This is a genomic window from Streptomyces sp. NPDC003635, from assembly GCF_053587635.1.
The window spans coordinates 1-114,168 of record NZ_JBSFOK010000026.1; the positions used below are offsets into that span (position 1 = coordinate 1).

The 114,168-nt window shown below is 71.1% G+C and carries 103 protein-coding genes, 3 pseudogenes and 1 riboswitch (1 of these 107 only partly in view); of the genes and pseudogenes, 83 read left to right on the forward strand and 23 right to left on the reverse strand.

Annotation, left to right across the window (positions count from 1 at the left end; genetic code table 11):
- Positions 1-150 precede the first annotated feature (150 nt).
- Positions 151-2,349 carry an elongation factor G-like protein EF-G2 gene (locus ACWDRW_RS23500; RefSeq protein WP_451725978.1) on the reverse strand — a complete coding sequence of 733 codons (2,199 nt, stop codon included), beginning with the start codon at positions 2,347-2,349 and terminating at the stop codon, positions 151-153.
- A 135-nt stretch (positions 2,350-2,484) separates the two neighbouring features.
- The gene (locus ACWDRW_RS23505; RefSeq protein WP_451726082.1) at positions 2,485-2,670 is read right to left on the reverse strand and encodes a hypothetical protein; all 186 of its coding nucleotides are present in this window, start codon (positions 2,668-2,670) and stop codon (positions 2,485-2,487) included.
- Here ACWDRW_RS23505 and pgsA point away from each other — a divergent pair.
- The 16 genes and pseudogenes from pgsA to ACWDRW_RS23585 all read left to right on the forward strand — a co-directional run bounded on the left by pgsA (position 2,582) and on the right by ACWDRW_RS23585 (position 18,324).
- A complete protein-coding gene (pgsA, locus tag ACWDRW_RS23510; protein ID WP_451725979.1) occupies positions 2,582-3,328 on the forward strand; it encodes a phosphatidylinositol phosphate synthase in 747 nt (248 codons plus the stop codon). The two genes, ACWDRW_RS23505 and pgsA, sit on opposite strands and share 89 nt — an antisense overlap.
- Positions 3,325-4,257: a phosphatidylinositol mannoside acyltransferase gene (locus ACWDRW_RS23515; protein ID WP_451725981.1), complete on the forward strand. Its 933-nt coding sequence runs from the start codon at positions 3,325-3,327 to the stop codon at positions 4,255-4,257. The genes pgsA and ACWDRW_RS23515 overlap by 4 nt, the downstream gene beginning before the upstream one ends.
- Positions 4,254-5,420, forward strand: coding sequence for a glycosyltransferase family 4 protein (locus tag ACWDRW_RS23520; RefSeq protein ID WP_451725983.1), 1,167 nt, complete (start codon positions 4,254-4,256; stop codon positions 5,418-5,420). Before ACWDRW_RS23515 ends, ACWDRW_RS23520 begins: the two co-directional genes overlap by 4 nt.
- Positions 5,421-5,517: 97 nt before the next feature.
- Positions 5,518-5,769, forward strand: a pseudogene (locus tag ACWDRW_RS23525) (P-type ATPase); the annotation flags it as partial.
- Between the two features lie 145 nt (positions 5,770-5,914).
- Positions 5,915-6,457, forward strand: coding sequence for a hypothetical protein (locus tag ACWDRW_RS23530; protein ID WP_451725985.1), 543 nt, complete (start codon positions 5,915-5,917; stop codon positions 6,455-6,457).
- 129 nt (positions 6,458-6,586) lie between these two features.
- Entirely contained in the window at positions 6,587-7,492 is a 906-nt protein-coding gene (gene pdxS, locus ACWDRW_RS23535) for a pyridoxal 5'-phosphate synthase lyase subunit PdxS (RefSeq protein WP_015661776.1), read from the forward strand.
- Positions 7,492-8,097: a pyridoxal 5'-phosphate synthase glutaminase subunit PdxT gene (gene pdxT, locus ACWDRW_RS23540; protein ID WP_451725987.1), complete on the forward strand. Its 606-nt coding sequence runs from the start codon at positions 7,492-7,494 to the stop codon at positions 8,095-8,097. Before pdxS ends, pdxT begins: the two co-directional genes overlap by 1 nt.
- Positions 8,098-8,144: 47 nt before the next feature.
- On the forward strand, positions 8,145-8,897 hold the full coding sequence (locus tag ACWDRW_RS23545; protein ID WP_451725989.1) for a YebC/PmpR family DNA-binding transcriptional regulator: 753 nt from the start codon (positions 8,145-8,147) through the stop codon (positions 8,895-8,897).
- 123 nt (positions 8,898-9,020) lie between these two features.
- Positions 9,021-9,551 (forward strand): crossover junction endodeoxyribonuclease RuvC, encoded by a 531-nt coding sequence (ruvC, locus tag ACWDRW_RS23550; protein WP_451725991.1) that lies wholly within the window; start codon positions 9,021-9,023, stop codon positions 9,549-9,551.
- Complete coding sequence (gene ruvA, locus ACWDRW_RS23555; RefSeq protein ID WP_451725993.1) at positions 9,548-10,153, forward strand: Holliday junction branch migration protein RuvA; 606 nt, start codon at positions 9,548-9,550, stop codon at positions 10,151-10,153. The genes ruvC and ruvA overlap by 4 nt, the downstream gene beginning before the upstream one ends.
- Positions 10,154-10,174: 21 nt before the next feature.
- Positions 10,175-11,245 (forward strand): Holliday junction branch migration DNA helicase RuvB, encoded by a 1,071-nt coding sequence (gene ruvB, locus ACWDRW_RS23560; RefSeq protein WP_451725995.1) that lies wholly within the window; start codon positions 10,175-10,177, stop codon positions 11,243-11,245.
- Between the two features lie 185 nt (positions 11,246-11,430).
- On the forward strand, positions 11,431-11,913 hold the full coding sequence (yajC, locus tag ACWDRW_RS23565) for a preprotein translocase subunit YajC (RefSeq protein WP_451725996.1): 483 nt from the start codon (positions 11,431-11,433) through the stop codon (positions 11,911-11,913).
- A 134-nt stretch (positions 11,914-12,047) separates the two neighbouring features.
- Complete coding sequence (gene secD / locus ACWDRW_RS23570) at positions 12,048-13,811, forward strand: protein translocase subunit SecD (protein ID WP_451725997.1); 1,764 nt, start codon at positions 12,048-12,050, stop codon at positions 13,809-13,811.
- A gap of 1 nt (position 13,812) precedes the next feature.
- Complete coding sequence (gene secF, locus ACWDRW_RS23575; RefSeq protein WP_451725998.1) at positions 13,813-14,934, forward strand: protein translocase subunit SecF; 1,122 nt, start codon at positions 13,813-13,815, stop codon at positions 14,932-14,934.
- On the forward strand, positions 14,931-15,470 hold the full coding sequence (locus ACWDRW_RS23580) for an adenine phosphoribosyltransferase (protein ID WP_451725999.1): 540 nt from the start codon (positions 14,931-14,933) through the stop codon (positions 15,468-15,470). The genes secF and ACWDRW_RS23580 overlap by 4 nt, the downstream gene beginning before the upstream one ends.
- Positions 15,471-15,789: 319 nt before the next feature.
- Complete coding sequence (locus tag ACWDRW_RS23585; protein WP_451726000.1) at positions 15,790-18,324, forward strand: RelA/SpoT family protein; 2,535 nt, start codon at positions 15,790-15,792, stop codon at positions 18,322-18,324.
- 63 nt (positions 18,325-18,387) lie between these two features.
- Here the strand turns inward: ACWDRW_RS23585 and ACWDRW_RS23590 are convergent, their stop codons facing one another.
- A complete protein-coding gene (locus ACWDRW_RS23590) occupies positions 18,388-19,617 on the reverse strand; it encodes a DUF349 domain-containing protein (protein WP_451726001.1) in 1,230 nt (409 codons plus the stop codon).
- Between the two features lie 136 nt (positions 19,618-19,753).
- Entirely contained in the window at positions 19,754-20,602 is an 849-nt protein-coding gene (locus tag ACWDRW_RS23595; protein ID WP_451726002.1) for a peptidylprolyl isomerase, read from the reverse strand.
- Between the two features lie 179 nt (positions 20,603-20,781).
- Here ACWDRW_RS23595 and ACWDRW_RS23600 point away from each other — a divergent pair, with 179 nt between their 5' ends.
- The 5 genes from ACWDRW_RS23600 to rpsD all read left to right on the forward strand — a co-directional run bounded on the left by ACWDRW_RS23600 (position 20,782) and on the right by rpsD (position 25,938).
- The gene (locus tag ACWDRW_RS23600) at positions 20,782-21,489 is read left to right on the forward strand and encodes an MBL fold metallo-hydrolase (protein WP_451726003.1); all 708 of its coding nucleotides are present in this window, start codon (positions 20,782-20,784) and stop codon (positions 21,487-21,489) included.
- A gap of 12 nt (positions 21,490-21,501) precedes the next feature.
- Positions 21,502-22,764: a histidine--tRNA ligase gene (gene hisS, locus ACWDRW_RS23605; protein ID WP_451726004.1), complete on the forward strand. Its 1,263-nt coding sequence runs from the start codon at positions 21,502-21,504 to the stop codon at positions 22,762-22,764.
- A 209-nt stretch (positions 22,765-22,973) separates the two neighbouring features.
- The gene (locus tag ACWDRW_RS23610) at positions 22,974-23,630 is read left to right on the forward strand and encodes a vitamin K epoxide reductase family protein (protein WP_451726005.1); all 657 of its coding nucleotides are present in this window, start codon (positions 22,974-22,976) and stop codon (positions 23,628-23,630) included.
- Between the two features lie 43 nt (positions 23,631-23,673).
- Complete coding sequence (locus tag ACWDRW_RS23615) at positions 23,674-25,029, forward strand: replication-associated recombination protein A (protein ID WP_451726006.1); 1,356 nt, start codon at positions 23,674-23,676, stop codon at positions 25,027-25,029.
- Positions 25,030-25,323: 294 nt separating this feature from the next.
- Complete coding sequence (gene rpsD / locus ACWDRW_RS23620) at positions 25,324-25,938, forward strand: 30S ribosomal protein S4 (protein ID WP_015661793.1); 615 nt, start codon at positions 25,324-25,326, stop codon at positions 25,936-25,938.
- A gap of 29 nt (positions 25,939-25,967) precedes the next feature.
- On the opposite strand, the gene ACWDRW_RS23625 is transcribed toward rpsD, so the two are convergent.
- Positions 25,968-28,139: an ATP-binding protein gene (locus tag ACWDRW_RS23625; protein WP_451726007.1), complete on the reverse strand. Its 2,172-nt coding sequence runs from the start codon at positions 28,137-28,139 to the stop codon at positions 25,968-25,970.
- A gap of 152 nt (positions 28,140-28,291) precedes the next feature.
- On the opposite strand from ACWDRW_RS23625, the gene ACWDRW_RS23630 reads away from it, so the two are divergent.
- The 14 genes from ACWDRW_RS23630 to nusB all read left to right on the forward strand — a co-directional run bounded on the left by ACWDRW_RS23630 (position 28,292) and on the right by nusB (position 41,566).
- Positions 28,292-28,735 (forward strand): DUF948 domain-containing protein, encoded by a 444-nt coding sequence (locus tag ACWDRW_RS23630; protein ID WP_451726008.1) that lies wholly within the window; start codon positions 28,292-28,294, stop codon positions 28,733-28,735.
- A gap of 7 nt (positions 28,736-28,742) precedes the next feature.
- A complete protein-coding gene (locus ACWDRW_RS23635; RefSeq protein WP_451726009.1) occupies positions 28,743-29,093 on the forward strand; it encodes a hypothetical protein in 351 nt (116 codons plus the stop codon).
- Entirely contained in the window at positions 29,093-31,765 is a 2,673-nt protein-coding gene (gene alaS, locus ACWDRW_RS23640) for an alanine--tRNA ligase (protein WP_451726010.1), read from the forward strand. Before ACWDRW_RS23635 ends, alaS begins: the two co-directional genes overlap by 1 nt.
- Positions 31,765-32,229 carry a Holliday junction resolvase RuvX gene (gene ruvX / locus ACWDRW_RS23645; protein WP_451726011.1) on the forward strand — a complete coding sequence of 155 codons (465 nt, stop codon included), beginning with the start codon at positions 31,765-31,767 and terminating at the stop codon, positions 32,227-32,229. Before alaS ends, ruvX begins: the two co-directional genes overlap by 1 nt.
- A 121-nt stretch (positions 32,230-32,350) precedes the next feature.
- Positions 32,351-34,054, forward strand: coding sequence for an endolytic transglycosylase MltG (gene mltG / locus ACWDRW_RS23650; RefSeq protein WP_451726012.1), 1,704 nt, complete (start codon positions 32,351-32,353; stop codon positions 34,052-34,054).
- Between the two features lie 11 nt (positions 34,055-34,065).
- Positions 34,066-34,908: a shikimate dehydrogenase gene (locus ACWDRW_RS23655; protein WP_451726013.1), complete on the forward strand. Its 843-nt coding sequence runs from the start codon at positions 34,066-34,068 to the stop codon at positions 34,906-34,908.
- 50 nt (positions 34,909-34,958) lie between these two features.
- On the forward strand, positions 34,959-35,237 hold the full coding sequence (locus ACWDRW_RS23660; RefSeq protein ID WP_451726014.1) for a hypothetical protein: 279 nt from the start codon (positions 34,959-34,961) through the stop codon (positions 35,235-35,237).
- Between the two features lie 185 nt (positions 35,238-35,422).
- Complete coding sequence (aroC, locus tag ACWDRW_RS23665) at positions 35,423-36,607, forward strand: chorismate synthase (protein ID WP_451726015.1); 1,185 nt, start codon at positions 35,423-35,425, stop codon at positions 36,605-36,607.
- Complete coding sequence (locus tag ACWDRW_RS23670; RefSeq protein ID WP_451726016.1) at positions 36,604-37,116, forward strand: shikimate kinase; 513 nt, start codon at positions 36,604-36,606, stop codon at positions 37,114-37,116. The genes aroC and ACWDRW_RS23670 overlap by 4 nt, the downstream gene beginning before the upstream one ends.
- Positions 37,113-38,204, forward strand: coding sequence for a 3-dehydroquinate synthase (gene aroB, locus ACWDRW_RS23675; protein WP_451726017.1), 1,092 nt, complete (start codon positions 37,113-37,115; stop codon positions 38,202-38,204). Before ACWDRW_RS23670 ends, aroB begins: the two co-directional genes overlap by 4 nt.
- Positions 38,205-38,369: 165 nt before the next feature.
- A complete protein-coding gene (locus tag ACWDRW_RS23680; protein WP_451726018.1) occupies positions 38,370-39,242 on the forward strand; it encodes a Pro-rich N-terminal domain-containing protein in 873 nt (290 codons plus the stop codon).
- Between the two features lie 164 nt (positions 39,243-39,406).
- Positions 39,407-40,513 carry an aminopeptidase P family protein gene (locus ACWDRW_RS23685; RefSeq protein WP_451726019.1) on the forward strand — a complete coding sequence of 369 codons (1,107 nt, stop codon included), beginning with the start codon at positions 39,407-39,409 and terminating at the stop codon, positions 40,511-40,513.
- Positions 40,514-40,565: 52 nt separating this feature from the next.
- Positions 40,566-41,132: an elongation factor P gene (gene efp, locus ACWDRW_RS23690; protein WP_451726020.1), complete on the forward strand. Its 567-nt coding sequence runs from the start codon at positions 40,566-40,568 to the stop codon at positions 41,130-41,132.
- A gap of 2 nt (positions 41,133-41,134) precedes the next feature.
- On the forward strand, positions 41,135-41,566 hold the full coding sequence (gene nusB, locus ACWDRW_RS23695) for a transcription antitermination factor NusB (RefSeq protein WP_451726021.1): 432 nt from the start codon (positions 41,135-41,137) through the stop codon (positions 41,564-41,566).
- Between the two features lie 268 nt (positions 41,567-41,834).
- Here the strand turns inward: nusB and bldD are convergent, their stop codons facing one another.
- Positions 41,835-42,335: a transcriptional regulator BldD gene (gene bldD / locus ACWDRW_RS23700; RefSeq protein WP_003956405.1), complete on the reverse strand. Its 501-nt coding sequence runs from the start codon at positions 42,333-42,335 to the stop codon at positions 41,835-41,837.
- A gap of 252 nt (positions 42,336-42,587) precedes the next feature.
- On the opposite strand from bldD, the gene pyrR reads away from it, so the two are divergent.
- The 14 genes from pyrR to ACWDRW_RS23770 all read left to right on the forward strand — a co-directional run bounded on the left by pyrR (position 42,588) and on the right by ACWDRW_RS23770 (position 59,173).
- Positions 42,588-43,145: a bifunctional pyr operon transcriptional regulator/uracil phosphoribosyltransferase PyrR gene (gene pyrR, locus ACWDRW_RS23705; RefSeq protein WP_451726022.1), complete on the forward strand. Its 558-nt coding sequence runs from the start codon at positions 42,588-42,590 to the stop codon at positions 43,143-43,145.
- Between the two features lie 86 nt (positions 43,146-43,231).
- On the forward strand, positions 43,232-44,209 hold the full coding sequence (locus ACWDRW_RS23710; RefSeq protein ID WP_451726023.1) for an aspartate carbamoyltransferase catalytic subunit: 978 nt from the start codon (positions 43,232-43,234) through the stop codon (positions 44,207-44,209).
- 5 nt (positions 44,210-44,214) lie between these two features.
- The gene (locus tag ACWDRW_RS23715) at positions 44,215-45,501 is read left to right on the forward strand and encodes a dihydroorotase (RefSeq protein ID WP_451726024.1); all 1,287 of its coding nucleotides are present in this window, start codon (positions 44,215-44,217) and stop codon (positions 45,499-45,501) included.
- Positions 45,498-46,058, forward strand: a complete 561-nt coding sequence (locus tag ACWDRW_RS23720) for a PH-like domain-containing protein (protein ID WP_451726025.1) — start codon at positions 45,498-45,500, stop codon at positions 46,056-46,058. Before ACWDRW_RS23715 ends, ACWDRW_RS23720 begins: the two co-directional genes overlap by 4 nt.
- Positions 46,055-47,197 (forward strand): glutamine-hydrolyzing carbamoyl-phosphate synthase small subunit, encoded by a 1,143-nt coding sequence (carA, locus tag ACWDRW_RS23725; protein ID WP_451726026.1) that lies wholly within the window; start codon positions 46,055-46,057, stop codon positions 47,195-47,197. The genes ACWDRW_RS23720 and carA overlap by 4 nt, the downstream gene beginning before the upstream one ends.
- Positions 47,190-50,498, forward strand: a complete 3,309-nt coding sequence (carB, locus tag ACWDRW_RS23730; protein ID WP_451726027.1) for a carbamoyl-phosphate synthase large subunit — start codon at positions 47,190-47,192, stop codon at positions 50,496-50,498. Before carA ends, carB begins: the two co-directional genes overlap by 8 nt.
- Positions 50,499-50,552: 54 nt before the next feature.
- Positions 50,553-51,659, forward strand: coding sequence for a quinone-dependent dihydroorotate dehydrogenase (locus tag ACWDRW_RS23735; RefSeq protein WP_451726028.1), 1,107 nt, complete (start codon positions 50,553-50,555; stop codon positions 51,657-51,659).
- Positions 51,656-52,498, forward strand: a complete 843-nt coding sequence (pyrF, locus tag ACWDRW_RS23740; protein WP_451726029.1) for an orotidine-5'-phosphate decarboxylase — start codon at positions 51,656-51,658, stop codon at positions 52,496-52,498. Before ACWDRW_RS23735 ends, pyrF begins: the two co-directional genes overlap by 4 nt.
- A 321-nt stretch (positions 52,499-52,819) precedes the next feature.
- Entirely contained in the window at positions 52,820-53,143 is a 324-nt protein-coding gene (locus ACWDRW_RS23745; RefSeq protein WP_003977346.1) for an integration host factor, read from the forward strand.
- Between the two features lie 60 nt (positions 53,144-53,203).
- Positions 53,204-53,761: a guanylate kinase gene (gmk, locus tag ACWDRW_RS23750; RefSeq protein WP_451726030.1), complete on the forward strand. Its 558-nt coding sequence runs from the start codon at positions 53,204-53,206 to the stop codon at positions 53,759-53,761.
- Between the two features lie 66 nt (positions 53,762-53,827).
- Entirely contained in the window at positions 53,828-54,100 is a 273-nt protein-coding gene (rpoZ, locus tag ACWDRW_RS23755) for a DNA-directed RNA polymerase subunit omega (protein WP_003988945.1), read from the forward strand.
- Between the two features lie 122 nt (positions 54,101-54,222).
- Entirely contained in the window at positions 54,223-55,425 is a 1,203-nt protein-coding gene (coaBC, locus tag ACWDRW_RS23760; RefSeq protein WP_451726031.1) for a bifunctional phosphopantothenoylcysteine decarboxylase/phosphopantothenate--cysteine ligase CoaBC, read from the forward strand.
- A 239-nt stretch (positions 55,426-55,664) separates the two neighbouring features.
- Positions 55,665-56,873 carry a methionine adenosyltransferase gene (metK, locus tag ACWDRW_RS23765; protein WP_451726032.1) on the forward strand — a complete coding sequence of 403 codons (1,209 nt, stop codon included), beginning with the start codon at positions 55,665-55,667 and terminating at the stop codon, positions 56,871-56,873.
- 128 nt (positions 56,874-57,001) lie between these two features.
- Positions 57,002-59,173 (forward strand): primosomal protein N', encoded by a 2,172-nt coding sequence (locus ACWDRW_RS23770; RefSeq protein WP_451726033.1) that lies wholly within the window; start codon positions 57,002-57,004, stop codon positions 59,171-59,173.
- A 640-nt stretch (positions 59,174-59,813) separates the two neighbouring features.
- Here ACWDRW_RS23770 and ACWDRW_RS23775 read toward each other — a convergent pair.
- Positions 59,814-60,356: a hypothetical protein gene (locus ACWDRW_RS23775; protein WP_451726034.1), complete on the reverse strand. Its 543-nt coding sequence runs from the start codon at positions 60,354-60,356 to the stop codon at positions 59,814-59,816.
- 228 nt (positions 60,357-60,584) lie between these two features.
- Between ACWDRW_RS23775 and fmt the strand changes: the two genes are divergently transcribed.
- Together fmt and ACWDRW_RS23785 are read left to right on the forward strand one after the other, a co-directional pair.
- Entirely contained in the window at positions 60,585-61,517 is a 933-nt protein-coding gene (gene fmt / locus ACWDRW_RS23780; protein WP_451726035.1) for a methionyl-tRNA formyltransferase, read from the forward strand.
- Between the two features lie 76 nt (positions 61,518-61,593).
- Positions 61,594-63,015, forward strand: a complete 1,422-nt coding sequence (locus ACWDRW_RS23785) for an RsmB/NOP family class I SAM-dependent RNA methyltransferase (protein WP_451726036.1) — start codon at positions 61,594-61,596, stop codon at positions 63,013-63,015.
- Here ACWDRW_RS23785 and ACWDRW_RS23790 read toward each other — a convergent pair.
- A complete protein-coding gene (locus ACWDRW_RS23790; RefSeq protein WP_451726037.1) occupies positions 62,993-65,152 on the reverse strand; it encodes an MMPL family transporter in 2,160 nt (719 codons plus the stop codon). The two genes, ACWDRW_RS23785 and ACWDRW_RS23790, sit on opposite strands and share 23 nt — an antisense overlap.
- A gap of 92 nt (positions 65,153-65,244) precedes the next feature.
- Between ACWDRW_RS23790 and rpe the strand changes: the two genes are divergently transcribed.
- The 6 genes from rpe (at position 65,245) to ACWDRW_RS23820 (ending at position 71,605) form a co-directional block, all read left to right on the forward strand.
- Positions 65,245-65,931, forward strand: coding sequence for a ribulose-phosphate 3-epimerase (gene rpe, locus ACWDRW_RS23795; protein ID WP_451726038.1), 687 nt, complete (start codon positions 65,245-65,247; stop codon positions 65,929-65,931).
- Between the two features lie 78 nt (positions 65,932-66,009).
- Positions 66,010-67,053: a sugar-binding transcriptional regulator gene (locus ACWDRW_RS23800; protein WP_451726039.1), complete on the forward strand. Its 1,044-nt coding sequence runs from the start codon at positions 66,010-66,012 to the stop codon at positions 67,051-67,053.
- Between the two features lie 345 nt (positions 67,054-67,398).
- A complete protein-coding gene (locus ACWDRW_RS23805; RefSeq protein ID WP_451726078.1) occupies positions 67,399-68,841 on the forward strand; it encodes a GuaB1 family IMP dehydrogenase-related protein in 1,443 nt (480 codons plus the stop codon).
- A gap of 86 nt (positions 68,842-68,927) precedes the next feature.
- Complete coding sequence (locus tag ACWDRW_RS23810) at positions 68,928-69,422, forward strand: GNAT family N-acetyltransferase (protein ID WP_451726040.1); 495 nt, start codon at positions 68,928-68,930, stop codon at positions 69,420-69,422.
- Between the two features lie 232 nt (positions 69,423-69,654).
- The gene (locus ACWDRW_RS23815; protein ID WP_451726041.1) at positions 69,655-71,142 is read left to right on the forward strand and encodes an amino acid permease; all 1,488 of its coding nucleotides are present in this window, start codon (positions 69,655-69,657) and stop codon (positions 71,140-71,142) included.
- Positions 71,143-71,152: 10 nt separating this feature from the next.
- Complete coding sequence (locus ACWDRW_RS23820) at positions 71,153-71,605, forward strand: Lrp/AsnC family transcriptional regulator (RefSeq protein ID WP_062713983.1); 453 nt, start codon at positions 71,153-71,155, stop codon at positions 71,603-71,605.
- On the opposite strand, the gene ACWDRW_RS23825 is transcribed toward ACWDRW_RS23820, so the two are convergent.
- Together ACWDRW_RS23825 and ACWDRW_RS23830 are read right to left on the reverse strand one after the other, a co-directional pair.
- The gene (locus ACWDRW_RS23825; protein WP_451726042.1) at positions 71,602-72,060 is read right to left on the reverse strand and encodes a hypothetical protein; all 459 of its coding nucleotides are present in this window, start codon (positions 72,058-72,060) and stop codon (positions 71,602-71,604) included. The genes ACWDRW_RS23820 and ACWDRW_RS23825 overlap by 4 nt on opposite strands.
- Positions 72,057-72,803, reverse strand: coding sequence for a GntR family transcriptional regulator (locus tag ACWDRW_RS23830; protein ID WP_451726043.1), 747 nt, complete (start codon positions 72,801-72,803; stop codon positions 72,057-72,059). The genes ACWDRW_RS23825 and ACWDRW_RS23830 overlap by 4 nt, the downstream gene beginning before the upstream one ends.
- Positions 72,804-73,014: 211 nt before the next feature.
- Between ACWDRW_RS23830 and ACWDRW_RS23835 the strand changes: the two are divergent.
- From ACWDRW_RS23835 to ACWDRW_RS23845, 3 genes and pseudogenes are all read left to right on the forward strand, one after another.
- Positions 73,015-73,832 (forward strand): annotated as a pseudogene (locus ACWDRW_RS23835) (ABC transporter substrate-binding protein); the annotation flags it as partial.
- 5 nt (positions 73,833-73,837) lie between these two features.
- Positions 73,838-75,250 (forward strand): annotated as a pseudogene (locus tag ACWDRW_RS23840) (HAD-IA family hydrolase).
- A gap of 109 nt (positions 75,251-75,359) precedes the next feature.
- Positions 75,360-76,550, forward strand: a complete 1,191-nt coding sequence (locus tag ACWDRW_RS23845) for an MFS transporter (RefSeq protein ID WP_451726044.1) — start codon at positions 75,360-75,362, stop codon at positions 76,548-76,550.
- On the opposite strand, the gene ACWDRW_RS23850 is transcribed toward ACWDRW_RS23845, so the two are convergent.
- Positions 76,519-77,058, reverse strand: coding sequence for a Repetin (locus tag ACWDRW_RS23850; protein WP_451726045.1), 540 nt, complete (start codon positions 77,056-77,058; stop codon positions 76,519-76,521). The two genes, ACWDRW_RS23845 and ACWDRW_RS23850, sit on opposite strands and share 32 nt — an antisense overlap.
- A 217-nt stretch (positions 77,059-77,275) precedes the next feature.
- On the opposite strand from ACWDRW_RS23850, the gene ACWDRW_RS23855 reads away from it, so the two are divergent.
- Together ACWDRW_RS23855 and ACWDRW_RS23860 are read left to right on the forward strand one after the other, a co-directional pair.
- The gene (locus ACWDRW_RS23855) at positions 77,276-78,064 is read left to right on the forward strand and encodes a carbon-nitrogen hydrolase family protein (RefSeq protein WP_451726046.1); all 789 of its coding nucleotides are present in this window, start codon (positions 77,276-77,278) and stop codon (positions 78,062-78,064) included.
- 41 nt (positions 78,065-78,105) lie between these two features.
- A complete protein-coding gene (locus ACWDRW_RS23860; protein WP_451726047.1) occupies positions 78,106-79,803 on the forward strand; it encodes a flavin monoamine oxidase family protein in 1,698 nt (565 codons plus the stop codon).
- 10 nt (positions 79,804-79,813) lie between these two features.
- On the opposite strand, the gene ACWDRW_RS23865 is transcribed toward ACWDRW_RS23860, so the two are convergent.
- On the reverse strand, positions 79,814-80,500 hold the full coding sequence (locus ACWDRW_RS23865) for a DUF5995 family protein (RefSeq protein ID WP_451726048.1): 687 nt from the start codon (positions 80,498-80,500) through the stop codon (positions 79,814-79,816).
- 161 nt (positions 80,501-80,661) lie between these two features.
- Here ACWDRW_RS23865 and ACWDRW_RS23870 point away from each other — a divergent pair, with 161 nt between their 5' ends.
- Positions 80,662-81,789 carry a glycoside hydrolase family 6 protein gene (locus ACWDRW_RS23870; protein WP_451726079.1) on the forward strand — a complete coding sequence of 376 codons (1,128 nt, stop codon included), beginning with the start codon at positions 80,662-80,664 and terminating at the stop codon, positions 81,787-81,789.
- Here ACWDRW_RS23870 and ACWDRW_RS23875 read toward each other — a convergent pair.
- Both ACWDRW_RS23875 and ACWDRW_RS23880 read right to left on the reverse strand, forming a co-directional pair.
- Positions 81,768-83,147, reverse strand: a complete 1,380-nt coding sequence (locus ACWDRW_RS23875; RefSeq protein WP_451726049.1) for a uracil-xanthine permease family protein — start codon at positions 83,145-83,147, stop codon at positions 81,768-81,770. The two genes, ACWDRW_RS23870 and ACWDRW_RS23875, sit on opposite strands and share 22 nt — an antisense overlap.
- Positions 83,148-83,276: 129 nt before the next feature.
- A complete protein-coding gene (locus ACWDRW_RS23880) occupies positions 83,277-84,488 on the reverse strand; it encodes an MFS transporter (RefSeq protein WP_451726080.1) in 1,212 nt (403 codons plus the stop codon).
- Positions 84,489-84,642: 154 nt separating this feature from the next.
- On the opposite strand from ACWDRW_RS23880, the gene ACWDRW_RS23885 reads away from it, so the two are divergent.
- Complete coding sequence (locus ACWDRW_RS23885; protein WP_451726050.1) at positions 84,643-85,815, forward strand: ROK family transcriptional regulator; 1,173 nt, start codon at positions 84,643-84,645, stop codon at positions 85,813-85,815.
- Positions 85,816-85,924: 109 nt separating this feature from the next.
- On the opposite strand, the gene ACWDRW_RS23890 is transcribed toward ACWDRW_RS23885, so the two are convergent.
- The gene (locus ACWDRW_RS23890) at positions 85,925-88,261 is read right to left on the reverse strand and encodes a chitinase C-terminal domain-containing protein (protein WP_451726051.1); all 2,337 of its coding nucleotides are present in this window, start codon (positions 88,259-88,261) and stop codon (positions 85,925-85,927) included.
- Between the two features lie 189 nt (positions 88,262-88,450).
- Positions 88,451-88,581: riboswitch (FMN riboswitch) on the forward strand.
- A 151-nt stretch (positions 88,582-88,732) separates the two neighbouring features.
- On the opposite strand from ACWDRW_RS23890, the gene ACWDRW_RS23895 reads away from it, so the two are divergent.
- The 9 genes from ACWDRW_RS23895 to ACWDRW_RS23935 all read left to right on the forward strand — a co-directional run bounded on the left by ACWDRW_RS23895 (position 88,733) and on the right by ACWDRW_RS23935 (position 96,013).
- Positions 88,733-89,326: a riboflavin synthase gene (locus ACWDRW_RS23895; protein WP_451726052.1), complete on the forward strand. Its 594-nt coding sequence runs from the start codon at positions 88,733-88,735 to the stop codon at positions 89,324-89,326.
- Positions 89,323-89,964: a nicotinamide mononucleotide transporter family protein gene (locus ACWDRW_RS23900; RefSeq protein ID WP_451726053.1), complete on the forward strand. Its 642-nt coding sequence runs from the start codon at positions 89,323-89,325 to the stop codon at positions 89,962-89,964. Before ACWDRW_RS23895 ends, ACWDRW_RS23900 begins: the two co-directional genes overlap by 4 nt.
- Positions 89,961-91,250, forward strand: a complete 1,290-nt coding sequence (locus tag ACWDRW_RS23905; protein ID WP_451726054.1) for a bifunctional 3,4-dihydroxy-2-butanone-4-phosphate synthase/GTP cyclohydrolase II — start codon at positions 89,961-89,963, stop codon at positions 91,248-91,250. Before ACWDRW_RS23900 ends, ACWDRW_RS23905 begins: the two co-directional genes overlap by 4 nt.
- A 22-nt stretch (positions 91,251-91,272) precedes the next feature.
- A complete protein-coding gene (gene ribH / locus ACWDRW_RS23910; RefSeq protein WP_451726055.1) occupies positions 91,273-91,758 on the forward strand; it encodes a 6,7-dimethyl-8-ribityllumazine synthase in 486 nt (161 codons plus the stop codon).
- A 34-nt stretch (positions 91,759-91,792) separates the two neighbouring features.
- Complete coding sequence (locus ACWDRW_RS23915) at positions 91,793-92,065, forward strand: phosphoribosyl-ATP diphosphatase (protein WP_250076780.1); 273 nt, start codon at positions 91,793-91,795, stop codon at positions 92,063-92,065.
- 49 nt (positions 92,066-92,114) lie between these two features.
- Positions 92,115-92,963, forward strand: a complete 849-nt coding sequence (gene hisG / locus ACWDRW_RS23920) for an ATP phosphoribosyltransferase (protein ID WP_451726056.1) — start codon at positions 92,115-92,117, stop codon at positions 92,961-92,963.
- A 12-nt stretch (positions 92,964-92,975) separates the two neighbouring features.
- Positions 92,976-93,431 carry a PH domain-containing protein gene (locus ACWDRW_RS23925; RefSeq protein WP_451726057.1) on the forward strand — a complete coding sequence of 152 codons (456 nt, stop codon included), beginning with the start codon at positions 92,976-92,978 and terminating at the stop codon, positions 93,429-93,431.
- Positions 93,432-93,629: 198 nt separating this feature from the next.
- Entirely contained in the window at positions 93,630-94,955 is a 1,326-nt protein-coding gene (locus ACWDRW_RS23930) for a hemolysin family protein (protein ID WP_451726058.1), read from the forward strand.
- Positions 94,952-96,013 carry a hemolysin family protein gene (locus tag ACWDRW_RS23935; protein ID WP_451726059.1) on the forward strand — a complete coding sequence of 354 codons (1,062 nt, stop codon included), beginning with the start codon at positions 94,952-94,954 and terminating at the stop codon, positions 96,011-96,013. Before ACWDRW_RS23930 ends, ACWDRW_RS23935 begins: the two co-directional genes overlap by 4 nt.
- A gap of 21 nt (positions 96,014-96,034) precedes the next feature.
- Here ACWDRW_RS23935 and ACWDRW_RS23940 read toward each other — a convergent pair whose 3' ends face one another.
- Both ACWDRW_RS23940 and ACWDRW_RS23945 read right to left on the reverse strand, forming a co-directional pair.
- A complete protein-coding gene (locus ACWDRW_RS23940; RefSeq protein ID WP_451726060.1) occupies positions 96,035-97,897 on the reverse strand; it encodes an AAA family ATPase in 1,863 nt (620 codons plus the stop codon).
- Positions 97,898-98,329: 432 nt separating this feature from the next.
- Complete coding sequence (locus ACWDRW_RS23945; protein ID WP_451726061.1) at positions 98,330-98,980, reverse strand: uridine kinase family protein; 651 nt, start codon at positions 98,978-98,980, stop codon at positions 98,330-98,332.
- Positions 98,981-99,146: 166 nt separating this feature from the next.
- Between ACWDRW_RS23945 and ACWDRW_RS23950 the strand changes: the two genes are divergently transcribed.
- The 3 genes from ACWDRW_RS23950 (at position 99,147) to ACWDRW_RS23960 (ending at position 101,489) form a co-directional block, all read left to right on the forward strand.
- Complete coding sequence (locus tag ACWDRW_RS23950) at positions 99,147-100,514, forward strand: peptidase C39 family protein (RefSeq protein WP_451726062.1); 1,368 nt, start codon at positions 99,147-99,149, stop codon at positions 100,512-100,514.
- 97 nt (positions 100,515-100,611) lie between these two features.
- Entirely contained in the window at positions 100,612-100,752 is a 141-nt protein-coding gene (locus ACWDRW_RS23955) for an SCO1431 family membrane protein (RefSeq protein WP_451726063.1), read from the forward strand.
- Positions 100,753-100,829: 77 nt separating this feature from the next.
- A complete protein-coding gene (locus tag ACWDRW_RS23960) occupies positions 100,830-101,489 on the forward strand; it encodes a TetR/AcrR family transcriptional regulator (protein WP_451726064.1) in 660 nt (219 codons plus the stop codon).
- Between the two features lie 52 nt (positions 101,490-101,541).
- On the opposite strand, the gene ACWDRW_RS23965 is transcribed toward ACWDRW_RS23960, so the two are convergent.
- The gene (locus tag ACWDRW_RS23965) at positions 101,542-102,777 is read right to left on the reverse strand and encodes a glycoside hydrolase family 18 protein (protein ID WP_451726065.1); all 1,236 of its coding nucleotides are present in this window, start codon (positions 102,775-102,777) and stop codon (positions 101,542-101,544) included.
- 325 nt (positions 102,778-103,102) lie between these two features.
- Here ACWDRW_RS23965 and ACWDRW_RS23970 point away from each other — a divergent pair, with 325 nt between their 5' ends.
- Positions 103,103-104,275 carry an acyl-CoA dehydrogenase gene (locus ACWDRW_RS23970; RefSeq protein ID WP_451726066.1) on the forward strand — a complete coding sequence of 391 codons (1,173 nt, stop codon included), beginning with the start codon at positions 103,103-103,105 and terminating at the stop codon, positions 104,273-104,275.
- On the opposite strand, the gene ACWDRW_RS23975 is transcribed toward ACWDRW_RS23970, so the two are convergent.
- Positions 104,238-104,489: a hypothetical protein gene (locus ACWDRW_RS23975; protein ID WP_451726067.1), complete on the reverse strand. Its 252-nt coding sequence runs from the start codon at positions 104,487-104,489 to the stop codon at positions 104,238-104,240. The two genes, ACWDRW_RS23970 and ACWDRW_RS23975, sit on opposite strands and share 38 nt — an antisense overlap.
- 202 nt (positions 104,490-104,691) lie before the next feature.
- Between ACWDRW_RS23975 and ACWDRW_RS23980 the strand changes: the two genes are divergently transcribed.
- Both ACWDRW_RS23980 and ACWDRW_RS23985 read left to right on the forward strand, forming a co-directional pair.
- Complete coding sequence (locus ACWDRW_RS23980; RefSeq protein WP_451726081.1) at positions 104,692-105,732, forward strand: hypothetical protein; 1,041 nt, start codon at positions 104,692-104,694, stop codon at positions 105,730-105,732.
- A 12-nt stretch (positions 105,733-105,744) separates the two neighbouring features.
- The gene (locus tag ACWDRW_RS23985; protein ID WP_451726068.1) at positions 105,745-106,842 is read left to right on the forward strand and encodes a phosphotransferase family protein; all 1,098 of its coding nucleotides are present in this window, start codon (positions 105,745-105,747) and stop codon (positions 106,840-106,842) included.
- A gap of 10 nt (positions 106,843-106,852) precedes the next feature.
- Here ACWDRW_RS23985 and ACWDRW_RS23990 read toward each other — a convergent pair whose 3' ends face one another.
- Positions 106,853-107,296, reverse strand: coding sequence for a hypothetical protein (locus tag ACWDRW_RS23990; RefSeq protein ID WP_451726069.1), 444 nt, complete (start codon positions 107,294-107,296; stop codon positions 106,853-106,855).
- A 258-nt stretch (positions 107,297-107,554) separates the two neighbouring features.
- Here ACWDRW_RS23990 and ACWDRW_RS23995 point away from each other — a divergent pair, with 258 nt between their 5' ends.
- The 4 genes from ACWDRW_RS23995 to fxsA all read left to right on the forward strand — a co-directional run bounded on the left by ACWDRW_RS23995 (position 107,555) and on the right by fxsA (position 111,628).
- Positions 107,555-107,995: an Lrp/AsnC family transcriptional regulator gene (locus ACWDRW_RS23995; RefSeq protein WP_362256286.1), complete on the forward strand. Its 441-nt coding sequence runs from the start codon at positions 107,555-107,557 to the stop codon at positions 107,993-107,995.
- Positions 107,996-108,042: 47 nt separating this feature from the next.
- Entirely contained in the window at positions 108,043-109,641 is a 1,599-nt protein-coding gene (locus tag ACWDRW_RS24000) for an amidohydrolase (protein WP_451726070.1), read from the forward strand.
- Positions 109,642-110,188: 547 nt separating this feature from the next.
- Positions 110,189-110,998 (forward strand): polyprenol monophosphomannose synthase, encoded by an 810-nt coding sequence (locus tag ACWDRW_RS24005; RefSeq protein WP_451726071.1) that lies wholly within the window; start codon positions 110,189-110,191, stop codon positions 110,996-110,998.
- A 72-nt stretch (positions 110,999-111,070) separates the two neighbouring features.
- A complete protein-coding gene (fxsA, locus tag ACWDRW_RS24010; protein WP_451726072.1) occupies positions 111,071-111,628 on the forward strand; it encodes an FxsA family membrane protein in 558 nt (185 codons plus the stop codon).
- Positions 111,629-111,747: 119 nt separating this feature from the next.
- Here the strand turns inward: fxsA and ACWDRW_RS24015 are convergent, their stop codons facing one another.
- The 3 genes from ACWDRW_RS24015 to ACWDRW_RS24025 form a co-directional block, all read right to left on the reverse strand.
- Positions 111,748-112,122: an RNA polymerase-binding protein RbpA gene (locus ACWDRW_RS24015; protein ID WP_003977404.1), complete on the reverse strand. Its 375-nt coding sequence runs from the start codon at positions 112,120-112,122 to the stop codon at positions 111,748-111,750.
- A gap of 255 nt (positions 112,123-112,377) precedes the next feature.
- On the reverse strand, positions 112,378-113,715 hold the full coding sequence (locus ACWDRW_RS24020; RefSeq protein ID WP_451726073.1) for an MFS transporter: 1,338 nt from the start codon (positions 113,713-113,715) through the stop codon (positions 112,378-112,380).
- A gap of 55 nt (positions 113,716-113,770) precedes the next feature.
- On the reverse strand, positions 113,771-114,168 hold the 3' portion of the coding sequence (locus tag ACWDRW_RS24025) for a glycerophosphodiester phosphodiesterase (RefSeq protein WP_451726074.1). Its footprint extends 370 nt past the window's final position; the window shows 398 of its 768 coding nt (coding positions 371-768); its start codon lies off the right edge, out of view; its stop codon occupies positions 113,771-113,773.

Consider the following 114,168-nt stretch of genomic DNA (forward strand, 5'->3'; position numbering starts at 1 on the left):
TATAAAATTAATTACCTTCCCCCCACACCAGTGGGGGGGGCCCCCCCCCCCCCCCCCCCCCGACTCGGAGGGGAGCGTTCCACAAAAGCCTGTCGGGTGGGGCCCGTTGGCCCTCGGTCCGGGCCCCACCTGGGTTGTGCCCGGCGCCAACTACGCGGAATCCCGGGTCTCTTCACGAATCCTTTCGGCGATCTGCGGCGGCATCGGCTCGTGCCGCGCGTAGGAGCGGTTGAAGCGGGCGGTGCCGTGCGAGAGGGAGCGCAGATCGACGGAGTACCGGCCGATCTCGATCTCCGGCACCTCGGCGCGGACCAGGGTGCGCCCGCCGGCGGTCTGCTCGGTGCCGAGCACCCGGCCGCGCCGCCCGGACAGGTCGCTCATCACGGCGCCCACGTACTCGTCGCCGACCAGCACGCTCACCTCGGCGACCGGCTCCAGCAAGTGGATCTTCGCGTCGGCCGCGGCCTCCCGCAGCGCCAGCGCGCCCGCCGTCTGGAAGGCGGCGTCGGAGGAGTCCACCGAGTGCGCCTTGCCGTCGAGGAGCGTGATCCGGACGTCGATCAGCGGATGGCCGGCGGCGACGCCCTTGGCGGCCTGGGCCCGTACGCCCTTCTCGACGGACGGGATGAACTGCCGCGGCACCGCTCCGCCGACCACCTTGTCCACGAACTCGATGCCGGAGCCGCCGGGCAGCGGTTCGACCTCGATCTCGCAGATGGCGTACTGCCCGTGCCCGCCGGACTGCTTCACGTGCCGGCCCCGCCCGGCCGACTTGCCGGCGAACGTCTCCCGGAGGGAGACCCGGTGCGGTACGACGTCGACCTGGACGCCGTAGCGGCTGCGCAGCCGTTCCAGGGCGACGTCCGCGTGAGCCTCGCCGAGGCACCACAGGACCACCTGGTGGGTGTCCTGGTTCTGCTCCAGGCGCATGGTCGGGTCCTCGGCGACCAGCCGGGACAGGCCCTGGGAGAGCTTGTCCTCGTCCGCCTTGCTGTGCGCCTGGATGGCGAGCGGCAGCAGCGGGTCGGGCATCTGCCAGGGCTCCATCAGCAGCGGGTCGTCCTTCGCGGAGAGCGTGTCGCCGGTCTCCGCGCGGTTCAGCTTCGCCACGCACGCCAGGTCGCCCGCGATGCAGTGGGTGAGGGCGCGCTGCTGCTTGCCGAACGGCCGGGACAGCGCCCCGATCCGCTCGTCGACGTCGTGGTCCTCGTGCCCGCGGTCGGCGAGCCCGTGGCCGGAGACGTGCACGGTCTCGTCGGGTCGCAGGGTGCCGGAGAAGACGCGCACGAGCGAGACGCGGCCCACGTACGGGTCCGACGCCGTCTTCACCACCTCCGCGACCAGCGGCCCGTCCGGATCGCACAGCTTCAGCTCCCGGGGCTTGCCGTCGATCGTCGTGACGCGGGGTGCCTCGCGCTCCAGCGGGGTCGGGAAGCCGCCGGTGACCAGCTCCAGCAGCTCGACCGTGCCGAGCCCCTGCTGGGCGCCCTCGGCCGCGGGGGCGGCGGCCAGGACGGGGAAGAAGACCCCGCGCGCCACGGCCCGCTCCAGATCCTCGATCAGGGTCTTGACGTCGATCCGCTCACCGCCGAGGTAGCGGTCCATGAGGGTCTCGTCCTCGCTCTCGGCGATGATCCCCTCGATGAGCCGGTTGCGGGCCTCCTCGATCAGCGGCAGCTGGTCCTCGCCGGGCTCGGACTCCTTGCGCTCACCGGACGCGTAGTCGAACAGCTTCTGCGACAGCAGCCCGATCAGACCGGTCACGGGCGCGTGTCCGTCCGGGGCCTGCGGGCCGTGCAGCGGCAGGTAGAGCGGGAGTACCGCGTCGGGGTCGTCGGCGCCGAAGGCCTCGGCGCAGATCCGCGTCATCTCCTCGTAGTCCGCCCGCGCGGCCTCCAGGTGCGTGATCACGATGGCGCGCGGCATGCCGACGGCCGCGCACTCCTCCCAGACCATGCGGGTCGAGCCGTCCACCCCGTCGGAGGCCGAGACGACGAAAAGGGCCGCGTCCGCCGCTCGCAGACCGGCCCTGAGTTCCCCGACGAAGTCGGCGTATCCGGGGGTGTCCAGAAGATTGACCTTGATGCCGTCCCATTCGACGGGCACCAGGGAGAGCTGTACCGACCGTTGCTGCCGGCGCTCGATGTCGTCGTAGTCCGAGACGGTCCCGCCGTCCTCCACGCGGCCCGCCCGGTTCACCGCCCCCGCGGTGAGCGCGAGGGCTTCCACCAAGGTGGTCTTGCCCGATCCGGAGTGGCCGACCAGCACCACATTCCGTACGGACGCGGGGTGGTCGGCCGCTGTTGCCCTGCCGGCGGCTCCGGGGTGTGCGTTCGCCTTGTCGCCCATGGCCTTGCCTCCCGTGCACGGTGAGGTCTTCAGTGGGCGCGGGCATACGGATCCTCCCCCAGGCTCCGCCTGGGAGGTGCCCCCAGCGGTGGCGGCTCCGGTGACGCCCGCGGTCCTTCGAGCTTTCCACTCCCGTCACGGTGCGTCCATACGGCGGACGTGATCGCGAGCGCCGTCGCGCGCGGAGCGGTAGTGGGCGCCCGGCCGCCGCCCGCGCGCGGGCGTGGCTACGATGGGCCAGCCGGTGGCCAGCAGGGGCCGCGCGGCCACACCGAACCTCGGGAAGGCCATGCTGAACAAGTACGCGCGTGCATTCTTCACGCGTGTCCTCACACCGTTCGCCGCGTTTCTGATCCGGCGGGGCGTGAGCCCCGACGCGGTCACGCTGATCGGCACCGCCGGCGTCATGGCGGGCGCGCTGGTGTTCTACCCGCAGGGCGAGTTCTTCTGGGGCACGGTCGTGATCACGCTCTTCGTGTTCTCCGACCTCGTCGACGGCAACATGGCCCGGCAGCTGGGCCGCTCCAGCCGCTGGGGCGCCTTCCTGGACTCCACGCTCGACCGCGTCGCGGACGGCGCGATCTTCGGCGGTTTCGCCCTCTGGTACGCCGGTGGCGGCGACGACCTCGTCCTGTGCGCCGTCTCGATCTTCTGTCTGGCGAGCGGCCAGGTGGTGTCGTACACCAAGGCGCGGGGCGAGTCGATCGGGCTGCCGGTCGCGGTCAACGGCCTGGTCGAGCGGGCCGAGCGGCTGGTGATCTCCCTGGTCGCGGCCGGGCTCGCGGGCCTGCACGACTTCGGGGTACCCGGCATTCAGTACCTGCTGCCGGTCGCGCTGTGGATCGTGGCCGTGGGCAGCCTGGTCACGCTGATCCAGCGCGTCGTCACCGTCCGCCGGGAGTCCGCGGAGGCGGACGCCGAGGCTGACGGGCCGGCCGCGCGAGAGGACGCGCCCCAGGGGAGCGAGGCGGCGAAATGAGCGCCCAGGAGCGTCTGACGGACGCGCTGTACGGCCTGGGCTGGGGGACCGTCAAGAAGCTCCCCGAACCGGTCGCGGCGCGGCTCGGCCGTACGATCGCCGACGCCGCCTGGAAGCGGCGCGGCAAGGGAGTGCTGCGGCTGGAGAGCAACTACGCGCGCGTGGTGCCCGACGCGAGTCCCGAGCGCCTCGCGGAGCTCTCCCGCGCGGGCATGCGGTCGTACCTGCGCTACTGGATGGAGTCCTTCCGGCTCCCCGCGTGGAGCGCGGAGCGCGTCAGGAACGGCTTCGATCCCAAGGACCTGCACCACCTGACCGAGGGCATGGCCGCCGGCAAGGGCGTCGTCCTGGCGCTCCCGCACCTGGGCAACTGGGACCTCGCGGGCGCGTGGGTCACCACCGCGCTGCAGACGCCGTTCACGACGGTCGCCGAACGCCTTAAGCCGGAGACCCTCTACGACCGGTTCGTCGCCTACCGGGAGGGCCTCGGGATGGAGGTCCTGCCGCACAGCGGCGGCTCGGCCTTCGGCACGCTGGCCCGCAGGCTGCGCGACGGCGGCCTGGTCTGCCTGGTCGCCGACCGTGATCTGTCCGCCTCCGGTGTCGAGGTCAAGTTCTTCGGCGAGACGGCCCGGATGCCGGCCGGACCCGCCCTGCTCGCCCAGCAGACCGGCGCGCTGCTGCTGCCCGTGACGCTCTGGTACGACGACTCGCCCGTGATGCGGGGTCGGGTCCATCCCCCGGTCGAGGTGCCCGAGACAGGTACCCGGGCCGAGAAGACGTCTGTCATGACACAGGCGCTGGCCGACGCCTTCGCCACGGGGATCGCCGAGCATCCGGAGGACTGGCACATGCTGCAGCGCTTGTGGGTGGCCGATCTGGATCCCGGGAAGGGCTCGTCCGCGGACGCCGGGAAGGGCTCGTCGTGAGAATCGGCATCGTCTGCCCGTACTCCTGGGACGTGCCGGGTGGCGTCCAGTTCCACATCCGCGACCTCGCCGAGTACTTCATCCGCCTCGGCCACGAGGTGTCCGTGCTGGCCCCGGCCGACGACGACACCCCGCTGCCGCCGTACGTCGTCTCGGCGGGCCGCGCGGTCCCGGTGCCGTACAACGGCTCGGTGGCGCGGCTGAACTTCGGGATCCTCTCGGCCGCTCGCGTCCGGCGCTGGCTGCACGACGGCGCGTTCGACGTGGTGCACATCCACGAGCCGTCCTCGCCGTCGCTCGGGCTGCTGACCTGCTGGGCGGCGCAGGGCCCGCTCGTCGCCACCTTCCACACCTCCAACCCGCGCTCCAAGGCGATGATCGCCGCGTACTCGATCCTCCAGGCCGCCCTGGAGAAGATCAGCGCGCGGATCGCGGTGAGCGAGTACGCGCGGCGCACGCTGGTGGAGCACCTCGGCGGCGACGCGGTGGTCATCCCCAACGGCGTCGACGTGGACTTCTTCGCCAAGGCCGAACCGAAGGCGGAGTGGCAGGGCGACACGATCGGCTTCATCGGCCGGATCGACGAGCCCCGCAAGGGACTGCCGGTCCTGATGAAGGCGCTGCCGAAGATCCTCGCCGCCCGGCCGCAGACCCGGCTGCTGGTCGCCGGGCGCGGTGACGCCGAGGAGGCGGTGGCGGACCTGCCCGCGGAGCTGCGCTCGCGGGTGGAGTTCCTCGGCATGGTCAGCGACGAGGACAAGGCCCGCTTCCTGCGCAGCGTCGACCTGTACGTCGCGCCCAACACCGGGGGCGAGAGCTTCGGGATCATCCTGGTCGAGGCGATGTCCGCCGGAGCGCCGGTGCTCGCCTCCGACCTGGACGCCTTCGCCCAGGTGCTCGACCAGGGCGCGGCCGGTGAGCTCTTCGCCAACGAGGACGCCGACGCGCTCGCCGAGGCGGCCCTGCGGCTGCTGGAGGACCCGGCGCGGCGCGCGGAGCTGCGGGAGCGCGGGAGCAACCACGTCCGCCGGTTCGACTGGTCGACGGTCGGCGCGGACATCCTGTCGGTGTACGAGACGGTGACCGACGGGACGACGGCGGTGGCGGCCGCGGACGACGAGCGCCCGGGCCTGCGGGCACGACTGGGGCTCGCGCGGGACTGAGGGGCCGCGGGCGCGGGTGTGGCGGGCTTGAGCGAGCGCCTGTGGAGAGCGTGAGCGAGCGCGTGCGGAGGGCCTGAGCGGGGCGCGCGGGGCGCGCGCCCCGCTGATCGTCATCTTCGCCACGTCCGGCGCCCTGGAGGCCCTGGCCACCGCCCGCACCGCCGACTCCGTGCGGGGCCTGCTCGACCTCGCCGCGTACACCGCCACCCGTCACGCGGACTTAGGCGAGGAGAGCGTCCCGACCGCCGAACTCGCCGTAGGAGACGTGCTGTTGATCCGCCCCGGCGAGCGGATCGGCGCCGACGGCCGGGTCCTGGACGGCATCAGTGAGGCCGACGAGGCCACCATCGCCGACCCAGCCCGTGCGGGTCACTTCGTCGGCCGCGCGCGTGGGGCTCGCACAAGCCCGCTCGCACGGCCCCGCACGGGGCGCTGACGCCCGCGCGTGCGGGGGCTTATAGGGCCGGGGCGGTACGTCGGTAACCTTGCCGCCCGTGACCGCAACCCTCATCTGGATCCTCGTCGCCCTCGTCGCGATCGGCCTGTACCTGAGCTGGACCGCGGGCCGGCTGGACCGGCTGCACGCCCGCATCGACGCCACCCGTGCCGCCCTGGACGCCCAGCTGCTGCGGCGGGCCTCGGTGACCCAGGAACTCGCGACCTCCGGAGTGCTCGACCCGGCCGCCTCGATCGTCCTCTACGAGGCGGCCCACGCCGCCCGGCAGGCCGAGGAGGACCAGCGGGAGGTCGCCGAGAGCGAACTGAGCCAGGCGCTGCGGGCCGTGTTCGCCGAGGCACAGCAGGTGGAGGAGGTCCGCCAGGCGCCCGGCGGAGAGGCGGCCGCCCGCGAACTGACCGAGGCGGTGCGCAGGGTGCCGATGGCCCGCCGCTTCCACAACGACGCGGTCCGCGCCGCCCGCGCCCTGCGCCGCCACCGCAAGGTCCGCTGGTTCCGGCTGGCCGGCCACGCCCCCTTCCCCATGGCCTTCGAGATGGACGACGAGCCCCCGGCGGCCCTGGTCGACCGGGCCGGCTGACACGGTCCGCCGGAGCGGCCGGACCGCAAAAGGATCCACCGGCTTGCCATTGGCCCTTGCTGTGGCCTGGTCCAATCCCGTTTCCTCGGTGCTGCAGAAACCCTCTTTTCACGTATGTGAGGTCAATCCGTGTCCATCACCGAGAACCAGGCTCCCGCAACCGGCACCGCCCGAGTGAAGCGCGGCATGGCCGAGCAGCTCAAGGGCGGCGTGATCATGGACGTCGTCACGCCGGAGCAGGCGAAGATCGCCGAGGACGCGGGCGCCGTCGCCGTCATGGCCCTGGAGCGGGTCCCGGCCGACATCCGCAAGGACGGCGGCGTGGCCCGTATGTCCGACCCGGACATGATCGAGGGCATCATCGACGCGGTCTCCATCCCGGTGATGGCCAAGTCCCGCATCGGCCACTTCGTCGAGGCCCAGGTCCTGCAGTCGCTCGGCGTGGACTACATCGACGAGTCCGAGGTCCTCACCCCGGCCGACGAGGTCAACCACTCCGACAAGTGGGCCTTCACGACCCCCTTCGTCTGCGGTGCCACCAACCTGGGCGAGGCCCTGCGCCGGATCGCCGAGGGCGCCGCGATGATCCGCTCCAAGGGCGAGGCCGGCACCGGCAACGTCGTCGAGGCCGTCCGCCACCTGCGCCAGATCAAGAACGAGATCGCCAAGCTGCGCGGCTTCGACAACAACGAGCTGTACGCCGCCGCCAAGGAGCTGCGCGCCCCGTACGAGCTGGTCAAGGAAGTCTCCGAGCTGGGCAAGCTCCCGGTCGTGCTGTTCTCCGCCGGTGGTGTCGCCACCCCCGCCGACGCCGCGCTGATGCGCCAGCTCGGCGCCGAGGGCGTCTTCGTCGGCTCCGGCATCTTCAAGTCCGGCGACCCGGCCAAGCGCGCCGCCGCCATCGTGAAGGCCACCACCTTCTACGACGACCCGAAGATCATCGCCGACGCCTCCCGCAACCTGGGCGAGGCCATGGTCGGGATCAACTGCGACACGCTTCCCGAGGCCGAGCGTTACGCGAACCGGGGCTGGTGATGACCACTCCCGTAGTCGGAGTGCTCGCACTCCAGGGCGACGTACGGGAGCACCTGATCGCCCTGGCCGCGGCCGACGCCGTGGCCAGGGCGGTGCGGCGCCCCGAGGAACTCGCCGAGGTGGACGGCCTGGTCATCCCGGGCGGCGAGTCCACCACCATCTCCAAGCTGGCCGTCCTCTTCGGCGTGATGGAGCCCCTGCGCGCACGCGTGCGTGACGGCATGCCCGTCTACGGCACCTGCGCCGGCATGATCATGCTCGCGGACAAGATCCTCGACCCGCGCTCGGGTCAGGAGACCGTCGGCGGCATCGACATGATCGTGCGCCGCAACGCCTTCGGCCGTCAGAACGAGTCCTTCGAGGCCGCACTCGACGTGAAGGGCATCGCGGGCGATCCTGTGGAGGGCGTCTTCATCCGCGCCCCCTGGGTGGAGTCCGTCGGCGCCGAGACCGAAGTGCTCGCCGAGCACGACGGGCACATCGTCGCGGTCCGCCAGGGCAACGCGCTCGCCACGTCGTTCCACCCGGAACTGACCGGCGACCACAGGGTGCACGCGCTGTTCGTCGACATGGTGCGAGCCAACGGGACAGCGGAGTCCTTGTAGGATCTCTGCGTTCGTTCATAGATGGGTTACGCGAAGGAGACAGGCAGATGTCCGGCCACTCTAAATGGGCCACGACGAAGCACAAGAAGGCCGTGATCGACGCCAAGCGCGGCAAGCTCTTCGCGAAGCTGATCAAGAACATCGAGGTCGCTGCGCGGATGGGCGGCGTCGACCTCGAAGGAAACCCGACGCTCTACGACGCCGTGCAGAAGGCGAAGAAGCAGTCGGTTCCGAACAAGAACATCGACTCCGCGATCAAGCGCGGTGGCGGTCTCGAGGCCGGTGGCGCCGACTACGAGACGATCATGTACGAGGGCTACGGCCCGAACGGCGTCGCGGTGCTCATCGAGTGCCTCACCGACAACCGCAACCGTGCCGCCTCCGACGTCCGCGTCGCCATGACCCGCAACGGCGGCAACATGGCCGACCCGGGCTCGGTGTCGTACATGTTCAGCCGCAAGGGCGTGATCATCGTCCCCAAGGGCGAGCTGACCGAGGACGACGTCCTCACCGCCGTCCTGGACGCGGGCGCCGAGGAGGTCAACGACCTCGGTGAGACCTTCGAGGTCATCAGCGAGGCCACCGACCTGGTCGCGGTCCGCACCGCCCTCCAGGAGGCCGGCATCGACTACGACTCCGCCGACTCCAGCTTCGTGCCGTCCGTCCAGGTCGAGCTGGACGAGGAGGGCGCCAAGAAGATCTTCAAGCTGATCGACGCGCTCGAGGACAGCGACGACGTGCAGAACGTCTTCGCCAACTTCGACGTCAGCGACGAGATCATGGAGAAGGTCGACGCGTAGCGCTTCCGTTGCGCTGAGCGGGTTTCAGGCGGGCCGGTGGGACACACCCACCGGCCCGCCTGCGTTGTCGGTGGCACCGGATAGCCTGCACAAACAGGCGATTCGAGAGGGAGGGGGCGCGGCGTGCGCGTACTGGGGGTGGACCCGGGGCTGACGCGATGCGGTGTCGGCGTCGTCGAAGGGGTCGCCGGGCGTCCGCTCACCATGCTCGGCGTCGGCGTCGTACGGACCCCCGCGGACGCCGAGTTGGGGCAGCGCCTGGTCGCCGTCGAGCAGGGCATCGAACAGTGGCTGGACGAGTACCGGCCCGAATTCGTCGCCGTGGAGCGGGTGTTCAGCCAGCACAACGTCCGTACGGTCATGGGCACCGCCCAGGCCAGCGCCGTCGCCATGCTCTGCGCCGCCCGGCGCGGCATCCCCGTCGCCCTGCACACCCCCAGCGAGGTCAAGGCGGCCGTAACCGGCAGCGGCCGGGCGGACAAGGCCCAGGTCGGCGCCATGGTCACCCGCCTGCTCCGGCTCGCCGCGCCGCCCAAGCCCGCGGACGCCGCCGACGCCCTCGCGCTCGCCATCTGCCACATCTGGCGCGCCCCCGCGCAGAACCGACTCCAGCAGGCCGTGGCCCTGCACGCATCGAAAGGCCGTACGACATGATCGCCTTCGTCAGTGGCACAGTGGCCGCACTCGCCCCGGACACCGCGGTCGTCGAGGTAGGCGGGGTCGGCATGGCCGTACAGTGCACGCCGAACACGCTGTCCACGCTGCGGATGGGCCAGCCCGCCAAGCTGCACACCTCGCTCGTGGTCCGCGAGGACTCCCTCACGCTGTACGGATTCGCCGACGACGACGAACGGCAGACGTTCGAGCTGCTCCAGACCGCCAGCGGAGTCGGACCCCGCCTGGCCCAGGCGATGCTCGCGGTGCACTCGCCCGACGCCCTGCGCAGAGCCGTCGCGACGGCCGACGAGAAGGCGCTCACCGCCGTCCCCGGCATCGGCAAGAAGGGCGCCCAGAAGCTGCTGCTGGAGCTCAAGGACCGGCTCGGCGAGCCGATCGGCGCTCCCGCGATCGGCGCCCCGGTCACCCAGGGCTGGCGCGACCAGCTGCACGCGGCCCTGATCGGCCTCGGGTACGCGACCCGGGAGGCCGACGAGGCCGTGTCCGCCGTGGCACCCCAGGCAGAGGCCGCCGGGGGCACGCCGCAGGTCGGGCAACTCCTGAAGGCGGCCCTTCAGACGCTGAACCGCGCCCGCTAGTCCGTACCGAGGAGAACTTCCGTGAACTGGGACGACACGACCGACCCCGCCGCCGAAGAGCGGCTCGTCGGTGCGTCCGCCGACCGTGACGACCAGGCCGTGGAGGCGGCGCTGCGCCCCAAGGACCTGGGCGAGTTCATCGGTCAGGAGAAGGTCCGCGAACAGCTCGACCTGGTCCTGCGCGCCGCCCGCGCGCGAGGTGCCACCGCCGACCACGTGCTGCTCTCCGGCGCCCCCGGCCTCGGCAAGACCACCCTCTCGATGATCATCGCGGCCGAGATGGGCGCCCCCATCCGCATCACCAGCGGCCCCGCCATCCAGCACGCCGGCGACCTCGCCGCGATCCTCTCCTCCCTCCAGGAGGGCGAGGTCCTCTTCCTCGACGAGATCCACCGCATGTCCCGGCCCGCCGAGGAGATGCTCTACATGGCGATGGAGGACTTCCGCGTCGACGTCATCGTCGGCAAGGGCCCCGGTGCCACCGCCATCCCGCTGGAGCTGCCCCCGTTCACGCTGGTCGGCGCCACCACCCGCGCGGGACTGCTGCCGCCCCCGCTGCGCGACCGCTTCGGCTTCACCGCGCACATGGAGTTCTACGAGCCCGCCGAGCTGGAGCGCGTCGTCCACCGCTCGGCGAGCCTTTTGGACGTCGAGATCGACCCGGCCGGCGCCGCCGAGATCGCCGGCCGCTCCCGCGGCACGCCCCGCATCGCCAACCGCCTGCTGCGCCGCGTCCGCGACTACGCCCAGGTCAAGGCCGACGGCCTGATCACCCAGGACATCGCCGCGGCGGCCCTCGCGGTCTACGAGGTCGACGCCCGCGGCCTCGACCGCCTGGACCGGGCGGTCCTTCAGGCCCTGCTCAAGCTGTTCGGCGGCGGGCCGGTCGGTCTGTCGACCCTCGCCGTGGCGGTGGGGGAGGAGCGGGAGACCGTCGAGGAGGTAGCCGAACCCTTCCTCGTACGGGAGGGGCTGCTGGCCCGTACCCCCCGTGGCCGCGTGGCCACGCCGGCCGCATGGGCGCATCTCGGCCTCACCCCGCCCCGGGCGCAGACCGCGGGAAACGGACAAGGAGACCTGTTCGGGACGTGAGGACGCCGCCGCGGCGCCCGCCCGGCGCGGTATTGGCCGGGTCAGGAACCTGGGTGCCATGCTGAGCGTTGTTCCTTGCGCGCGGACTCGCTTAGACTCCGCCGATGCCGCCGTTGTCGGCGGCACACATACCCCCAACCATCAGGCCGCTCACCATCGCGGTCGTGTGAAGGAAGTTCCGACCCGTGAGTCTCGTGACCCTCCTCCCGTTCATCGTGCTCATCGGGGCCATGTTCCTGATGACCCGGTCGGCCAAGAAGAAGCAGCAGCAGGCGGCCGACATGCGGAACCAGATGCAGCCCGGTTCCGGCGTCCGCACCATCGGGGGCATGTATGCCACGGTCAAGGAGGTCAACGAGGACACCGTCCTCCTCGACGCCGGCCCGGGCGTGGAACTGCTCTTCGCGAAGAACGCCATCGGCGCCGTCCTCTCCGACGACGAGTACAACCGCATCGTCCACGGTGTCGAGCACGACCTGAAGGCCGACGTCGTCCCGGACGACGCCTCCTCCCTCACCGAGTCCGACGACGCTGCCGCCGCTGACGAGAAGTCCGTCGACCTCGGTAAGAAGGACGCCGTCGAGGAGCCCGCCGAGGACGTCGCGGCCGCCGAGGCGAAGGCCGACAGCGAGCCGAAGAAGACCGACGGCGACTCCGACGCGAAGTAGCCCCCGCCTCCCGGAGCGCGCGGGGTTGACCCGCGCGCCCCGGGCACGCGTGGCTCTCGGACGGGATCCCGACTACATGTCATGGCCGCCGGCGCCGACCCGGCGAGAGGCGGCCCGAGAGGGAGTACGAGAAGGTGGCAGCACCTAAGAAGGGCCGGAGCGCGAGCGCCCAGAGCAAGCCGGGACGCTCGCTGGCCCTCATCCTGATCGCCATGGTGGCGCTCACCGGGGGAATGTTCCTCTCCGGGCACACCACCCCGCGCCTCGGTATCGACCTGGCCGGCGGTACGAGCATCACGCTCCGCGCGGAGGCCGAGCCGGGCCAGGAATCCGCGATCAACAAGACCAACATGAACACCGCCGTCGACATCATGGAGCGGCGCGTCAACGGTCTTGGTGTCTCGGAGGCCGAGGTCCAGACCCAGGGCGACAAGAACATCATCGTCAACATCCCCAAGGGCACGAACTCCAAGGAAGCCCGGGACCAGGTCGGCACCACCGCCAAGCTGTACTTCCGCCCGGTCATCGCCACCGAGGTCTCCGGCGCCGCCGCGCAGAAGAGCCCGTCCGCGAGCCCCTCCGGCAGCGCGACGGACAAGGCCACGGACAAGGCGACCGACAAGGCGACCTCCTCCTCGTCCCCCTCGGCGACCGGTACGCCGTCGGCGACCGCCACCACCCAGGGCCGCGCCGCGAGCGACGCCCTGAAGGCCGACCCCACGCCCTCGACGAGCGCGAGCTCCAGCGCCTCCCCGTCGGCCAGCGCCAGCCCTTCGGGCTCCACCGACACCAGCAAGGTCGAGGCGCAGTACGCCGCGCTCGACTGCACCGACGAGACGGCACGCGCCAAGGCCGGCGACGGCGCCAAGCCCGAGGACACCACCGTCGCCTGCGGCCAGAACGCCGGCGGCCAGTGGCAGAAGTACATCCTGGGCCCGGCCGAGGTCGACGGTACGGACGTCGACGAGGCCGAGGCGGTCTTCAACACGCAGACCGCCGCTGGCTGGACCGTCACCATGAAGTTCACCGGGGAGGGCCGCAAGAAGTTCGGTGACATCACCGGCAAGCTCGCCCAGAACCAGCAGCCGCAGAACCAGTTCGCCATCGTCCTGGACAACGAGGTCGTCTCCGACCCCTCCGTGAGCCAGGCGCTGACCGGCGGCAACGCCGAGATCTCCGGCAACTTCGACCAGGCGTCGGCCCAGTCCCTCGCCAACATGCTGTCGTACGGCGCCCTGCCGCTGACCTTCAGTGAGGACAGCGTCACCACGGTGACCGCCGCGCTCGGCGGCGAGCAGCTGAAGGCCGGTCTGATCGCCGGTGCCATCGGCCTCGCGCTGGTCGTGATCTACCTGCTGGTCTACTACCGGGGTCTGTCGCTCATCGCGGTCGCCTCGCTCCTCGTCTCCGCCGCGCTCACCTACGTGATCATGGCCCTGCTCGGCCCGGCCATCGGCTTCGCGCTGAACCTGCCGGCCGTCTGCGGAGCCATCGTCGCCATCGGCATCACAGCGGACTCGTTCATCGTGTACTTCGAACGCGTCCGGGACGAGATCCGCGAGGGCCGCTCGCTGCGCCCCGCCGTCGAGCGGGCCTGGCCGCGCGCCCGGCGCACCATCCTGGTCTCCGACTTCGTGTCGTTCCTGGCCGCGGCGGTGCTCTTCGTGGTCACCGTCGGCAAGGTCCAGGGCTTCGCGTTCACGCTCGGCCTGACCACCGTGCTCGACGTGGTCGTGGTGTTCCTGTTCACCAAGCCGCTGCTGACGCTCCTGGCCCGCCGGAAGTTCTTCGCCAGCGGCCACCCCTGGTCCGGTCTCGACCCCAAGCGCCTCGGGGCGCAGCCGCCGCTGCGCCGTACCCGCCGTCCCTCCGCCCCCGTCGAGACGAAGGAGGCGTGAGATGTCGAAGCTCGGCAACCTCGGCGCCCGACTGCACCGTGGCGAAATCGGCTACGACTTCATCGGCAACCGCAAGATCTGGTACGGCCTGTCCATCCTGATCACCATCACGGCGATCGTGGGTCTCGCGGTGCGCGGCCTGAACATGGGCATCGAGTTCCAGGGCGGCGCGGTCTTCACCACTCCGAAGACCTCCGTCTCGGTCGCCCAGGCGCAGGAGTACGCGGAAGAGGCCTCCGGCCACGACGCCATCGTCCAGAAGCTCGGCGACGGCAAGCTGCGCATCCAGGTCGCGGGCATCGAGACCAAGGAGGCCGACCGGGTCTCCACGGAGCTCGCCAAGGACCTGAAGGTCGACGAGAACGACGTCACCGGTGAGCTGGTCGGCCCCAGCTGGGGTGAGCAGATCGCCAACAAGGCCTGGCAGGGCCTCGGGATCTTCCTGGTCCTGGTGGTGATCTATCTGGCGATCGCCTTCGAGTGGCGCATGGCCGTCGCCGCCTTCGTCGCCCTGATCCACGACATCACCATCACGGTCGGCATCTACGCCCTCGTGGGCTTCGAGGTCACCCCGGGTACGGTGATCGGTCTGCTGACGATCCTCGGTTATTCGCTGTACGACACGGTCGTCGTCTTCGACAGCCTCAAGGAGCAGACGAAGGACATCACCAAGCAGACCCGCTGGACCTACAGCGATGTCGCCAACCGGTCGATCAACAGCACGCTGGTCCGTTCCATCAACACCACGGTGGTCGCGCTGCTGCCGGTGGCGGGCCTGCTGTTCATCGGTGGCGGCTTCCTCGGCGCGGGCATGCTGAACGACATCTCGTTGTCGCTGTTCGTCGGCCTCGCGGCCGGTGCGTACTCCTCGATCTTCATCGCCACGCCGCTCGTCGCCGACCTCAAGGAGCGCGAGCCGCAGATGAAGGCGCTGCGCAAGCGCGTCCTGGCCAAGCGGGCCCAGGCCGCGGCCAAGGGCGAGCCGCTGACCGCCGAGGGTCCGCTGGACGACTCCGGCGCCGAGGACGAGCAGGACGATGCCGCTCCGGCGGTCGTCGGCCCGCGCAACCAGCCCGCGTCCCGCACCCGGGGCCGTGGCCGTCCCTCGGGGAAGCGCCGATGACCGACATCCAGGAGCTGCTGCTCAGCCGTATCCGGGATGTGGCCGACTACCCGGAGCCGGGCGTGATGTTCAAGGACATCACCCCGCTGCTGGCGGACCCGGCGGCGTTCACCGCGCTCACCGACGCCCTCGCGGGGATCGCCGAGCGCACCGGCGCCACCAAGGTCGTCGGCCTGGAGGCCCGGGGCTTCATCCTCGGCGCCCCCGTGGCCGTCCGTGCCGGACTGGGCTTCATCCCGGTGCGCAAGGCGGGCAAGCTCCCCGGAGCGACGCTCAGCCAGGCCTACGACCTGGAGTACGGCTCGGCGGAGATCGAGGTGCACGCCGAGGACCTGAGCGTCGAGGACCGCGTCCTGGTCGTCGACGACGTCCTCGCCACCGGCGGCACCGCCGAGGCCTCGATCCAGCTGATCCGCAGGGCGGGTGCCGAGGTCTCGGGCCTCGCCGTCCTGATGGAGCTCGGCTTCCTGGGCGGCCGGACCCGGCTGGCACCGGCGCTCGACGGGGCACCGCTGGAGGCCCTGCTCACGATCTGAGCCAGTGGGGCGACCCGACGTACGCGGGGCGCACGCTTCCCGGAAGGGGAGGGTGCGCCCCGCGCGCATGTCCGCCCACGCGCGGCCGGGACAGCCGTCGGGACAGCCGTGGCGACAGCCGCCGGAACACTCGTACGCGAGACTCCGGAAAGCCCTCGGCCACCCGGTGGACACCGCCCAGGAATCCCTGGCCCGCCCCTTGTGTTTCTTCCGTACAAGGGCCTCACATCGGCCTGAAGGCGATCCTGCGGCCCAGGATCGCTACCATGGGGTCTCCGGAGCCTGACCGGGGGACCCGGATCGCGCACGAGGAGCCCTCTTGCCAGACGAGGCCCAGCACCTGACCGCCGCCAAGCCCGACTCCGCCTCGGGCCCCGCGGCCAAGCCCGCGCCGAACACGTCGAACGCCAAGAACGACGCCCGCGGGCCGGTCGAGCACGCCCAGTCCGCGCCCGTCGGCAAGTCGGCCGAGCAGTCCCGCCCCAAGCCGGCCCCGCCGGAGCAGAGCGGCACGCCCGCGGTCCGTCCCAACACCGGCCAGCCGCCGCGATCCGGCTCCTCCAACCGCGTCCGCGCCCGTCTCGCCCGCCTCGGCGTGCAGCGCTCCAACCCGTACAACCCGGTGCTGGAGCCGCTGCTGCGGATAGTGCGCAGCAACGACCCGAAGATCGAGACCGCCACTCTCCGCCAGATCGAGAAGGCCTACCAGGTCGCCGAGCGCTGGCACCGCGGCCAGAAGCGCAAGAGCGGCGACCCCTACATCACGCACCCCCTCGCCGTCACCACCATCCTCGCCGAGCTGGGCATGGATCCGGCCACGCTCATGGCGGGACTGCTGCACGACACCGTCGAGGACACCGAGTACGGCCTGGACCAGCTGCGCCGCGACTTCGGCGACCAGGTCGCCCTGCTCGTCGACGGCGTCACCAAGCTCGACAAGGTCAAGTTCGGCGAGGCCGCGCAGGCCGAGACCGTGCGCAAGATGGTCGTGGCGATGGCCAAGGACCCGCGCGTCCTGGTCATCAAGCTCGCCGACCGCCTGCACAACATGCGCACCATGCGCTACCTCAAGCGCGAGAAGCAGGAGAAGAAGGCGCGCGAGACCCTGGAGATCTACGCGCCCCTCGCCCATCGCCTGGGCATGAACACCATCAAGTGGGAGCTGGAGGACCTCGCCTTCGCGATCCTCTACCCCAAGATGTACGACGAGATCGTCCGGCTGGTGGCCGAGCGGGCGCCGAAGCGTGACGAGTATCTGGCCATAGTGACCGACGAGGTCCAACAGGACCTGCGCGCCGCCCGGATCAAGGCCACCGTCACCGGCCGCCCGAAGCACTACTACAGCGTCTACCAGAAGATGATCGTCCGCGGCCGTGACTTCGCGGAGATCTACGACCTGGTCGGCATCCGTGTCCTGGTGGACACCGTCCGCGACTGCTACGCGGCCCTGGGCACCGTCCACGCCCGCTGGAACCCGGTTCCGGGGCGGTTCAAGGACTACATCGCGATGCCCAAGTTCAACATGTACCAGTCGCTGCACACGACGGTCATCGGGCCCAACGGCAAGCCGGTCGAACTCCAGATCCGCACCTTCGACATGCACCGCCGCGCCGAGTACGGCATCGCCGCGCACTGGAAGTACAAGCAGGAGGCCGTCGCCGGCGCCTCCAAGGTGCGTACCGACGTGCCCAAGGCGGGCAAGGGCAAGGACGACCACCTCAACGACATGGCGTGGCTGCGCCAGCTGCTGGACTGGCAGAAGGAGACCGAGGACCCGGGCGAGTTCCTGGAGTCCCTGCGCTTCGACCTGTCCCGCAACGAGGTCTTCGTGTTCACCCCCAAGGGTGACGTCATAGCGCTTCCCGCGGGTGCCACCCCGGTGGACTTCGCCTACGCGGTGCACACCGAGGTCGGCCACCGCACGATAGGGGCACGGGTCAACGGCCGTCTCGTGCCGCTCGAATCCACCCTGGACAACGGCGACCTGGTGGAGGTCTTCACCTCCAAGGCGGCCGGCGCCGGCCCCTCCCGGGACTGGCTCGGCTTCGTGAAGTCGCCGCGCGCCCGCAACAAGATCCGGGCCTGGTTCTCCAAGGAGCGCCGGGACGAGGCGATCGAGCAGGGCAAGGACGCCATCGCCCGTGCGATGCGCAAGCAGAACCTGCCGATCCAGCGCATCCTCACCGGCGACTCCCTCGTCACGCTCGCACACGAGATGCGCTACCCCGACATCTCCTCGCTGTACGCGGCGATCGGCGAGGGCCACGTGGCCGCGCAGAACGTCGTACAGAAGCTGGTGCAGGCCCTCGGCGGCGAGGAGGCGGCCACCGAGGAGATCGACGAGGCGGTCCCGCCGGCCCGCGGCCGCAGCCGCAAGCGGCGCAGCAGCCAGGACCCCGGCGTCGTGGTCAAGGGTGTCGACGACGTCTGGGTCAAACTCGCCCGCTGCTGTACGCCCGTTCCGGGTGACCCGATCATCGGCTTCGTCACCCGCGGTAGTGGCGTATCGGTTCACCGCAGCGACTGTGTGAACGTGGAGTCACTGTCCCGGGAGCCCGAGCGGATCCTCGACGTCGAATGGGCGCCCACGCAGTCCTCGGTCTTCCTGGTCGCCATCCAGGTCGAGGCCCTGGACCGGTCCCGGCTGCTGTCGGACGTCACCCGCGTCCTGTCCGACCAGCACGTCAACATCCTCTCCGCGGCTGTGCAGACCTCCCGCGACCGCGTCGCCACCTCCCGCTTCACCTTCGAGATGGGCGACCCCAAGCACCTCGGGCACGTCCTGAAGGCCGTCCGGGGCGTCGAGGGCGTGTACGACGTGTACCGCGTGACGTCGGCGCGCAGCCGGGCGTAGCCACCGTAGGACCACGAAAAGGGGCTCCCCTCGGGGAGCCCCTTCCCATGTCGGCCTCGGCGCTCAGCCGCCGAACTCCTCCAGGCCCTTCAGAGCCTGGTCCAGCAGGGCCTGGCGGCCCTCCAGCTCACGCTCCAGCTTGTCGGCCTTGGCGTTGTTGCCCTGGGCGCGCGCCTGGTCGATCTGGCCCCTGAGCTTGTCCACCGCGGCCTGGAGCTGACCGGTCAGACCCGCGGCACGGGCGCGTGCCTCCGGGTTGGTCCGGCGCCACTCGGCCTCCTCGGCCTCCTGGATCGCCCGCTCCACGGCGTGCATCCGGCCCTCGACCTTCGGCCGGGCGTCCCGCGGCACATGGCCGATGGCCTCCCAGCGCTCGTTGATCTGGCGGAACGCGGACCGCGCGGCCTTGAGATCCGTCACCGGGAGGATCTTCTCGGCCTCGTGGGCCAGCTCCTCCTTCAGCTTGAGGTTCTCGGCCTGCTCGGCGTCGCGCTCGGCGAAGACCGAGCTGCGCGCGGCGAAGAAGACGTCCTGGGCGCCGCGGAAGCGGTTCCACAGGTCGTCCTCGTGCTCGCGCTGGGCGCGGCCCGCGGCCTTCCACTCCGCCATCAGCTCGCGGTAGCGCGCCGCCGTCGGACCCCAGTCCGTCGACCCGGACAGCGACTCGGCCTCGGCGACCAGCCGCTCCTTGGTCTTGCGGGCCTCCTCGCGCTGCGCGTCCAGCGCCGCGAAGTGCGCCTTGCGCCGCTTGGAGAAAGCCGAGCGCGCGTGCGAGAAGCGGTGCCACAGCTCGTCGTCCGACTTGCGGTCCAGACGCGGCAGGCCCTTCCAGGTGTCCACCAGCGCCCGCAGCCGCTCACCGGCCGCCCGCCACTGGTCGGACTGGGCCAGCTCCTCCGCCTCGACGACCAGCGCCTCCTTGGCGTGCCGGGCCTCGTCGGACTGCTTCGCGCGCTGCTGCTTGCGCTCCTCGCGACGCTTGTCGACGGTCTCCACGAGCTTGTCCAGACGCTGCCGCAGGGCGTCCAGGTCACCGACCGCGTGGTGCGCGTCGACCTGCTCGCGGATGTGGTCGATCGCGGTCTGCGCGTCCTTCGCCGACAGGTCGGTGGTCTTCACTCGCTTCTCGAGGAGGCCGATCTCGACAACCAGGCCCTCGTACTTGCGCTCGAAGTAGGCCAACGCCTCCTCAGGGGAGCCGGCCTGCCAGGAACCGACCACCTGCTCGCCGTCGGCCGTACGCACGTACACGGTCCCCGTCTCGTCGACGCGGCCCCACGGGTCGCTGCTCACAGCGCCTCCTCCACATGATGCCTGCGTGGGGCTTCAGCGCCCCCGGGCATCGTCCACAGTTTCGTCACGGCCAACATAGGCGACCGGCGGGTTGCCTGTCCGCATCCCGCGCGACCGAAATTTCGCAGTTGGGGGGTCAGGATTTGCTGACAGTTGCCTTGTTGATCACCACGGTCGCGTTGGGCGCCGTGTTGCCCGTCGTGGGGTCCGCGGCCTGCGCTCCCGCGGCGGCGAGCTTCTTGAGAACCTTCATCCCCGACTCGGAGACGGTGCCGAACGGCGTGTAGTCGGCCGGCAGCGGACTGTCCTGGTAGACGAGGAAGAACTGGCTGCCGCCGGTGTCACGGCCCTCCCCGGTCTGGGCGTTGTACTGGTTGGCCATCGCGACCGTGCCCGCCGGGTAGACGTCGTCCTTGACGGCCTTGTCCTTGAGGTTCTCGTCCGGGATCGTGTACCCGGGCCCGCCGCTGCCGGTGGCCGTCGGGTCGCCGCACTGCAGGACGTAGATGTTGCTGTCGACCAGACGGTGGCACTTGGTGTGGTCGAAGTAGCCCTTGCCGGCGAGGAAGTTGAACGAGTTCACCGTGTGCGGGGCGGCCGAGGCCTTGAGCGCTATGTCGATGTCACCGCAGGTCGTCTCCAGCTTCATCGTGTAGTCCGCCGACTTGTCGATGGTCATGGCCGGCTCCTTCTTCCAGCTCATGGTCTCGACCTTGCCCGCGGCCGCCTTCTCGCACGGGTCCGGGACCTTGCTGGTCGGCGTCGCGCTCGGGGTGACCTCCGCGCCCGCGTTGGCCTTGCCGTCGTCCCCGTCGAAGGCGCCCGCCGTGTAGAGCCCCAGGCTGCCGATGAGGACGACGCCGACCGCGGACGCGATCACGGCGTTGCGCGTGCGGGATTTGCGCCGCGCGTCCGTGCGCCGCTGCTGCTGCCGCAAGAACTTCTCCCGGGCGAGCTGACGCCGCCGCTGTTCCTGGCTGACCACGGGGTTGTCTCCTCAAGCGTCTTGTACGTCGACCGGTTCGGATGCGTGCCTCGGGCCGACCGTCTGCGTGTGCCCCGTACCGTATATGGGTTCGCTGAGGAATCGGCAGCGCCGGTAGGCTCTGACCTCAGGCGCAGCCCACCGACTTGTCACCCGAACCGACACAACGAAGGACGATCGTGCTCATTGCCGGGTTCCCCGCCGGGGCCTGGGGGACGAATTGCTACCTCGTCGCCCCCGCCGCCGGTGAGGAGTGCGTGATCATCGACCCGGGCCACGAGGCGGCCCCCGGAGTCGAGGAAGCACTCAAGAAGCATCGGCTCAAGCCCGTCGCCGTCGTCCTGACCCACGGTCATCTCGACCACGTGGCCTCGGTCGTCCCGGTGTGCGGAGCGCACGACGTACCGGCCTGGATCCACCCCGAGGACCGGTTCATGATGAGCGACCCCGAGAGGGCGCTCGGCCGCTCCATCGGCATGCAGCTGATGGGGGAGCTGACCATCGGGGAGCCGGACGACGTCAAGGAGCTCACCGACGGCGCGAAGCTGGAGCTGGCGGGTCTGGAGCTGTCCGTCGCCCATGCGCCGGGCCATACCAAGGGGTCGGTGACCTTCGGCCTGCCCGAGGCGGCGGACATCCCGCCGATCCTGTTCTCGGGCGACCTGCTGTTCGCCGGCTCCATCGGCCGCACCGACCTGCCCGGCGGCGACCCGGCCGAGATCCTCGACTCGCTGGCCCGCGTGTGCCTGCCGCTCGAGGACTCGACCGTGGTGCTGTCCGGCCACGGCCCCCAGACGACCATCGGCCACGAGCGCGCCACCAACCCGTATCTGCGGCAGGTGGCGGCCGGCCAGGGAGCCCAGCCCGCTCCCCGACGAGGAATGTGACGAGAGACTTCCGTGAGCACCTTCAAGGCCCCCAAGGGCACGTACGACCTGCTGCCGCCGGAGAGCGCCAAGTTCCTCGCCGTGCGCGAGGCGATCGCCGCACCGCTGCGCGGCTCCGGCTACGGCTACATCGAGACGCCCGGCTTCGAGAACGTGGAGCTGTTCGCGCGCGGTGTCGGTGAGTCCACCGACATCGTGACGAAGGAGATGTACGTCTTCGAGACGAAGGGCGGCGACAAGCTGGCCCTGCGCCCCGAGACGACGGCTCCCGTGCTGCGCGCGGTCCTGGAGGCCAACCTGCACAAGGCGGGCAACCTGCCGGTGAAGGTCTGGTACTCGGGCTCGCAGTACCGCTACGAGCGCCCCCAGAAGGGCCGCTACCGCCACTTCTCCCAGGTCGGCGCCGAGGCGATCGGTGCCGAGGACCCGGCGCTGGACGCCGAGCTGATCATCCTGGCGGACCAGGCGTACCGCTCGCTGGGCCTGAGCAACTTCCGCATCCTGCTCAACAGCCTCGGCGACAAGGAGTGCCGTCCGGTCTACCGCGCCGCCCTCCAGGACTTCCTGAACGGCCTGGACATCGACGAGGACACGCGCCGCCGCGCGGAGATCAACCCGCTCCGCGTGCTCGACGACAAGCGCGAGTCGGTCCAGAAGCAGCTCGGGGACGCCCCGCTGCTGCGCGACTACCTGTGCGACGCCTGCAAGGCGTACCACGAGGAGGTCCGCGAGCTGATCACGGCCGCCGGTGTCTCCTTCGAGGACGACCCGAAGCTGGTGCGCGGCCTGGACTACTACACGCGTACGACCTTCGAGTTCGTCCACGACGGTCTGGGCTCCCAGTCCGCGGTGGGCGGCGGCGGTCGCTACGACGGTCTGTCCGAGATGATCGGCGGCCCCGCGCTGCCGTCCGTCGGCTGGGCCCTGGGCGTCGACCGCACCGTCCTCGCCCTGGAGGCGGAGGGCGTGGAGCTCGAACTCCCCTCCACCACCAGCGTGTTCGCGGTCCCGCTCGGCGAGGAGGCCCGCCGGGTCCTGTTCGCCAAGGTCACCGAGCTGCGCAAGGTCGGCATCGCGGCGGACTTCTCCTACGGCGCCAAGGGCCTGAAGGGCGCCATGAAGAACGCCAACCGCAGCGGCGCCCGCTACACGGTGGTCGCCGGTGAACGCGACCTCGCCGAGGGCGTCGTACAGCTCAAGGACATGGAGTCCGGCGAGCAGAGCGCGATCGGTGTGAACGAGATCGTGGCGGAGCTGGAGTCCCGGCTCGGCTGAGAGGCCACGGAGCGCGGGTACGGCGGGGGTCGCGGCCCCCGCCGTTCGCATGTCCGCGCCCCCCGCCGCACGTATGTCCAAAACCGCACGCCTCCCGTCCCTCGCGTGGGTTTCCTTATCTCCAGCGAACGGTGGGAACGCACCCGTGTGCGGCACAATGGCCCCTGCCCGAAGGATGTCCAACCTCTTCAGCAGACGGAATCGGCGTGATGAGCAAGACCACTGTCAAAGACGTCTCCACCGAGCCCGAGCACGAGCGACCCGTCCAGGCGCCGCGCACCGAAAGCGGCGGGCTCGCCTTCGCGCTGATGCTGCTGGTCACCGGCGCGGCCGGACTGCTCGCCTCGTGGGTCATCACGATCGACAAGTTCAAGCTGCTGGAGGCCAAGGTCGAGGGGAAGACCTTCGTCCCCGGGTGCAGCCTGAACCCGGTCGTCTCCTGCGGCAGTGTCATGGAGAGCGACCAGGCCTCGGCCTTCGGCTTCCCCAACCCGATGCTCGGCCTCGTCGCCTACGGCATCGTCGTCTGCGTCGCCATGAGCCTGCTCGCCCGGGCCCGCTTCCCGCGCTGGTACTGGCTCACCTTCAACGCCGGGACCCTCTTCGGCGTCGGCTTCTGCACCTGGCTGCAGTTCCAGTCGCTCTACCGCATCGGCGCCCTGTGCCTGTGGTGCTCGCTGGCCTGGGTCGCGACGATCATCATGTTCTGGTACGTGACCTCGTTCAACGTGCGCAAGGGCTTCCTGCCCGCGCCGAACTGGCTCAAGGGCTTCTTCGGCGAGTTCACCTGGGTGCTCCCGGTGCTGCACATCGGTGTCATCGGCATCCTGATCATGACCCGCTGGTGGGACTTCTGGACCAGCTGACAGCGCCGCGGGCATTGTCAGTGCCGTGATTTAGGGTTTCAGGGTGGAGCCCGACCTGTTCACCGCCGCGGCAGAAGAACGCCAGGAGAAAGACCCGACCGCCAGTCCCCTGGCCGTTCGGATGCGCCCGCGCACCCTCGACGAGGTGGTGGGCCAGCAGCACCTGCTGAAGCCCGGTTCGCCGCTGCGCAGACTGGTCGGCGAGTCCGGAGGCGGCCCGGCCGGACCCTCCTCGGTGATCCTGTGGGGCCCGCCCGGCACCGGCAAGACGACCTTGGCGTACGTCGTCTCCAAGGCCACCAACAAGCGCTTCGTGGAGCTGTCCGCGATCACCGCCGGCGTCAAGGAGGTCCGCGCGGTCATCGAGGGCGCGCGCCGGGCCACCGGAGGGTTCGGCAAGGAGACCGTCCTCTTCCTCGACGAGATCCACCGCTTCAGCAAGGCCCAGCAGGACTCCCTGCTCCCGGCGGTGGAGAACCGCTGGGTGACACTGATCGCGGCGACCACGGAGAACCCCTACTTCTCGGTCATCTCGCCCCTGCTCTCCCGCTCCCTCCTGCTCACCCTCGAACCCCTCACGGACGACGACGTCAGGGGCCTGCTGCGGCGGGCGCTGGGCGACGAGCGCGGTCTGAAGGACGCCGTCGGTCTCCCCGAGGACGCCGAGGACCACCTGCTGCGCATCGCGGGCGGCGACGCCCGGCGTGCCCTCACCGCGCTGGAGGCCGCCGCCGGGGCCGCCCTGGACAAGGGCGAGACGGAGATCGGGCTCCAGACCCTGGAGGAGACCGTCGACCGCGCGGCCGTGAAGTACGACCGCGACGGCGATCAGCACTACGACGTGGCGAGCGCCCTGATCAAGTCGATCCGCGGCTCCGACGTCGACGCCGCCCTGCACTACCTGGCCCGGATGATCGAGGCCGGTGAGGACCCCCGCTTCATCGCCCGCCGCCTGATGATCTCGGCCAGCGAGGACATCGGCCTCGCCGATCCGAACGCCCTGCCCATCGCGGTCGCCGCCGCCCAGGCCGTCGCCATGATCGGCTTCCCGGAGGCCGCCCTCACCCTCAGCCACGCCACCATCGCCCTCGCCCTGGCCCCCAAGTCGAACTCCGCGACGACCGCGATCGGCGCCGCCATGGAGGACGTGCGCAAGGGACACGCGGGACCCGTTCCGCCGCATCTGCGGGACGGGCACTACAAGGGCGCCGCCAAGCTGGGGCACGCGCAGGGGTACGTCTATCCGCACGATCTGTCCGAGGGCATCGCCGAGCAGCAGTACGCCCCGGACGCCCTCAAGGACCGCGAGTACTACACCCCGACCCGGCACGGCGCCGAGGCGCGGTACGCGGACGCCGTGGAGTGGACCAGGAAGCACCTCGGTCGCAGGCGGTCCTAGACACCGGGTAGAATGCTCCGAAGTGCTGAGTCCCGCGCAGTCAGAGCGGGACAGCCAGCCGGAGCCCCTCGTGGGTTCCAGGAGCGTCGCGCACCGTCGATCGGTGTCGCGGGCAGCCCACCACCATCCGTCGCAGGACGAAACCGGTCGGTGGGCCACTCGCGTGCTGCACGTATGTGCCCAGACCAGGGGAGCGGCTGCCCATCACGCCCAGCAGGGCGCGAGGGGATTCCCCGGCTGCGGATGCGACCTCCCGCCAACACTGACGAGCCGAACACCAAGAAATGAGAGATCGTGGCGAACCAGTCCCGCCCCAAGGTCAAGAAGTCGCGTGCCCTCGGCATCGCGCTGACCCCGAAGGCCGTCAAGTACTTCGAGGCCCGTCCCTACCCGCCGGGTGAGCACGGCCGTGGCCGCAAGCAGAACTCGGACTACAAGGTCCGTCTGCTCGAGAAGCAGCGTCTGCGTGCGCAGTACGACGTGTCCGAGCGTCAGCTCGTCCGCGCCTACGAGCGTGCCTCCAAGGTTCAGGGCAAGACCGGTGAGGCCCTGATCATCGAGCTCGAGCGTCGTCTCGACGCCCTGGTCCTGCGTTCGGGCATCGCCCGCACCATCTACCAGGCCCGTCAGATGGTCGTGCACGGCCACATCGAGGTCAACGGCCAGAAGGTCGACAAGCCGTCGTTCCGCGTCCGTCCCGACGACGTCGTGATGGTCCGCGAGCGCAGCCGTGAGAAGACCCTCTTCTCCATCGCCCGTGAGGGCGGCTTCGCCCCCGAGGGCGAGACCCCGCGCTACCTCCAGGTGAACCTCAAGGCCCTGGCGTTCCGCCTGGACCGTGAGCCGAACCGCAAGGAGATCCCGGTGATCTGCGACGAGCAGCTCGTCGTCGAGTACTACGCCCGTTGATCCTTCAGCGGTCGTAGGACACCTGCGCCTCAGCCCGCCGTCTCCCCGCCCCTCCGGGTGGGCGAGGCGGCGGGTTCGTGCGTGTCGAGGGTGACCCGGGTGTGCCGCGCCGGTCCGCGCGGTCCCGGCAGCGCCTCCAGCGCGAGGGCCGCCGGACGCCCCAGACCCAGCGCCCGGGACACCGCGGCCTCCCGGTCCAGCAGCGCCCCCGCCCGTACGCACTGCTCGTACCGCTCGTCGCCGAGCCGCTCCCGGGCCATCGCCTCGCACAGTTCGTGCGGGGCGTTGTAGTACGCCGAGCCGAACAGCGGCAGCCCCACCGACGGCCACATCCGCCCGGCCGCCCCTTGCAGCACCGCGGCCTCCGCCGCGTCGCCGTCGGTCGCGGTGACCAGGGCCAGCAGCTCCACCGTGAGCACCGATCCGAGCAGGTCGTGGAAGGAGTGGGCATCGCCCAGGCAGTCCGTCAGCAGCTCCCGAGCCCGCGGCTGATCACCCTCGCGCCACGCCGCGTACGCCAGCACGTACAGCGCGTACGACCGGGCCCAGCGCTCGCCGTGGTCCTCGCAGACCAGGCGGACGTCCTCGCTCAGCCGCACCGCCTCGTCCAGGTCGCCCTGGAAGGCCCGGGTCATCGCGAGCTCGACCTGGCCCATCAGGACGTTGCTGTTGAGCTCGCCGATCTCCTGGTAGCCGTCCAGCGCCGAGCGCAGCAGCGTTTCAGCGCCTTCCATGTCGTCGCTGACCAGGGCCAGACAGCCGGTGCGATGCTCGGCATAGGCCGCCGCGGTGGGGTTCGCGGACAGTTCCGCCTCCTCCCGGCACTCGTGCAGCGCCGCCAGCGCGGCCACCGTGTCGCCCTGGAGGACCGCCACATAGCCGAGCACCCACAGGGCCTTCAGCCGGGACTGCTCGTGCCCCGAGTCCAGCCGGACCGCCTGGTCCAGCCAGTGCCGCCCCTCCGAGAGACGGCCGCAGCCCACCCAGCAGAACCACAGGGAGCCCGCCAGCAGCTGGCCCAGATGCGCCTCGTCGGGCTCGGACAGACAGTGCTCCAGGGCGCTGCGCAGGTTCGGCAGCTCCGCCTCCACGCGCGCGGCGACCTCGGCCTGGCGCGGTGAGAACCACTCCAGCTCGCACCAGGTCGCCAGCCCCAGGTACCAGTCGCGGTGCCGACGCCGCAGCCGGTCCGCGTCCCCGGTGGCCTCCAGCCAGTCGGCGCCGTAGGCCCGGACGGTGTCCAGCATGCGGTAGCGCACGCCGGTGGCGGTCTCCTCGCGCGAGACGACCGACTGCGCGAGGAGTTCGGAGAGCACGTCGAGGACCTCGTCGGCGTGCAGCCCGTGCCCGCTGCACACGTACTCCACGGCCTCCAGGTCGAATCGGCCGGCGAACACCGACAGCCGCGCCCACAGCAACCGCTCCCGCGGCGTGCACAGTTCATGACTCCAGCCGATCGCCGTGCGCAGTGTCCGATGCCGCCAGGGCGTGTCCCCGCCGGCCCGGGTCAGCAGCCGGAACCGGTCGTCGAGCCGGCTCAGCAACTGCCCCGGCGACAACGCGCGCAGTCGTCCGGCCGCCAGCTCCACGGCCAGCGGGATGCCGTCGAGGCGCCGGCACAGCTCCCGCACGTCGGCATCGCCCGCGACCCGGACCCCGTGCAGCCGGGCCCGGTCCGTGCACAGCTCGACCGCGTCGTCCTCGTCCAGCGGAGCCAGCGGCACCAGGTGCTCGCCCGGCACCGCGAGCGGTCTGCGGCCCGCCGCGAGCACCGAAAGTCCCGGGGCCCGGCCCAGTAACTCGGTGACCAACTCGGCGCAGGCCTCCACCAGATGCTCGAACCCGTCGAGGAGCAGCAGGAGTTCCCGCCCGGCGAGATGGGCGAGGAGGGTCTCGCGCGGTGGGCGCGTGGTGTGGTCGGTGAGGCCCAGCGCCGCCACCACCGCGTGGTCGACGAACGCCGGATCACGCAGCGGCGCCAGCTCCACCCGCCAGACCCCGTCCGCGGGCGCGCACCTCGGGGCGACGCGAGCGGCGAGCCGCGACTTGCCGACTCCGCCCACCCCGGTCACGGTCACCAGTCGCGCTTCCCCCAGCGCCTCGGCCAGGCCCGCGAGTTCGGCCGTACGCCCGACGAAAGCGTCGAGCTCCAGGGGCAGGTTGCCCGCCACCGGGGTGTCCTCAGGCTGTCGATCCCGCATGGGATACGGAGCGTACTCAACCGTAATCACTCCGTACAATCGCTTCGCGCAACTCGGCCGCGCGCGGGCGGTAATCCGGTACGGAGCCCCGCGCCCGGCGCGATAGGCTCGACCCAGGACTTTTCGATGTTGAGGCACGTATCAGGGAGCGGGTGCACACAGTGTCCGGTGGAGAGGTGGCCGGGATCCTGGTGGCCGTGTTCTGGGCGATCCTGGTCTCCTTCCTCGCCGTGGCACTGGTGAGGCTGGCCCAGACGCTCCGGGCCACCACCAAGCTGGTCGCGGAAGTGACCGATCAGGCCGTCCCGCTCCTGGCGGACGCGTCGTCGGCGGTGCGTTCGGCGCAGACCCAGATCGACCGGGTCGACGCCATCGCCTCCGACGTCCAGGAGGTCACCTCCAACGCCTCCGCGCTGTCCACCACCGTGGCCTCCACCTTCGGCGGCCCCCTGGTCAAGGTGGCGGCCTTCGGCTACGGCGTGCGCCGGGCCATCGCGGGCCGCAAGGACGACGTGCCCGTCAAGGAACCCCGGCGTACCGTGATCGTGGGCCGCACGGTTCCGGCCGCACGGCGGGACAAGCGGAAGAAGGGCTGACCGAGCGATGTTCCGCCGTACGTTCTGGTTCACCACGGGTGTCGCGGCCGGTGTCTGGGCCACCACCAAGGTCAACCGCAAGATCAAGCAGCTGACTCCCGAGCACCTGGCCACGCAGGCCGCCAACAAGGCGCTCGAGGCGGGGAACCGTCTCAAGGACCGCGCCGTGGGCTTCGCGCTCGACGTCCGCGACAACATGGCCCAGCGGGAGGCCGAGCTGGAGGACGCGCTGGGCATTCACGCGGACCCCGAACTCCCCGCGCCGCGGCGCCACGCCGCGATCGAGAACCGCAACAAGCCGAAGACGTACGTCATCGACGACACGACGTACTCGTACAACCGGAATGAGGACCACTGATGGAGTCGGCTGAGATCCGCCGCCGCTGGCTGAGCTTCTTCGAGGAGCGCGGGCACACCGTCGTCCCTTCGGCGTCGCTCATCGCGGACGACCCGACTCTGCTCCTCGTCCCGGCCGGCATGGTGCCCTTCAAGCCCTACTTCCTGGGTGAGGTCAAGGCGCCCTACGCCCGCGCCACGAGCGTCCAGAAGTGCGTGCGCACCCCGGACATCGAAGAGGTCGGCAAGACCACCCGGCACGGCACCTTCTTCCAGATGTGCGGCAACTTCTCCTTCGGCGACTACTTCAAGGAAGGCGCCATCAAGTACGCCTGGGAGCTGCTCACCACGCCCCAGGACAAGGGTGGTTACGGCCTGGAGCCGGAGAAGCTCTGGATCACCGTCTACAAGGACGACGACGAGGCCGAGCGCATCTGGCACGAGGTCGTCGGCGTGCCGAAGGAGCGCATCCAGCGCCTCGGCATGAAGGACAACTACTGGTCCATGGGCGTCCCCGGACCCTGTGGCCCGTGCTCCGAGATCAACTACGACCGCGGCCCCGAGTTCGGCGTCGAGGGCGGCCCCGCCGTCAACGACGAGCGGTACGTGGAGATCTGGAACCTCGTCTTCATGCAGTACGAGCGGGGCGAGGGCATCGGCAAGGACAACTTCGAGATCCTCGGAGAGCTGCCGAGCAAGAACATCGACACGGGCCTCGGCCTGGAGCGGCTCGCCATGATTCTGCAGGGCGTGCGGAACATGTACGAGATCGACACCTCCATGGCCGTCATCAAGAAGGCCACCGAGCTGACCGGAGTGGCCTACGGCGACGCCCACGACTCGGACGTCTCCCTGCGCGTGGTCACCGACCACATGCGTACGTCCGTGATGCTCATCGGCGACGGTGTGACGCCGGGCAACGAGGGCCGCGGCTACGTCCTGCGCCGCATCATGCGCCGCGCCATCCGCAACATGCGCCTGCTGGGCGCCACCGGCCCGGTCGTCAAGGACCTGATCGACGTCGTGATCGGCATGATGGGCCGGCAGTACCCCGAGCTGGTCACCGACCGCGAGCGCATCGAGAAGGTCGCCCTGGCCGAGGAGAACGCCTTCCTCAAGACGCTCAAGGCCGGCACCAACATCCTCGACACCGCCGTCACCGAGACCAAGTCCGCCGGCGGCACCGTCCTCTCCGGCGACAAGGCGTTCCTGCTCCACGACACCTGGGGCTTCCCGATCGACCTCACCCTGGAGATGGCCGCCGAGCAGGGCCTGTCCGTGGACGAGGACGGCTTCCGGCGCCTGATGAAGGAGCAGCGCGAGCGCGCCAAGGCCGACGCCCAGGCCAAGAAGACCGGCCACGCCGACATGGGCGCCTACCGCGAGATCGCGGACAGCGCCGGTGAGACCGAGTTCATCGGCTACAGCGACACCGAGGGCGAGTCGACCATCGTCGGCATCCTGGTCGACGGCGCCTCCTCCCCGGCCGCCACCGAGGGCGACGAGGTCGAGATCGTCCTCGACCGCACCCCCTTCTACGCCGAGGGCGGTGGCCAGATCGGCGACACCGGCCGCATCAAGGTCGACTCGGGTGCCGTCATCGAGATCCGTGACTGCCAGAAGCCGGTCCCGGGTGTCTACGTCCACAAGGGCGTCGTGCAGTTCGGCGAGGTCACCGTCGGTGCCAAGGCGCACGCCTCGATCGACGGCCGCCGCCGTACCGCCATCGCCCGCGCTCACTCGGCCACGCACCTCACCCACCAGGCCCTGCGCGACGCCCTCGGCCCGACGGCCGCCCAGGCCGGTTCCGAGAACCAGCCCGGCCGCTTCCGCTTCGACTTCGGTTCGCCGTCCGCCGTTCCGACGGCCGTGATGACCGACGTCGAGCAGAAGATCAACGAGGTGCTCGCCCGCGACCTCGACGTGCACGCCGAGGTCATGGGCATCGACGAGGCCAAGAAGCAGGGCGCCATCGCCGAGTTCGGCGAGAAGTACGGCGAGCGGGTCCGCGTGGTGACCATCGGCGACTTCTCCAAGGAGCTGTGCGGCGGCACCCACGTGCACAACACCGCCCAGCTCGGCCTGGTCAAGCTGCTCGGCGAGTCCTCCATCGGCTCCGGTGTGCGCCGTATCGAGGCCCTCGTCGGCGTCGACGCCTACAACTTCCTCGCCCGCGAGCACACGGTCGTCGCCCAGCTCCAGGAGCTGATCAAGGGGCGCCCCGAGGAGCTCCCGGAGAAGGTCTCCGCCATGCTCGGCAAGCTGAAGGACGCCGAGAAGGAGATCGAGAAGTTCCGCGCCGAGAAGGTGCTCCAGGCCGCGGCCGGGCTCGTCGAGTCCGCCAAGGACATCCGCGGCATCGCGGTGGTCACCGGCCAGGTCCCGGACGGCACGACCCCCGACGACCTGCGCAAGCTGGTTCTCGACGTGCGCGGTCGCATCCAGGGCGGCCGGGCCGCCGTGGTCGCTCTGTTCACCGTCAACAACGGCAAGCCGCTCACGGTCATCGCCACCAACGAGCCCGCCCGCGAGCGCGGCCTCAAGGCCGGTGACCTGGTGCGTACGGCCGCCAAGACCCTCGGCGGCGGCGGTGGCGGCAAGCCCGACGTCGCCCAGGGCGGCGGCCAGAACCCGGCCGCGATCGGCGAGGCCGTGGACGCCGTGGAGCGCCTGGTCGGGGAGACGGCCAAGTAATGCGCAGAGGACGTCGGCTCGCCATCGACGTCGGGGACGCCCGCATCGGGGTCGCCTCGTGCGACCCCGACGGGATCCTCGCCACTCCGGTGGAGACGGTTCCCGGCCGGGACATCCCCGCGGCCCAGCGCCGGTTGAAGCAGCTGGTCGAGGAGTACGAGCCGATCGAGGTCGTCGTCGGGCTCCCGCGCTCCCTCAAGGGGGGCGAGGGCCCGGCCGCGGTCAAGGTCCGCGGCTTCGCCCAGGAGCTCGCCCAGGGCATCGCGCCCGTTCCGGTGCGGCTCGTGGACGAGAGAATGACCACGGTGACGGCCAGTCAGGGACTGCGCGCCTCCGGCGTGAAGTCGAAAAAGGGCAGATCGGTCATCGACCAGGCAGCCGCTGTGATCATCCTCCAGCAGGCGCTCGAATCCGAACGGGTGTCAGGTAAAGCACCGGGCGAGGGCGTCGAAGTGGTCATCTGATCGCGATACGGTAACGTTCCGCGCGATGCGGCGGTGTTCGAACAGCCGCCGCACAACGAGAGGCGGAACGGTAGCCGGGCCGGAAGCCGCGCGACCGCCGCCTCGCGGCTCTAGGGGATCGATGACTGAGTATGGCCGGGGCCAAGGCTCCGAACCGTGGCATCCCGAGGACCCGTACTACGGGGACGACGGATGGGGAGGACAGCAGGCCCAGCAGGGTCAGCAGTCCCCCTACGGCGGCCAGCCGCAGCACTATCCAGAGCAGCCGCAGCAGCCGCAGTACGGCGACTGGGGCACCGGTCAGCAGGGCGGATACGGCCAGGAGCAGTATCCGCACCAGTACGACCAGCAGCAGTACCAGGGCCAGCAGCAGTACCAGCAGGGACACGGTCAGCAGCAGTACCAGGGGCAGGGCCAGCAGGGGTACGGGGACGGCGGCTGGGGCACCGGCACGCATCCGCATGTCCAGTACACCGACCCGTCGGACCCGTACGGCCAGCAGGCCGGAACCTACGGCGGACAGCAGGCGGACTACTACGGCACGCCCGAGGCGTACCCGCCGCCGGAGCCGCCGAGCCGCCGGCAGGCCGAGCCGGAACCGCAGACCGACTGGGACCCGGGCCCCGACCAGGGCGAGCACGCCTTCTTCGCGGGCGGTGGCGGCGACGATGACGACGACCTCGACGACGAGCCGGGCGACCGGCGCGGGCGGGGCGAACGGCGGGGCCGGGGCGGCAAGGAGAAGAAGCGCCGCAGCGGATGCGCCTGCCTGGTGGTCCTGGCGGTGTTCGGCGGCGGTATCGCCGGAGTCGGGTATTTCGGGTACCAGTTCTACCAAAATCGTTTCGCCTCGGCCCCGGACTACGCGGGCGACGGCACCGACGAGACGGTCTCCGTCACCGTCCCCAAGGGCGCCGGCGGCGCCGCGATCGGGCGGATGCTCAAGGACGCGGGCGTGGTCAAGAGCGTCGACGCGTTCGTCTCCGCGTTCACCCAGAACGACCGGGCGGGCACCATCCAGGCCGGCTCCTACCTGCTGAACAAGCAGATGTCCGCCGAGAGCGCCGTCGAGATGATGCTCGACCCGAAGAGCCAGAACAACCTGGTCGTCCCCGAGGGCACGCGCAATGTCGCGGTCTACAAAGAGATCGACACCCGCCTCGGACTGGACAAGGGCACCACGGCGAAGGTCGCCAAGGAGAAGTACAAGGGCCTTGGGCTGCCCGACTGGGCGCAGGGTCACGAGAACGTGAAGGACCCGCTCGAAGGCTTCCTGTACCCCTCCAGCTACGCGGCCGGAAAGGGCGACAAGCCGGAGGACGTCCTGAAGGAGATGGTCGCCCGGGCCAAGGAGAAGTACGAGGACCTGGGCCTGGAGAAGAAGGCCGAGAGCCTGGGCCTCGACGGGCCTTGGGAGCTGCTCACCGTGGCGAGCCTGGCGCAGGCCGAGGGCACCAGCCACGACGACTTCCGGAAGATGGCCGAGGTCGTCTACAACCGCCTGGAGCCGGGCAACCCGCAGACGTACGGCGCTCTGGAGTTCGACTCCACGTACAACTACATCAAGAACCAGAGCAAGATCGACCTGACGATCGCCGAGCTGAAGCAGTACAACAACCCGTACAACACGTACTACGTCAAGGGGCTGCCGCCCGGTCCCATCGACAACCCTGGTGAAGAGGCGCTGAAGGGCGCGCTGAACCCGACCAGTGACGGCTGGTACTACTTCATCTCGCTGGACGGCAAGACCAGCAAGTTCACCAAGACGCTCGCCGAGCACGAGAAGCTGGTGGAGAAGTTCAACGCCTCGCGGAACGACGACTGAGGACAGGTTCCATGACAGCTCGGGCCGCAGACGCCCGCCGCCGGGCCGCCGTGCTCGGCTCGCCCATCGCCCACTCCCTCTCGCCGGTGCTGCACCGCGCCGCCTACGAGGAGTTGGCGCTCACCGGTTGGACGTACGACCGGTTCGAGGTGGACGAGGCCGCGCTGCCCGGGTTCTTCGCGGAACTCGGTCCCGAGTGGGCCGGGCTGTCGCTGACCATGCCGCTGAAGCGGGCGGTCATTCCGCTGCTCGACGAGATCAGTGAGACGGCCCGCTCGGTGGAGGCGGTCAACACCGTCGTGTTCACCGAGGACGGCCGCCGGGTCGGTGACAACACCGACATCCCCGGCATGGTCGCCGCGCTGCGCGAGCGCGGCATCGAACAGGTCGACTCCGCGGCGATCCTGGGCGCCGGCGCCACCGCGTCCTCCGCGCTGGCCGCCCTCGCGCGCGTCTGCACCGGCGAGGTCGTGGCCTACGTCCGCAGCGCGGCCCGCGCCGCGGAGATGCGGCAGTGGGGCGAGCGGCTGGACATCGAGGTGCGTACGGCGGAGTGGGCCGACGCCGCCGAGGCGCTCCGCGCGCCCCTGGTCATCGCCACCACTCCGGCCGGTACGACCGACGAGCTCGCCTCCGCCGTACCGGAGCGGCCGGCCACCCTGTTCGACGTGCTCTACGAGCCGTGGCCCACCGAACTGGCGGCCCGCTGGTCCATGTTCGGCGGGGCCGTCGTCAGCGGACTCGACCTCCTGGTGCACCAGGCCGTCCTCCAGGTCGAGCAGATGACGGGCCTCGCCCCGGCCCCGCTGGACGCCATGCGGAAAGCGGGCGAACACGCGCTCGAAGCCCGCTAAGATCCACTCCGGTTCCGCAGGGGGCGGGGCCGGGAGGGGGGACTCGCTCGATGTCCACCGGCGTGTCGCTGGCGTCCGCCAAGAGCCAGATCTTCGAGAGCCTGCTGTGGTTCCTGCCCGACTGGGTGCAGAACACCGTGCTCGTCCTGATCGTCGTGGCCGTCCTGGCGGCCTGGGGGCTGAAGCTCCGCAACAAGATCGCCTACCGCCGTGCCCTGCGCCAGGCTCAGGCACAGCCGGTCCCGGCCGCCTCGTACGACCAGGGCAGCGGCGCCGACCACCTGGGCGCGTACGCCCCGCAGCGGCGGGCGGAGGACGGCTCCGTCTGATGGCGTGGCCGCGCCGCGGGCTGACACATTCGCGTCCGACTGATGGACCGGCGGCCGGGGACCGGCCCGGGACGTGGGAGGATCGGAAGTGGCGGGCCGGGGCCGCGCACCTGGTTCAGCCGTCGCCGTACGCGAGGACACGCGTACGAAGGGCAGTACCAGGGCGCGAGCACTGAGGAGCATCGTTGAGCAGGTTGCGCTGGCTGACCGCGGGGGAGTCCCACGGCCCCGCACTCGTGGCGACGCTGGAGGGCCTTCCGGCCGGCGTGCCGATCACGACGGAGATGGTGGCGGACCACCTGGCCCGGCGCCGGCTCGGCTATGGCCGCGGTGCGCGGATGAAGTTCGAGCGCGACGAGGTCACCTTCCTCGGCGGCGTCCGGCACGGCCGCACCCTCGGCTCCCCGGTGGCCATCATGGTCGGCAACACCGAGTGGCCCAAGTGGGAGCAGGTCATGGCGGCCGACCCGGTCGACGAGGAGATCCTCGCCGGACTCGCCCGCAACGCCCCGCTGACCCGGCCCCGTCCCGGTCACGCGGACCTCGCCGGCATGCAGAAGTACGGCTTCGACGAGGCCCGGCCGATCCTGGAGCGCGCCTCGGCGCGTGAGACCGCGGCCCGGGTGGCGCTCGGCGCGGTGGCGCGGTCGTACCTGAAGGAGACCGCCGACATCGAGATCGTCAGCCATGTCGTCGAGCTGTGCTCCGTGAAGGCTCCGCACGGCGTGTACCCGACCCCGGCCGACGTGGAGAAGCTGGACGCCGACCCGCTGCGCTGCCTGGACGCGGACGCGTCGAAGGCGATGGTCGCGGAGGTCGACCAGGCGCACAAGGACGGCGACACCCTCGGCGGCGTGGTCGAGATCCTGGCCTACGGCGTACCGGTGGGCCTCGGCTCGCACGTGCACTGGGACCGCAAGCTGGACGCGCGGCTCGCCGGTGCCCTCATGGGCATCCAGGCGATCAAGGGCGTCGAGGTCGGCGACGGCTTCGAGCTGGCGCGGGTGCCGGGCTCGAAGGCGCACGACGAGATCGTCAACACGCCCGAGGGCATCAAGCGGGTCTCCGGCCGCTCCGGTGGCACCGAGGGCGGTCTGACCACCGGTGAGCTGCTGCGGGTCCGCGCCGCGATGAAGCCCATCGCGACCGTGCCGCGCGCCCTGCAGACCGTGGACGTCACCACCGGCGAGGCCGCCCAGGCCCACCACCAGCGCTCCGACGTCTCCGCGGTCCCGGCCGCGGGCATCGTCGCCGAGGCCATGGTGGCCCTCGTCCTCGCGGACGCGGTCGCGGAGAAGTTCGGCGGCGACAACGTGGCGGAGACCCGTCGCAACGTCCAGTCGTACCTCGACAACCTGGCGATCCGATGAACCCAGTGGTGGTGCTCGTCGGCCCGATGGGCGTGGGCAAGTCCACCGTCGGGCGGCTGCTGGCCGAGCGGCTCGGCGTCGGGTACCGGGACACGGACGACGACATCGTCGCCGAGCAGGGCCGGACCATCGCCGAGATCTTCGTCGACGAGGGCGAGTCCGCCTTCCGCGCGATCGAGAAGCAGGCGGTGCTGCGGGCGCTGGGCGAGCACGAGGGCGTCCTCGCGCTGGGCGGCGGCGCGATCCTGGACGAGGGCACGCGCGCCGCGCTCGCCGGCCTTCGGGTCGTCTACCTCTCGATGGACGTCGAGGAGGCGGTCCAGCGCACCGGCCTCAACGCCGCCCGCCCGCTGCTCGCCGTCAACCCGCGCAAGCAGTGGCGCGAACTGATGGAGGCGCGACGGCACCTGTACGAGGGGATCGCCACGGCGGTCGTCGCCACTGACGGCCGTACGCCCGAGGAAGTCACCGAAGTCGCCCTGGACGCACTGGAGTTGAAAGAAGCATGAGCGAGGCAGTGACGCGGATCCAGGTCGGCGGCACGGCGGGCAGTGAGCCGTACGAGGTCCTGGTGGGCCGTCAGCTCCTGGGCGAGCTCGGCGGGTTGATCGGCGACCGGGTCAAGCGGGTCGCGGTGATCCACCCCGAGGCGCTCGCGGAGACCGGCGACGCGCTGCGTGCCGACCTCGTCGAGCAGGGCTACGAGGCCGTCGCCATCCAGGTGCCGAACGCGGAGGAGGCCAAGACCGCCGAGGTCGCCGCCTACTGCTGGAAGGCGCTCGGTCAGTCCGGCTTCACCCGCACCGACGTCGTCGTGGGCGTCGGCGGCGGTGCCACCACCGACCTCGCCGGGTTCGTCGCGGCGACCTGGCTGCGCGGGGTGCGCTGGATCGCGGTGCCCACCACCGTTCTGGCGATGGTGGACGCGGCCGTCGGCGGCAAGACCGGTATCAACACCGCCGAGGGCAAGAACCTCGTCGGCGCCTTCCACCCGCCCGCCGGTGTCCTGTGCGACCTGGCCGCGCTGGACTCCCTCCCGGTCAACGACTACGTCTCCGGACTCGCCGAGATCATCAAGGCCGGCTTCATCGCCGACCCGGCGATCCTCGACCTCATCGAGTCCGACCCCCAGGCCGCCCGCACCCCGGAGGGTCCGCACACCGCCGAGCTGATCGAGCGGTCGATCCGGGTGAAGGCCGAAGTGGTCTCCTCCGACCTCAAGGAGTCGGGCCTGCGCGAGATCCTCAACTACGGGCACACCCTCGGCCACGCCATCGAGAAGAACGAGCGCTACAAGTGGCGCCACGGCGCCGCGGTGGCCGTCGGCATGCACTTCGCGGCGGAGCTGGGGCGTCTCGCGGGCCGTCTGGACGACGCGACCGCCGACCGGCACCGTTCGATCCTGGAGGCGGTCGGCCTTCCGCTGCACTACCGCTACGACCAGTGGCCCAAGCTGCTGGAGACCATGAAGGTCGACAAGAAGTCCCGCGGCGACCTGCTCCGTTTCATCGTCCTGGACGGCCTCGCCAAGCCGACCGTTCTGGAGGGTCCGGATCCCGCGGTGCTGCTGGCCGCGTACGGAGAAGTGGGTCAGTAAGTCCCCGGGCATGGCGTAACGCCCGATTTTCCTGTGGGGATGGGCACTTCGGACCGCCCTCGGCCGTTCACCAATCGGCGGCCGGGGGCGGTACCGTTCGGTAGGGAGCGGGGCCAGGGCCTCGCTGTCAGCGCCCATGGCCCGTACGAGATGGAGTGGCACCGGATGCAGCACGCAGTGGGTTCTCCGCTGCCGCCGCCCCACCAGCCGGGGCACGGACCGGCCGTCGGCTGGTCACCGGCCGCACAGCACGCAGGCCCTCCGCACCAGGGGGCGGCACCGGTACCCCCGGGTTTCGCGGCTCCGCCCCCGGGCCCGGTTCCGCCGGCCCCGCATCACTCGGCGCCCCCGCACGTGCCGCAGCCCCAGGCGCCGCAGCACGCCCCGCAGCCGCCGCGCCCCGACACCACCGGCCATGTGCCGCTGCCGCCCGGCGGCCCGGTCGCCGTGCCGAGCGCCCCGGCGGCGCCCGATCCGGCCGCCACGACCCTCGCGGTCCTGCTGATCGGTCCGGCGGGCGCGGGGAAGACGAGCGTCGCCAAGTACTGGGCCGACCATCGCCGGGTCCCCACGGCCCACATCAGCCTCGACGACGTCCGCGAGTGGGTCCGCTCCGGCTTCGCCGATCCGCAGACCGGCTGGAACGACAACTCCGAGGCCCAGTACCGCCTGGCCCGCCGCACCTGCGGCTTCGCCGCCCGGAACTTCCTGGCCAACGGCATCTCCTGCATCCTCGACGACGCGGTCTTCCCCGACCGCCCGGTCGTCGGCCTCGGTGGCTGGAAGCGGCACGTGGGTCCGGGACTGCTGCCGGTGGTCCTGCTGCCGGGCCTGGAGATCGTCCTGGAGCGCAACGCGGAACGCTCGGGCAACCGCCGCCTCACCGACGAGGAGGTCGCCCGCATCCACGGCCGCATGGCCGGCTGGTACGGCTCGGGGCTGCCGATCATCGACAACTCCCAGCTCGACGTCCCCCAGACGGCACAGGTCCTGGACGACGTACTGGCACGGTCCATAGCGAGCCCGCCGAGCTGGTAGGGAACTGCAGGGCGCCGGGGACCTGTACGTACCTGAAGGGGCGCGGGGAACTGCGTGAGCAACCCCCACCAGGCACGCACGCGGCACGCAACCGCTCCTGGCACGCCGTCCCCCGAACGCCCTCCCAACCAGCACAAACCCGACAAGACTCCTAGGCTCGAGTCATGTCAGAGGTGTACGCCACCCGCAGAGCAACACTCAGGGACCGCTGCCAAGCCGGCGGCAGCCAAGCCGCACTGGTCACCCGCCCCGCCAACGTGCGGTACCTCGCGGGCGCCGCCCCCAAGCGAGCCGTTCTGCTCATCGGCCGCACCGAGGACGTCCTGGTGTGCACCGACCCGCCCGACGACCGCCCCGCGGAAGCCCGCCTGGACGAGTCGCTCCGGGTGCACAAACTCCCCGGCGCCGGCGGCGATCCTGCGGTGGCCGCTGCGGATCTCGCCGAGGCGCAGCGCGCGGACTGCCTCGCCGTCGAGGAACACCACCTCACCGTCGCCCGCCACCGCGCGATCCGCTCCGTGGCCCCCCGGCTCCGCCTGGCCGATCTCGGGGGAGCGGTGGAACAGCTCAGGGTGGTCAAGGACGAGGAGGAGATCTCCTGCCTCCGCATCGGCGCCGAGATCGCCGACCAGGCCCTCGGCGAGCTGCTGGAGTCCATCCTCGTCGGCCGGACCGAGCGGCATCTCGCGCTGGAACTGGAGCGCCGGCTCGTCGACCACGGCGCCGACGGCCCGGCCTTCCCCACCTCCGTCGCGACCGGCCCCAACTCCGGCCGCCGCGCCCACCGGCCCACCGATCGGCGCGTCGAGGAGGGCGATTTCCTCTCCGTCTGCCTGGGGGCCACCTACCGCGGCTATCGTTGCGAGATCGGCCGTACCTTCGTCATCGGCACGTCTCCCGCGGACTGGCAGATCGAGTTGTACGACCTCGTCTTCGCCGCTCAGCGCGCCGGGCGGGAGTCTCTGGCGCCCGGCACCGCCTACCGGGACGTGGACCGTGCGGCGCGTCAGGTGCTGGACTCCGCGGGACATGCGCAGGGGCTGCCACCGCTCACCGGGCATGGCGTCGGACTCGAAATCGACGAGGACCCGCAGTTGGCCCCCGCGGCCATGGGTAAACTGGACGCTTGCGTGCCGGTCACCGTCGAACCGGGGGTCCACCTCCCGGGCCGGGGCGGCGTCCGGATCGATGACACGCTCGTCGTCCGCCCCGAGGCGGACGGCGGACCCGAGCTACTCACCATCACGACCAAGGAGCTGCTCGCACTATAGGCAGGTGCGTGCCCCCGGGGTCGTCCACGTCAGTCCAGGAGATTCCGCAACCGTGGCTTCCACGAACGACCTCAAGAACGGCATGGTGCTCAAGCTCGAAGGCGGCCAGCTCTGGTCCGTCGTCGAGTTCCAGCACGTCAAGCCCGGCAAGGGCCCGGCCTTCGTGCGCACCAAGCTCAAGAACGTGCTGTCCGGGAAGGTCGTCGACAAGACCTTCAACGCCGGCGTGAAGGTCGAGACGGCCACCGTCGACAAGCGGGACATGCAGTTCTCCTACATGGACGGCGAGTACTTCGTCTTCATGGACATGGAGACCTACGACCAGCTCATGGTCGACCGCAAGGCCGTCGGCGACGCCGCCAACTTCCTGATCGAGGGCTTCACCGCAACCGTCGCGCAGCACGAGGGCGAGGTGCTCTTCGTCGAGCTGCCGGCCGCCGTCGAACTCGTCATCCAGGAGACCGAGCCGGGTGTCCAGGGCGACCGCTCCACCGGTGGCACCAAGCCCGCCATCCTGGAGACCGGCCACCAGATCCAGGTCCCGCTCTTCATCACCACCGGTGAGAAGATCAAGGTGGACACGCGTACCAGCGACTACCTCGGCCGGGTGAACAGCTAACCGTGGCCGCCCGCAACACGGCCCGCAAGCGCGCCTTCCAGATCCTCTTCGAGGGCGACCAGCGCGGCGCCGACGTCCTGACGGTCCTCGCGGACTGGATCCGGCTCTCCCGGGCCGACACCCGGCAGCCGCCGGTGAGCGAGTACACGATGCAGCTGGTCGAGGGCTACGCGGAGCACGCGAAGCGGATCGACGAGCTGATCGCCCAGTACTCGGTCGGCTGGACGCTGGACCGGATGCCGGTCGTCGACCGCAACATCCTGCGGCTCGGCGCCTACGAGCTGATCTGGGTCGACGAGACCCCGGACGCCGTCGTGCTGGACGAGATGGTGCAGCTGGCCAAGGAGTTCTCCACGGACGAGTCGCCGGCCTTCGTCAACGGCCTGCTCGGCCGTCTGAAGGAGCTCAAGCCGACGCTGCGCCGGGAGGCGTAGGCGGCGGTACGACGAACGCCGGGGCCCGCAGCGAACGCCCGCTGCGGGCCCCGGCGTTTGTGCGCCTCTGGCACGGGGTGGTGCGGGCGCCGACGGCCGGGCGATGGTCCGTGGCTTGTCGCGCAGTCCCCCGCGCCGCCGGGGAGCTCCTCCCGCCCGGCGTTGCGAGGGGCCGCCGTCCCGTGCGGGGGAGAAAGACCGCCGGGGTGGCGGGAGCCGTTAGCTCCTACCACCCCGGCGTTACGTTTCTGCTCAACCCGCGGAGCGCTCAGCTCTCCTCGTGGGACACCGCGCGACGGGCGTCGGCGTCCAGCACACCCCAGCTGATCAGCTGCTCGGTGAGGACCGAGGGGGACTGGTCGTAGATGACGGCGAGTGTGCGCAGGTCGTCCTGGCGGATCGAGAGCACCTTGCCGTTGTAGTCACCGCGCTGCGACTGGATCGTCGCGGCGTAGCGCTGGAGGGGGCCCGCCTTCTCGGCCGGGACGTGGGCCAGCCGCTCCAGGTCCAGGACCAGCTTCGGCGGCGGCTCGGCGGCGCCGCCCGGCGTGGTGCCCGGGAGCAGCTCCTGGACCGGAACGCCGTAGAAATCCGCCAGCTCGGCAAGACGCTGTACGGTCACGGCACGGTCGCCGCGCTCGTACGAACCGACCACCACGGCCTTCCAGCGTCCCTGGGACTTCTCCTCGACACCGTGGAGGGAAAGGCCCTGCTGGGTGCGGATGGCCCGGAGCTTGGCCCCGAGCTGTTTGGCGTATTCGCTGGACATATAGCTCCCCGGACACTGTGTCGACGCGGCCGGCCGTCTTCCTGCCGCGCGGCTGGTAACTCACTGTGAGGTTACGCAGCGTGACTCTTGTGCGTCAAGCCGAATGGTCCACACCGACTCTTCCGTGGTCGCGGCGACCCATTGGGCCAAGGGGGTGATCCGGGTCCGTTTCCCGGCCTGCTACGGTGGATGACGCAAACCCGACGTCCTTTAAGGTCCGTCCCGTGAGGCGGAGAAGGAGGTCCTCTTCGTATGGACATGCAAGCGTCCGATGCGCGGCCCGTTCTCGAAGGCCCCGACATCGCGCGGGTCCTGACCCGCATCGCCCACGAGATCGTCGAACGCGCCAAGGGCGCCGACGACGTGGTGCTCCTCGGCATCCCCACCCGCGGCGTCTTCCTCGCCCGGCGGCTCGCCGTCAAGCTCGAAGAGATCACCGAGCGCAAGATCCCGGTCGGCTCGCTGGACATCACCATGTACCGCGACGACCTGCGCATGCACCCGCCGCGTGCGCTGGCCCGCACCGAGATCCCCGGTGACGGGATCGACGGCCGCCTCGTCGTCCTCGTCGACGACGTGCTCTTCTCCGGTCGCACCATCCGCGCCGCCCTCGACGCGCTGGGCGACATCGGCCGCCCGCGCGCGGTGCAGCTCGCCGTGCTCGTCGACCGCGGTCACCGGGAACTGCCCATCCGCGCCGACTACGTCGGCAAGAACCTCCCCACGTCGTTGCGGGAGACGGTCAAGGTCCAGCTCACCGAGGAGGACGGTCGCGACACCGTGCTGCTCGGTGTGAAGCAGACCCAGTAGCAGGCCGACGGGACATGCCGGCCCTCGGCATGCCCTGACCTGCCCCGAATCTCCCGAAACCTGAACTGCCTTACGGAGCCTGACAGATGCAGCGTCATCTCATCTCGGCCGCCGACCTCACCCGCGACGACGCCGTCCAGATCCTCGACACCGCCGAGGAGATGGCCCGGGTGGCCGACCGGCCCATCAAGAAACTGCCGACCCTGCGCGGCCGTACGGTCGTCAACCTCTTCTTCGAGGACTCCACGCGCACCCGGATCTCCTTCGAGGCGGCCGAGAAGCGGCTGTCCGCGGACGTCATCAACTTCTCCGCCAAGGGATCCAGCGTCTCCAAGGGCGAGTCGCTCAAGGACACCGCCCAGACGCTGGAGGCCATGGGCGTCGACGCCGTGGTGATCCGGCACGGCGCCTCGGGAGCGCCGTACCGCCTCGCCAACTCGGGCTGGATCGACGCCGCCGTCATCAACGCCGGTGACGGCACCCACCAGCACCCGACCCAGTCGCTGCTCGACGCCTTCACCATGCGCCGCCGACTGGTCGGCCGGGACGCCGGGCTCGGCCAGGACCTGGCAGGCAAGCGGATCACGATCGTCGGCGACGTCCTGCACAGCCGGGTCGCCCGCTCCAACGTCGACCTGCTGCACACCCTCGGCGCCGAGGTCACCCTGGTCGCCCCGCCGACGCTGGTGCCGGTCGGCGTCGAGACCTGGCCCTGTGAGGTGAGTTACGACCTCGACAGCACGCTTCCCAAGTCCGACGCGGTGATGATGCTCCGCGTCCAGCGCGAGCGGATGAACGCCGCGTTCTTCCCGACCGAGCGCGAGTACTCGCGGCGCTACGGCCTCGACGGCGACCGCATGGCGAAGATGCCCGAGCACGCCATCGTGATGCATCCGGGCCCGATGGTCCGGGGCATGGAGATCACCGCAGAGGTCGCCGACTCCGAGCGCTGCACCGCCATCGAGCAGGTCGCAAACGGAGTCTCCATCCGGATGGCCGTCCTGTACCTGCTGCTGGGCGGCAGCGAGCCCGCCGTCAGCCACACCCGTATCGAGGAGAAGTAAGACAGATGAGCAAGATCCTGATCCGTGGTGCGAAGGTGCTCGGCGGCGAGCCGCAGGACGTCCTGATCGACGGCGAGGTGATCGCCGAGGTGGGCGCCGGTCTGCAGGCCGAGGGCGCCGAGGTGGTCGAGGCGGCCGGCAAGGTGCTGCTGCCGGGCCTGGTCGACCTGCACACCCATCTGCGCGAGCCGGGCCGCGAGGACTCCGAGACCGTCCTGACCGGAACCCGCGCCGCCGCCTCCGGCGGCTACACCGCCGTGTTCGCCATGGCCAACACCTTCCCCGTCGCCGACACCGCCGGCGTCGTCGAGCAGGTCTGGCGGCTGGGCCGCGAGCACGGGTACTGCGACGTGCAGCCCATCGGCGCCGTCACCGTCGGCCTGGAGGGCAAGAAGCTCGCCGAGCTGGGCGCCATGCACGAGTCGGCGGCCGGGGTCACCGTCTTCTCCGACGACGGCAAGTGCGTCGACGACGCCGTGATCATGCGGCGGGCCCTGGAGTACGTGAAGGCCTTCGGCGGTGTCGTCGCCCAGCACGCGCAGGAGCCCCGGCTGACCGAGGGCGCCCAGATGAACGAGGGCGTCGTCTCCGCGGAGCTGGGCCTCGGCGGGTGGCCCGCGGTGGCCGAGGAGTCGATCATCGCCCGGGACGTCCTGCTCGCCGAGCACGTCGGCTCCCGCGTCCACATCTGCCACCTCTCGACCGCCGGCTCGGTGGAGATCGTCCGCTGGGCCAAGTCCCGCGGCATCGACGTCACCGCCGAGGTCACCCCGCACCACCTGCTCCTCACCGACGAGCTGGTCCGCACGTACAACCCGGTCTACAAGGTCAACCCGCCGCTGCGCACCGAGCGTGACGTGATGGCGCTGCGCGAGGCGCTCGCGGACGGCACGATCGACATCGTCGCCACCGACCACGCCCCGCACCCGCACGAGGACAAGGACTGCGAGTGGGCCGCCGCCGCCATGGGCATGGTCGGCCTGGAGACCGCGTTGTCAGTGGTGCAGGAGACCATGGTCGACACCGGGCTCCTCGACTGGGCCGGGGTCGCCGCGCGCATGTCCTTCAAGCCCGCCGAGATCGGGCAGGCGAAGGGCCACGGCCGTCCCGTCTCGGCTGGTGAGCCCGCCAACCTCACGCTCCTCGACACGGAATACCGTGGGTCCGTGGACCCCGCGGGCTTCGCCTCGCGCAGCCGCAACACTCCGTACCAGGGGCGTGAGCTGCCGGGCCGTGTGACGCACACGTGGCTCCGGGGCAAGGCCACGCTCGTCGACGGGAAGCTCACGTGACACCACTCCTGACCATCGCCGCCGAACAGAAGTCGGCCGAGGTGACCGACTGGGCCGCCCGCATCGGCTGGCTCGTCGGCCTCGCCCTCTTCGTCGCGCTCGTGTACTGGCTGATGCGCGAGGGCTGGAAATGGCGCGGCACGCTCCAGGGCGACCTGCCCGAGCTGCCCAGCGCGCCCGCAGAGCCGGGCCCGGTCAGACTGAGCATGAGCGGCCGGTACCACGGCTCCACCACCGCGGGGCAGTGGCTCGACCGCATCGTGGCGCACGGCCTCGGTACCCGCAGCCGGGTCGAGCTCACCCTGACGGACGCGGGCCTGGACGTCGTACGCCCCGGGGCGAGCGACTTCTTCGTCCCGACCGAACAGCTGCGCGAGGCCCGGCTCGACAAGGGCATCGCGGGCAAGGTCCTCACCGAGGGCGGACTGCTCGTCGTGACCTGGGCGCACGGCGACCGAATGATCGACTCCGGCTTTCGCTCGGACACGGCCGCCGAGCACACCGAGTGGGTCGACACCCTGAATCAGATGATCAACAAGACGGAAGGCGCACGATGACGACCTCCACAAGGGGAGCCACCAAGGTTCCCGCCGTCCTCGTCCTGGAGGACGGCCGGATCTTCCGCGGCCGTGCCTACGGGGCCGTGGGGGTGACCTTCGGCGAGGCCGTGTTCTCCACCGGCATGACCGGCTACCAGGAGACCCTCACCGACCCGTCGTATCACCGTCAGGTCGTCGTGATGACCGCCCCGCACGTCGGCAACACCGGGGTCAACGACGAGGACCCCGAGTCGAAGCAGATCTGGGTCGCCGGTTACGTCGTGCGCGACCCCGCGCGCGTGCCGTCCAACTGGCGCTCCCGGCGCTCGCTGGACGAGGAGCTGCGCCACCAGGGCGTCGTCGGGATCTCCGGCATCGACACCCGCGCGCTCACCCGCCACCTGCGCGAGCGCGGCGCCATGCGCGTCGGCATCTTCTCCGGCAACGCCCTGCCCGACGAGGGCACCATGCTCGCCGAGGTCCGCCAGGCCCCGGAGATGAAGGGCGCCGACCTCTCCGCCGAGGTCGCCACCAAGGAGGCGTACGTCGTCCCCGCGATCGGCGAGAAGAAGTTCACCGTCGCCGCCGTCGACCTCGGCATCAAGGGCATGACCCCGCACCGGATGGCCGAGCGCGGCATCGAGGTGCACGTGCTGCCGGCCACGGCGACCCCCGAGGAGGTCTACGCCGTGAACCCGGACGGCGTGTTCTTCTCCAACGGTCCCGGTGACCCGTCCACCGCCGACCACCCGGTCTCCGTCATGCAGGCGGTCCTGGAGCGCGGCACCCCGCTCTTCGGGATCTGCTTCGGCAACCAGATCCTCGGCCGCGCCCTCGGCTTCGGCACCTACAAGCTGAAGTACGGCCACCGCGGCATCAACCAGCCCGTGCAGGACCGTACGACCGGCAAGGTCGAGGTCACCGCGCACAACCACGGCTTCGCCGTCGACGCCCCGCTCGACCAGGTCTCCGAGACCCCCTACGGCCGCGCCGAGGTCTCCCACGTCTGCCTCAACGACAACGTGGTGGAGGGCCTCCAGCTGCTCGACAAGCCGGCCTTCAGCGTCCAGTACCACCCCGAAGCGGCAGCGGGCCCGCACGACGCCGCCTACCTGTTCGACCGCTTCGTTTCCCTGATGGAGGGCCAGCGTGCCTAAGCGCACCGATATCCAGTCCGTCCTGGTCATCGGCTCCGGCCCGATCGTCATCGGCCAGGCCGCCGAGTTCGACTACTCCGGGACCCAGGCGTGCCGCATCCTGCGCGCCGAGGGCCTGCGGGTCATCCTCGTGAACTCCAACCCGGCGACGATCATGACCGACCCGGAGATCGCGGACGCGACCTACGTCGAGCCGATCACCCCGGAGTTCGTCGAGAAGATCATCGCCAAGGAGCGCCCGGACGCCCTGCTGCCCACCCTGGGCGGCCAGACGGCCCTCAACACGGCGATCTCGCTGCACGCGGCGGGCACCCTCGAGAAGTACGGCGTTGAGCTGATCGGCGCCAACGTCGAGGCGATCAACAAGGGCGAGGACCGCGACCTGTTCAAGGAGGTCGTCGAGGAGGTCCGCAAGAAGATCGGGCACGGCGAGTCCGCCCGCTCGGTCATCTGCCACTCCATGGACGACGTCCTCAAGGGCGTCGAGACCCTCGGCGGCTACCCGGTCGTCGTCCGCCCCTCCTTCACCATGGGCGGCGCCGGCTCCGGCTTCGCGCACGACGAGGAGGAACTGCGCCGCATCGCCGGACAGGGCCTCACCCTCTCGCCGACCACCGAGGTGCTCCTGGAGGAGTCCATCCTCGGCTGGAAGGAGTACGAGCTGGAGCTGATGCGCGACAAGCACGACAACGTCGTGGTCGTCTGCTCCATCGAGAACTTCGACCCGATGGGCGTGCACACCGGTGACTCCATCACCGTCGCCCCCGCGATGACCCTCACCGACCGCGAGTACCAGGTGCTGCGCGACGTCGGCATCGCGATCATCCGCGAGGTCGGCGTCGACACCGGTGGCTGCAACATCCAGTTCGCGGTGAACCCCGAGGACGGCCGGGTCATCGTCATCGAGATGAACCCGCGCGTGTCCCGCTCCTCCGCGCTCGCGTCCAAGGCGACCGGTTTCCCGATCGCGAAGATCGCGGCGAAGCTGGCCGTCGGCTACACCCTGGACGAGATCCCCAACGACATCACGCAGGAGACTCCGGCCTCCTTCGAGCCGACGCTCGACTACGTGGTCGTGAAGGCCCCGCGGTTCGCGTTCGAGAAGTTCCCGTCCGCGGACTCCACGCTGACCACGACCATGAAGTCGGTCGGCGAGGCCATGGCGATCGGCCGGAACTTCACCGAGGCCTTCCAGAAGGCGATGCGCTCCCTGGAGAAGAAGGGTTCGCAGTTCACCTTCGTCGGCGAACCCGGCGACAAGGCCGCCCTCCTCGCCGAGGCCGTCCGGCCCACCGACGGCCGCATCAACACCGTCATGCAGGCGATCCGCGCGGGCGCCACCGCGGAGGAGGTCTTCGAGTACACGAAGATCGACCCCTGGTTCGTCGACCAGCTCTTCCTGATCAAGGAGATCGCGGACGAACTCGCCGAGGCGCGTGAGCTCACCCCCGAGCTGCTCGCCGAGGCCAAGCGGCACGGCTTCTCCGACCAGCAGATCGGCGAGATCCGCGGCCTGCGCGAGGACGTCGTGCGCGAGGTGCGCCACGCCCTGGGCCTGCGCCCGGTCTACAAGACGGTCGACACCTGCGCGGCCGAGTTCGCCGCGAAGACGCCGTACTTCTACTCCTCCTACGACGAGGAGACCGAGGTCGCGCCGCGCGAGAAGCCCGCCGTGATCATCCTCGGTTCGGGTCCGAACCGCATCGGCCAGGGCATCGAGTTCGACTACTCCTGCGTCCACGCCTCCTTCGCGCTGAGCGAGGCCGGGTACGAGACCGTGATGGTCAACTGCAACCCGGAGACCGTCTCCACGGACTACGACACCTCCGATCGCCTGTACTTCGAGCCGCTGACGCTCGAGGACGTCCTGGAGATCGTCCACGCGGAGTCCCTGGCCGGCCCGATCGCGGGTGTGGTCGTCCAGCTCGGCGGCCAGACCCCGCTGGGCCTGGCGCAGGCGCTGAAGGACAACGGCGTGCCGATCGTCGGCACCTCCCCGGAGGCCATCCACGCCGCCGAGGACCGCGGCGCCTTCGGCCGCGTCCTGCACGAGGCCGGCCTCCCGGCCCCGAAGCACGGCACCGCCACCACCTTCGCCGAGGCCAAGGCCATCGCCGACGAGATCGGCTACCCGGTCCTCGTCCGGCCGTCGTACGTCCTCGGCGGGCGCGGCATGGAGATCGTCTACGACGAGACCCGCCTCGCCGCCTACATCGCCGAGTCGACCGAGATCAGCCCGACCCGGCCGGTCCTCGTCGACCGCTTCCTGGACGACGCGATCGAGATCGACGTGGACGCGCTCTACGACGGCACCGAGCTGTACCTCGGCGGCGTGATGGAGCACATCGAGGAGGCCGGCATCCACTCCGGCGACTCCGCGTGCGCGCTGCCCCCGATCACGCTCGGCGGCCACGACATCAAGCGGCTTCGGGCCTCCACGGAGGCCATCGCCCGCGGAGTCGGGGTGCGCGGTCTGATCAACATCCAGTTCGCCATGGCGGGGGACATCCTCTACGTCCTGGAGGCCAACCCGCGGGCCTCCCGCACGGTCCCGTTCACCTCCAAGGCGACCGCGGTTCCGCTGGCGAAGGCCGCCGCCCGTATCTCGCTGGGCGCGACCATCGCCGAGCTGCGGGCCGAGGGTCTGCTGCCGAGGAACGGCGACGGCGGCGAGCTGCCGCTGGACGCGCCGATCTCCGTCAAGGAGGCGGTCATGCCGTGGTCGCGGTTCCGCGACATCCACGGCCGCGGTGTCGACACCGTCCTGGGCCCGGAGATGCGCTCCACCGGCGAGGTCATGGGCATCGACTCCGTCTTCGGCACGGCGTACGCCAAGTCCCAGGCGGGTGCCTACGGTCCGCTGCCGACGAAGGGCCGCGCCTTCATCTCGGTGGCCAACCGCGACAAGCGGTCGGTGATCTTCCCGGCGCGTGAGCTGGTCGCGCACGGCTTCGAGCTGCTCGCCACCTCCGGCACCGCCGAGGTCCTCAGGCGCAACGGCATCAACGCCACCGTCGTGCGCAAGCAGTCCGAGGGCACCGGGCCCAACGGCGAGAAGACCATCGTCCAGCTCATCCACGACGGCGAGGTCAACCTCATCGTCAACACCCCGTACGGCACCGGTGGCCGCCTCGACGGCTACGAGATCCGTACCGCGGCCGTGGCGCGGTCCGTGCCGTGTCTGACGACCGTGCAGGCCCTGGCCGCCGCGGTCCAGGGCATCGACGCCCTCAACCACGGTGACGTGGGCGTCCGTTCGCTCCAGGAACACGCCGAACACCTGACGGCGGCCCGCGACTAGCAGCCCTGAGGGGGACACCGGAAACGGTGTCCCCCTCTTGGTGAGGACACCACCATGTACAAGCTTTTCTTCCGTCTGGTCTTCCGACGGATGGACCCGGAGCAGGCGCACTACCTGGCGTTCCGCTGGATCCGGCTCGCCGCCGGGATCCCCGTGCTGCGCACCTTCGTCGCCGCGGCGCTCGCGCCCCGCTTCAAGGAACTGCGCACCGAGGCCCTCGGGCTGCGCATGCACGGGCCCTTCGGGCTCGCCGCCGGCTTCGACAAGAACGCGGTGGCCATCGACGGCATGTCGATGCTGGGCTTCGACCACGTCGAGGTCGGCACCGTCACCGGCGAGGCGCAGCCCGGCAACCCCAAGCAGCGGCTGTTCCGCCTCGTGCCCGACCGGGCGCTGATCAACCGCATGGGCTTCAACAACGAGGGCTCCCTGGCCGTCGCCGCGCGGCTGGCCTCCCGCACGCCCGTGTTCGGCACGGTCGTGGGCGTCAACATCGGCAAGACCAAGGTGGTTCCGGAGGCCGAGGCCACCGGCGACTACGTGAAGTCGACCGAGCGGCTCGCGCCGTACGCCGACTACCTGGTCGTGAACGTCTCCTCGCCGAACACGCCGGGGCTGCGCAACCTCCAGGCGGTCGACCATCTGCGCCCGCTGCTGAGCGCCGTGCGTGAGGCGGCCGACCGCACCGTCACCACGCGCCGCGTCCCGCTGCTGGTCAAGATCGCGCCGGACCTCGCCGACGAGGACATCGACGCCGTGGCCGATCTCGCCGTCGAACTGGGCCTGGACGGGATCATCGCCACCAACACCACCATCGCGCGCGAGGGACTCGGGCTGCGATCCGGACCCGCCCTGGTCCAGGAGACCGGCGGCCTGTCCGGCGCCCCGCTGAAGGAGCGCTCCCTGGAGGTGCTGCGGCGCCTGTACGCACGCGTGGGCGACCGCATCACCCTCGTGGGCGTCGGAGGCATCGAGAACGCCGAGGACGCCTGGCAGCGCATCCTGGCCGGCGCCACGCTGGTGCAGGGGTACAGCGCATTCGTCTACGAGGGTCCCTTCTGGTGCCGCGCGATCCACAAGGGTCTCGCCGCCCGGCTGCGCACCAGCCCGTACGCCACGCTCGCCGACGCGGTCGGCGCCGACGTGAGGAAGGCCGCATGACTCTGGAACCCTTCGGCGCGCGGCTGCGCCGTGCCATGGACGAGCGGGGCCCGCTCTGCGTGGGCATCGACCCGCACGCCTCCCTGCTCGCGGAGTGGGGCCTCGAGGACGACATCGCCGGTCTGGAGCGGTTCAGCCGCACGGTCGTCGAGGCGATGGCCGACCGGGTCGCCGTGCTGAAGCCGCAGAGCGCGTTCTTCGAGCGGTTCGGCTCGCGCGGGGTGGCCGTGCTGGAGAAGTCGGTCGAGGAGGCCCGGGCGGCCGGCGCCCTCGTGGTGATGGACGCCAAGCGCGGTGACATCGGTTCGACCATGGCCGCGTACGCGGAGTCCTTCCTGCGCAAGGACTCCCCGCTGTTCTCGGACGCGCTGACCGTCTCGCCGTACCTGGGCTACGGCTCGCTCTCGCCCGCCGTGTCGCTGGCCCGGGAGAGCGGCGCCGGTCTGTTCGTGCTGGCGCTGACCTCCAACCCGGAGGGCGGGGAGGTGCAGCACGCGGTGCGGGCCGACGGGCGGAACGTGGGCGCGACCATGCTGGCCCACCTTGCCGCCGAGAACGTGGGGGAGGAGCCCCTGGGCTCCTTCGGCGCGGTCGTCGGCGCCACTCTGGGCGACCTGTCCTCCTACGACCTGCGGATCAACGGTCCGCTCCTGGCGCCCGGCATCGGCGCCCAGGGGGCCACGCCCGCGGATCTTCCCCGGGTCTTCGGGGCGGCGGTGCGCAATGTCGTGCCCAACGTCAGCCGGGGGGTGCTGCGGCACGGTCCCGACGTCGGAGCGTTGCGGGCCGCGGCGGAGCGGTTCGCGGAGGAGATCCGGGCGGCCGTGGCGGCCGCGTGAGCCCCGCCGGGCCCGACCTGGTCGGTCTCGCCGGCGGTCCTCGGCGGTGTATTTAGACGCTTGTTCGAGTCCTCCGATGAGTGACCGAGGGCCGACTTGAGTCTGAATACATCCTCAAATCCAGGGCAATATGTCTGAAATGTCCGTACTGACGGAGGCTGACCAGGACTTTTCCGCTGTTCTCGCTGACTCTGGCGGACTTGCCCGCTAGTCTCCGAGCAGAGAACGGGCAAGCGTGTTGCTCGTGGCTCCCCAGGTGTGGGGCGACTAGGTTCCTCACCGGTCCGTATCCGACAGTTCAACATCCGAGGTGACGTAGGCGTGGCTCTTCCGCCCCTTACCCCTGAACAGCGCGCAGCCGCGCTCGAAAAGGCCGCCGCGGCTCGCCGGGAGCGGGCCGAGGTCAAGAATCGACTCAAGCACTCCGGCGCCTCCCTTCACGAGGTCATCAAGCAGGGCCAGGAGAACGACGTCATCGGCAAGATGAAGGTCTCCGCCCTCCTTGAGTCCCTGCCGGGCGTGGGCAAGGTCCGCGCCAAGCAGATCATGGAGCGACTCGGCATCTCCGAGAGCCGCCGCGTGCGTGGTCTCGGCTCCAACCAGATCGCGTCCCTGGAGCGTGAGTTCGGCAGCACCGGCTCCTGAACCCGGGCACTGCCGGGAAGGGAGTCCCGGGCACCCCGGGATTGCTGGAATAATCGCTGCATGAGTGAACGTCCGCGGCTGACCGTGCTCTCCGGCCCCTCAGGGGTCGGCAAGAGCACGGTCGTCGCCCATATGCGCAAGGAACACCCCGAGGTCTGGCTCTCGGTGTCGGCGACGACCCGCAAGCCCCGCCCCGGCGAGCAGCACGGAGTCCACTACTTCTTCGTCACCGACGAGGAGATGGACAAGCTGATCGCCAACGGGGAGCTGCTGGAGTGGGCCGAGTTCGCCGGCAACCGCTACGGCACGCCGCGCGCGGCCGTGCTGGAGCGGCTGGAGGCGGGCGAGCCCGTCCTGCTGGAGATCGACCTCCAGGGCGCCCGGCAGGTCCGCGAGTCCATGGCGGAGGCCCACCTGGTGTTCCTGGCTCCTCCCTCCTGGGAGGAGCTGGTGCGCAGGCTCACCGGCCGGGGCACCGAGCCGCCCGAGGTGATCGAGCGTCGCCTGGAGGCCGCGAAGGTCGAACTGGCCGCCGAGCCGGAGTTCGACGAGACCTTGGTCAACACCTCCGTCGAGGACGTGGCGCGCGAGCTGCTAGCCTTGATGGACGTTGTGTGATCGTGTCTGACCGTTCAGACGCTGATCATCCAGCCTGAATCTTTCCCATCCATCGGAAGGTAGAGCGTGTCCTCTTCCATCTCCGCGCCCGAGGGCATCATCAACCCGCCGATCGACGAGCTCCTCGAGGCCACCGACTCGAAGTACAGCCTCGTGATCTACGCGGCCAAGCGAGCCCGCCAGATCAACGCGTACTACTCGCAGCTCGGCGAGGGCCTCCTCGAGTACGTCGGTCCGCTCGTCGACACCCACGTCCACGAGAAGCCGCTCTCGATCGCCCTGCGCGAGATCAACGCGGGTCTGCTGACGTCCGAGGCCGTAGAGGGCCCGGCGCAGTAGTATTTCCTGCTTGCAGCAGTCTTTTCCACAGGCCCGGCAGTCATGCTGCCGGGCCTGTGGTGTGTCATGGGGTTGTACGTTTTCGAAGCGTGGCCGAGCGTTTTCCGAGCCGGGGAGAGACCGTGGACAAGCCGAGGGTCGTTCTGGGGGTGAGCGGTGGCATCGCCGCCTACAAGGCCTGTGAGCTGCTGCGCAGGCTGACGGAGTCGGGACACGACGTCCGGGTCGTGCCGACCGCCTCGGCGCTGCACTTCGTCGGCGCCGCCACCTGGTCGGCCCTGTCCGGCAACCCCGTCTCGACCGAGGTGTGGGACGACGTCCACGAGGTGCCGCACGTCCGCATCGGTCAGCACGCGGACCTCGTCGTGGTCGCCCCGGCCACCGCGGACATGCTCGCCAAGGCCGCTCACGGCCTCGCCGGCGACCTGCTGACCAACACCCTGCTCACCGCCCGCTGCCCGGTCGTGTTCGCCCCCGCCATGCACACCGAGATGTGGGAGCACCCGGCCACCCAGGAGAACGTGGCGACGCTGCGCCGCCGCGGCGCCGTCGTCATCGAACCCGCCGTGGGCCGGCTCACCGGCGTCGACACCGGCAAGGGCCGGCTGCCCGACCCCGGGGAGATCTTCGAGGTCTGCCGCCGGGTGCTGGCCAGAGGGGTCACCGAGCCCGACCTGGCGGGGCGGCACGTCGTCGTCAGCGCCGGCGGCACCCGCGAGCCTCTCGATCCGGTCCGCTTCCTCGGCAACCGCTCCTCGGGCAAGCAGGGGTACGCCCTCGCCCGCACCGCCGCCGCGCGGGGCGCCCGGGTCACGCTGATCGCCGCGAACACCGGGCTGCCGGATCCCGCGGGCGTGGACGTCGTCCAGGTCGGCACGGCCGTACAGCTGCGGGAGGCCGTACTGAAGGCGGCCGCCGACGCGGACGCGGTGGTCATGGCCGCCGCGGTCGCGGACTTCCGCCCCGCCGCCTACGCCGCCGGGAAGATCAAGAAGAAGGACGGGCGGGACCCCGACCCGATCGTGCTGGTGCGGAATCCGGACATCCTCGCGGAGATCTCCGCCGACCGCGCCCGGCCCGGCCAGGTCGTCGTCGGCTTCGCCGCCGAGACGGACGACGTGCTGGCCAACGGTCGAGCCAAGCTGGCCCGCAAGGGGTGCGACCTGCTCGTGGTGAACGAGGTGGGGGAGCGCAAGACCTTCGGCTCCGAGGAGAACGAGGCCGTCGTGCTGGGCGCCGACGGCACCGAGACGCCCGTCCCGTACGGCCCCAAGGAGGCGCTGGCCGAAACCGTGTGGGACCTGGTGGCCCCGCGACTCACCTGAGCGCCGCATTCGTTTCACGGGCTCCTGAAACCCCCCACATTGGGGCGTGGCGCCCCTGGTCAAGGGTGTGGAGGATTGGGCAGAATGCCCGTGCCGCAGGTCACAGCGCTCCCGAGAGGCGAGACAGGTGGGCCCGTGGCCGAGCGCGACCGATAAACTGTTCTCGGACGACGCCGGGCGCAGCCCCCGTCCCGTCCAACAATGATCAGCCAGCAGCCGCTGCAACCCCAGGGAGCGTTGTGTCCCGTCGCCTGTTCACCTCGGAGTCCGTTACCGAGGGTCACCCCGACAAGATCGCTGACCAGATCAGCGACACCATTCTCGACGCGCTTCTGCGCGAGGACCCGACCTCCCGGGTCGCCGTCGAGACGCTGATCACCACCGGCCTGGTGCACGTGGCCGGCGAGGTCACGACCAAGACGTACGCGGACATCGCGACGCTGGTCCGCAACAAGATCCTCGAGATCGGCTACGACTCCTCGAAGAAGGGCTTCGACGGCGCCTCCTGTGGCGTCTCGGTGTCGATCGGCGCGCAGTCCCCGGACATCGCGCAGGGTGTCGACTCGGCGTACGAGAACCGGGTCGAGGGCGACGAGGACGAGCTGGACCGCCAGGGCGCCGGTGACCAGGGCCTGATGTTCGGGTACGCGACCGACGAGACCCCCACCCTGATGCCGCTGCCGATCTTCCTGGCGCACCGCCTGTCGAAGCGGCTGTCCGAGGTCCGCAAGAACGGCACCATCCCCTACCTGCGCCCCGACGGCAAGACGCAGGTCACCATCGAGTACGACGGTGACAAGGCCGTCCGCCTCGACACGGTCGTGGTCTCCTCGCAGCACGCGAGCGACATCGACCTGGAGTCCCTGCTGGCCCCCGACATCCGCGAGTTCGTCGTGGAGCCGGAGCTGAAGGCGCTCCTGGACGAGGGCATCAAGCTCGACACCGAGGGCTACCGCCTGCTGGTCAACCCGACCGGCCGCTTCGAGATCGGCGGCCCGATGGGCGACGCCGGCCTCACCGGCCGCAAGATCATCATCGACACGTACGGCGGCATGGCCCGCCACGGCGGCGGCGCCTTCTCCGGCAAGGACCCGTCCAAGGTGGACCGCTCGGCCGCGTACGCGATGCGCTGGGTCGCCAAGAACGTCGTGGCGGCGGGCCTGGCCTCCCGCTGCGAGGTCCAGGTGGCGTACGCCATCGGCAAGGCCGAGCCCGTCGGCCTCTTCGTCGAGACCTTCGGCACCGCCAAGATCGACGCCGAGAAGATCGAGAAGGCGATCGACGAGGTCTTCGACCTCCGCCCGGCCGCGATCATCCGCGACCTCGACCTGCTCCGCCCGATCTACGCCCAGACGGCCGCGTACGGCCACTTCGGCCGCGAGCTTCCGGACTTCACCTGGGAGCGCACGGACCGCGTGGACGCGCTGCGCAAGGCCGCGGGTCTGTAAGGCCCGACGGCCGCGGGTCCTCAAGACCCCGAGTTCAGCCACGAGGCCCGGTCCCCTTCGGGGGGCCGGGCCTCGGCGCATGTCCGTGCCCACTCCGGCTGTCAGTGGGGTTTGGTAAGAATGCAAGGGTGAGCAGCGAGAACGGGCAGGTCGACGGTGGGGCTGAGGGGCCGCCGCCCGAGCAGCTCGCGTTCATCCGGGAGAGTGTGCGGCAGGCGAAGGGGCCCCGGGCGAAGCCTCGGACGTGGCGGGGGGCCGCGTTGGCGCGGGAGCTGCCCGTTGCCCGGGTGCTGGTGGACAAGGGGGTGCTGCATCTCGACCGGTACTTCGACTACGCGGTGCCCGAGGAGCTCGATGCCGACGCGCAGCCCGGGGTGCGGGTCCGGGTGCGGTTCGGGGCCGGGCGCGGGCGGGTGCGGGAGGGGCGTCGTGAAGGCGGGGGGCTGATCGACGGCTTTCTCGTCGAGCGGCTCGCGGAGTCCGACTACTCCGGGCCGCTGGCCGCTCTCGCCCAGGTCGTGTCGCCCGAGCGGGTGCTCGACGAGGAGCTGCTGGGGCTGGCCCGGGCCGTCGCGGACCGGTATGCGGGGAGCCTGGCCGATGTGCTGCAGCTGGCGGTTCCGCCGCGCAGCGCTCGGGCCGAGCAACGGCCTTCGCCGGAGCCGCTGCCGCCGCCGGAGGCGCCTGGGACGGGGTCCTGGGGGCGATACGAGCACGGGGGCGCGTTCCTGGAGGCGCTGGCGTCCGGTGGGGCGCCTCGGGCTGTGTGGAACGCCCTGCCCGGACCGGAGTGGAGCGGGGAGATCGCTCGGGTTGTCGCGGCGACGCTGGCTTCCGGGCGGGGGGCGCTCGTCGTGGTGCCGGACGGGCGGGCCGTGGCGCGGGTCGATGCCGCGTTGACCGCCCTGCTGGGGGAGGGGCGGCATGCCGTGCTCACCGCCGACGCCGGCCCCGAGAAGCGGTACCGGGAGTGGCTCGCGGTGCGGCGGGGGTCTGTGCGGGCCGTGGTGGGGACGCGCGCCGCGATGTTCGCGCCGGTGCGGGATCTCGGCCTTGTCGTCATCTGGGACGACGGCGACGACAGCCACAGCGAGCCGCACGCTCCTCAGCCGCATGCACGGGATGTGTTGCTGCTGCGGGCCGCGCAGGGCAAGTGCGCGTTCTTGCTGGGCGGTTGGAGCTGTACGGTCGAGGCCGCCCAGTTGGTGGAGAGCGGGTGGGCCCGGCCGCTGGTCGCCTCGCGGGAGCGGGTGCGGGCAGCCGCGCCGCTGGTGCGGACCGTGGGGGACGGTGACCTCGCCCGGGACGAGGCCGCGCGGGCGGCCCGGTTGCCGACGCTCGCGTGGCAGGTCGTGCGGGATGCCCTGCGGCAGGGGCCGGTGCTGGTGCAGGTGCCTCGTCGGGGGTATGTGCCGCGGTTGGCGTGTGACCGTTGCCGGGCGCCCGCGAGGTGTCGGCAGTGCGCCGGGCCCTTGGAGGCGCGGGACAGCGGGGCCCTGCGGTGCGGGTGGTGCGGACGGGAGGAGGGCTCCTGGCACTGTGCGGAGTGCGGGGGGTTCCGGCTGCGGGCGCAGGTGGTGGGGGCCCGGCGGACCGCGGAGGAGCTGGGGCGGGCGTTTCCGGCCGTGCCGGTGCGGACGTCCGGGCGGGAGCAGGTGCTGGACACGGTGCCGGGGGCGCCGGCGCTGGTGGTGAGTACGCCCGGGGCGGAGCCTGTCGCCGAGGGCGGTTACGCGGCTGCCCTGCTGTTGGACGGGTGGGCCATGCTCGGGCGGCCCGATCTGCGGGCCGGCGAGGACGCGGTGCGGCGGTGGATCGGTGCGGCGGCGCTGGTGCGGCCGCAGGGTGCCGGGGGGACCGTGGTGGTGGTCGCCGAGCCGACCTTGCGGCCGGTGCAGGCGTTGGTGCGGTGGGATCCCGTGGGGCATGCGGTGCGGGAGCTCGCGGAGCGGGCCGAGCTGGGGTTTCCGCCGGTGTCCCGGATGGCGGCGGTGTCGGGGGTGCCGGAGGCGGTCGGGGAGTTCCTGCGGGCGGTGGAACTGCCGGGAGAGGCGGAGGTGTTGGGGCCGGTGCCGGTGCCTGTCACGGCGCCGGGGCGGCCTCGGCGGGTCGGAGGGCCGCCGCCGGGGGAGCGGTGGGAGCGGGCGTTGATCCGGGTGCCCCCCGGGAAGGGGGCGGCGCTGGCGGGCGCGCTGAAGGCTGCGCAGGCTGCGCGGATGGCTCGGGGGGCTTCGGCTCGGGGGGCGTCCGGTGGGGAGGCGGCGGTACGGGTGCGGATCGATCCGCCGGACATCGGGTGAGCCGGGGGTTGCGTCCGGGCGGGTCGGTGGTCGTCTGACCCCGCGCGGGGGCCGGGCCGACGGTGGGTATCGCTCGCCCGCGCTGACGGGGCGCCGCTGCGCCCAACCGTGCCGCCCCAGCGGCACGACTGCCCGCAGCTGGGTGGGGTGTTGGGCTGATGTCGCCGGGCTGTCCGCGCCTGGGTGGATTGGTGCGGTGGGGTTCCGGGGCCGACCGCGGCCCGGCGGTGTGGGGTGGCGGGGCCGGGCTGTGCGCAGCTGGGCGGGGTCGTGGGGTGGGGTTCCTGGGACTGCTCACGGCCCGGCGGTGTGGGGTGGCGCGGCCGGCTGTGCGCAGCTGGGCGGGTTTCGTGGGGTGGGGGTTCTGGGGCTGGCCGCGGCCCGGCGGCGTGGGGTGGCCGGACTATCCGCGGCTGGGCGGGGTCGTGGGGGTGCCGGTTCGGACCGGCTGCGGCTGCGTGGGTTCGTGCGGTGGTGTTGCTCGGGTGGGCGTCGGTCCTGTGGCACGGCTGCCCGCAGCTCCGCGGTGCCGGGGTGGTGTCGGTCCTGTGGCAGGACTGGGTGTGGCCAAAGCGGTTGGGGAGTGATGTCGCTTGGGCCCGCCCTCCCGGTGGTGGTGGGGGAGGGCGGGTGGGGTGGGTCAGCCGTTTCGGGGGGACGGGAAGGCCGGGGGGCGGGGGTCCTCTCGCAGGGCGGGGCTGCCGGCCGTGGGCTGGGTGGGCATCGAGCGGGCCGCGGGGACCGTCGGGACCGACGGGATGCCCGTGTTGACGCTCACCGTCCGGGCGGCCGTGGCCTCGGTCGTGCGCTCCGCCTCCGCCGCCGCCTGGGTCGCGGCGCGGCGGGAGCCGTAACGGCGGTGTACGGCCTGTTTGGTCACGCCGAGGGCGGAGCCCACCGCGTCCCACGAGAAACCGAGTGAGCGGTCGAAGTCCACCGCGGCCGTGACCAGGGTCTCGACACTGTCCCGCAGCTCCTGGGCGAGACGTACCGTCGGGGCGGGAGCGCGTCCGTAGACGACGAAGCCCGTGGACGGGCCGGAGCGGCGCGGACGGTAGACGTTGCCCAACTGGGCGGTGAGCGTGCGCAGTGCGTCCACCTGCCGGCGGACCCGCTCGATGTCCCGCACCAGCAAGTGCAGGCTGGCCCGAGCCTGGGCGTCGTGGGTTGCGTGGTCGGCCATGAACAAGCCTCTCGAACCGGCGTTGAAAAGGATCGGGCCGCGCGATGTGCGGCCCGTTGTGGTCAACTCTTTCTTGACCAACGCGTTTACGCTCCGCTGGTCACGCAGAGGGGGCGTACCGGCATATGCGTGCGCCGGGGTGGGGAGCACGGGACTCTCCTGGGCGGGCCGCCCAATTAGACTGGTGTGCTGCCCCATCGATCTCGACCGAGAGGCCCGTACTCACCCATGAAGCTCGTCTTCGCCGGTACCCCCGAGGTCGCCGTTCCCGCGCTGGATGCTCTGATCGCCTCCGGGCGGCACGAGGTGGCCGCCGTCGTGACGAGGCCCGACGCGCCCGCCGGGCGGGGGCGCAGGCTGATCGCGTCTCCCGTGGCCGAGCGCGCCGAGGAGGCCGGGATCGAGGTGCTCAAGCCCCTCAAGCCGCGGGATCCGGAGTTCCTGGAGCGGCTTCGGGAGATCGCGCCGGACTGCTGTCCCGTCGTCGCCTATGGGGCGCTGCTGCCGCGCGTGGCCCTCGACATCCCCGCCCACGGGTGGGTCAACCTGCACTTCTCCCTGCTGCCCGCCTGGCGCGGCGCGGCCCCCGTGCAGCACTCGATCATGGCGGGCGACGAGATCACGGGCGCCTCCACCTTCCTCATCGAGGAGGGGCTCGACTCCGGTCCGGTGTACGGGACCGTGACCGAGGCCGTCCGGCCCACCGACACCAGCGGTGACCTGCTGACCCGGCTCGCCTTCGCCGGTGCCGGGCTGCTCGCCGCGACCATGGACGGCATCGAGGACGGCTCCCTGAAGGCCGTACCGCAGCCCGGCGAGGGCATCAGCCTCGCGCCGAAGGTCAACGTCGAGGACGCCCACGTCCAGTGGGGGGCGCCCGCCCTGCGGGTGGACCGGCTGGTGCGCGGGTGCACGCCGGCTCCGGGCGCTTGGACCACCTTCCGTGGCGAGCGGCTGAAGCTCATCCAGGTGCAGCCCCTGCCCGGCCGGGACGACCTCGCCCCCGGCGCGCTCGCCGTCGGCAAGAACAACGTGTACGTCGGGACCGGGTCGTACGCCGTCGAGCTGCTGTGGGTGCAGGCGCAGGGCAAGAAGCCGATGCGCGCCGCCGACTGGGCCCGGGGCGCGCGGATCGGGGACGGGGAGACGCTCGGGGTCTGACCGGCCGTACGGCCCGAAGGCCGGGGCGACGTACGCTGGTCCCACATCTCGTCCAGCAATCCGGAGCACCTTTTTCGTGAGCGACACCTCCCGTCGGCCCCGCCATTCCGGCAAGCCCTACCGGCGGCCCAAGAAGGACCCCGTCCGCGTTCTCGCCTTCGAGGCCCTGCGGGCCGTGGACGAGCGGGACGCCTACGCCAACCTCGTCCTGCCGCCCCTGCTGCGCAAGGCGCGGGAGAAGGGTGACTTCGACGGGCGGGACGCGGCCCTGGCCACCGAGCTGGTCTACGGGACGCTCCGGCGGCAGGGGACGTACGACGCCGTCATCGCCGACTGCGTCGACCGGCCGCTGCGCGAGGTCGACCCGCCGGTGCTCGATGTGCTGAGCCTTGGGGTGCATCAGCTGCTGGGGACCCGGATTCCGACCCATGCCGCCGTGTCCGCGTCCGTCGAGCTCGCCCGGGTCGTCCTCGGCGACGGACGGGCCAAGTTCGTCAACGCCGTGCTGCGCAAGGTGGCCCAGCACGACCTCGACGAGTGGATCGAGCGGGTCGCGCCGCCGTACGACGACGACCCCGAGGACCACCTCGCCGTCGTGCACTCGCACCCCCGCTGGGTCGTCTCCGCGCTGTGGGACTCGCTCGGCGGCGGCCGGGCCGGGATCGAGGAACTGCTGGCGGCGGACAACGAGCGGCCCGAGGTCACGCTCGTCGCCCGGCCCGGGCGGGCCACCACCGAGGAACTGCTGGGCGAGGAAGCGGCTGTGCCGGGACGCTGGTCGCCGTATGCCGTACGGCTCGCCGAGGGCGGCGAGCCCGGCGCCATCCAGGCCGTACGCGACGGGCGGGCCGGAGTGCAGGACGAGGGCAGTCAGCTCGTCGCCCTGGCGCTGGCGAACGCGCCTCTGGACGGGCCCGACGCCAAGTGGCTCGACGGATGTGCCGGGCCCGGCGGCAAGGCCGCGTTGCTCGGTGCGCTGGCCGCCGAGCGCGGGGCGATGCTGCTCGCCTCCGAGAAGCAGCCGCACCGGGCCGGGCTCGTGGCCAAGGCCCTCGACGGCAATCCTGGTCCCTACCAGGTCATCGCCGCCGACGGGACCCGGCCGCCGTGGCGGGCCCGCTCGTTCGACCGGGTGCTGATGGACGTGCCGTGCACCGGCCTCGGCGCGTTGCGGCGGCGGCCGGAGGCGCGGTGGCGGCGCAGGCCCGAGGATCTCGACGGGTTCGGTCCGCTCCAGCGGTCCCTGCTGCGCACCGCGCTCGACTCCGTGCGGGTCGGCGGGGTGGTCGGATACGCCACGTGCTCCCCGCATCTCGCCGAGACGCGGGCCGTCGTGGACGACGTGCTCAAGCAGGACGCCGGTGCGGAGCTGATCGACGCCCGACCGCTGCTGCCGGGTGTGCCGGATCTGGGGGACGGGCCCGACGTGCAGCTGTGGCCGCACGTGCACGGTACCGACGCGATGTACCTCGCGCTCATTCGGAGGACGGCGGCGTAGGGGCCTGCCCGGCCGTCGCCTTCTCGGCGGCCGGGGTCGTCGCACCGTCGTGACGTGCCAGTTCGCTCGGCCACCACACCTTCTTGCCCACGTCCAGGAACAGCGCCGTCACCAGGACGGACCGTACGACGAACGTGTCCAGGAGGACGCCGAGCGCCACCGCGAAGCCGATCTCGGCGAAGGCCACCATCGGCAGGGTGCCCAGGGCCGCGAAGGTGCCGGCCAGCACCAGGCCGGCGGAGGTGATGACCGCGCCCGTCGCGGCGAGACCGGTCACCACCCCGGCGCGGGTGCCCTGATGGATCGCCTCCTCGCGGATCCGGGTGGTCAGGAAGATGTTGTAGTCGATGCCCAGGGCGACCAGGAACACGAAGACGAACAGCGGGAAGTCCGTCGACTCGCCCGCGTAGTCGAAGAGGTACCGGAAGGCGAACGCACTGATGCCCAGGGCCGCCGCGAAGGACAGGATCACCGTCCCGATCAGCAGCAGCGGGGCGATCAGGGCGCGTAGCAGGACGCACAGGATCAGCAGGACGACGATCAGCACCAGCGGGATGATCAGGATGTTGTCGTGCGTGGTCGCCTTGTCCATGTCCAGCAGCGCCGCCGTACCGCCGCCGACCTGAGCGTCGGCGTCCGGCACCGCGTGCACGGCGTCCCGGACCCGTTCGACCGTGTCCTTCGCGGCCTCGCTGTCGGCCGGGTCGGACATGGTGGCCTCGAACAGGACCTTGCCCTCGAAGGACGGTTTCGTGCCCGGTGGCAGGCCCAGGGACTCCGGGACCACGCCCGGGGTGTCCGCGACCGCCCGGCCGACCTCCTCGGCCTGCTCCTGGTTGCTGACGATGACCAGCGGATCGCCGCTGCCCGCCGGGAAGTACCGTTCGGAGACCTCCTGCCCGGTGATCGAGTCCGGGGTTCCGGTGAAGGCGTCCGCGTTGCTGATGCCCTCGGCGCGCAGCTGGATCAGGCCGAGGGAGAAGACGGCGAGGACGACCGCCGTGATGCCCCAGACCATGCGCGGGCGGACGGAGATACGGTGGCCCATCCGGGCCCAGATGCCCCGCTCGTGCGGGTTGGGGGCGCCCAGGTGCGGGATCGCCGGCCAGAAGATCCAGCGGCCGCAGATCACCAGCAGCGCCGGGAACAGCGTCATCATGGCCAGGAGCGCGACGGCGACGCCGATCGCCGCGACCGGGCCCAGGCCGCGCGTGGAGTTCATCTCGGCGGCCAGCAGCACCAGCATGCTCAGCACGACGGTCGCGCCGGAGGCGATCACCGCCGGGCCCGCCCGGTGCAGTGCCAGCGCCATCGCCTCGTGCCGGTCCTCGTGACGGCGCAGCTCCTCGCGATAGCGCGCGACGAGCAGGAGGGCGTAGTCCGTCCCCGCGCCGAAGACGAGCACCGTCAGGATGCCCGCGCTTTGGCCGTTCACGGTCAGGCCCGCGTGCTCCGCCAGGAAGTAGATGACGGCCTGCGCCGTGAACAGGGCGGCGATCACCGCGAGCAGGGGGACCAGCAGCAGGGTCGGACTGCGGTAGGTGATCAGCAGCATGACGATGACGACCGCCATGGCCGACAGCAGCAGGGTGGAGTCGATGCCCTCGAAGGCCTCGGCGAAGTCGGCCGAGGTGCCGCCCGGGCCGGTGATGTGCACGGCGAGCCCGCCGCCGCCCTCGCCGGTGATCTCGCGGATGTCGTCGACCGCGGGGGCGATCCGCTCCCAGCCCTTCTCGTCCATCGTGATCGGGACGTAGACCTGTGCCGCGCGCGGATCGACCTCGCGGTCGTAGGTGGGCCCGCGGGTCTCGTCCCCCCGGATGCCGTGCGCGGTGAGCTGCTTGAGCTCGCGCACGTCCTCGTCGATGGCGGCCCGGTCCTCGGCCGTCAGCCCGCTCTCGCGCGCGTAGATGACGACGGCGGGGATCTGCTCGGGCCGGAAGTCCTCGGAGATCTCCAGCACTTGGGTGGACTCGGCGGACCCCGGTAGCCAGGAGGCGGCGTCATTGTCCTGGGCGTCGGTGAGTTTCTGGGCGAACGGAGCCGTAAGGAACAGCAGGATGAGCCACAACACGAGCACGACCCACTTGGCCCGCCGGCCGCAGACGAGGTGCGCAACTCCACGCTTTTCAGTCATGTCCACCCCCGAGGCCGAAAGGATGCCATGCGCCGGAGCCCCCCGTAAGGGGCGCCACGACGATCCTCCGCGGGACATGGCAAAGTTGGGTCATGGCCGTGCAGATCAACCCCAGCATCCTGTCCGCCGATTTCGCCCGCCTCGCGGACGAGGCGAAGGCGGTCGGAGGAGCCGACTGGCTCCACGTCGACGTCATGGACAACCATTTCGTCCCGAACCTCACGCTCGGTGTGCCGGTCGTAGAGTCGTTGGCCCGTGCGACGGACACTCCGCTGGACTGTCATCTGATGATCGAGGCCCCCGATCGGTGGGCGCCCCAGTACGTAGAAGCGGGGGCCGGATCGGTCACCTTCCACGTCGAGGCGGCCGCCGCTCCGGTGCGTCTGGCCCGTGAGATCCGGGCCAAGGGTGCGCGAGCCTCCATGGCGCTGAAGCCCGCGACGCCCATCGAGCCGTACGAGGACCTGCTCCCCGAGCTCGACATGCTGCTGATCATGACGGTCGAACCCGGATTCGGGGGTCAGGCGTTTCTCGACATCATGCTCCCCAAGATTCGCCGCACCCGCGAGTTGATCAGCAAGCACGGCCTCGAGCTGTGGCTTCAGGTCGACGGAGGGGTGTCGGCCACGACGATCGAGCGGTGCGCGGAGGCAGGGGCGGACGTCTTCGTGGCCGGTTCCGCGGTCTACGGGGCCGAGGACCCCGCCGAGGCGGTCCGCGCGTTGCGGGCCCAGGCGGAGGGAGTGACCAAGTCCGCCGCCTGGGCATGCGACCACTGAGCCAAGGGAACGTGAACGGCGCCCTTCAGGGCGGATCCGGTGCGCCGGATCTGCAAGGATGAACGGCGAATCCAGAGTGTGAACAGTAGTGAGGAGATCGCCGTGTCGGGTATGTCGGCGGGCCGGTCAGCCATGCGGATGGGACCCGCTGAGCTGGTGCAGGCGGCGGCCATGGCCCGCCGCTTCTACCTCGAGGGCAAGTCCAAGATCCAGATCGCCGAGGAGTTCGGCGTCAGCCGCTTCAAGGTTGCCCGGGTCCTGGAGACCGCCCTCGAACGGGATCTCGTGCGTATCGAGATCCGCGTCCCGGCCGAGCTGGACGCCGAGCGCTCGGACGCGCTGCGCGCCCGGTACGGCCTCAGGCACGCCGTCGTGGTCGAGTCGCCGGCGGAGGCCGAGGACTCTCCCGACCCGGAGAACCTGGGGGAAGTGGCCGCCGATCTGCTCGGCGAACTGGTGAACGAGGGTGATGTGCTGGGCCTGGCCTGGGGCCGGTCCACGATCCACATGGCGGCGGCTCTCGACCGGCTGCCGCCCTGCACGGTGGTGCAGCTGACGGGTGTGTACGACGCCGGGACGGCGGAGCGCGGATCGGTGGAGGCGGTGCGCCGGGCGGCCCAGGTCTCCGGCGGCGACGCCCACCCCATCTACGCGCCGATGCTGCTGCCGGACGCGGCCACCGCGGCGGCGCTGCGCAACCAGACCGGGATCGCCCGGGCCTTCGAGTACTTCGACAAGGTCACGGTCGCCTGTGTCTCCATCGGCTCCTGGGAGCCGGGCATCTCGACGGTGCACGACATGCTCAGCGACCAGGAGCGGGCGCACTACGCCTCGCTCGGGGTCGCCGCCGAGATGTCGGCGCACCTCTTCGACGCCGACGGCCGCCGGGTGGGACGGGACCTGGGCGAGCGGTGCATCACGGTCAAGGCCGACCAGCTGCGCCGTATCCCCGAGGTCGTCGCCATCGCGGGCGGGGCCCGCAAGGCGTCCGCCATCGACGCCGTGCTGCGGTCGGGGCTCGTCACCAGTCTGGTGACGGACACCTCGGCGGCCGATGTGCTGATGACGGCGGGGCAGAGCCCGAAGCCCGCGCTCAACAGGGCCGACCCGGACGGGGTCTGACAGGGAGTCAGGTGGGGCGGACCGTGACGGCGGCAGGCCGCCGCGGTTCGTCCCGGGCGGGCACCGATGATCGCTGCGAGCCGTTCGAGGCGGTACGAGGTCGTGGTCGTGTCCGGAACCGGCAGCCGTACGCCGACACGCGTGCCGACGAGTGGGAGATCGCCCTCCAGGTCCGCCGTCACTGTGGCCCTCGCTCTTGGAGGATCCTCCTAGGCCGCCCCTGACCAGGCTGGACGAACAGACTGTGTATGGCGCACCGGTCGTCATGGGAGAATGAAGTACGTGCTCTTTCCCCCTGGCTGACCTGTCCGGGGGCCACCTTTGATCGACTGGGATGTGCAGCACGTGCGTTTCCTCAACGACATCCAGCCTGCGTACGACCTGACCTACGACGACGTTTTCATGGTGCCGAACCGCTCCGCGGTCGGTTCTCGGCAGGGCGTGGACCTCAGCTCCCCGGACGGCACGGGCACCACGATTCCGCTCGTCGTCGCCAACATGACCGCCATCGCGGGCCGCCGTATGGCCGAGACGATGGCCCGGCGCGGCGGCCTCGTGGTCATCCCGCAGGACATCCCGATCGAGGTCGTCACCGACGTCGTCTCCTGGGTCAAGAGCCGCCACCACGTGCTGGACACCCCCATCGTGCTCGCCCCCCACCAGACTGTCGCCGACGCGCTGGCGCTGCTGCCCAAGCGCGCGCACAACGCCGGTGTGGTCGTCGACGAGGACCAGCGGCCGATCGGTGTGGTCACCGACCGGGACCTGACCGGCGTCGACCGCTTCACCCAGCTCGAGGTCGTCATGTCCAAGGACCTGCTGCTCCTGGACGCCGACATCGACCCGCGCGAGGCCTTCAACACCCTCGACCACCACAACCGCCGCTACGCCCCGGCCGTGGACGCCGAGGGCCGGCTCGCGGGCATCCTCACCCGCAAGGGCGCGCTGCGCGCCACCCTGTACACACCGGCCGTGGACGCGCAGGGCAGGCTGCGGATCGCCGCCGCCGTCGGGATCAACGGCGATGTGGCGGGCAAGGCCAAGCAGCTGCTCGACGCGGGCGTGGACACGCTCGTCATCGACACGGCGCACGGCCACCAGGAGTCGATGATCAGCGCGATCAAGGTCGTGCGGGCGCTCGACCCTCAGGTCCCGATCGTCGCGGGCAACATCGTCGCCGCCGAGGGCGTGCGTGACCTCGTCGAGGCGGGCGCGGACATCATCAAGGTCGGTGTGGGCCCCGGCGCCATGTGCACCACCCGCATGATGACCGGCGTCGGCCGCCCGCAGTTCTCCGCCGTCCTGGAGTGCGCCGCCGAGGCCAGGAAGTACGGCAAGCACGTCTGGGCCGACGGCGGTGTCCGGCACCCGCGTGACGTCGCCATGGCGCTGGCCGCCGGCGCGTCCAACGTGATGGTGGGCTCCTGGTTCGCGGGTACGTACGAGTCCCCGGGCGACCTCCAGCACGACGCGAACGGGCGCGCCTACAAGGAGTCCTTCGGCATGGCCTCCGCGCGTGCGGTGGCCAACCGTACGTCGGAGGAGTCGGCGTACGACCGCGCCCGCAAGGCGCTGTTCGAGGAGGGCATCTCGACCTCCCGCATGTTCCTCGACCCGGCGCGGCCGGGCGTGGAGGACCTCATCGACTCGATCATCGCGGGCGTCCGCTCCTCCTGCACCTACGCCGGTGCCGGCTCCCTGGAGGAGTTCGCCGAGAAGGCGGTCGTGGGCATCCAGAGCGCCGCCGGTTACGCCGAGGGCAAGCCGCTGCACGCCAGCTGGAGCTGACCGACCCCCTTTCCGACGGCCCCCGTTGTTCCCGCTCCCGGGAAGATCGGGGGCCGTTTCGCATGCCCCGGCTCTACCGTCGGGGCATGGAGATCACCGTCTGCACGGCCGCCGACGTCGCGCTGCTCGACCAGTACATGCCCTCTCCCGGCCGTACGTCCTTCCACGCCCGCCGGTTCGCGCGGCAGGAGGCGGGGGAGTGCACGTACCTCGTCGCCCGGCTGGACGGACGGCCCGTGGGGCACACCGAGATGCGCTGGACCGGCTGCGCGGAGCCCGCGGTGCGGGCCGCGTGCCCGGGCTGCCCCGAGATCGGCGGCCTCGCGGTCGTCGAGGAGCTGCGCTCGCGCGGCATCGGCGCGGCCCTGGTGCGGGCCGCCGAGGAGCTGGCCCGGCGGCGGGGGCTGACCGTCGTCGGGATCGGGGTGGGCAAGGACAATCCGAGGGCCGCCGCGCTGTACGAGCGGCTCGGCTACCGGCCGCTGGTGGACTATCGCGACCGGTACGCGTACGAGGACCACGACGGGTCCACGCGCGAGTGCGTCGACGCCTGCGCCTTCCTGGTCAGGGACCTTCCCTGAGGCGCCGCGCGCAACGGTCGACAGCCGTCGTGCAACGAACACCCACCGAGCCCGTATGTACGCAATGATCTTGCGGGTATGCGCAAGGTTGCTGCATTTCACCAGCAACGCCCCACCTCATAGGCTGTCGCCTCGTACGTGGCGTGGCGGGGACTCCGCTCGGTGGGTCCCTGCTCGAAGGGGTGCCGCCTGTCCCCGCCGCCCTGACCGGCAGCGATGAAGGAGCCAGCGCGTGCTCGACCAAGGCGCACCCCCGCACGACCGAAGCCAGACCGCCCCGCCGTCCCCGGGGCTCGGCGCGCGCCTGCTGCGACGCAAACCGGTGGAACACCTGGTCGCGGAGGGCGGCCAGGGTGAGGGAGGCTCGCTGAAGCGCTCCCTGGGCCTGTGGCAGCTCACCATGATCAGCATCGGTGCCACCCTCGGCACGGGCATCTTCGTCGTCCTCGGCGACGCCGTCCCGGAGGCCGGTCCCGCGGTCACCCTGGCCTTCGTCATCGCCGGTCTCACGGCCCTGTTCTCGGCCCTGTCCTACGCCGAGCTGGCCGGCTCGATCCCCGTCGCGGGGTCCTCGTACTCGTACGCTTACGCAACGATGGGCGAACTCGTCGCCTGGGTCTGCGGCTGGTGTCTGGTGCTGGAGTACGGCGTCTCCGTGGCCGCCGTCGCGGTCGGCTGGGGCGAGTACCTCAACGAGCTGCTCGACGGGACCATCGGTGTCACCATCCCGTCCGCGCTGTCCTCGGCGCCCGGCGAGGGCGGCATCGTCAACCTGCCCGCGCTGATCGTCGTCCTGCTGGCGATGGTGTTCCTGCTCGGCGGTGTCCGCGAGTCCGCCCGCGCCAACACGATCATGGTCGCGGTGAAGATCGCCGCGCTGGTGCTGTTCTGCGCGGTCGGCTTCATGGGCTTCAAGTCCGGCAACTACGAGGACTTCATGCCGCTCGGCATGGCGGGCGTCAGCGCCGCCGGTGCCACGCTGTTCTTCTCCTACATCGGCTTCGACGCCGCCTCCACCGCCGGTGAGGAGGCCAAGGACCCGAAGAGGGACCTGCCGCGCGCGATCATGCTCTCGCTGATCATCGTCACCGCGCTGTACGTCCTGGTCGCCGCGGTCGCCGTCGGCGCCTGGAACTGGACCGAGTTCGAGGGCTCCGAGGCCTCCCTCGCCGCGATCATGAACGACGTCAGCGGCCAGACCTTCTGGGGCACCCTGCTCGCGCTCGGCGCGGTCATCTCCATCGCGTCCGTGGTCCTCACGGTGCTGTACGGCCAGACCCGCATCCTCTTCGCGATGTCCCGCGACGGTCTCGTGCCCAAGGCGCTCGGCAAGGTCGACAAGAAGACCGGCACCCCGCGTCTGAACACGGTCCTCGTGTCTCTGTTCTGCGGTGTGCTCGCGGCCCTGATACCGCTCGGCAAGCTGGTCGACGCCACCAGCATCGGCACGCTGTTCGCCTTCGCCCTGGTCAACATCGCGGTGATCGTGCTGCGTTACAAGCGGCCGGAGCTGGAGCGGACGTTCAAGGTGCCGTTCGGTCCGGTGCTGCCGGTGCTGGGCTTCGGCTTCTGCGCGTACAACATGTTCAGCCTCGACACCGTGACCTGGGTGGTCTTCGGGTGCTGGATGGCGGCGGGTCTCGTGTTCTACTTCCTGTACGGCTATCGCCGTTCCCGTCTCGCCGTGGCAGACGCGTCTGCCGCATCAGAAATGAAGTGAACCACCCGCAGTGCTGAACGATCTCGACGAACGCATCGTGCACGCCCTCGCCGAGGACGCCCGCCGCTCCTACGCCGACATCGGGCAGCTCGTCGGCCTGTCCGCGCCCGCCGTGAAGCGGCGCGTGGACCGGCTGCGGGCGACTGGGGCGATCACCGGATTCACGGTCCGCGTGGACCCGTCCGCGCTCGGCTGGGAGACCGAGGGGTTCGTCGAGATCTACTGCCGCCACAACACCTCGCCGGAGACCATCCGGCGGGGGCTGGAGCGGTATCAGGAGGTCGTCGCCGCGTCGACCGTCACCGGGGACGCGGACGCGGTCGTGCAGGTCTTCGCCTCGGACATGCGGCACTTCGAGAGGGTGCTGGAGCGGATCGCGGGGGAGCCGTTCGTGGAACGGACCAAGTCCGTGCTGGTGCTGTCGCCGTTGCTGAGGCGGTTCTCCTCGGGGTCTCCCACCTAGACCGTCGAGCTCTCGGCCCGACTTCTGATCGCCGCCAGCAGGCGTCGTATGCCCAGCGCATGGCCGCCCGTGCCGATCACCAGGCGTCTGTACGCCCGGCCCGCCAGGCCCGGGAAGGCGGCTCGGCTCTCCGCCCTGAGCAGATGGCGGCCCGGGCCCGCCGCTTCGATGCGGAAGGTCAGGGTGTACGTCGAGTAGCGGTGGCTGCCGGTGAGGGTGAGCTGTTCGCCCCTGCTCGCCGTGGTCACCCTGAAGCCGGGCAGGGCAGAGCCCTCCTCCAGGGGGCGAGGGCCCGCCGCGCCGGCGTCCGCGCAGCCGACCAGGCGGGCGTACGCGGTGGCCCGGCTGCCACCGAACGCGGCGTCCAGAGCCTCCGTCAGGCCCCGCCAGAGCGCGTCGGCGTCCGCCACGACGATCGTCGTGTGCTCGTCCACGTACGGCAGGGCGGCGGTCACATCGCGTCCCCCGTCTTGCGGGCCAGCGCGTTGTTCCCTATCGAGTTGTGGACGCTGAAGCTCACCGCGTCCGAGCGGTAGCGGTCGTCCGACCACTCCACCGGGCGGCCCTCCCGGGTCGTGGTGACCCGGCGCACCCGCAGCAGCGGGCTCGTGCGGCGGACGCCGAGCAGCTCGGCGTCCCGGGCGCCCGCCGCGACCGCGTCGATGACGTGCTCGCCGTAGGCGAAGACCAGGCCGGTGTCCTCGTAGAGCCGCTGGGTGACGGACGGGCAATCCGGCTCGATGGACGCGACGGCCGGGGATATCCAGTCCGCGTACACGGTCCGCTCCAGCAGCACCGGCTCGCCGTCCAGGCCGCGCACCCTGAGGACGTGCAACACCTCGGTCCCGGCGGCCAGTTGCAGGCGTACGGCGTCCTCCGCCGTGGCCGTGCGGTACTCCTGCGACACCACATGCCCGGTCGCCTCGCGGCCCATGGCCCTCGCCCACTGGGCGAAGCTGCGCAGTTCGGCGAAGCTCTGGCTGCGACGGCTGGCCAGCACCACCCGGCGGGCGCCCTGGCGGGAGCCGATGAGTCCCTCGGCGGTGAGCGCCGCCACGGCCTGACGGACCGTGCCGCGCGAGACGCCGTAGTGGGCCGCGAGTTCCGTCTCTGCGGGCAGCAGGCTGCCGACGGTGTACTCCTCGCGGTCGATCGCCCGGCGCAGCTCGCCCGCGATCTCCTCGTGTCGCGCCGTCATGCTTCCCCTCGGGCTCGGTTGCTGTGCACAGCGTGACCAGCCTAATCGAGAACTGTCGTTGATCCGTGGCAGCCTCGATTGTGCAGGGAACCGGGGGCCGGGGTTTCGTTCGCGTTCACGATCGGGTCACCGACGGCGGGCGTACTGGGGCCAACTTGTTCAGACAAGTTCGCAGCATCCTCGGATTCCCTCCTGCGCCCCTGGAGCAGTCGTGACCCTGTCCCTGCCGAGAACCGCCGCCCTCGGCGCCGTCGCCGCCCTCACCCTGAGCGCCCTGAGCGCCTGTGGTGCCGCCCCCGACGACGCGTCCACCTCCGCCGACGGCAAGAGCGCCGCCACCGCCACCTCCGCCGCCGACTTCGGCGGCCTGGACGCCCTGGTGAAGGCGGCCAAGAAGGAGGGCACGCTGAACGCCATCGCCTTGCCGTCACCTCCCGCGAGGGCCAGGACCGCGCCCTCGACGTCCTCGACCTCGGCAGCTCCTTCGCGCTGAGCGCAGCCGAGCAGGGGCTGCTGGCGCCGTACCAGGTCGAGGCCTTCGGCGACCTCCCCGCGGAGCAGAAGGACGCGCAGGGCCGCTGGTGCAACGACTACGGCGGCTACATCTCCATCGGCTGCGACGCGGGGCGCGTCAAGGAGTGCCCGACGACCTTCAAGGAGCTGCTGGAGCCGAAGTACAAGGGCCAGGTCGCGCTCAACGGCAACCCCACCAAGTCCGGCTCGGCCTTCGGCGGTGTGTACGCGGCCGCGCTCGCGAGCGGCGGCTCCTTCGACGACATCCAGCCCGGCCTGGACTTCTTCGCCGAGCTGAAGAAGAACGGCAACCACACGCCCGTCGAGTCGACCCCGGCCACCGTCGAGAAGGGCGAGACGCCGATCAGCATCGACTGGGACTACCTGAACGCCGGTTACGCCGAGCAGTTCAAGTCCAAGGACCTCGACTGGCAGGTGGCCGTGCCCACCGACGGGGTCTTCACCCAGTACTACTCCCAGGCCATCAACAAGGACGCCCCGCATCCGGCCGCCGCCCCACCGTGACCCAACTCCCGCTCCAGGCCGTGCTGTTCGACATGGACGGCACCCTCGTCGATACCGAGCGCCTGTGGTGGGAGGCGGTGGCGCGCGTCCCCGGGCGGGACCTCGGAGCAGCCGACGAGGGGGAGGTGCTCGGGCGGCCCGTCGAGCACACCGCCCACTGGCTCGCCGCCACCACGGGACGCCCCGCGGCGGACCTCGCCGCAGCCCTGCACCGCGAGTTCGCCGACCCCCGTCCGCGCCGGCATCGTGCCCCGCCCCGGCGCCCTCGACCTGCTCGACGCGCTGGCCCCCCAGGGCGTGCCCACGGCCCTGGTCACGGCGTCGCCCCGGGCCGTCGCCGACACCGTCCTGGAAGCCCTCGGCCCGAGCCGCTTCGCCGTCTCCGTCACCGCCGACGACACCGAGCACACCAAACCCGCCCCGACCCCTACCTCGCCGCCTGCCGCGCCCTCGGCGTCGACCCGGCCGCCTGCGTGGCCGTCGAGGACACCCAGACCGGCGTGAGCTCCGCGGAGGCGGCCGGCTGTACCGTGCTCGCCGTGCCCTCGCTCGCCCCCATCGACGCGGCGCCCGGACGGACCGTCCTGCCGGGCCTGACCGACGTCACCCCGGACCGGCTGCGCGCGCTGCTGCCGTACACGCTGCGCGTGATGAGCTGGAACCTCTGGTTCGGCGGCACCAGGGTGCGCGACCACCGGGCCAAGCAGCTCAAGGTCATCGCGGAGACCGGGGTCGACGTGGTGGGCCTGCAGGAGACGTACGGCAGCGCGGCCGAGGAGCTGGCCGAGGCGCTCGGCTGGCACCACCACCGGGCGGGGGAGAACCTCGGCATCATCAGCCGGTACCCGATCACGGCCCGGCTCGGCGCCCCGGACGTCGGTTTCTACGGAGCGGCCGGCGCACGGATCGCCGTGGCGGACCAGGAGATCGAGCTCTGGACGGCCCACCTCGACTACCGCGAGTACGGGCCCTATGTGACGGACGGCGACCCGACCGGCCACGAAGGGGTGCGGCTCGGCGAGATGCGGGACGCCCTGCGCCGGATCGGCGACGCCTCGCCGGCCGTGCTGGTCGGTGACTTCAACTGCCCGTCGCATCTGGACTGGCCCGGCGTCGAGTGGCCGGTCACCAAGGCGGCCGAGGACGCGGGCTTCCGGGACTCCTACCGCGAGGCGCACCCCGACCCGGTCCGGGACCCGGGGCACACCTGGTCGCCGGTCCACGACGAGCCGGAACCGAGAGACCGGATCGACTTCGTGCTGCACCGCGGGCTCGGGGTGCTCGACTCCCGCACGGTCGTCAGCGGCACCCCGCGGACCTGGCCGGACGTCGCCGACAACGACTGGCCCTCCGACCACGCCGCCGTGATCACCACTTTTTCGCTGCGCAGGAGGGCCGAACCGGCCTAACATCAATGTCATGACCTGGCGACATTGATCCATAACGCCCCGCGCCTCCCGAGGGCCGCCGCGGACGCCCGTACCCGACGCGTCCGCATCGCCCCTACGGGAAGGCCCCATGACACTCTCACCCGCGCGTGAACAGGCCGTGGGCGGCAGCCGACGGCTGACCGCCACGCTGTACGGCTATTCGTTCCTCGAAGACTTTGTCCTGCTCTACCCGCTGTACGCGCTGCTCTTCGCCGACAGCGGTCTGTCCCTGTGGCAGATCTCCTCGCTGTTCGCGCTGTGGTCGATCACCGGCGTCCTGCTGGAGGTGCCCTCCGGCGCCTGGGCCGACGCCGTCTCCCGCCGGGCCCTGCTGTGGCTGGGCCCGCTGCTGAGCGCGGTCGGCTTCGCCCTGTGGGTGCTCTTCCCCTCGTACTGGGCCTTCGCACTCGGCTTCGTCCTGTGGGGGGTGAACGGAGCGCTGGGCTCCGGTGCCCTCGAGGCCCTGGTCTACGACGAACTGGACCGGGTCGGCGCCGCCGACCGCTACGCCCGGGTGATGGGCCGGGCCCGGGCGGCGGGGCTGCTGGGTGTGATGGCCGCTATGGCGGCGGCCGGCCCGGTGTTCGCGCTCGGCGGCTACCAGGCGGTGGGCGCGGCCAGCGTGGCGGTGTGTCTGCTGGCGTCGGTGACGGCGACCCGGTTCCCGGAGGACCGGGGCCGGTCGGACGACGGCGAGGGCTGGGCGGCCACCCTGCGCACCGGGCTCGCCACCGCCCGCCAGGACCGCTCCCTGCGCGGGGCGCTGCTGCTGGTCCCGGCGGTCGCCTGCGTGTGGAGCGCGCTGGACGAGTACTCGCCGCTGCTGGTCCGCGAGACCGGCGTGCCCGACGGCTTCGTGCCCTACGCGCTGCTGCTGATCTGGGCCGCGGTCACGGCCGTCAGCCTGCTCGCCGGACCCGCCGAGCGCCTCGGCACGACCGGCTTCACCTGGCTGATCGCGGCCTCCGCCCTGGCCCTCGCGGTGGGCGCCCTGGCCGGGACCCCCGCGGGCCTGGCCCTGATCGCCGTGGCCTTCGCCGGTTTCCAGCTGGCGACCGTCCTCGCCGACGTCCGTCTCCAGCACCGCATCGAGGAGGGCGGCCGGGCCACCCTGACCTCGGTCGCGGGACTGGGCACGGAACTCCTGACGGTCCTGGTCTACGGCGCCTACGCGGCGGTTGGCGACCACGCCTCCCACGGAACCGTCTTCGCCGTGTTCGCCCTGCCCTACCTGCTCGGGGCGGTGATCAGGACTTCGGCCGCCACGGCACGACGGTGAAGTCGCCGGTGCCCTTCCCGACCTTCTCGAAGGGCGCCGAGCTCACACACCTGGGGAGGTTCCTCGGGCCCAGGTCCTCGGTCGCCGCCCAGCTGTAGCCGAGCCGGTCCCGGCGGCCGAGGTCATGCACGGTGACGCCGACGCGGCTGCCCAGCAGATCCGGCAGATCGGTGTCGGTGACGACGCCGGAGACCACCGCGACCTCGCCACCGGTGACCAGACAGTCGACCCGGGCCTTCGCCCAGGCGCCCTCGCCGTTCAGGTAGTGGCTCCACTCGAAGGTCCCGGTCGCCCTCGTCGGGTCCTCGGTGTCCCGGGCGGCGAGATGCGCGTCGAAGCGGAAGGTGATGTCGTCCCCCGCCGAGCGGTACAGCTTGGCCTGCCCGCGGCGGTGGCGGCGAGCAGCATGGCGACACCGAGCGCGGCGGTCCTCGTACGACGGTTCATGACGGTCCCTCCCCGGCCGAATCGGACGATCACCACGGTCCCGTCGACGGGGTCGCCGCACATCGCACCGGGGACCGCTCCCTTCCTCCGCCGCCCGGCGGGGAACCCCGCCGGACCCTGGGCCCGCAGGAGGACCCGGGGCCGTGCAACGAATCGCCGCGCGGCCCCCTCTCCACGCAACGTTCCGCTCATCAGCGCGCAACGGCTCCCGCTTGTCCGGCCCAGCCGGCCGACCGTACCGTCTTGGTGGCCCCCCTAAACCCCTGCGAGGATCACCCATGCGCACCGCCCTGCTCCAGAGCTCCGGCCGTCCCGGCTCGGTCGCCGAGAACCTCAAGGTGCTCGACGAGGCCGCGGGCCGTGCCGCCGCCGCCGGAGCCCGGCTGCTGGCCGCGCCGGAGATGTTCCTGACGGGGTACGCGATCGGCGACGACATCGCCCGTCTCGCCGAGCCGGCCGACGGTGACAGCGCGGACGCGGTCGCGGAGATCTCCTCCCGGCACGGTCTCGCCGTCGTCTACGGCTACCCGGAGCGCTCCGGCGACACGGTCTTCAACTCCGCCCAGCTGATCTCCGCCGACGGCACGCGGCTCGTCAACTACCGCAAGACCCACCTCTTCGGCTGCTTCGAGCGCGACCACTTCACGCCGGGGGAGCGTCAGGTGGTCCAGGCGGAGCTGGACGGCCTCCGCGTCGGCATCCTCATCTGCTACGACGTCGAGTTCCCGGAGAACGTCCGGGCCCACGCCCTGGCCGGCACCGACCTGCTGATCGTGCCGACCGCGCAGATGCACCCGTTCCAGTTCGTCGCCGAGTCGATGATCCCGGTGCGCGCCTTCGAGAACCAGATGTACGTCGCCTACGTCAACCGGGCTGGTCAGGAAGGGGAGTTCGAGTTCGTCGGGCTCTCCACCCTCGCCGGTCCCGACGGCGTCGCCCGCACCCGCGCCGGGCGCGGTGAGGAGCTGGTGTTCGCCGACACCGACCCCGCGTTCCTCGCGGCCTCCCGCGAGGCCAACCCGTACCTGAAGGACCGCCGCCCCGGCCTCTACGGGTCCATCGTCTGAACCTCCCCCTCTTCTCCGCTTTCGCAAGGAGTCCGTACCCCATGACGTCCACGGTGCCCAACGCCGTCCAGCACGCCGACGAGCAGCAGCCGCCGATCACCATGTTCGGGCCGGACTTCCCGTACGCGTACGACGACTTCCTCGCCCACCCGGCGGGCCTCGGCCAGATACCGGCCACCGAGCACGGCACCGAGATCGCGGTGATCGGCGGCGGACTGTCCGGCATCGTGGCCGCGTACGAGCTGATGAAGATGGGCCTCAAGCCCGTCGTCTACGAGGCCGACCAGATCGGCGGCCGGCTGCGGACCGTGGGCTTCGAGGGCTGCGACCCCTCCCTGAGCGCCGAGATGGGCGCGATGCGCTTCCCGCCCTCCTCCACCGCCCTCCAGCACTACATCGACCTGGTCGGTCTGCAGACCCGCCCCTTCCCCAACCCGCTCGCCGAGTCCACCCCGTCCACGGTGGTCGACCTCAAGGGCGAGTCGCACTACGCCGAGACCATCGACGACCTCCCGCAGGTCTACCGCGATGTCGCCGAGGCCTGGAACAAGTGCCTCGAAGAGGGCGCCGACTTCTCCGACATGAACCGCGCGATGCGCGAGCGGGACGTCCCGCGCATCCGTGAGATCTGGGCGCAGCTCGTCGAGAGGCTCGACAACCAGACCTTCTACGGCTTCCTCTGCGACTCCGAGGCCTTCAAGTCCTTCCGGCACCGCGAGATCTTCGGCCAGGTCGGCTTCGGCACCGGCGGCTGGGACACCGACTTCCCCAACTCCATCCTGGAGATCCTGCGGGTCGTCTACACCGAGGCCGACGACCACCACCGCGGCATCGTCGGCGGCTCCCAGCAGCTGCCGTTGCGCCTGTGGGAGCGCGAGCCGGAGAAGATCGTCCACTGGGCGTACGGCACCTCGCTCGCGAGCCTGCACGCCAACGGCGCGCCCCGCCCGGCCGTGACCCGGCTGCACCGCACCGCGGGCAACCAGATCACCGTGACCGACGCGAACGGTGACATCCGCACCTACCAGGCCGCGATCTTCACCGCGCAGTCCTGGATGCTGCTGTCGAAGATCGCCTGCGACGACTCGCTCTTCCCGATCGACCACTGGACGGCGATCGAGCGCACCCACTACATGGAGTCCTCGAAGCTCTTCGTGCCCGTGGACCGGCCGTTCTGGCTGGACAAGGACGAGGAGACCGGCCGGGACGTCATGTCGATGACGCTGACCGACCGGATGACGCGCGGCACCTACCTGCTGGACGACGGTCCGGACAAGCCGGCCGTGATCTGCCTGTCGTACACCTGGTGCGACGACAGCCTGAAGTGGCTGCCGCTGTCCGCGAACGAGCGGATGGAGGTCATGCTGAAGTCGCTCGGCGAGATCTACCCGAAGGTCGACATCCGCAAGCACATCATCGGCAACCCGGTGACCGTGTCCTGGGAGAACGAGCCGTACTTCATGGGCGCGTTCAAGGCCAACCTGCCCGGTCACTACCGCTACCAGCGGCGCCTGTTCACGCACTTCATGCAGGACCGGCTGCCCGAGGACAAGCGGGGTATCTTCCTCGCCGGTGACGACATCTCCTGGACGGCCGGCTGGGCCGAGGGCGCGATCCAGACCGCGCTGAACGCGGTCTGGGGCGTCATGCACCACTTCGGCGGGGAGACCGACGCGTCCAACCCGGGTCCCGGCGACCTGTACGACGAGATCGCGCCGGTGGAACTCCCGGAGGACTGAGCCGTCCGGATCAGTCCGGCAGTGGGGTGAGCAGCATGCGGCCCGCGAACCCCACCGCCGCGTCCAGGCGCTCGGTGAACTCCTCGGCCAGGTCGGGGAGTCGGCGCAGCGCCCACAGCGCGCGGGCCGCCGCCCAGGTGGCGTCCCGGGCCCGCTCCAGGCTCCAGGAGCCGAGCAGATGGGTGAGCGGGTCCGCGATCTGGAGCAGATCGGGGCCCGGCATCAGATCTTCGCGGATGCGCTCCTCCAGCGTCACGAGGAGATCGCCCACGCGGTCGAACTCGTCCTCCAGCTCCAGGGGTTCGCAGCCGAGCGTACGACAGGCGTCCACGACGGCGAGCGCGAGATCGTGGCCGATGTGCGCGTTGATGCCCGCCAGCGCGAACTGCAACGGACGTACACCGGGATGGCGGCGGAACTGGAACAGGGGCCGCCAACAGGCGGGCGGGTGCCGGTCGTCGGCCGCCGCCTCGACCGCCGCGAGGTACCGCTCCGCGAACCGCACGTCCAGCGTGATCGCGGCCCGCGCGTCCGCGAACCGACCCGCGTCGATACGCTGGTCCACCTCCTCGGTCACCGCCAGGTAGACGCGGTTGAACACGGCGACGCCGTCCCGCGCGGGCAGGGCCGTGTCCAGTGCGCGCATCCGCGCGACGACCGCGTCGACGGGGGTGGTGAGTTGTTCGCATTGCCCCATGGGGGCAGAGTCCCAGCTTTAGGCTTGCGGGAGTACCGGCGGGCCCGACGCTTCCCCAGAACGGGGGAACGGGCCGGTCGTGGGGGAGGGGGATCGACGCCGTGGCAGGCTTGCGTGCCCAGCGTCTCGCAGCACGGAGACACCGGCGTCGCCGCGCCGCCATGGTCGCGGCGGCCTCGGTCGTGGTCGCCGTGGGCACCGCGGCCGGAATGGTCTCGGCGCTGGACGACCGGGGTGGCTCCGACGAGGCCCGCCCCGATGCGACGTACTCACCGCGCCTGCGGACCCTGCCGGTTCAGCCACCCCCGTCCCCGTCCGTGAGCGAGTCGCCCTCGCCCTCGCCGACGCCGAAGAAGACGAAGGAGGCGAGCCCGACGCCCTCGCCGACCAGGACCGAGCGTGAGCGGGCCACGTCCGCCGTGTCCACCCGCCTCTACCGGCACCCCGAGTCCCAGGTGCTGGACTGGGTCCGGGACAACTCCGGCGATCCCCGGCACGGTGTCATCCAGTCCCGGATAGCCGCCCAGCCGGCCGCCGTGTGGTTCGCCGACTTCACCCCGGACACCATCACCGCCCGGGTCCGCGCGGTGACTTCGGGCGGTGCCGCCCTGGGCCGGGTGCCGGTGGTCGTGGCGTACGCGATCCCGGACCGCGACTGCGGTGGCGCCAGCCAGGGCGGGGCGCCCGACCTCGGCGCCTACGACGACTGGATCGACCGGTTCGCCGCCGGGCTCGGCTCCGACGACGTCGTCGTCGTCCTGGAACCCGACGCGGTCGCCCAGGCCGAGTGCCTCTCGGACCGGGAGCGGGGCGACCGCTTCGCCTCCCTGGCCCGCGCGGGCCGCGTCCTGAAGGAGGCCAACCCCAAGGCCCGCGTCTACTACGACGCCGGCCACTCCGGCTGGCACGCCCCCGGCACCCAGGCGGGCTGGCTGCGGCAGGCGGGGGCCGCTTCGCCCGCCTCCTCGGACGGGATCTTCAGCAACGTCTCCAACTTCCACACCACGGCCGACGAGATCGCCTACGACCGGCAGGTCCTGGACGCCCTCGGCGGCCCCGCCTCCCTCGGCGCCGTCATCGACACCAGCCGCAACGGCAACGGCGCCCCGGCCGACGGCGCGTGGTGCGACCCCGCCGGACGGGCGCTCGGCCAGTCCCCGACGCTGAGCACCGGCGAGGCACGCATCGACGGCTACCTGTGGGTGAAGCTGCCGGGCGAGTCCGACGGGTGCAAGGGGGCGCCGGGGACGTTCTCGGCGTCGTACGCCTACGACTTGGCCTCGTCGTAGCGGGAGGTGCCCTCGTCCAGGAGCGGTTCCTGGGTCTTGAGGTGGGCGGGGGCGAAGAGGCGCAGGGCGTGGTAGCCGGTGATCACGACGACCGTGCCCAGCGCGATGCCGCTCAGCTGGAAGGTGTCGGTGAACTCCATGGTCACGTTGCCGACGCCGATGATGATGCCCGCGGCGGCCGGGACCAGGTTCAGCGGATTGCGCAGGTCCACCTTGGCGTTGATCCAGATCTGCGCGCCGAGCAGGCCGATCATGCCGTACAGGATGACGGTGATGCCGCCGAGGACACCGCCGGGGATCGCGGCCACGACCGCGCCGAACTTCGGGCACAGGCCGAACAGGAGCGCGAAGCAGGCGGCGGCCCAGTAGGCGGCGGTGGAGTAGACCCGGGTCGCCGCCATCACGCCGATGTTCTCGGAGTACGTGGTGGTGGGCGGGCCGCCGACCGCGGTGGAGAGCATGGAGCCGACACCGTCGGCGGAGATCGCGGTGCCCAGCTTGTCGTCCAGGTTGTCGCCGGTCATCTCGCCGACCGCCTTGACGTGTCCGGCGTTCTCCGCGACGAGGGCGATCACGACGGGCAGCGCGACGAGGATCGCCGACCACTCGAAGGACGGGCCGTGGAAGGTGGGCAGGCCGATCCAGTCCGCCTGGCCGACGCCGGAGAGGTCCAGGCGCCAGTGGTCGGTGAGCTTGCCGCTCGCGTCGACCGAGTGGATCTTTCCGAAGATCCGGTCGAAGGCCCAGGAGAGGCCGTAGCCGAGGACCAGGCCGAGGAAGATCGCGATCCGGGACCAGAAACCGCGCAGACAGACGACGGCCAGGCCGGTGCACAGCATCACCAGCAGGGCCGTCCACTGGTCCTGCGGCCAGTACGTGGTGGCGGTGACCGGCGCCAGGTTGAAGCCGATCAGCATCACGACCGCGCCGGTGACGATCGGCGGCATCGTCGCGTGGATGATCCGGGCACCGAACTTCCGCACCGCGAGCCCGACGGCGAAGAGCACGGCCGCGACGACGAGGACCGCGCCGGTGACGGTGGCGCTGTTGCCGCCCTCGGCGCGGATGACCGCGGCCACGCCGACGAACGACAGCGAGCAGCCCAGATAGCTGGGCACCCGGCCGCGGGTGGCGAGCAGGAAGACCATGGTCGCGACGCCCGACATCATGATCGCCAGGTTGGGGTCCAGGCCCATCAGGACCGGGGCCACGAAGGACGCGCCGAACATCGCCACCACGTGCTGTGCGCCGAGCCCGGCCGTGCGCGGCCAGGAGAGCCGCTCGTCGGGCCGGACCACCGCTCCGGGCGCCGGAGTGCGTCCGTCGCCGTGCAGTTTCCAGCGGACGCCAAGATCCATGGTGCGGTTCGCTTTCGGTCGTGCGTGCGGGTGTTCCGGACCATTGTCAGGGGTGGAAGGGGATGCTGATCGTCCGCTCGGGCTGTCGCACGGCTTCGGGGGACGTACGGCTCCGGGGTCTCGTACGGCTCAGTGGCGCGGGTCGGTGACCTTCGCGTCCGGCTTGCTGACGGTCGCGGGGGAGCGCTCGGCGGTGCGCAGGACGCCCGCGAAGACCGCGAGGCCGGTCGCCAGCAGCGTCACCAGGCCGAACGACACCACCAGACTCGTGGCCTGGGCCAGCCCGCCGATCGCGCCGGGCGCGACCAGACCCGAGGTGTACGTGATGGTCGCGACGCCCGCGATGGCCAGGCTGGGGTTGGGGCCGCTGCGGCCCGCGGCGGCGAAGCAGAGCGGCACGACGACCGCGATGCCGAGGCCCATCAGGCCGAACCCGGTCATGGCCAGGGCCGGATGGTTCGCCACGACGATCAGTAGCCCGCCGACGGCCGCGAGGACGCCGCCGGACCGGACCGTGCGGACGGCACCGTAGCGGTCCACCACCTTGTCCCCGGCGATCCGGGCGACGGCCATGGTGAGCGTGAAGCCCGTGGTGCATGCTGCCGCGAGCCCGTCCGAACTGTTCAGCTCGTCGCGCAGATAGACCGCGGACCAGTCGAGGCTCGCGCCCTCCGCGAACACCGCGCAGAAGCCGACGGCGCCGATGAGCAGCGCCGAGCGGGGCGGCAGGGCGAACCGGGGCGGGGGTTCCTCGTCCTCGGCGGGCTGGAGGTCGAGCACCCAGGCACAGGCGGCCACGCCGAGGACCGTCAGGACGGCGGCCGCGAGGGCGTGGTGGAGCCGCGCGTCGGTGCCCAGGTGGGCGGCGAGGGTGCCGCCGAGCGAGCCGAGGACGGCGCCCGCGCTCCACATGCCGTGCAGCCCGGACATGATCGAGCGGTTCAGCCGGTTCTCCACCTCCACACCGAGCGCGTTCATCGCCACGTCCGCCATCCCCGCCGTGGCGCCGAAGGTGAAGAGGGCGAGGCAGAGGGTGAGGAGGTTGGGGGCGAGGGAGGGCAGAGTGAGGGCGAGCGTCCACAGCGCCATCAGCGCGCGCAGGGCGTTGCGGGCGCCGAAGCGGTGCGTGATGCCCCCGGCCAGCGGCATCGCCACGGAGGCGCCGAGCGCGGGGAAGGCGAGGGCGAGGCCCAACTGGCCCGCGCTCACCGAGGCGTGGTCCTGGATCCAGGGCACCCGGGTCGCGAACGAGCCGGTCACGGCGCCGTGCACGGCGAAGACGGCGGCCACGGCGTAGCGCGCCCGGCGCACTTCTCGTGCGTCATCGACCAGGTCACTCATGTTCGTCCCCTCCCCGGATGCTGTGCCGCCGTAAACTATCAGGAACCCTGCCTGATAGATAGGGAAAAAGATGCCCACCCCGCGCCCGCCCTCGTCGTGGCCCACGTCACCGTCCATGTCGATGTCCGCGTCGTCGATCTGGAAGGATCCCGGCATGCCCGCATCCCCCAGCACCGCCCGGGCCATCAACGACCGGCTCGCCCTGCGCCTGCTTCAGCGGGAGGGCCCGTTGACGGCGGGGCGGCTGAAAGAACTGACCGGACTGTCCCGCCCGAGCGTCGCCGACCTCGTCGAACGCCTCACGGCGGCGGGGCTGATCGAGGTGGTGGGGGAGTCGGGCGAGCAACGGCGCGGCCCGAACGCCAAGGTGTACGGCATCGTCGCCGGCCGCGCTCATCTGGCCGCGCTGGACGTGCGCACCGAGGGGGTCTCGGTGGCGGTGTCCGACCTGGTCGGCCGGGTCCTGGCGGAGGCGTCCGCGCCCATCGACGGAGACCTGGGGACGGGTCACGCGGTGGAGCAGGCGGTGGCGCTGGTGGAGCGGGCCGTGAAGGAGGCGGGCGTGGACCGTCTGCACACGGTCGGCATCGGAGCGCCGGGCCTGATCGATCCGGCGAAGGGCGAACTGCGGAACTCGACGGGGCTGCCGGAGTGGCATCGCCGGCTCGTCGCCGCGCTTCAGGAACGGCTTCCCGAGTCGCGGGTGAGCGTGGAGAACGAGACCAACCTGGCGGCGCTGGCGGAACAGCGTGACGGCGCGGCCCAGGACCGGGACACGTTCGTCCTGTTGTGGCTCGGCATGGGCGTGGGCGCGGCGGTCGTCCTGGACGGGGTGCTGCGCCGGGGGGCCTCGGGCGGCACGGGAGAGATCGGCTTCCTGCCGGTGCCGGGGACGACGGGCCTTCCGTCGGCCACGGGCTGCGACGGCGGCTTCCACTCGCTCGCCTGCGCGGCGGCGGTGGCGGAGCTGGCGGCGGAACACGGCGTGACGGTGGGGGAGGGCGAGCCGTCGGCGGCGGCCCTGGTGCGGGCGGCGGTCGAGTCGCGGCACGAGGTGTTCCTGGACACCCTGGCCGACCGGCTGGCCCTCGGCGCGGCCGCGGTGATCTCGGTACTGGATCCCGGGTGCGTGGTCCTGGCGGGCGAGATCGGCCGGGCGGGCGGCGAGCCGTTGGCCGCCCGCGTCCAGGACCGGCTGACGAGGATGTCCCCCCTCCCGACGGAGGTCCGGCCCAGCACGCTGGGCGGCGAGGCGGTCCTGCGGGGGGCCCTTCTGACGGCCCGCGACCGTGCCCAGGACGAACTGTTCGCGCCGCCGGGCCGCTGACGGCGGTTCCCGCGTCGAGTCGAACGGCAGGGGGTCGGGCGTGAGGTTGAAGGCCCGGCGGCGGGCAAGGGCCGTCGTCACCGCCGCCGGGCCGGTCCTGGCGTGGGGCTCAGCAGGCGCCGAGGTCCTGCCACACACCCCATTCACCGGTGGTGCCGGGCTCCTCGCCCTGCGTCCACCACTTGGACTTCCACGAGTGCCCCTTGTGGGAGACCTGAGTACCCCCGCCGTACGCCGTCGTGGAGTTCCACGCGGGCGAGGTGCAGGCACCGGGCGTCGGGGTCGGCGTGGGAGTCGGGGTCGGTGTGGGCGTCGGGCCCGTGCCCGATCCCGGCTCCACCAGCGTGCTGCCGCGGGCCAGGTTGCCGGCGAGGGAGTACGTCGTGCCGCTGATGTTCACCGTCCAGTTCCACGGCGTGGACACCGGCAGGTAGTAGTTGAAGGACAGCTCCACCGACGCGCCCGGCGCCAGCGACTGCCAGCTCGGCAGCTTCAGCGAGACCCGGTGGAAGTCGCCCTTCAGCCCGCCCACGTTGGATCCGGTGTGGTCGCTGCTGATCACCTTCGCGCCGAAGCCCGACTGGTCGGAGGCGTTCGCCGGAGCGGCCGTCGCGTAGTCGAACTGGAACTCCGTACCGCCCGGCAGGGTCGCCTTGGTGTTGTTGGTGATCCTCACCTTCGGCGTGATCGGGTAGTTGGAGTCACCGAGCTTGAACTCCCCGAACTCCACGCCGATGTCGACGGCCTGCGTGGGCAGCGGCTTGTTCGAGACCGTCGCGCCGTAGGGGGCGGCCGACCTGAACTTCTCGTACATGGCGGTCGTCAGCGTGGACCCCGGCTCGTACTGGCCCTTCGCAGCGTTCCAGCCGTAGTCACCGGCCAGCTCCCACACCATCGTGCCGCCGATGCCGTTCTTGACCACGTAATCGGCCTTGGCGTTAACCGACTGCTCGTCCTCGGTGGACAGGAACACCTTCTTCTCGGCGTTCCACAGCCAGGGCGCGACCAGCGTGGAGTCGTACTTGCGGGCGTAGGTCCCGGACAGCCTGGTGTCGGCGGGGAAGCCGTACTTGGTGACGTAGTCGCCGACGACACCCTTCTCCAGGTTCTTGGCGTGCCACATCGGGTTCGAACCCGCGGGCGACTCCTTGCCGTTGGTGTCCAGGTCGTGCCAGAGGTTGTCGATACCGGTGGCGCCGTCACCGCACTTGGTCAGCCCCGACCCGGCCGGACAGTTCGTGGACGCCGCCTTGCCCCACAGCCCGTCGGTGCCGCCGGTGACGTTCTTGAATCCCCGTGTGTAGTACGGGAGTCCGATGTTGATACGGCCGGCCGGCATCGAACCGCGGAAGTAGTGATACGCCCAGTCGGTGTTCAGATAGCCGATTCCGCCGTACTGCGAGGCCGAATACACCCCCGCCGCGGCGAGCTCGGCGTCCTTGCCGTCGTCGAAGAGCGAGGCGTTCGGGCCGACGTACTCGTTCCATGCCCCATGGAGGTCGTACGACATGATGTTGACGTAGTCCAGGTACTTCTGGACCTGGAAGGTCTCCATGCCGCGCAGCAGGTATCCGGAGGACGGTGCCGCCACCGTCAGCAGGTAGTGTTTGCCGTCCGCCGCGCCCGCGCGGTCGAGCTTCTCGCGCAGGGTCTTCATCAGGACCGCGTAGCCCTTGACCAGGCCGGCCCGGCGGGCGTTGGAGATCGACCAGTCGAGCGGGTTGCCCGCGTCCTTCATGGTCGTGGGGTACTCGTAGTCGATGTCCACGCCGTTGAAGCCGTACTTCCTGATGAAGTCGACCGCGGAGGCGGCGAAGGTGTCGATGCCCGCCTGGTTCACCGAACCGTCGGCGTTGGTGGCCATCGAGTAGAAGCCGCCCGAGTTCACACGCGTGCCGTCGGCGTCGAAATAGCCGCCGGTCTCGGCCCAGCCGCCCACCGATATGAGCGTCTTGACGTTCGGGTGCTGCTTCTTGAACTTGTTGAGCAGATTGAAGTGGCCCTTGTAGGAGTACCCCGGGTCCATCTCCGCGCCGCTCACACCCGGCCAGGTCATCCCGGTCGCCGCGTTGGTCGCGCCGTCCGAACCCACGGAGATCTTGTTGGAGCCGTCGATGTGCGCGAACGCGTAGTTGAGGTGGGTGACCTTGTCCCACGGGATGTCCGAGGCGAGGTAGGCGGGGGTGCCGTCCTTGCCGGTGCGCCAGCCGGTGAAGTAGCCGATCACCCGGCGCTGGTGGTCGGCGCCCATCTTCTCCCGGCCCTCGGCGTCGTAGACCGAGCAGTACGGGACATCGACGCCGGGCGTCTTGTACAGCCCGTCCGGGCGGCAGGACTCCTGGTCGGCGGCGTGCGAGACGGTGGCCGGGAGGCCGGCGAGCACCAGTCCCGCGACCGTGGCCGCGGCGGCGAGCAGGGCGGGTCTCGCCCGGTTGCGTGACAGCAAGTCGGTTCCTCTCCACGGAAGTTGCGCAGACAGTAGGGAGGACTAGACCAATGAGTCAATAGGTATGGACCAATTCGGGAGGCGGTGTTCGCGGGTGAGGAAGTCCAGCGGACCGGCCTGTGAGCCACCCCACAGCCCTCACCCGCATGGACGACACTCCGGCGTGGCACACTGGCCCTGTACCAGAAGCAGCGCACTCCGGGGTCGGTGAAAGTCCGAACCGGCGGTTACAGTCCGCGACCCGGTCGCCTCCAGCGGCCGGTTGACCAGGTGAAATTCCTGGACCGACGGTTAAAGTCCGGATGGGAGGCAGTGCGCGGCGGGCGGGCATTCGTGCGCGCCGCCGATGATGAGCTCGTCCCTTCGCGGACGGGTCCTCCCGGCGTCGCTCCCGGTGTCGTCGTCCGTAGTCTCTGTCGTTCTTCGACAGCCCCGGAGTCCGTGCCCGAATGAGGCAGGAGGACCCGGGAAGTGTTCACCGGAATCGTCGAAGAGCTGGGCGAGATCACCGCCGTAGAGGATCTCGGCGACGCCTGTCGCTTCCGTCTGCGCGGTCCCGTCGTCACCGAGGGCGCCAAGCACGGTGACTCCATCGCGGTCAACGGCGTCTGCCTCACGGTCGTGGACCACGAGGGCGACGAGTTCACCGCCGACGTGATGGCCGAGACCCTGACCCGCTCCAGCCTGGGCGCCCTCGACGTCGGCTCCCGCGTCAACCTGGAGCGCCCCACGGCGGTCGGAGCGCGGCTCGGCGGGCACATCGTGCAGGGCCATGTCGACGGCACCGGAGAGGTGCTCGAACGCAAGCCCTCCGAGCACTGGGAGATCATCAAGATCTCGCTCCCCGCGGACCTCTCCCGGTACGTCGTGGAGAAGGGCTCCATCACCGTCGACGGCATCAGCCTCACCGTCGTCGACGCCGGGCCCGACTACTTCACGGTCAGCCTCATCCCCACCACCCTCGCCCTGACCACGCTCGGCCTCAAGCAGCCCGGCGCCCCGGTCAACCTCGAGGTGGACGTCGTCGCCAAGTACGTCGAGCGGCTGCTGGGAGCGGGCAAGTGAACTGGCTCAACTCCGAGGCCTTCGTCCTCTTCGGCCAGCACATCATCTGGTCGGACATGGTCGGCAACACCTTCGGCCTGATCGCCCTCGCGCTCGGCTTCCGCCGCTCGCTGTGGTCCTGGCCGGTCCAGTTCCTCTCCGGCCTCATCCTCTTCGGCGCCTTCTACGGCCACCTGACCGGCAGCGCGGGCAAGCAGGCGGTCGTCATGGCCGTCGCGCTGTACGGCTGGTGGCAGTGGAACCGCGGCACGGACCGCGCCGCGGACGGCAAGGTCGCCGTCCGCTTCGCCACCTGGACCGAGCGCGGCGCGATGATCGCCGCGGCCGCCGCCGGGACCGTCGCGGTGGCCCTGCTCTTCAAGGCGTACCCGAGCCTGTCCTGGGACCCTTGGCCGGACGCCTACATCTTCGTCGGCACGATCGTCGCCATGTACGCCCAGGCCCGCGGCATGGTCGAGTTCTGGTTCGCGTGGCTCCTCGTCGACCTCGTCGGCGTCCCGCTGAACTTCGCGAACGGCTACGCCTTCTCCGGCTTTGTCTACGTCATCTACGGCGCACTCGTCCTGTGGGGCATGCGCGACTGGTGGCTGCGCTCCCGCAGGGACACGCGGCCCGTCCTGGAAGGAGCGCCCGCGTGAACACCACACCCGTTCTGGACCGCACCGAGACCTTCGACGAGTGGTCCCTGGACCCGGTCGAGCAGGCCATCGCCGACATCGCCGCCGGCCGCCCGGTCGTGGTCGTCGACGACGAGGACCGGGAGAACGAGGGCGACCTCGTCATCGCCGCCGAGAAGGCGACCCCCGAGATCGTCGCGTTCATGATGAGCGAGTGCCGCGGTCTGATCTGCGCCCCCATGGAGGGCGAGGAGCTGGACCGGCTGCGCATCCCGCAGATGGTCGAGAACAACACCGAGTCGATGAAGACCGCGTTCACGGTGTCGGTGGACGCCTCGGGCGCGCACGGTGTGACCACCGGAATCTCGGCCTCGGACCGTGCGACCACGCTCCAGCTGCTGGCCAGCGGGGATGCCCGGGCCGACGACTTCGTCCGCCCCGGCCACATCTTCCCGCTGCGCGCCAAGGACGGTGGCGTCCTGGTCCGCAACGGCCACACCGAGGCCGCCGTCGACCTCGCCCGCCTGGCGGGGCTGCGACCGGCCGGCGCGATCGTCGAGATCGCCGGCGAGGACGGCCGGATGCTGCGGCTGCCCGAGCTGATCCCCTTCGCCCGCAAGCACGGCCTGACGATCATCTCCATCGAGGACCTGATCGCCTACCGCCGCTCCGCCGAGCCCACCGTCCGCCGCGAGGCCGCGGTCCACCTGCCGACCGCGCACGGCACCTTCACCGCGTACGGCTACCGCTCCACCGTGGACGGCGTCGAGCACGTCGCCCTGGTCCACGGCGAGATCGGCGCCGGCGAGGACGTCGTGGTCCGGGTCCACTCCGAGTGCCTGACCGGCGATGTCTTCGGCTCCCTGCGCTGCGACTGCGGACCCCAGCTGGACGCGGCCCTGGACCGCATCCAGAGCGAGGGCCGCGGCGTCGTGGTCTACCTGCGCGGCCACGAGGGTCGCGGTATCGGCCTCGTGTCCAAGCTGCGCGCCTACGAGCTGCAGGAGCGCGGCCGCGACACCCTGGACGCCAACCTGGAACTCGGCCTGCCCGCCGACGCCCGGGACTACGCGGCCGGCGCCCAGATCCTGCGGGATCTCGGTGTGCGCAGCGTGCGCCTGATGACCAACAACCCCGACAAGACCGACGCGCTCGTCCGGCACGGCATCGAGGTCACCGAGCGTGAGCCGATGCCCGTCACCGCGGGCGAGCACAACCTCCGGTACCTGCGCACCAAGCGGGACCGGATGGGCCACGACCTGCCCTGGCTGGAGGCGGCTCCCGTCTCCACCTGCGGCAACCAGTAAGCAAGTCACACCGAGGAGAGACGTGAGCGGCAAGGGTGCACCGGAACTGTCCGTACAGAACGTGGGCGATCTGCGGGTCGCCGTCATCGCGGCGCAGTGGCACGAGAAGGTGATGGACGGCCTGGTGGACGGCGCCCTGCGCGCCCTGCACGACCTCGGCATCGACGAGCCGACCCTGCTCAGGGTCCCGGGCAGCTGGGAGCTCCCGGTCGTCGCCAAGGTCCTCGCGGGCCGCGGCTACGACGCCGTCGTCGCCCTCGGTGTCGTCATCCGGGGCGGCACCCCGCACTTCGAGTACGTCTGCCAGGGCGTCACCCAGGGCCTCACCCAGGTCTCGGTGGAGACCGGTGTCCCCATCGGCTTCGGCGTGCTCACCTGCGACACCGAGGAGCAGGCCCTGGACCGCGCCGGGCTGAGCGGCTCCAACGAGGACAAGGGGCACGAGGCGGTGACCGCCGCGGTGGCGACCGCGGCCACCCTGCGTTCAGTATCTGAACCCTGGCGCTGACGAACCGGGTGTGTGGCATAGGCTGAGCGTCACCATGTCCAAGAAGACGTTCGAGGAGCTCTTCACCGAGCTCCAGCACAAGGCCGCAACCGGCGATCCCGCCACGTCCCGCACCGCGGAACTGGTCGAGAAGGGCGTCCACGCCATCGGCAAGAAGGTCGTCGAAGAGGCCGCCGAGGTCTGGATGGCCGCCGAGTACGAGGGCAAGGACGCCGCCGCCGAGGAGATCTCGCAGCTGCTGTACCACGTCCAGGTGATGATGGTCGCGCGCGGGATCTCCCTCGACGACGTGTACGCCCACCTCTAAGCCGGCCAGTTCCGCCCACCCCCCCCATCACGCAAAGGAAGCCGACCTCATGCTGCGCATCGCCGTCCCCAACAAGGGTTCCCTGTCCGGCCCTGCGGCGGAGATGCTGCATGAGGCCGGCTACCAGCAGCGCCGGGAGTCCAAGGAGCTGCGGATCGTCGACCCGGAGAACGAGGTCGAGTTCTTCTACCTCCGCCCCCGCGACATCGCGATCTACGTCTCCTCCGGCCGCCTCGACATCGGCCTCACCGGCCGGGACCTGCTGGTCGACTCCGGCGCGAACGCCGAGGTCATCCTCCCGCTCGGCTTCGCCCGCTCCACCTTCCGTTTCGCCGCCAAGCCCGGCACCGCGAGCGGCATCGAGGACCTGAAGGGCAAGACGGTCGCCACCTCCTACGAGGGCATCGTCGAGGGCCACCTCGCCGAGCACGGCATCGACGCCTCCGTCGTCCACCTCGACGGCGCCGTCGAGACGGCCATCGAGCTCGGGGTCGCCGAGGTCATCGCGGACGTCGTCGAGACCGGCACCTCCCTGCGCAACGCCGGGCTCGAGGTCTTCGGCGAGCCGATCATGAAGTCCGAGGCCGTCGTGATCCGCCGTACCGGCGCCGACGCCGAGGACCCCAAGGTGCAGCAGTTCCTGCGCCGCCTCCAGGGCGTCCTGGTGGCCCGGACGTACGTGATGATGGACTACGACTGCCGGGTCGAGCAGTTGGAGAAGGCCGTGGCGCTCACCCCGGGCCTGGAGTCCCCGACCGTCTCCCCGCTGCACAACGAGGGCTGGGTCGCCGTCCGCGCGATGGTCCCGTCCAAGGAGGCGCAGCGGATCATGGACGACCTGTACGAGATCGGCGCGCGGGCCATCCTGACGACGGCCATCCACGCCTGCCGCCTCTGAGAGCCGTACGCCATGTCCGAACTCCCCGCCCTTCCCGTCACCTTCCGGCCCGGCCGCACCCGGGCGGTCCTGCTGACCGCCGGCACCGCGATCTTCGTGGTGATCACGGCGGTGGCCCTGCTGCTGGAGAAGCTCGGCCCCGGTGAGCGCCTGAGCTTCATCCTCACCGGAGCGCTGATGTTCGGCGTCCTGGCGATGCTCGCCCGGGTCAAGGTCGTCGCCGACGACTCCGGTGTCACCGTGGTCAACATCGCCAGCCGGCGCCGGCTGGAGTGGGCCGAGATCCTCCAGGTGAACCTGCGCCCCGGCGACCCGTGGGTCTTCCTCAACCTCAGCGACGGCACCAGCCTGCCCGTGCTCGGGATTCAGCCGGGCATCGCCAGGCAGCGCGCGATCGAGGACGCCCGCACGCTGCGCGCCCTCACCGAGGCGCGGTCCATCCGAAACCCCGAGGAACATCACGGCTGACCCATGGCGTTCTCCCTGCCGTACCGGCCGGGGTCTTGATTAACCTGTTGGCGGAGGCGTTTTCCCGGCGCCTCCGCCGCTGATGTTCCACCTGGTCTTCAGAGGCCCCCTGCTACCCGAGGAGTGACTCCCTCCAGCGATGGACGGATCGTCCTGTAGTACCTGCGCCGCCCCCTCCCGACATTTCGAGGCGGCGGCATGACCATCCCCCTGCTGCTCCTTGCCGCGGCATTCCTGCTGATCCTCGCCAACGGCTTCTTCGTGGCCGCCGAGTTCGGCCTGGTGACGGTCGAACGCCCGGAGGCCGAGAAGGCCGCCGCCGAGGGCGACCGCCGCGCCCGTACAGTCGTCGAGTCGCTGAAGGAGCTCTCCTTCCAGCTCTCCGGCACCCAGCTCGGCATCACCATCACCTCCCTCGTCGTCGGCATGCTCGCCGAACCGGCGCTCGCCGCGCTGCTGAACGGCCCGATCACCGCGCTCGGCATCCCCGAGGGCGCTGTCTCCGGGGTCGCCGTGATCGTCGGCATGCTGATGGCCTCGGCCGTGCAGATGGTGATCGGCGAACTCGTGCCGAAGAACTGGGCGGTGTCCCGTCCGTTGCAGGTCGCGCGGTTCGTCGCGGGCCCGCAGCACATGTTCGCGCGGGTCTTCCGGCCGGTGATCGCCGCTCTGAACTCCGTCGCCAACCGCCTCGTCCGCGCGCTCGGCATCGAGCCCACCGAGGAGCTGGCCTCGGCCCGCACCCCGGGCGAACTGGTGTCGCTGGCCCGCCACTCCGCTCAGGCCGGCACCCTGGAGCAGGACACCGCGGACCTGTTCGTACGGACCCTGTCGCTCGGCGAGCTGACCGCGCAGCACGTGATGACCCCGCGGGTGAGGGTCAGCGCGCTCCAGTCGTCGGCGACCGCCGAGGACGTGGTCAACCTGACCCGCGCCACCGGCCTGTCCCGCTTCCCCGTCTACCGGGAGCGGATCGACGAGGTCGTCGGCATGGTCCACCTCAAGGACGCCCTCGCCGTGCCCGCCGCCGACCGGCTGCGCACCCCCGTCGGCCGGATCGCCCGCCCCGCGCTGCTGATCCCGGAGACCCTGCCGGTCCGGCCGCTGCTGGCCAGGCTGCGCAGCGAACAGCCCATCGCGGTCGTCGTCGACGAGTACGGCGGCACCGCGGGCGTGGTCACCCTGGAGGACATCGTCGAGGAGATCGTCGGCGAGGTCCGGGACGAACACGACGCCAAGGACCTGCCCGAACTCGCCGCGGCCCCGGCGGAGGACGGCCGACCCGCCTGGGACGCCGACGGCAGCTGCCGGGTCGACATCCTCCAGCGCATAGGACTCGACGTGCCCGAGGGGCCGTACGAGACCGTCGCCGGTCTGGTCGCCGACCTGCTCGGCCGGATCCCGGTCCCCGGTGACAAGGCCGAACTGCCCGGCTGGCGGCTCTCGGTGCGCCAGGTCGGTCACTACCGCGCCGAGCGGGTCCGGCTCGTTCGCACCTCGCCCGTCGTGGAGGCCGCCCGATGAGCGTGCTCCAGCTTCTCTTCGCCGCCCTGCTCGTGCTCGCCAACGGCTTCTTCGTCGGCGCCGAGTTCGCGCTGGTCTCGGTCCGCCGCAGCCAGATCGAACCGCTCGGCACGGCCCGGGCCCGGCAGGTGCTGTACGGCCTGGAACACCTGCCGCAGATGATGGCGGCGGCCCAGTTCGGCATCACCGTCTGCTCGCTGACCCTGGGCGCGGTCGCCGAGCCCACGGTCGCGCACATCCTGGAACCCCTCTTCGAGTGGATCCATCTGCCGCACGCGATGATCCACCCGCTGGGCTACGTCATCGCCCTGGCCACCGTGGTCTTCTTCCACCTCGTCATCGGCGAGATGGTCCCGAAGAACCTCGCGATGGCCGCCCCCGAGAAGGCCGCGCTGTGGCTCAGCCCCGGACTGGTGGCCTTCGCCCGGCTGTGCCGTCCGCTGACCGTCGCCCTCGGCGCCTGCGCCCAGGGCATCCTGCGGCTCTTCCGGGTCGAGCCCAAGGACGAGGTCGAGGCGGTCTTCACCAGCGAGCAGCTGAATCGTCTGGTGGAGGACGCGGGTCAGGCGGGCCTGCTGGACCCCGAGGAACAGGAACGCCTGGAGGACGCCCTGGAGCTGGGCTCCCGCCCGGTGACGGACGTCCTCCTCGGCCGGGAGTCGCTGGTCACGGTGCCGCCCTCGGTCACCCCGGGTCAGATCGTCGACCTGACCGCGCGCACCGGCTACTCCCGGTTCCCGGTGGTGGCGGAGACCGGCGCCTTCATGGGCTACCTGCACGTGAAGGACGTACTGGACCTGGAGGACTCGGAGCGGGCGGTGCCGCAGCAGGTGTGGCGCCCCATGACGACGCTGCGGCCCGAACTCCCGCTGGACGACGCCCTGACGGTGATGCGCCGGGCGGCCACCCACCTGGCCCAGGTCGCGGACGCCTCCGGCAGGGTGCTGGGCCTGGTGGCGCTGGAGGACGTACTGGAACTCCTGGTCGGCGAGGTGACGGACCCGGCGCACCGCGAGGTGCCGAAACAGTCGGATAAGGCGCAGGTACTGGCGTCGTAGGACCCACCGCCGCGGGATCCGTCACAGAGCCGACGGATCCTGCGGCCCCCTGCCCGACAGCACCTCTCCGTACGCCTGCATCAGGTCCGGCAACCGCAGAGTCGACAAGTCGTCCCGCGTGAGCGCTCCCGGATACGTCGACAGCCGCAGATCCCGGTACGCGCAGCTCTTCTCGTACAGGGTCCGCAGGAACCGCCCGTTGCCCAGTTCGTCGATCCACCCCTGGTCCACCACGTGCCCGGCGATGGAGCGCAGCTCGTCGAGGGCCTCCTCGTCCCAGATGTCGCCGTTCTCCGCGGCGAGCACCTCGCCGATGGAGGTGAGTTCGAGGGGCCGGTACGAGGGGAAGTCCACGCGGGTGGTGAAGCGGGACGACAGCCCCGGGTTGGCGGCCAGCAGCCGGTCCATGCCCTCGGGGTAGCCGGCCAGGATCACGACCAGGTGGTCCCGGTTGTCCTCCGCCCGCTTGAGCAGCACCTGCAGCGCCTCGTCGCCGTACGCGTCGCCCTTGCCGTAGCCGGAGTTGGAGAGCGAGTAGGCCTCGTCCACGAAGAGCACCCCGCCGAGTGCGGAGTCGATGAGTTCGTTGGCCTTCACGGCGGTCTGGCCGAGGTACTCGCCCACCAGATCGGCCCGCTGCGCCTCGACCAGATGGTCGCCGCCGAGCAGTCCGAGGGCGTAGAAGACCCGGCCGAGGATGCGGGCGACCGTGGTCTTGCCGGTGCCGGAGGGGCCCGAGAAGACGAAGTGCCGCTTGGGCGGCTGGACCGGCAGCCCCTGTCCCGCCCGCAGCCGGGCCATGTTCAACTGCGCGGACAACGCCTTGACCTGGCGCTTGACCGGTTCCAGGCCCACCATGCGCTCGAGCTCCGCGAGCGCCTCCTCCAGTAACGCGGGGTCGGTCGGCCCGGCTGGCGGCGGCTGCCCGGGCAGGCCCGCCCGCTCGCGCACCCCCGGGTCCGGCACGGGAGGAAGGGGCCCGCTCGGCACCAGATCCGGGCCGGAGAGCTTCAGCTCACGTCCCTCGCCGAACAGCGGGTCGAGCGTGTCGGGCCCGTCGACGGAGTCCTGGCCGAACCCGGTGAGCGTGATCGGGGCGAGATCGCCGGCCTCGTCGTAGCCGTCCCCCTCCGCGATGGCGGCGAGCCGCGCCGAGGTGTCCATGAAGGCGGGGTCGACGCGGTGCACGGCCCGGTACAGCGGCAGCGCGGCGGCCGACCGGCCGGTGCCCTCATGGGCCCGGGCCAGCCAGTACCGCAGCTCCTTGCGCTGCGGTTGCTCGCTGCGGCAGCGCATCAGGGCAGCGGACAGCAGCGGGTCGGCCTGGCCGTACATCTCCAGCCGGACCCGGGCCATGCCGCCGAACAGTCCGGCCTCGATCCCGAGCATCGGGTCGTCGAGCAGGGGGTCGGTGTGCCGGACGAGCTGTTCCCAGTCCTTGACCAGATAGGCCCGGCAGGCGTGCAGGAAGCGGACCTGGGCGTCGGCGTCCACCGGCGGCAGACCGGCGAGGGCCCGGTCCAGCTCGGGCACATGGCGGCCGTCCAGCCAGTGCGAGGCGTGCGCGAGCAGCAGATCGCGCGGGCTCTCCAGCACCGGCTGCACCCACCAGCCGAGCCAGTACCAGGAGTTGAGGGTGCGGCGGTGCCGGGCGCGCTGCTCCCCGAAGCGGTCCCGGTGCCGGAACATCCGCAACAGCGCGGTCGTGGTGTCGACGCGCAGCGCGTGCAGCCCGAGCCAGCCGTCGGCCATCCCGGGATCGATCCGCACCGCGGTGCGGAACTCCTCCTCCGCCTGCGGATAAGCGCCCATGGTGTAGGCGTCCACGCCTCGCAACCAGGCGAGGTCGGCCGGGGCCTCGGGGCCCTGCGTGCCGAAGTCCATCACGTCCCCCACAAACCGTGCCCCCGTCGGTTGACCGCCGGGCCGTCGCCCGTCGGCCGTAAGAGTCGAACCGCCGTACTGCGGACCGCAGTTGCAGCCGTGCGCGGAGCGGCGGTCCCAGGTCGCACCGAGGGCATCGTACCTGCGGGGGTGTCGCCCGCCCCAGGGTGCCGCACCGGACGTTTGGCGAGGTGGGAGCAGATGGGGCGCGTACGGCATGGTGACCGAGGGTGAGCGAATCACGCCTTGGCGCGGCCGAAAAGTGGGGTGAGGGCAGAACGAAGCCCCCGATCACGGGGGAACAACCGGGGGCTTCGCGTCTGTCGGGCGGCCTCGAACGACCGCACATTGAGAACGTAAGACCTGTACGGCCCTTGGGTCAAGCGGAGTTGAGGCAGTCAGGGAAGTTCGCGCACGCGGCTCTTCACAACTTCACCACATTGGGGATGGTCCCTCACTCAGCGTGATGAGGTGGTCCGCATCCATCGTCCCGGCAGGCCCGGGACGCAACTCGAACCCCTTCGCGCACTGCCGTACCAAGGCGTCGGCGAACGGCCGGGAGGGGTCCACGGCGAAGTGCTTCTGTTCCGCCGTGACCCAGCCGTCCCAGAAGTCCCGCTGCTCCTCGCCGTCGCGCGACCGGCCGCGCGCCCAGGACTCGGCCTGCGGCAGATCCATCCAGAGCAGGAAGGCGAGATACGGCCGCAGCGCGCGGCGCCCGGCGCCGACGCCCTCGACGAGCAGCACGGGCTCGGGCGGCAGGGCGAGCGGTGCCCCGAAGCGGCGCTCGCGCCAGTCGTAGGGGGCGTAGCGGGCGGTCCCGCCGTGGGAGAGGGGCGCGATCACCTGGGCGAGCAGCCGGTCGGTCCAGTCGAACAGTTCGTCATGGCTGGCGATGTCGTCGAGCCGCAGCACCGGCGCCCCGCCCAGCGCCCGCGCGAGCCGCTCGGCGAAGGTGGACTTCCCCGACCCGGCGTGCCCGTCGATCCCGATCAGACGGACCGGACCGCAGGACGCGGGCAGGCGGTGAAGCCGCGAGGCGAGCTGGTGAATGACGGTTCCCGGGGTGAGTCGTGTACGCAACGGAAGTCTAGTGACGCGCCCCGGCGGGTGATGCCAGTGGTCGAGGCCAATATTCATGGCGCGGCATGGTCCGAAGTGCTGGCAGGAGGCCCCCGCTGCGTCCATAGTTGGCCCACACACAGCACTGGACCTGCCCCGACTCGGACAACCTGGGGGTCTTCCGCCCATGAGCAGATCCGAACAGCCGTCCCGCAGAACCGTCCTGACCGCCGCGGTCGCCGCGGCCGTCGCCGGCACCTCCGCGGGCCAGGCCGCCGCCGCCCCCACGACCGGCGTCCCCACCGGTCCCGCCCAGGCGGCGGCCCGCCAGATCGACAACCGCGCCTGGACGACGTACACCGACTGGCGCTCGGGCGCCGCCAAGGGGACCCGTGCCGTCGCGGGCGCCCGCCCCGGCCTGGTGATCGGCACGCCCGCGGGGCTCGCCGACTACACCGACCCGCACACCGGCACCACCGCCACCTGGGAGTACGCCACCTGGACCTCACCGGTGCACCGGCTGACCGTGCCCTCCACCGAGGCCATCGCCTCCTGGAACGCGCACACCCCGGCCGGCACCTGGCTCCAGATCGAGCTCAAGGGCACCTACTCCGACGGTACCGACACCCCCTGGTACGTCATGGGCCGCTGGGCCGCGGGCGACCAGGACATCCGGCGGACCTCCGTCGACGACCAGACCGACGGCAAGAGCACGATCTGGACCGACACCTTCGCCGTCGACGACCCGGCGACCGGCCTGCGCCTGACCTCGTACCGGCTGCGGCTGACCCTCTACCGCAAGCCGGGCACCAAGAAGACCCCCACCGTGTGGCGGCTCGGCGCGATGGGCTCCGACGTCCCGGACCGCTTCACCGTCCCGGCCTCCACGCCGGGTCTCGCCCAGGAGCTGGCCGTCCCGCGCTACTCGCAGGAGATCCACGCAGGCCAGTACCCCGAGTACGACAACGGCGGCGAGGCCTGGTGCAGCCCCACCTCCTCGCAGATGATCATCGAGTACTGGGGCCGCCGGCTCACCGAGGAGCAACTGGCCTGGGTCGACCCGTCCTTCGCGGATCCGCAGGTGTGCCACGCGGCCCGGTTCACATACGACTACCAGTACGCGGGCTGCGGCAACTGGCCGTTCAACGCGGCCTACGCGGCCACCTTCAAGGACCTCCAGGGCGTGGTCACCCGACTCGGCTCGCTGACCGATCTGGAGACGCTGATCGCGGCCGGGATCCCGGCCATAACGTCCCAGTCCTTCCTGAAGGAGGAGCTGACCGGGGCGGGCTACGGCACCTCGGGGCACCTGATGACCGTGATCGGCTTCACGGCGGAGGGCGATGTGATCGCCAACGACCCGGCCTCGCCGAGCAACGAGGCGGTCCGGCGCGTCTACCGCAGACGTGAGTGGGAGAACATCTGGCTCAGGACCAAGCGGTACAACGCCAGCGGCAAGGTCGTCTCCGGCACCGGAGGGGTCTGCTACCTGTACTTCCCGGCGCGTCCCTCGGCCCGCCAGTGCGCTGCGCTCGCCGCGGTGGGCGTCCGCTGAGACGCCGTACGGCGGCCCCCGGACCCGTGCGCCGGGGGCCGTTCGCTGTGACCAAGGTCTCGGCCGCAAAAGCCCTGGTCGGTGGCAAGGTGGACGGATGACCACGAATGCAGCCACCGCCGCCCGTGTCCGCACCGGCGGTCCCCAGGAGGACGGTCCCGAGGTCCTCGAGCACGTCATGGGCTGGGTCCTCGTCGTGGTCACCGCGATGCTCGTGACCCAGCTCGGTCTGCTGTGACCTGATGTGACCTGACACATATTCGAACCTGCCATACTGCGGAGGTCCCGCCACCCGCCCGAGACCAGGGTCGAAACGTGAACAGTCAGCAGCGCGTCGCCGTCGTCCGCCCCCGGGCGCGCGGCACCGAGCGATCGGCGGCCCGGCGCGCCGAACTCATCGCCATCGGGCGGCGATTGTTCGCCGACACCTCCTATGACGCGCTGTCCATGGACGACATCGCGCGCCAGGCGCATGTGGCCAAGGGACTGATCTACTACTACTTCCAGTCCAAGCGCGGCTATTACCTGGCGATCATCAAGGACTCCGTCGCGGACCTGGTCACCTACGCGGCGAGCGGGGTCGAACTGCCCTCGGTGGAGCGGGTCCACCGCACGATCGACAGCTATCTGCGCTACGCCGAGCACAACCAGGCCGCCTACCGCACGATCGTCAGCGGCGGGGTCGGCTTCGACACCGAGGTGCACGCCATCCGGGACGGGGTGCGCGAGGCGATCGTGTCCACCATCGCCGAGGGCGCGTACGGCCGTACGGACGTCGGGCCGGTCGCCCGGATGGGGCTGCTGTCCTGGGTGTGCAGCGTCGAGGGCGCGACCCTGGACTGGACGGACCACCCTCAGCTCTCCCGGGAGACCATGCGCGAGCTGCTGGTGAAGACCCTGGGCGGCGCGCTGCGCGCCGTGGAGGAGCTGGACCCCTCCTGCCCGGCCCCCGGGCCCGCCCGCCGTGACACATGACCAAGGGGCGGAGTCTCGTGGTCTCCGCCCCTGAAGTCCCCCGTGTCAGGGGTTAGTTGATCGCCTTGATGAGCTCACCGTTCGCGGTGTCCCCGCTGAGCTCCCAGAAGAACGTACCCGCCAGACCCTGCTGGTTCTTGTACGTCATCTTCGCGGCGATGGTCGCGGGAGTGTCGTAACTCCACCAGTTGTTCCCGCACTTGGCGTACGCGGTGCCGCCCACCGTGCCGGTCGCCGGGCACTTGGTCTTCAGCACCTTGTAGTCCTCGATGCCCTGCTCGTACGTGCCCGCCGCCGGGCCGGTCGCGGTGCCGCCGGGCGCCGACTGGGTCACGCCGGTCCAGCCGCGGCCGTAGAAGCCGATGCCGAGCAGCAGCTTGGCGGCCGGGATGCCGAGGCTCCTGAGCTTGGCGATGGTGGCCGAGGAGTGCATGTCCGCCTTCGGGATGCCCGAGTAGGACCTCAGCGGCGAGTGCGGAGCCGTGGGTCCCGCCGCGTCCCAGGCGCCGAAGTAGTCGTACGTCATGGGGTTGTACCAGTTGACGTACTGGGCCGCGCCCGCGTAGTCCGCCGCGTCGATCTTGCCGCCCGCGGTGGCGTCGGCGGTGATCGCCGCGGTGACCAGGTTGCCGGTGCCGAACTTCGCGCGCAGCGCCTGCATCAGGTTCTTGAAGGCCGCCCGGCCGCTGGTGTCACAGGTGAGGCCGCAGGCGTTGGGGTACTCCCAGTCGATGTCGATGCCGTCGAAGACGTCGGCCCACTTGGAGTTCTCGACCAGGTCGTAGCAGGACTGCGCGAAGGCGGCCGGGTTCTGGGCCGCCTGGCCGAAGCCGCCGGACCAGGTCCAGCCGCCGAAGGACCAGAGCACCTTGAGGCCCGGGTGCTTCTTCTTCAGCTCGCGCAGCTGGTTGAAGGTGCCGCGCAGCGGCTGGTCCCAGGTGTCGGCGACGCCGTCGACCGACTCGGCCGCGGTGTAGGTCCGCTCGGTGGCCGCGTAGTTGTCGCCGATGGCGCACTTGCCGCCGGTGACGTTGCCGAAGGCGTAGTTGATGTGCGTGAGCTTGGCCGCGGAACCGGAGGTCTCGATGTTCTTGACGTAGTACTTCCGGTCGTAGGTGCCCCATTCGGTGAAGTAGCCGATCACCTTGGAGCCGGCCGCCAGTTCGGCCTCGGGAGCGCTTGCTTCGGCAGTGGCCGTGCCCGCCCCGGCGAGCAGTCCGGCGCCGAGGACGGCCGCGCAGGCGGCGGAGACCAGCGCCCGGAATCGGGTGCGGTGGAGAAGGTGCATATCGGGTGTCTCCTCGTGGGGGAGAGGGGAACGCGCGCCGATTGGCATGAACGCGGTAAGGCGTTGCCCGCACACTAGGAGGACTAGACCAGTCGGGTCAATGGTTCGGACCAATTCGCGTCGTTCGAGTTTTCTTGGAGTAAGCGGTCGTTAACTGGTGACTGAGTGCCTCCGATCGGGCATACTCACAGCGCACAGCCGCTGGTCAGCAGCTTCCGTGACCCGGGAGTGCGAGCAGGGGCCCGCACCCAGTGAGACCCGGCGGAGCCGCCCCACCCAAGGCGCACGTCCGCCGATGCGCCCGACAAGGGAGGAGAGCGTCGCCATGCCCGACCGCGCCCCGCAACCGGTGGACCGGCACCTGCCCACGGACGAGGCCCGGGATCTGATCTCGCTCGTCCGCGACATCGCCCAGCGCGAGATCGCCCCGAAGGCGGCCGAGGAGGAGGACGCCGGACGCTTCCCGCGCGAGGTCTTCTCCCTGCTGTCGGAAGCGGGCCTCCTCGGACTGCCCTACGACTCCGAGTACGGCGGTGGTGATCAGCCGTACGAGGTCTATCTCCAGGTCCTCGAAGAGCTCGCGATGGCCCGGCTCACCGTCGGTCTCGGCGTCAGCGTGCACACCCTGGCCTCCTACGCTCTGGCCGCCTACGGCACCAAGGAGCAGCAGGTCGAGCACCTGCCCGCGATGCTCGGCGGAGGGCTGCTCGGCGCCTACTGCCTGTCCGAGCCGTCGTCCGGCTCCGACGCGGCCTCCCTGCGCACCAAGGCGGTGCGGGACGGCGACGACTGGGTGATCACCGGTACGAAGGCCTGGATCACCCACGGCGGCATCGCCGACTTCTACACGGTCATGGCCCGCACCGGCGAGGAGGGACCGCGCGGGATCTCCGCCTTCCTGGTGCCGGGCGACGCCGAGGGGCTGAGCGGGGCCGCGCCCGAGAAGAAGATGGGCATGAAGGGCTCGCCGACCGCGCAGGTGCACTTCGACGGTGTGCGGGTGTCCGAGGACCGGCGGCTCGGCGATGAGGGCCAGGGCTTCGCCATCGCCCTGTCCGCGCTGGACTCCGGGCGGCTCGGCATCGCGGCGTGCGCGATCGGCGTGGCCCAGGCGGCGCTGGACGAGGCCGTGGCCTACGCCTCGGGGCGCCGGCAGTTCGGGCGGCCGATCTCCGACTTCCAGGGCCTGCGCTTCATGCTGGCCGACATGGCGACCCAGATCGAGGCGGGCCGCGCGCTGTACCTGGCGGCGGCGCGGCTGAGGGACGCGGGTCGGCCGTTCGCCAAGCAGGCGGCCATGGCCAAGCTGCACTGCACCGACACGGCGATGCGGGTGACCACCGACGCCGTGCAGGTCCTCGGCGGGTACGGCTACACCGCCGACTTCCCGGCCGAGCGCTACATGCGCGAGGCCAAGGTGCTGCAGATCGTCGAGGGCACGAACCAGATCCAGCGGATGGTCATCGCCCGTCACCTCGCGGGTCCCGAGGGGCGCTGAACTCGCCCGGCCGCACCGTCGGCGCCGCCAGCCGGATCCACTCCGGGTCGTGGCGGCCCGGCAGGGTGCGGCCGCGGTCCGCCCAGGTCCGCATCAGATCGCGGTAGATGGGCGGGTCCGGCAGCGGGGGAGGGGGCTGCCGAAGCGATTCTGCCGGGGGCGGCGGTACGAAGGCGTGTCTCTGGCGCCCGGTCGTCGAATAAGTGGGGGTCACACCAGGGCAACGCGAGGGCGGCTGGACAGGTCACCGCCACCCGGAATCGGGCGTGCGTTCACCGGTGTCCGGTCCCGTGTCTGGCCACCTGGGGCTGTCTGACGTACCGTCAGGCCACTCGCCTCCAGGGAGGTCTCCCGTGGCCGACGACGACCGCCCGGTACCGCTCGACGAGTACCCGGTGCACCAGGTTCCCCTGTCCATGAAGCACGTCGCGACCAGCGACCGGAACGCCTACGACCGCTGCATCTTCCACGTCCTGGACCACCGGGGACGTGCCCTGCTGATCCTCGGCCTCGGGGTGTACCCGAACCTCGGGGTGATCGACGCCTACGCCACCCTGCGCATCGGGGACACCCTGCACGCCGTACGCGCCTCGGACGCGCTGGGCGAGGACCGGATGCGGCTCGCGGTCGGACCGCTGCGCATCGAGGTCGACGAGCCGCTGCGCCGACTGCGCCTGCGGAGCGACGACGACTCCCTGTCGTACGACCTCACCTGGACCGCCGACTTCCCGGCCCTGTGGGAACCCCATCACCTCCAGCGCCGGGGCCCCCGGCTCACCCTCGAAGGGCGCCGGTTCGTACAGGCGGGAAGCGTGACGGGGGTGATCCGCGCGGCCGGCGAGGAGTTCGCGGTCACCGCCGCCGACTGGACCGGCACCCGGGACCGCAGCTGGGGCGTGCGGCCGGTACCGGGGGAGGAGGGTGGGCGGCTCGCCGAGGAGCATCCGACCGAGGGCTTCCACTGGATCTGGTGCCCGGTCCGTTTCGAGGACCGGTTCCTGATGGTGATCGTCCAGGAGGACGCGGACGGACACCGCACGCTGAACGACGCGACACTCGTCCGCCCCGGTCGGCGCGACCGTCAACTGGGCTGGCCCCAGGCGGAGATCACCTACCGGCCGGGCACCCGGCACCCCGAACGCGCCCTCATCCACCTCGGCGACGTCCGCAAGCCGCAGGAACTGGGGGTGGAGATCCTCACCTCCTCCCCGCTGGCGATCGGCGCCGGGTACCCGCCCGCCGACGACTGGCAGCACGGCACCTGGCAGGGACGCGGCTGGACCGACCGGCGCACCTACGACCTCACCGAGGCCCACCCGCGGGCCGCCTACGGCGTCACCGACCACGCGGCCCGCTTCCGCCTGGACGGACAGGTGGGCCACGGCATCTTCGAGCACGGCTCGTTCGGGCGGCACGACCCGAGCGGCTTCGCGGACTTCACCTCGGTCGCACCGTAGGGGGTACACCTCATGGCAGCCACGGCACCCCGCCCGCGCACCACCACCCGGGATCCGGAGGAGATCGCCCGCCGCCTCATCGCCTGGCTGGGCACCCGTCTGCCGGGCGCGAAGGTCACGGGGGTGCGCGCACCCGCCTCCAACGGCATGTCCAGCGAGACCGTCCTGTTCGACATCGATCACCCCGAAGCACCCCTGCGTTCCTGCGTGTTGCGGCTCGCGGCGGACCAGTCGGCGTACACCGTGTTCCCCGAGTACGACATGTACCGCCAGTACCGCACGATGAAGCTGGTGGCCCAGCACACCGACGTCCCCGTTCCCCGAGTGCTGTGGGTCGAGCTGGACCCCGGCCCGCTCGGGGCGCCCTTCCTCGTCATGGGGCGCGTCGAGGGCCGGGTCCCGCCCGACGTCATGCCGTACACCTACTCGGGCAACTGGCTGCACGTGGCGAGCGACAGCGAACGCGCGCATCTGGAGGCCGCGACCATCGGCGTGTTGGCCCGCCTGCACGACCAAGTCCCGGTGCGCGAGGCGGCGTTCCTCGCGACCCCCGGCGGCGGGGACGCTCTGCGCGCCCACGTGATCTCCCAACGCGCCTACTACACCTGGGTGGTGAAGGGCCTCTCCCGCTCACCGCTCATCGAGGCGGCCTTCGAACGGCTCGAGGAGCTGTGGCCGCGAGAGCCGGGCGCACCGGTTCTCAACTGGGGTGACGCACGCATCGGCAACATCGTGTACGACGGGTTCGAACCCGCGGCCGTCCTCGACTGGGAGATGGCCGCACTGGCCCCCCGCGAGGTCGACCTCGGCTGGACCGTCTACCTGCACCGCTTCTTCCAGGACCTGACGGTGGCCTTCGGACAGCCCGGGTTGCCGGACTTCCTGCGCCGCGACCGGGTCGAGGCCCGCTACGCGGAGCTCACCGGCCACATCCCGCGCGACATGGACTTCTACACCCTGTACGCGGCCCTGCGGCACGCCGTCGTGATGCTGCGGATCGCCTACCGCCGGGCGCACTTCGGCGAGGTCGCCGTCCCGGCGGACCCGGACACACTGATCCTGCACCACGGCAGCCTGCGAGCCATGGTGCAGGGCAGCTACTGGGATTGAGGCCGGTGCCTCAGGCGGCCTGGCGGCGCATCGTCGGTACGCGCATCGGGCGCGAGCCCGGGCCGCCGACGTGGCTGAAGGGCTGCGTCCGCCAGTCGAGCCCCTGAGGGAGCGTCAACAGCAGGGCGGTGTCCTGCTCCTGGGGCTCGGCCGACTCGTCCGCGGGGCGGGCGTCGGAGGCGCGGCGGCCGGTGCCGGCGCACACCGTCAGGCCGAACGGGTTCCACGGCGAGGCGCACAGGGCGTGCTCGGGCAGGACCTCCTCGTCCGCCAGCAGCGCGATGGGCTGCGCGCAGTCCGGGCAGACGACCCGGTACATCTCGAAGGTGTCGTACGCGTCGAACTCCTCGTCGGCGAAGTCGGAGCCGTCGGGTTCGACGCCCTCCGGCTCGGGCTCGACGACAAGCTGCGGGCGCTTGGCTGCGGTACGACCAGGGCGCTTAAGACTCTGCATGGGATTCTCCCCCTCGGGCTGGGCCGTTCGGGCACTGCGGCCTCGACCACAGCAAGCACTTCCCGTCCCGTCTCGGCGGTAATCACGAGAACATCACGGACCCTGCCCGTTGGCTGTGGCGTTCGTCACATGCCGCCCGCAGGTGCCGGTTTGTCCCTCAGGCGGCTCACAAACTTTCACCGGTCACATCACGAACCGGGCATGACCTGGACGGCTGAGGTATCCCAGGAGGTCAGGGGCACTGTAGGTTCTAGCGCCATGGAGGAGCTGGACCGACAGATCGTGCAGCTGCTCGTCAAGGACGGGCGGATGAGCTACACAGACCTGGGCAAGGCCACGGGCCTGTCCACGTCGGCCGTGCACCAGCGGGTGCGACGGCTCGAACAGCGTGGCGTCATCCGCGGCTACGCCGCGGTCGTGGACCCCGAGGCCGTCGGTCTGCCCATGACCGCCTTCATCTCGGTCAAGCCCTTCGATCCCAGCGCGCCGGACGACATCGCGGAACGCCTGGCCGGGGTCCCCGAGATCGAGGCCTGCCACAGCGTGGCGGGCGATGAGAACTACATCCTCAAGGTCCGCGTGGCCACCCCGCACGAACTGGAGGAGCTGCTGGCCCGCCTGCGCTCCCTCGCGGGGGTCTCCACCCGGACGACGGTGGTCCTCTCCACGCCGTACGAGGCACGGCCGCCGCGCGTCTGACCCACCTGCGTGCCGGACGGCCGCGGCGAGGCGCGAGACTGTTCCCCATGAGTGAGTCCACCGCCGCCCCCAAGACCGTTCTGCTCCGCCGCGGAGAAGTCCACAGTCCCGCCGACCCCTTCGCCACCGCGATGGTCGTGGAACGGGGACAGGTCGCCTGGGTCGGTTCGGAAGGCGCCGCGGACGCCTTCGCGGACGGTGTGGACGAGGTCGTGGACCTGGACGGCGCGCTCGTCACCCCGGCCTTCACCGACGCCCATGTGCACACCACCGCCACGGGCCTCGCCCTGACCGGCCTCGACCTGTCCGCCGCCCGCTCCCTGGAGGCGGCCCTCGATCTCGTACGCGACTTCGCCGCCGCTCGCCCCGCGGACCGGGTCCTCCTCGGCCACGGCTGGGACTCCGCCCGCTGGCCCGGCGGCCGTCCGCCGGCGCGTGCCGAGCTGGACGCGGCCACCGGCGGCCGGCCCCTGTACCTGAGCCGTATCGACGTCCACTCGGCGGTCGTCACCACCGCCCTGCTCGACATGACGTCCCTCGGCCGCCCGGAGGGCCCGCTCACCGCCGACGCCCATCACGCCGTACGCGCCACCGCCCTGGCCGCGATCACCCCGGCGCAGCGCGTCGAGGCCCAGCGCGCCGCCCTCGCCCACGCCGCCTCCCTGGGCATCGGGACCGTCCACGAGTGCGCGGGCCCGGAGATCTCCTCCGAGGACGACTTCACCGGACTGCTGAGTCTCGCCGCCGAGGAGCCGGGGCCCCGGGTCGTCGGCTACTGGGCCGAGCAGGATGTCGACAAGGCGCGCGCGTTGGGCGCCGCCGGCGCGGCGGGCGACCTCTTCGTCGACGGCGCCCTCGGCTCGCACACCGCCTGCCTGCACGGCCCGTACGCCGACGCCGAGCACACCGGTATCGCCTACCTGGACTCCGCCGCCGTGGCCGCCCATGTCGCCGCCTGTACCGAGGCGGGGCTGCAGGCGGGCTTCCACGCGATCGGGGACGCCGCCGTGACGGCCGTGGTCGAGGGCGTGCGGGCCGCCGCCGAGAAGGTGGGCCTCGCCCGCGTCCGCGCCGCCCGGCACCGCGTCGAGCACGCCGAGATGCTCACCCCCGAGACCGTCGCCGCCTTCGCCGAACTGGGTCTGACCGCCTCGGTCCAGCCCGCCTTCGACGCGCTGTGGGGCGGCGAGGACGGCATGTACGCCGCCCGCCTGGGCGCCGAGCGCGCCCGCTCGCTCAACCCCTTCGCCGCGCTCCTGCGCGCGGGCGTCCCGCTCGCCTTCGGCTCCGACAGCCCGGTCACGCCCCTGGACCCCTGGGGGACGGTCCGCGCGGCCGCGTTCCACCGGACCCCCGAGCACCGGGTCTCGGTGCGGGCCGCGTTCACGGCGCACACGCGGGGCGGCTGGCGTGCGGTCGGACGGGACGACGCGGGCGTCCTGGTGCCGGGCGCGCCCGCGGACTACGCGGTGTGGCGCACCGACGAACTGGTGGTCCAGGCCCCCGACGACCGGGTCGCCCGCTGGTCCACCGACCCCCGCTCCGGCACCCCTGGCCTGCCCGACCTCACCCCGGGCCGCGACCTGCCCGTCTGTCTGCGCACGGTGGTGGGCGGCCGGACGGTGTTCGTACGGCCGGGCGAGTGATCTCCCGGGGTGGCGCTGCGCCGTTCCGGCGGCGACGCCGCGTCGCACGACCTGCGTATCCTCCGCGCTGACCTGGGCGTCGACGAAGGATGCGCAGGTCAAACGGCTGTTGACAGCCGACGCCATGCGGCCGGTAGGTTCGGCCGAGTCCACCACCGGACGCCCGACCTGGGAACCGAGAACTTCCGGGAACTCGTCGCAAACGCCGCTGGGTCAGGGACGGTGTGCCGCACCGGGGCACCGTCGCTGGGAGCCAGGCTCAGCGCCCGCGCCACGGCGAGGGAACGTTCCGGCCGGTCGGGGAGGTGTGACCCGGGTGGGGCCCGGACGCTCAGTAGACAACGGCTTTCGGTCGACCCGCAGCCAGCGGGCCCCAGGTCGGCCCGAAGGGCGCCGGGCCCCCATCCGCAGGGCGCGCACATGATCCGAAAACCTGATGGCTACCCCGCTCTTGTGGAATCGACACCACCATACGAACGTGATGTCACGTAATCGCAGGCCGCGCACACTATGGTGGACCTCTGCGTACGCACACGAAGGGGCAGCAGTGAACGACGGCGACGGGACCCGTGAGGAGCAGTCCTCGGGGAGGCGGTTCGGCCCGCTCGGCACGGCGTTGGTGATCATTCCGACCTACAACGAGGCGGAGAACATCAAGGCGATCGTCGGCCGGGTGCGCGCGTCCGTGCCCGAGGCGCACGTCCTCGTGGCCGACGACAACAGCCCCGACGGCACCGGAAAGCTCGCCGACGAGCTGGCGGCCGGGGACGATCACGTCCAGGTGCTGCACCGCAAAGGCAAGGAAGGCCTCGGCGCCGCCTATCTCGCGGGCTTCCGCTGGGGCCTGGAGCACGGCTACGGCGTCCTGGTCGAGATGGACGCCGACGGCTCCCACCGCCCGGAGGAACTGCCCCGGCTGCTGACCGCGCTCAAGGGCGCCGACCTGGTCCTCGGCTCCCGCTGGGTGCCCGGCGGCCGGGTGGTGAACTGGCCCAAGAGCCGGGAGTTCATCTCCCGCGGCGGCAGCCTGTACTCCCGGATGGCCCTGGATCTGCCGCTGCGCGACATCACCGGCGGGTACCGCGCCTTCCGCAGCGAGACCCTGGAGGGCCTCGGCCTCGACGACGTTGCCTCCCAGGGCTACTGCTTCCAGGTCGACCTCGCCCGCCGTGCGGTCAAGGCCGGCTACCACGTCGTCGAGGTGCCCATCACCTTCGTCGAACGCGAGCTGGGCGACTCCAAGATGAGCCGCGACATCCTTGTCGAGGCGCTGTGGCGGGTCACCACCTGGGGTGCGCAGGAGCGGGCCGGCAAGCTGCTCGGCAAGGTCAAGCCGCCCCAGCCGCCCCAGTCGTAGCCCTGCGGCCGCACAGCCACCGTTGATCGTCCCCTTATCCCGCGCTGAGCCGGGGCCAGGCACACTGGACGCATGACGACTGGCGCACCGACTCCCACGCACCCCGCCCGGCCCCGGCGCTCCCGGCTGCGCACCTTCCTGCCGCTGGGCATCGCCGTCTGGCTGGTGCTGGAGATCTGGCTGCTGACCGTGGTCGCGGACGCCGCGGGCGGCCTCACGGTCTTCCTGCTGCTGATCGCGGGCCTGGTGCTCGGCACCGTCGTCATCAAGCGCGCGGGCCGACGCGCCTTCCAGAACCTCAACGAGGCGTTGCAGCGCGGCGGCACGCCGGCCCCCTCCAGTGGCGGCAACGGCCTGATGATGCTCGGCGGCCTGCTGCTGATGCTGCCCGGCCTGATCTCGGACGCGCTCGGACTGCTCCTGCTGGTCCCGCCGGTGCAGAAGGCGCTCGGTCGGTACACCGAGCGCACCCTGGACCGCAGGCTCCGCCAGGCCGGTCCCGGCTCGCTCGGTGACGCCTTCCAGCAGGCCCGTATCCACCGCCCCGACGGCAAGGTCGTGCAGGGTGAGGTCATCCGGGACGAGCCCGGGGACGCCCCCGAGGGCCCGCGCCCGCCGCTGACGCGCTGAGCCGGGGTGTCGGCGGCCGCCGACGCCGGTCACACGACAAACCGAGGGCGCCGTACGTCGAAACGTACGGCGCCCTCGGTCTCGTGCTGTATCGGGTTCCGGTCCCGGTACCTCGGGAACTAGGCCGACTTGCGGCTGTCCCTGGGGTGTACCGCGATGTTCATCGCGCCGGAACGCAGAACGGCCAGGCGCTCCTCGAGGACCTCTTCGAGCTCCTCACGGGTGCGCCGCTCCATCAGCATGTCCCAATGCGTACGCGCGGGCTTGGCCTTCTTTTCCTCAGGGCCGTCGCCGTCAACGAGGAGTGCCTGGGCCCCGCAGACCTTGCACTCCCACTCCGGCGGGATCTCCGCCTCGACCGAGAAGGGCATCTCGAAGCGGTGCCCCTTCTCGCATGCGTACTCCACGGCCTGGCGCGGGGCCAGGTCGATGCCGCGGTCCGTCTCGTAGCTGGTCACCACGAGGCGCGTGCCGCGAAGAGCTCGCTCACTCATGAATCGTGCCTCCCGGGCTTGTCGCCCACAGGACAGGTGTCGCTGTCGTCGTCATCCGGTCAACGTCCGGTCGGCGGTAAAGATTCCCGTTCCGGGTCATGCGTCGCCGTCGTAGCCGCCCCTTGTTGTACCCACCAGCGCCCGGTTTGTCACATCTGCTAGCAGATGTCACCCAGCGTTTCGGCATCTTTGACGCGCAGTAACGGTACGCCTGGCAGGCCAAACGCGTACACTACAGCCCTTTCGCGCCGAACGCTAAATCCTTGCCGGAACCGGGTTTCCCGCGTCGGCGATCGCACGCCTCACCGGAACCCTGGCGAGCAGCACGAACCCGATGACGAAGAACGCCACCAGCGAGATGATCGCGTCCCGGTAACTCCCGGTCAGCTGGTAGGTGAGCCCGAACAGCAGGGGGCCGAGCCAGCTCATCCCGCGGTCGCTCACCTCGTACGCCGAGAAGTACTCGGCCTCCTTGCCCGGCGGCACCAGATGGGAGAACAGCGAGCGGGACAGGGCCTGGCTGCCGCCCAGGACCAGGCCGATCCCGGACGCCAGCACGAAGAACCACACCGGTGCCCCGGCGGGCAGGAAGTACCCGGCCGCCAGGGTCACCGTCCACGCCACCAGCGATCCGAGGATCGTGCGCTTCGCCCCGTAGACCCGCGCCATCCGACCCAGCAGCAGCGCTCCCGCCACCGCCAGTACCTGAACCAGGAGCACCGCGCCGATGAGGGTCGACTGGCCGAGCCCCAGTTCCTTGGAACCGTAGATCGAGGCCTGGGAGATCACCGTCTGGATGCCGTCGTTGTAGACGAGGTACGCCAGCAGGAATCCGAGGGTCAGCGGGTGGCGGCGCATGTCACGGATCGTCGCGGCGAGCTGGCGGAAGCCGGCTGCCGTCGGCGAGCCGGCGAGGGTGGGCGTGCGGCGGTCGCGCAGTCTGCGCAGCGGTACCAGCGTGAAGGCGCCCCACCACAGGCCGGCCGAGGCCAGGCAGATGCGGACCGCCGTGGTCTCGGAGACGCCGAAGGAGTCGTGCGCGAGGTACAGCACCAGGTTGGCGACCAGGACCAGGGCCCCCGCCGCGTACCCGAAGGCCCACCCGCGCGAGGACACCGCGTCCCGCTCCTCGGGCGGGGCGATCTGCGGCAGGTAGGAGTTGTACAGCATCATCGCCACCGACTGCGCGGCGTTCGCGACGACGAGCAGGGCGCCGCCGAGCAGATAGCGGTCGCCGTCGAGGAAGAACATGGCCGTGGTCGCCGTGGCCCCGGTGTAGGCGGCCGCGGCCAGCAGCGGCTTCTTCCGGCCACCGCGGTCGGCGGCGGCACCGACCAGGGGCATCACCAGGACGGCCACGATCACCGACAGGGAGACCGAGTAGGCGAAGAAGGACCCGGCGCGCACCGGGATGCCCAGCGGATGGACGAATCCGTCCGCGTCGGCCGCCTGCTCGGCGACCGAGGTCAGGTACGGACCGAGGAACACGGTGAGCACGCTCGTCGAGTAGACGGAGCACGCCCAGTCGTAGAAGTACCAGCCGCGCTGCTCGCGCCGCCGCCCGGTGGCCTCCTCGGCCGCCTTCGTCCCCATGGTGCCGGTGTCCACCCGCGCCCTCGCTTCCCCGTCCGGGCCGCGGGCCGCCGGGTCAGACCCAGACGCCCCGGTCCTCCATGACCTTGCGCAATGTCTCGATGTGATCGGTCATGATGCCATCCACTCCCAGGTCCAGGAGCCGGTGCATACGGTCCTCCTCGTTGACCGTCCACACGTGCACCTGAAGCCCGCGCGCGTGGGCGGTGCGCACGAAGCGGTGGTCGACGACCCGGACGCCGGACTGCGTCTCGGGAACCTGCGCGGCGACGGCCGAGCGGCGGACGACCGTGGGCACACCCCAGGAGCGCAGCCGCAGATCGAGCACCCCGCGGGTGCCGAACGACGTGGCGAGCCTGGGTCCGGCCAGCCGCTGGGCCCGGACCACCCGCGCCTCGGAGAACGAGCCGAGGCAGATCCGCTCCCAGGCGCGGGTGCGCTCGATCAGGTCGA

Bases quoted from the DNA above. Each gene is read 5' to 3' on its own strand.
- ACWDRW_RS23500 (WP_451725978.1), bottom strand. From the start codon at position 2,349: ATGGGCGACAAGGCGAACGCACACCCCGGAGCCGCCGGCAGGGCAACA.
- pgsA (WP_451725979.1), top strand. From the start codon at position 2,582: ATGGGCCAGCCGGTGGCCAGCAGGGGCCGCGCGGCCACACCGAACCTC.
- ACWDRW_RS23515 (WP_451725981.1), top strand. From the start codon at position 3,325: ATGAGCGCCCAGGAGCGTCTGACGGACGCGCTGTACGGCCTGGGCTGG.
- pdxT (WP_451725987.1), top strand. From the start codon at position 7,492: ATGACCACTCCCGTAGTCGGAGTGCTCGCACTCCAGGGCGACGTACGG.
- ACWDRW_RS23545 (WP_451725989.1), top strand. From the start codon at position 8,145: ATGTCCGGCCACTCTAAATGGGCCACGACGAAGCACAAGAAGGCCGTG.
- ruvA (WP_451725993.1), top strand. From the start codon at position 9,548: ATGATCGCCTTCGTCAGTGGCACAGTGGCCGCACTCGCCCCGGACACC.
- secF (WP_451725998.1), top strand. From the start codon at position 13,813: ATGTCGAAGCTCGGCAACCTCGGCGCCCGACTGCACCGTGGCGAAATC.
- ACWDRW_RS23580 (WP_451725999.1), top strand. From the start codon at position 14,931: ATGACCGACATCCAGGAGCTGCTGCTCAGCCGTATCCGGGATGTGGCC.
- ACWDRW_RS23610 (WP_451726005.1), top strand. From the start codon at position 22,974: ATGAGCAAGACCACTGTCAAAGACGTCTCCACCGAGCCCGAGCACGAG.
- ACWDRW_RS23625 (WP_451726007.1), bottom strand. From the start codon at position 28,139: ATGCGGGATCGACAGCCTGAGGACACCCCGGTGGCGGGCAACCTGCCC.
- ACWDRW_RS23635 (WP_451726009.1), top strand. From the start codon at position 28,743: ATGTTCCGCCGTACGTTCTGGTTCACCACGGGTGTCGCGGCCGGTGTC.
- alaS (WP_451726010.1), top strand. From the start codon at position 29,093: ATGGAGTCGGCTGAGATCCGCCGCCGCTGGCTGAGCTTCTTCGAGGAG.
- ruvX (WP_451726011.1), top strand. From the start codon at position 31,765: ATGCGCAGAGGACGTCGGCTCGCCATCGACGTCGGGGACGCCCGCATC.
- mltG (WP_451726012.1), top strand. From the start codon at position 32,351: ATGACTGAGTATGGCCGGGGCCAAGGCTCCGAACCGTGGCATCCCGAG.
- ACWDRW_RS23655 (WP_451726013.1), top strand. From the start codon at position 34,066: ATGACAGCTCGGGCCGCAGACGCCCGCCGCCGGGCCGCCGTGCTCGGC.
- ACWDRW_RS23660 (WP_451726014.1), top strand. From the start codon at position 34,959: ATGTCCACCGGCGTGTCGCTGGCGTCCGCCAAGAGCCAGATCTTCGAG.
- ACWDRW_RS23670 (WP_451726016.1), top strand. From the start codon at position 36,604: ATGAACCCAGTGGTGGTGCTCGTCGGCCCGATGGGCGTGGGCAAGTCC.
- aroB (WP_451726017.1), top strand. From the start codon at position 37,113: ATGAGCGAGGCAGTGACGCGGATCCAGGTCGGCGGCACGGCGGGCAGT.
- ACWDRW_RS23680 (WP_451726018.1), top strand. From the start codon at position 38,370: ATGCAGCACGCAGTGGGTTCTCCGCTGCCGCCGCCCCACCAGCCGGGG.
- ACWDRW_RS23685 (WP_451726019.1), top strand. From the start codon at position 39,407: ATGTCAGAGGTGTACGCCACCCGCAGAGCAACACTCAGGGACCGCTGC.
- bldD (WP_003956405.1), bottom strand. From the start codon at position 42,335: ATGTCCAGCGAATACGCCAAACAGCTCGGGGCCAAGCTCCGGGCCATC.
- pyrR (WP_451726022.1), top strand. From the start codon at position 42,588: ATGGACATGCAAGCGTCCGATGCGCGGCCCGTTCTCGAAGGCCCCGAC.
- ACWDRW_RS23710 (WP_451726023.1), top strand. From the start codon at position 43,232: ATGCAGCGTCATCTCATCTCGGCCGCCGACCTCACCCGCGACGACGCC.
- ACWDRW_RS23715 (WP_451726024.1), top strand. From the start codon at position 44,215: ATGAGCAAGATCCTGATCCGTGGTGCGAAGGTGCTCGGCGGCGAGCCG.
- carA (WP_451726026.1), top strand. From the start codon at position 46,055: ATGACGACCTCCACAAGGGGAGCCACCAAGGTTCCCGCCGTCCTCGTC.
- ACWDRW_RS23735 (WP_451726028.1), top strand. From the start codon at position 50,553: ATGTACAAGCTTTTCTTCCGTCTGGTCTTCCGACGGATGGACCCGGAG.
- pyrF (WP_451726029.1), top strand. From the start codon at position 51,656: ATGACTCTGGAACCCTTCGGCGCGCGGCTGCGCCGTGCCATGGACGAG.
- gmk (WP_451726030.1), top strand. From the start codon at position 53,204: ATGAGTGAACGTCCGCGGCTGACCGTGCTCTCCGGCCCCTCAGGGGTC.
- ACWDRW_RS23775 (WP_451726034.1), bottom strand. From the start codon at position 60,356: ATGGCCGACCACGCAACCCACGACGCCCAGGCTCGGGCCAGCCTGCAC.
- fmt (WP_451726035.1), top strand. From the start codon at position 60,585: ATGAAGCTCGTCTTCGCCGGTACCCCCGAGGTCGCCGTTCCCGCGCTG.
- ACWDRW_RS23790 (WP_451726037.1), bottom strand. From the start codon at position 65,152: ATGACTGAAAAGCGTGGAGTTGCGCACCTCGTCTGCGGCCGGCGGGCC.
- rpe (WP_451726038.1), top strand. From the start codon at position 65,245: ATGGCCGTGCAGATCAACCCCAGCATCCTGTCCGCCGATTTCGCCCGC.
- ACWDRW_RS23810 (WP_451726040.1), top strand. From the start codon at position 68,928: ATGGAGATCACCGTCTGCACGGCCGCCGACGTCGCGCTGCTCGACCAG.
- ACWDRW_RS23830 (WP_451726043.1), bottom strand. From the start codon at position 72,803: ATGACGGCGCGACACGAGGAGATCGCGGGCGAGCTGCGCCGGGCGATC.
- ACWDRW_RS23845 (WP_451726044.1), top strand. From the start codon at position 75,360: ATGACACTCTCACCCGCGCGTGAACAGGCCGTGGGCGGCAGCCGACGG.
- ACWDRW_RS23855 (WP_451726046.1), top strand. From the start codon at position 77,276: ATGCGCACCGCCCTGCTCCAGAGCTCCGGCCGTCCCGGCTCGGTCGCC.
- ACWDRW_RS23860 (WP_451726047.1), top strand. From the start codon at position 78,106: ATGACGTCCACGGTGCCCAACGCCGTCCAGCACGCCGACGAGCAGCAG.
- ACWDRW_RS23865 (WP_451726048.1), bottom strand. From the start codon at position 80,500: ATGGGGCAATGCGAACAACTCACCACCCCCGTCGACGCGGTCGTCGCG.
- ACWDRW_RS23870 (WP_451726079.1), top strand. From the start codon at position 80,662: ATGGTCGCGGCGGCCTCGGTCGTGGTCGCCGTGGGCACCGCGGCCGGA.
- ACWDRW_RS23875 (WP_451726049.1), bottom strand. From the start codon at position 83,147: ATGGATCTTGGCGTCCGCTGGAAACTGCACGGCGACGGACGCACTCCG.
- ACWDRW_RS23880 (WP_451726080.1), bottom strand. From the start codon at position 84,488: ATGAGTGACCTGGTCGATGACGCACGAGAAGTGCGCCGGGCGCGCTAC.
- ACWDRW_RS23885 (WP_451726050.1), top strand. From the start codon at position 84,643: ATGCCCGCATCCCCCAGCACCGCCCGGGCCATCAACGACCGGCTCGCC.
- ACWDRW_RS23915 (WP_250076780.1), top strand. From the start codon at position 91,793: ATGTCCAAGAAGACGTTCGAGGAGCTCTTCACCGAGCTCCAGCACAAG.
- hisG (WP_451726056.1), top strand. From the start codon at position 92,115: ATGCTGCGCATCGCCGTCCCCAACAAGGGTTCCCTGTCCGGCCCTGCG.
- ACWDRW_RS23925 (WP_451726057.1), top strand. From the start codon at position 92,976: ATGTCCGAACTCCCCGCCCTTCCCGTCACCTTCCGGCCCGGCCGCACC.
- ACWDRW_RS23930 (WP_451726058.1), top strand. From the start codon at position 93,630: ATGACCATCCCCCTGCTGCTCCTTGCCGCGGCATTCCTGCTGATCCTC.
- ACWDRW_RS23935 (WP_451726059.1), top strand. From the start codon at position 94,952: ATGAGCGTGCTCCAGCTTCTCTTCGCCGCCCTGCTCGTGCTCGCCAAC.
- ACWDRW_RS23940 (WP_451726060.1), bottom strand. From the start codon at position 97,897: ATGGACTTCGGCACGCAGGGCCCCGAGGCCCCGGCCGACCTCGCCTGG.
- ACWDRW_RS23950 (WP_451726062.1), top strand. From the start codon at position 99,147: ATGAGCAGATCCGAACAGCCGTCCCGCAGAACCGTCCTGACCGCCGCG.
- ACWDRW_RS23955 (WP_451726063.1), top strand. From the start codon at position 100,612: ATGACCACGAATGCAGCCACCGCCGCCCGTGTCCGCACCGGCGGTCCC.
- ACWDRW_RS23965 (WP_451726065.1), bottom strand. From the start codon at position 102,777: ATGCACCTTCTCCACCGCACCCGATTCCGGGCGCTGGTCTCCGCCGCC.
- ACWDRW_RS23970 (WP_451726066.1), top strand. From the start codon at position 103,103: ATGCCCGACCGCGCCCCGCAACCGGTGGACCGGCACCTGCCCACGGAC.
- ACWDRW_RS23980 (WP_451726081.1), top strand. From the start codon at position 104,692: ATGAAGCACGTCGCGACCAGCGACCGGAACGCCTACGACCGCTGCATC.
- ACWDRW_RS23985 (WP_451726068.1), top strand. From the start codon at position 105,745: ATGGCAGCCACGGCACCCCGCCCGCGCACCACCACCCGGGATCCGGAG.
- ACWDRW_RS23990 (WP_451726069.1), bottom strand. From the start codon at position 107,296: ATGCAGAGTCTTAAGCGCCCTGGTCGTACCGCAGCCAAGCGCCCGCAG.
- ACWDRW_RS23995 (WP_362256286.1), top strand. From the start codon at position 107,555: ATGGAGGAGCTGGACCGACAGATCGTGCAGCTGCTCGTCAAGGACGGG.
- ACWDRW_RS24000 (WP_451726070.1), top strand. From the start codon at position 108,043: ATGAGTGAGTCCACCGCCGCCCCCAAGACCGTTCTGCTCCGCCGCGGA.
- fxsA (WP_451726072.1), top strand. From the start codon at position 111,071: ATGACGACTGGCGCACCGACTCCCACGCACCCCGCCCGGCCCCGGCGC.
- ACWDRW_RS24015 (WP_003977404.1), bottom strand. From the start codon at position 112,122: ATGAGTGAGCGAGCTCTTCGCGGCACGCGCCTCGTGGTGACCAGCTAC.
- ACWDRW_RS24020 (WP_451726073.1), bottom strand. From the start codon at position 113,715: ATGGGGACGAAGGCGGCCGAGGAGGCCACCGGGCGGCGGCGCGAGCAG.